Raw genomic sequence first — 112,587 nt, 5'->3', positions numbered from 1 at the left:
AACAGGTCGGCGGCGTCGGAAAACCCGTAGTTGCGGGTCGTGATCCAGTTCACGACGTTGTCCGGGATGTGGTCGAGGAAGATCGCCCAGTTGGCGACGCCGCGAAACAGGTCGAGCCTGAGGTCACGGCCTTTTTCGGGCAGCGTGGCGTTGATGTTCAGGAAAGCCATGCGACGGAAGCTCTCGAAGGGGACAGATGCGCTGGAATGGGCGAGGCTGGGCCGCCGGGCGGGATTCCCGGGCGGAAGGCGGGTACGCAATTGTCACAGTGCAGCATAATGACTATACCCGTCGGTGACGACCCTGGGGCCCGGAATCACCGACCGGTTCCCGTAAGGTGTCTCTATACTATGTCCGCGGTTTCCACCAATCGCTACCGTGACGCATTAAAATCGAACGAAAGACGAAGAGGCCGGACCGCCAATGACCGCACGCATTTTCAAGCCCGCCAAGAACGCGATGCAATCCGGCCGGTCCAAGACCAAGGAATGGCAGCTCGATTACGAGCCGGAGCAGCCGCGTGCGGTCGAACCGCTGATGGGCTGGACCTCGTCGGGCGACATGAAGCAGCAGATCACGCTGCGCTTCCACACCAAGGACGAGGCGGTCGCCTATTGCGAGCGCAAGGGCATCGCCTACCAGGTGATCGAGCCGAAGGAATCGCTGCACCGCCAGGTCGCGTATGCGGACAATTTCTCGTTCCGGCGCGGCGAACCCTGGACGCATTGACGGGCTGCGCTTCGAGCATCCTTCCGGAGAGCCCTTGGCACCCCTTCCGCCGCGTGCTTCGCTGGTCCGCGTGACGGGAGACCATGACGAGGGTAGGGGATGGCCGGGCGTGACCAGCTCGACGGCGTCGATCTGAGGATACTTTCGGAGCTGCAGCAGGACGGGCGGGTTCGCAACAACGAGCTGGCGCTGCGGGTTGGCGTGTCCGCCCCGAACTGCCTGCGGCGGCTCAAATCGCTGTTCAGCCGCGGCGTGATCCGCGCGGTGCGCGCCGTCATCGACGAGCGTCTGCTCGGCTACGAGGTGGTGTCGTTCGTCTCGATCCAGCTTGGCAGCCAGGCCCAGCCGGTGCTGGAGGCCTTCGAGGGCTCGATCGCTGTCATCCCGCGCATCCAGCAGTGCTGGCGGATTTCAGGCGACACCGACTATCTGCTCCGATGCGTCGCGCCGAGCGTCGAGAGCATGCGCCAGCAGCTTCTGCATTTCGCAGCCATGCCCAATGTGAAGAACGTGCGCAGCTTTCCGGTGCTGGGAGTTGCGAAGGACGTGCCGCTGCCAGTGCAGGAGATCGCGGCAGTGGCGCCGGCTGGATAGGAGCCGCGCGCGGCAGGTAGTCCGTCGTTGGCCGCAAATCCATGACGACAGCGACGACAGTCCTTCAGCGGTACCGGCCGCGAAACTCGCGAGGGCTGGCGCCGGTCCAGATGCGGAAGGCACGGGAAAAACTCTTCTCGTTGCGGAAGCCCGCGATCTCCGCGATTCGCTTGATCGGGGTCCGGCCGCGCATCAGCTCCTGCTTGGCGAGCTCGAGCTTTGCTTCCTCCTTGAGGTCGCGCAGCGAGGTTGCCTCCTCGCGCAGGCGGCGGTGCATCGTGCGGGTGGAAAGCGCAAGCTCGCTTGCGACATCATCGGCGCCCGGAATACGCCCGCGTGCCGCGCGCAGCACGCGCCGGACACGCTCGACCAGGAGCCGGTCGCGGCGATAGGGCCGATAGGGCAGCACGGTCAGGCGCAGGGCGCCCTTGAGCATGCTGTCGAGATCGGCCGCACTGCGGGTCAGCGGCAGCGAGAGATAATGCCTGTCAAAGACGATGCTGGCGCGGCCTGCGCCGAAGCGAACGGTCTTGCAGAAGATGGTCGGATAGACCGAGACGTGCCCGGGCTCGGCGTAGGGAAATTCCGCCGCGCGCAGGGCGATGGTGGAATCGATCGCCCAGCAGGAGAAGCCGAGCACGTAGCGGAGCAGGGTGACGAGGCAGAACTCCCGCAATGCGCCAAGCTCGTGCTGCTCGCGGATCGAGATGGTCGCGGTTTCCTCAGTGACCGAGAGCTCGAACAGCACGTCCTCGGTCAGCAGGCGATGATGCCGGCACCAGCGTTTCAGCGCGACCTCGAGCGTGGGCGCGGTGATCGAGGCACGGCACAACATGCCGTAGGTGCCGAAAGGAAGCCGGCGCGAGAACCAGCCGAGCGCCTCGTCGTCGAGCTCGCGCATGGCATGGCCAGCCAGCGCCTCGAACTGGGCGGCCGTCACGCGCCCATCCCTGGATTCGACGAGGTCCAGGAGAACCTGCCCCTTGCTCAGCGCCTCGGCCGGATCCCGTCCATAGCGGGCGTAGGCCGCGACCACGCCGCGCACAAAGGCGGCGGGCGTCATGGCGCGGCGAGGCGGGGCGGTCGCGGCTTGAGGGGGCATCGAAAAGTCCTTTGGAAAATCCTCGCCAAACTTGGCGGAAAATGCAACCTTTTCGACCGCCGCGGCGCCCGGCCGGGGGTAGGTTCGGGCAGACAAAGAGCTTTGCAAGAAATTGGAAGGAATCGCCGTGAACATCCCGAGCATCGACTTCGATCTGGGCGAAGACATCGGCATGCTGCGCGACACCGTGCGCGCCTTTGTGGAAGCAGAGGTGGCCCCGCGTGCAGCTGAGGTCGAGAAGGCCAATCTGTTCCCGGCCGACTTATGGAAGCGCTTTGGCGACCTCGGCCTGCTCGGCATGACCGCGCCGGAGCAATATGGCGGCTCCAACATGGGCTATCTGGCCCATGTCGTCGCCATGGAGGAGATCTCGCGCGGCTCGGCTGCGATCGGGCTGTCCTACGGCGCCCATTCCAACCTCTGCGTCAACCAGATCCGACGCAACGGCAATGACGCGCAGCGCCAGCGCTATCTGCCCAAGCTGATCTCCGGCGAGTATGTCGGTGCGCTCGCAATGTCGGAGCCCGGCGCCGGCTCCGACGTCGTCTCGATGAAGCTGCGCGCCGACAAGCGCGGCGACCGCTACGTGCTGAACGGCTCCAAGATGTGGATCACCAATGGCGGCGACGCCGACGTGCTGGTGGTCTACGCCAAGACCGATCCCGAAGCCGGCCCACGCGGCATGACCGCGTTCCTGGTCGAAAAAGGTTTCAAGGGTTTCACCCACGGCCAGCATCTCGACAAGCTCGGCATGCGCGGCTCCAATACCTATCCGCTGTTCTTCGACGACTGCGAGGTGCCGGAGGAGAACGTGATGGGCAAGGTGGGCGAGGGCGTCAAGGTGCTGATGTCCGGCCTCGACTATGAGCGCGCGGTGCTGTCGGGCGGCCCGCTCGGCATCATGGCGGCCTGCATGGACGCCGTGGTGCCCTACATGCACGAGCGCAAGCAGTTCGGCCAGCCGATCGGCGACTTCCAGCTGATGCAGGGCAAGCTCGCCGACATGTATGCGACCTGGCAGGCCACGCGCGCCTATGTCTATGCCGTGGGCCGCGCCTGCGACCACGCCGATCACGCCCGCAGCTTACGCAAGGATGCGGCGGCCGCGATTCTCTATTCCGCGGAGAAGGCGACATGGATGGCCGGCGAGGCGATCCAGGCGCTGGGCGGCGTCGGCTATACATCCGAGTTTCCGGTCGGCCGGCTCTGGCGCGACGCCAAGCTCTACGAGATCGGCGCGGGGACGTCCGAGGTCCGCCGCATGCTGATCGGTCGCGAGCTGATGGCGGAAACGGCCTAAACCTTCCACGCAACCACCTCACAAGGCAACGCGGGACCTCAATGCCGCTCCATTCCAGCATCGATCCATCGTCATCAGATTTTGCGCGCAATTCCGATTCCATGCGTGCGCTCGTCGCCGATTTGCGCGAGAAGCTCGCCCAAGTCGCCGGCGGCGGCGGCGAGGCCTCGCGCAACCGCCATACATCGCGCGGCAAGATGCTGGCGCGCGAACGCGTCGACCTCCTGGTCGATCCCGGGACGTCGTTCCTGGAGCTGTCGCCGCTCGCGGCCCACGGGCTCTATGGCGGCGACGTGCATTCGGCGAGCATCGTCACGGGCGTCGGGCGGATCTCGGGCCGCGAATGTGTGATCGTCGCCAACGACGCCACCATCAAGGGCGGCACCTATTATCCGATGACCGTGAAGAAGCATCTACGTGCGCAGGACATTGCGCGGCAGAACAATCTGCCTTGCGTCTACATGGTCGATTCCGGCGGCGCCTTCCTGCCGCTGCAGGACGAGATCTTTCCGGACGAGCGGCATTTCGGCCGCATCTTCTACAACCAGGCGCAGATGTCCTCCCAAGGCATTCCGCAGATCGCGATCGTGATGGGCTCCTGCACCGCCGGCGGCGCCTATGTGCCGGCCATGTCGGACGAGAGCATCATCGTGCGCAATCAGGGCACCATCTTTCTCGGCGGCCCGCCGCTGGTGAAGGCCGCGACCGGCGAGGTCGTGAGCGCCGAGGAGCTCGGCGGCGCCGACGTGCACTCGCGGCAATCGGGTGTGACCGATCACTACGCCCAGAATGATGCGCATGCGATCGGGATTGCGCGGCGCATCGTCGGCACGCTGAAGCCTTCCGCGCGGCCGAACCTCAACATGCATCCGCCACGCGATCCGCTGTTCGCGGCAGAGGAAATTTACGGCGTTGTGCCGGTTGACGGCCGCAAGCCCTTCGATGTGCGCGACATCATCGCGCGCGTCGTCGATGGCTCCGAATTCGACGAGTTCAAGAAGCTCTATGGCACGACGCTCGTGTGCGGCTTCGCCCATATCTGGGGCTATCCGGTCGGCATCATCGCCAACAACGGCATTCTATTCAGTGAGAGCTCGCTGAAGGGCGCGCATTTCATCGAGCTGTGCTGCCAGCGTGGCATTCCCCTGGTGTTCTTGCAGAACATCACCGGCTTCATGGTCGGCAAGAAATACGAGGCCGGCGGTATCGCGCGCGACGGCGCCAAGCTGGTGACCGCGGTCGCAACCGCCTCGGTGCCGAAATTCACAGTCGTGATCGGCGGTTCTTACGGCGCCGGCAATTACGGCATGTGCGGGCGCGCCTATTCACCGCGCTTCCTCTGGATGTGGCCGAACGCGCGCATCTCGGTGATGGGCGGCGAGCAGGCCTCGATGGTGCTGAGCCAGGTCCGACGCGACAATATCGAGGCCAAGGGCGATAGTTGGTCGAAGGAGGCCGAAGATAAATTCCGCGAGCCCATCCGCGCGCAATATGAGAGCCAGGGGCATCCCTATTACGCGACCGCACGCCTCTGGGACGACGGCGTGATCGACCCGGCCGACACGCGGCTCGTGCTCGGCCTCGGCCTCTCGGCGGCGTCGAATGCGCCGATCGAACCGACGAAATTCGGCCTGTTCAGGATGTGATGCGATGGACCGTTCAAAGCTCTACCGTCGTTTTCGCACGCTCCTGATCGCCAACCGGGGCGAGATTGCCTGCCGCGTCATCCGCACCGCGCGCGCAATGGGCCTGCGCACGGTCGCCGTCTATTCCGAGGCAGATCGCGACGCGATGCATGTCGCACTTGCGGATGAGGCCGTGCTGCTCGGGCCGTCGCGGGCCCGCGACAGCTATCTCAATGTCGAGCGGCTGATCGAGGCCGCCCGCAAGACCGGCGCCGAGGCCGTGCATCCCGGCTACGGCTTCCTGTCGGAAAATGCCGAGTTCGCGCAAGCCTGTCTCGACGCGGGCCTCGTCTTCGTCGGCCCGACCGCCGAGATGATGACGGCTATGGGCTCGAAGTCCGGCTCGAAAGCGCTGATGGAGAAGGCCGGCGTGCCGCTGGTGCCCGGCTATCATGGCGAGGCCCAGGACGATGCGACGCTGGCGAAAGCCGCCGACAAAATCGGCTTTCCGATCCTGGTGAAGGCGTCCGCCGGCGGTGGTGGCCGCGGCATGCGCATCGTGCGCTCGGCGGCTGAGCTCGCGCCCGCGATCGTCAGCGCCAAGCGCGAGGCCAAGGCTGCGTTCGGCGACGACCGCATGCTGATCGAAAAATATGTCGACAATCCCCGCCACATCGAAGTGCAGATCATCGGCGACAGCCATGGCAATCTGCTGTCGCTGTTCGAGCGCGAATGCACGTTGCAGCGCCGCCACCAGAAGGTGATCGAGGAGGCGCCGTCACCGTCGCTCAATGCCGCCCAGCGCGAGACGGTCTGCGCCGCGGCGCGAAAGGCGGCAGGCGCGGTGAACTATGTCGGCGCAGGCACGATCGAGTTCGTCTCCGACGGCAAGGACGTATTCTTCATCGAGATGAACACGCGTCTCCAGGTCGAGCACCCCGTGACCGAGCTGATCACCGGGGTCGACCTCGTCGAATGGCAGCTGCGCGTCGCGTTCGGCGAAGCGCTGCCGCTGAAGCAGGACGAGATCAAGCTCCACGGCCATGCGGTGGAGGCGCGTGTGTACGCCGAAAACCCGACCAAGAACTTCATGCCGTCGGTCGGCAGGATCTCGACCTGGCGGTTGCCGGCGGAGGAGACCGGGGGCTTGCGCATCGATGCCGGCTACAGCGAGGGGGATACCGTCTCGCCGTACTACGACGCCATGCTGGCCAAGATGATCGCGTGGGCGCCGACGCGGGAAGTCGCGATCGACCGGCTCAACCGCGGGCTGGAGGACTCCGACGTCCGCGGGATCGTCACCAATATCCCGTTCCTGTCGGCGCTGATCACGCATCCCAAGGTGCGGGCGAATGCGATCGACACCGGCTTCATCGAGCGTGAGTTGGCGGCGTTGACCTCGACGGCGGCGGCCCCCGGCGAGCTGGAGTTCTCCGCTGCAGTGGCCGCGATCGTCAACGACGAACGGCGAGCCGCGCAAGGCGACACGAATTCGCCGTTGAATTCGCCGTGGCACACCTTTGGCTGGCAGCCGGTCGGCCGCCGCCAGCGCAGCTTTGCCTTCCGCGTCGGCCATGGTGTTGGTCATGGTGCTGGTCATGGGCCGGAGCAGAAGATCACGCTCAACTACGGCAGCGGGCCGTCGACGCTCGTGATCGGCGAGCGCGAGCTGGCGTTCACGATTGCGCCGAAGGAGGGCGGCTTCGATCTGACTCTGGATGGCGTCAAGTCATTCGTCGCCGCCGTGATCGATGGCCACGAACTATATCTGCGCACGCGCAATGGCCGCTTCGACCTGCACTGGGTCGATCCATTTGGCGGTGAGACCGAGGAGCAGACGGGCGCCGACAAGATCGCGGCCCCCTTGCCGGGCACAGTCGTCGCTGTGCTGGCCGAGGAGGGCGCCAAGCTCGACAAGGGCGCGCCGATCCTCACGCTGGAAGTGATGAAGATGGAGCAGACGCTGCGGGCGCCCTATGCCGGCGTGCTGAAGTCGATCAAGTGCAAGGTCGGCGACATCGTGCAGGAAGGCATCGAGCTCGCCGTGGTCGAGCCGTCGGGAGAGTGACATGAGCGATCCCGTCCGCATCGTTGAAATGGGGCCGCGCGACGGTCTGCAGAACGAGAAGATGCCTGTCAGTGTGGAGGCCCGCATCGCCTTCATCGAGGCACTGGTCGCCGCCGGCCTCGATACCGTCGAGGTCGGTGCGTTCGTCTCGCCCAAGGCGATCCCGCAAATGGCGAGCTCCGATGCCGTGCTGCGCGGCGTCAGTCACGTCAAGGGCGCCGAGTTCCACGTGCTGGTGCCGAACGAGAAGGGCTATGACGCGGCCCGAGCCGCCGGCGCCAAGGTGGTCTCCGTGTTCGCGGCGGCCTCGGAAGGCTTTTCGCGCGCCAACATCAATTGTACGGTCGCGGAGTCCATCGAGCGGTTCAAGCCGGTGCTGGCGCGCGCCAAGGCCGACGGCGTGAAGGTGCGCGGCTATATTTCCTGCGTGCTCGGCTGTCCGTTCGACGGCGAGATCAAGCCGAAGGCGGTCGCCGATCTGGCCGATACGCTGTGGGAGCTCGGCTGCTACGAAATCTCGCTCGGTGACACCATCGGCGTCGGCACGCCGGCCAAGGCGAAGGGCATGTTGCGCGCGGTAGCTGGCAACATCTCGCCTGCAAAGCTCGCGATGCATTTCCACGACACCTATGGGCAGGCGCTGGCCAATCTGTATGCCGGCCTAGAGGAGGGCGTCCGCGTGATCGACGCGGCCGCTGGAGGGCTCGGCGGTTGTCCCTATGCGCCGGGCGCCACGGGCAATGTGGCGACCGAGGATGTCGTCTACATGCTCGAAGGCATGGGCATCAGGACCGGTGTCGATATGGAGAAGCTGCTGGCGGCGACAAATGAAATGAGTTGCGTACTGGGCAAGCCGCCCGTGAGCCGTGTGGCCTCTGCGTTGAACGCGAAGAAGCGCCGCGCGACTTAGGAGTAAGCAGGTAGGCTTCGCTACCTTAACCACCTAATGGGCTGGATTGCTCAGGATGAAGAGCAACAAGCAGAAGCGATCCGAGATCGCCGCGCGCAAGGCCGCAAAGCGGGAAAAAGAAACGATCCTGGCTGCGCAGGCCGCGAGAAAAGCGCGGTTAGAATTCTTGCGAAGCGTCGGTTCGCGCGGCGAAGTGCCCGTGGATACGACCAAGCTCGGCTCGGCGGGCAACAGCTATAGCGTTCCTGCATTTGTCGAGCGCGGCTGGTATGTACCGGTCGATTTCACTTGCAAGGCGTGCCGAAAAGCCGAGACGTGGACGGCCGAGCAGCAGAAATGGTGGTACGAGACCGCCAAAGGCAGCCTGTTCACGACGGCGACGATGTGCCATTCCTGCCGGCGTAAGGAGCGGGCACGCCGGGACGAGGTGCGCCGCGTTCACCTCGAAGGCGTGGCGCGGAAGAAGAAGCAGTCGGATTCCCAGGGGCCGAGTTCGTGAGTTCGATCAGGTACGTTTCGCTTCGATGGCAAGCGCTTTTGCGCGCTCAGCAGATGATACGATGCGTCAGTTGCGGACATGCCCAGGTGATTTTGGCTTCGCCATCGGTTTTGCAAGCCCACGAGCACTGTCGATGGTCAGTTGGGCAACAGGGCTGAGGGCGCGATCCTTGAGCGTGACGATCCCGTTTGGCCGGCGGGCTTTGGGTAGATCGACGGGCAGGACCCTGAGGGCGGACTTCCTGGCAAGAAATCTCAGCGCCGAGGCGGGGAAGATCGTGATGAAGCGGCCTGTCGTCAACAGGCTGACTCGCATGTGCGGGGAATCGGTCACGACTGTCGCGTGGGGGTAATCAAGCCCGGCGGCTCGAAACGCTTCCCATACGATTGATCCAATGACGCTCTCGCGCGGTGGCAGCACCCAGGATTCGTCGGCCAACTCGGGAATTTGGATCTTGCGGCGCCGGACCCATCGATTCTTCGCACCTGCGACCACGACGTAGCGGTCTTCGAAAAGAAATTCGAAACGCAGCCGATCGTCGGCAAGCTCGCCGGTGCTGCGCACGATCAGCAGATCGACCTTGCGCTCGCTCAGGTCGCGGTGCAGGGCCTCTATATAGCCGGTCACGAGCTGGAATTTGATCCGCGGATGACGCCGGGAGAGCCGATCTATGAGAGCGCAAACGAAGCTCGCCGCCAGAAAGGCCGTGCTTCCAATCCGTACTTCTCCAGCCGTGGGGTCGGCCAGAAATTCGATGCTCTTCACGCCCTGGCGGAGCTCGTCGAAGACGGCGGCTCCGCAATCGAGCAGGGCCCGCCCGCACTCGGTCGGTTCGATTCCCCGTTGGTGGCGATCGAGCAAGCGGACGCCAAACGCACGCTCGAGCTCCCCGATCGATCTCGAAATATTGGGCTGGGTGGTATTGAGCATGAGCGCCGCCTTGCCCATGCTACCGGCCTGCACCACTGCCATGAGCACATGCAGGTCCTGCAGCTTCATTCGTTTCCCGATGCGATCGCTCATCTGCATGAGGGCACCCATTTCCGTTCTGATATGATCCCATCAGATAATAGCCTTATGTGCTTATGACGGCATCAACTATCCTCCGCCGCTGAGGAGAGCCGGCGCGAGTGCGGGTTCGACGGAGCAAAGCTTATGCCTCCCTCCCGACGTCGATTTCTGCGTCTTGCGGCGGCCGTGGCTGCGCCCCCTCTGCTTTCCCGCTTGGCTTGGGCGGAGACTTTCCCGTCGCGGCCGGTCCGCATCATGGTTGGTTTTGCCGCGGGCGGGCCAAATGACATCCTCGCGCGCCTGATCGGGCAATGGTGTTCGGAGCGGCTCGGCCAGCCGTTTGTTATCGAGAACCGCCCCGGCGCCGGGAGCAATATCGCCACCGATGCAGTCGTGCGCGCGCCTCCGGACGGTTACGCTCTCCTGTTGGTCGGTTCGCCGAATGCGATCAATGCCACGCTCTATCGAAAGCTCGATTTCAATTTCCTGCGGGATATTGCGCCGGTTGGAGGTCTGTCGCGCGGCGCCCTGGTGATGGTGATCCACCCATCGGTTCCCGCCAACACCATTGCGGAGTTCATCGCCTACGCCAAGGCGAACCCGGGAAAACTCTCCTATGGTTCGGGCGGAGTAGGTGGGATCACCCACATCGCCGCCGAACTGTTCAAGCTGGAGGCCGGCGGGCTGGATATTCAGCATGTGCCTTATCGGGGCGTGGCGCCCGCGATCACCGATCTGCTCGGCGGGCAGGTACAGGTGGTGTTCGTGAACCTGGCGCCGTCGATCGGCTATATCAACAGCGGCAAGCTGCGCGCGCTCGGGATAACGACAGCGGCACGGTCCGAAGCATTGCCGGATCTGCCGGCCATCGGCGAGTTCGTGCCCGGCTATGAGGCGAGCTCGGTGTTCGGCATCGGCGCGCCGAAGGGCACGCCGGTCGAAATTATCGACAGGCTCAATATGGAGATCAACGCTGCGCTGGCCGATTCCGGGTTCAAAGCGCACCTCGCTAGTCTCGATGCCGCGGGACTTGGTGGTTCGCCGGCCGACTTCGGCAAGCTCATGGCCAGTGAAACCGAGAAGTGGGCCAAAGTGATAAGCCTCGCGAAAATCAAGCAGGAGTAGCGCGGCGAAGTCCGAGATGGTCACAGCTTCGTCTCGAAACGAAGGGACGGCTCCGTCATGCCTGGAAGGACAAGAAGGATTCGCGCGAAAGGCGGCGGTGAGTTCGATTGCTATCTCGTCACGCCCGAGGCTGAAAAGCCGGTTGCCGCGGTCGTGCTTGCTTCCGCCATTCATGGTGTGGATGCCGACATGCGCGCGATCGCAGAGGAGCTTGCGACATATGGAGTTATAGTCGCAGTACCCGATCTGTTTTGGCGTTCGATTGCCGGCCCGCTTTCACGGGACGACCAGCGTGCCGCCCAGCGTTCGCAGCCGCGTCTCGAGCAAATCAGGGTCGGCGAGGCCGACATGGCCGACACGCTGAGACATCTCGGCACACTCCCGCAGTTCAATGGACAGGCAGCGGTCATGGGGTTTTGCTACGGCGGTCCGTACGCGATCCTCGGACCGAAGCGACTTGGCTACGCCGCCGGCATCTGCTGCCACGGATCCCAGATGCTGGATTATCTTCACGAGCTCGTCGGCGTTCGCGAGCAAGTCTGTCTCATCTGGGGCGACCAGGACAATCGCGCGCCGGTCGAGGTGCTGGAGGCATATCGTGACGTGGCGGCGCGCATGGCGAACGTCGAAGTGCACATCTTCCCCGGGGTGCGTCACGGTTACATGATGCGGGGAAACCCGGCCGCCTTCGATCGGGCGGCACGTGATTTCTCAATCAAGCGCGCCCGGGAGGTTCTTGCAGGTCTGGACGGCGCACTGTGCTGAGCGCGAGGACGAAGCGGGCCAGGCATGGCGCTACGCGCCTTTGCCCACCCTTGCAGCGTCATCTGCTCCCATCCGGCCCCATCACCAGGTCGGGCAGCCAGGTCGAGATCTCCGGCACGAAGCAGAGCAGCAGCACCGCGCCCATCATCAAGAGCACGAAGGGCAGCGTGCCCCAGATCACTTCGCTGAGCGAAATGTCGGGCGCGACGTTGCGGATGACGAAGATGTTGAGGCCGACGGGTGGATGGATCAGCCCCATCTCCATCACGATGGTCATCACCACGCCGAACCAGATGATGTCGAAATTGGCGGCGCGGAGCGGCGGCAGGATGATCGGCGCAGTCATGAGAATGATCGAGACCGGCGGCAGGAAGAAGCCGAGCACGACGACCATGACGAGGATCGCAAACAGTAGCCCCCAGCGCGGCAGATGCATCGCGACGACGGATTCGGCCGCCGATTGGGAGATGTGCAGATAGCTCATCACGTAGGAATACAGCAGCGACATGCCGATGATCATCATCAGCATGGTCGATTCCCGGATCGTCGATTTCATGATGGGCGCGAGGTCGCCCGGCCGCCACACGCCGTAGATCGCCGCGATCAGCCCCAGCGCCAGCAATCCGCCGAGGCCGGCGGTCTCCGAGGGCGTGGCATAGCCGCCATAGAGCGCCGCCATCACGCCGGTGAGCAGCAGCACGAAGGGGATCACGCGCGGCAGCACGCTGAAGCGTTCGGCAAGCGTATATTCGTCGCGGGCCAGGATCGCCGATTCAGGGCTACCTTTCTTGTAGGCCGCTTCGGCCGCCGCATATTCCTGGCGAAAGCGGATCACGGCATAGCCGCCGAACAGCGAGACCAGCAGCAGGCCCGGGCCGATGCCGGCGAGGAACAAGCGTCCCAGCGATTTCTCGGCGGCGACCGCAAACAGGATCATGGTGATCGAGGGCGGCAGCAGAATGCCGAGCGTGCCGCCGGCGGCGATGATGCCTGCGGCGAAGCCGCCGGAATAGCCGCGCTTGCGCATCTCGGGGATGCCGGCCGAGCCGATCGCCGAGCAAGTCGCTGGGCTCGAGCCCGCCATCGCCGCGAACAGTGCGCAGGCAAAGACGTTGGCGACGCCAAGCCCGCCGGGCACGCGGTGCAGCCAGGCATGCAGCGCCGAATAGAGATCCTGACCGGCGCGCGATTTGCCGATCGCGGCACCCTTCAGGATGAATAGCGGGATCGACAGCAGCGTGATGGACGCCATCTCCTCATAGACGTTCTGCGTCACCGTATCGAGCGACGCTGAGGGCATGTAGATGCCCATGAACACGACCGCGACCGCACCGAGCGCGAATGCGATCGGCATGCCCGAAAACATCACGAGCAGCGTCGCGACCCCATAAGCGATACCGATACCGAAGACGCTCATGGACGCCTGGTTCCCGCGAAAGGCAGCGCCAGCTGCACGAGGATCTGGACGCAGAGCAGGCTCATGCCGAGCGCCATCAGGGAATAGGGAATGGCGAGCGGCGGCGACCACATCGAGTTCGAGACCTGGCCGTCGACATAGGCTTCATGCGCCAGCGTCCACGACTTCCAGGTGAAGAACGCGCAGAACAGGAACGTCACGGCGTCGACGAACCAGAGCCGGATCCTGTTCGCCAGCGGCGACAAGAGGCCAACGAAGGCCTCGATGCCGATATGGCCGCGGTTCTGCTGCACGTAGCCCGCCGTCATGAAGGTGGCGCCAACCAGCAGGAACACGGCGGCCTCGTCCTGCCAGTAATTGGCGGCCTTGAACAAGGCGCGGCTGAGCACGCTGTAGCTCAGGATGGCGCAGGCGGCGACCAGAGCCAGCGCGGCGAACACGACGATGATGCGGTTGAGGATGGCGAGGCCGCGATCAGCCGCCGCCGCAAGGCCGGTCCTTGCGGTCGCGCTCGCCATGTCCTCACGATCCCCGAGCGGACCGTGGCTCATGCAGCGACGTCGGAGGCGAGCTTGAGCAGATTCGCGGCGGTCGCGGTCTTGGCGCCGTAATCCTTCCACGCGGTGTCGCGGGCGATGTCGCGCCACTTGCCGACGGTGGCGGCATCGAGCGCCGAGACTTTCGCGCCGGCCTTCTCGTAGACCTTGGCGACCTCGACATCGTCATCCTGCGCGCCCTTGCGGCCGAAGGCTTCGAGCTCTGCGCCGACAGCGACCAGGATGTCCTGCTGGTTCTTCGGCAGCTTGTCGAAGATTGCCTTCGACATCATCAGCGGCTCGAGCATGAACCAGTAGGAGGCGCCGGCGCCCGAGGTGAGCGACTTCGCGACCTCTTCGAGGCGGAACGAGATCAGGCTGGTGGAGGAGGTGATGCCGGCGTCGCAGGCGCCGGTCTGCATCGCCGCGTAGATTTCGTTCGAGGGCACCGACAGCACCGAGGCGCCGGCAGTCTGCAGCACCATGTCCATCTCGCGCGAGCCGCCGCGCACCTTCAGGCCTTTGGCGTCTTCAGGGGCGACGATGGCCTTGGAGCGGCTGGCGACGCCGCCGGCCTGCCACACCCAGCTTAAGAGGATGATGCCCTTGTCGGCCAGGAAGTCGGTCAGCGCCTTGCCGACCGGCTCCTTCTTCCAGCGCATGCCCTGGTCGTAGGTGGTGACGAGGCCGGGCATCAGTCCGATATTGGTCTCGGGCAATTCGCCGCCGGCATAGGGCATCGGATACAGCGAGATGTCGAGCGCGCCCTTGCGCATTGCGGAGAACTGCGCGTTGGTCTTGATCAGCGAGGAGTTCGGATAGATTTCGGCGGCGATGTCGCCATTGCTGCGCTTAGCGACTTCGGCGGCGAACATGCGGCAGAGCCGGTCGCGAAAATCGCCCTTGTCGATGGTGCCGCCGGGGAATTGGTGCGAGATCTTGAGCGTGGTTGCGGCATGCGCGGTGCCAATGCCGAAGCGGAGAATGGCGGGTGCGGCGACGGCGGTCGCGAGCAGATGGCGGCGCGTGAACATGGTGGATCCCCTTGGACGGTTCTTAGGACGGTTCTTGCTTGGCGTGGTCTGGGTGGGTCATGAGACCGGCGCGATGGCCCATCCTAGCCGGTCTTCGACCCCGAGTTCTCTAGTCTGATAGTTCGAGACGGAACGCCGCGGCAAGTGTTGGCCTTGCTGCGCTGCACACAGCGCGCCTCACATGCCCCATCTCCAACGCCGTGCGTCAGGCGACGATCGCGCAGGCAGCCCGATGCCTTGCGAAAAAATCTGCAACCTCGCGTAACAAGCACGCGCATTGATCCGTCGAGAATGTGTAGCGGCACAAGTCGCTGACAAACACCATCTCGAAGGGAATATTTCTCATGACCATTCGCACCCGCATCGTGCTCGGCGTCTCGGCTGCCGCTCTCTCGCTTGGCCTGGCGCTGTCGCCGGCCGCCTTCGCCCAGGACAAGATGGGCAAGGATGACGGCATGATGAAGAAGGACACGATGTCCAAGGACGGCATGAAGAAGGACACCATGTCCAAGGACGACGGCATGAAAAAGGACACGATGTCGAAGGATGGCATGAAGAAAGACGACGGGATGATGAAGAAGAACTGATCTTCTGCGTCGTCGCAGCGTTTGCGAAAGGCAGACGCGCGTTCTCAAATGCATTCGGACGTCAAAATTCCGGGGCGGTCAGATCGGCCGCCCCGGAATTGATGCTTCAATTCAAATTCAATTGAACGTGACTGGCGGACGCTACTTGCGCTTGGCCTTGCGGGCGGCGTAGCGGGCGTCGCGCTTGGCCTTCTGCTCGGCTTCCAACTCAGCCTGCTTGGCAATCGCTTCTTCTGCTTCGCGCGCGATCCGCACGGCTTCGGCCGCTGCAGCTTCTTCCGCGAGACGCTTCTGCTCGGCCTTTTCCGCCTCGCGCATGGCCTTTGCTTCGGCGCGCTTGGCCGCGAGTGCTTCGCGCTCGGCGCGTCGCGCCGCAACGGCGGGATCGTCATGTCCCGGCTGCGACTTGAACTTGTTCAAAAGATTTTTGCGTGCTTCCTGCGCGGCTTTTTGCCGGTCGGAGAATCCTGGTTCCCTGAATCCACTCATCGACGAGCCTTGTCTTCCTCGCTTTCGATCCTACATCAGCGTCTGTTGGTACGTCGGCTGGGCACAAGCAGGCGCCACGCGACGCAGAAGCGTGTACATCGCCGCGCGCCGTGAAGCCACCCATAATCGCAGCCGATCAGGTCAACGAAAATCGCTTACCCAGCCGATCCTTCGTAGCCCGGAAAAACTGCCGAATTGTGATGCCTCTCATAAGGGCACCCAGCGGCGGCGCCTAGCGTCCGCCCGATACGAGACGGAGCACGGGCATGATCTATTTCCGGCTGAGCCTGAAAGCCCTTGCAATCACCATCGCAGCAGCGGCGGTAGCGGGTGCGGTGCTGTTGGCCGCCCGTCCGCAACCCATGGAAAGCACCGTTCTGGGGGCTGCCTGGGAGTGCACCCAGACCGCGTTCATTCTAACCAGCTGCGCGCCGCGCGTGCAGGAGGCAATCCCTGCGGTCGAGACGTCGCGCAAGGAGGCGCTGAGGCGGACCAAGGGCTGAGCGGCGAGGCGCCGAGCAGGATGTGACGCGCCGTCGCAGAGGTGATAAAGGGCCTCACCGAGCGACAAGGTTCTCATGTCCAAGCCCGACCCCACCGAGAAGCCCAACGCTTCGAAGCCGAACACTTCGCCAAGGGCCCAATCCGGCGACAGTCGCCGCGGCGCTATCGCGGGGTTGATCATCGCCGCCGTCATCCTCGGCGTCGGCTTGTGGCTCGCCCGTGACCTCACGGCTGCCAGCAAGATGCAGGACTGCCTGATGTCGGGGCGGAGCAATTGCAATGTGATCGAGCCGGCCCGCTAGACGGTCTGGCGGGTGGCCTCCGGACGAAAAAATGCCGTGATCTTAATCATTTGTAACGGGACAGAGCCGGGTTGGCGGGTCAATTTCGATAAGCCGCCTTGGCAGGTCAGTCATAGTCCGCCGGCATCAGCCATGAGCGATCCGAATCATCTATCGCGCGTGGACCACGGCAATTTCTGAAAGTAGGGGGTAGGCACGAATGAGTGCGTCCAGCCGCATCAAGATCATCATTCCCATGGTTTCGGCCATGTCGTTGCTGGCGTTGTCAGCGCACGCGCAGGATGCCGGGCAGCCGAAGGGTTTTGGCCAGCCACCCGCGCAGGGCGCAGGCGCGCCGCCCCCGGCCAATCAGAACATGCGTAAGGCTGCTCCGCCACAGCAGGCCGTGCGCCCTGGACCTCAGCCCGGCGGGCAAGCCCACGTGGTTCCGGGCGCAAACCCCGGCCCGCACGGTCCAGGACCGCGTAATGCGGGCGGCCCACCGCCCGGATCCGGCCGCTACATGGCACGCGGCCCTGCGCCGGCGCGCGACTGGGGTGGACACGCCTATCGCGGCAATCTTGCCTGGGACGGCGGACGTTGGCGCCACGAGGTCCACAACGGCCGCTCCGGCTGGTGGTGGGATGTCGGCGGCGTCTGGTACTACTATCCGCAGCGGATGGACGGACCGCCTGCCTATATTTCGGAAGACTATATCGACGACGTGCCGGTGGCCTATGCGCCGCCGGGTCCGCCGGTCGCCTATGAACCGCCGCAGCCTCCACCGCCGCCCGCGGATCCCGGCGCGAGCGCGCTCGGCGGGGCCATCGTCGGCGGTGTGCTCGGCGGCTTGCTTTCCGGCAACGCCACGGGCGCGGCGGCAGGCGCCGTGATCGGCGGGGCGACCGGCGCGATCGCAGGCGCCACAGCTGCGTCGCGCCCCGGTTATTATCTCGCCCAGGGCAATTGCTATTACCGCTATCCGAGCGGCCAATATGTGCAGGCCGATCCGCGCGCCTGCTACTGAGCTCCTCGCGCGCAGTCCAACATGAATGAGGCGGGCCCGATGCCCGCCTCATTTGCGTTGAAGGCGCTGCAACCGGGGTCGCATACGCCGACGGTCCGGCAAGCGCCGTTACCTCACGCAATGAGGAAAATACGAAAACTGACAAGGGCAGGTCATCGCGTCAGTCCCGGACAAAATTCATCGCGGTAACATCGTGCGGAATGCGCTCGATGGTGCGACTTTTGTCCACCGCAATCATACGGACGAAATTGCCACGCACTTGTCCATATCGGCCGGCTAAACTTGGCCTCATGTGTACGAAGTACGATCCACAGCATGAAGCCGAGGCGGCGATGAAGCGCGCCGCGGCGTCAGAAGGCCCCGACCGGCAACGACTCATCGAGCTGGCTCTGGCCTGGCATCAGCTCGCCCGCGATCGTCGCGAAGACGAGCGCAGGGACTAATCTTCGTTCAACAAAAATTCACCCAGTTCGGCCTCGTCACAGGCCATGAGAAAGCCCCGCGCTCGGGGGGACGAGCACGGGGCCCTTCAAAGCCGACCGGGGCTGGCCGGTCGGCACCACCAGATTTCATCGTCGACAACATGCGGGTCGCGTCTGCGTTCCACGCGAGCTTCGCACTTTGTCGATCGCCGCTCGCCACAGCGGGCTTGTAACTTCGCTTCATTGAATCTCGGAATAGGAACACCTGGTCCCGGCCGACGTTGGTCGGCCATGACAGACCTTGAATTGCGCGCACAGTCTTTCGAGATCGCCTGGAAATATCTCGATCAATCCGGTCTGCTCACGGGCGAGCATGAGGATTCCGCCCGCTTCATCCTGAACAGGATCGACCGCATGATGATCCGCGGAGAGCGGCGCAGATTGTTGCTGTCGAACGCGGCGATCGATGCGTATCGGTTGCGGCCTGTGATCGTGCCGCTCGACGCCTGCTCAATTCAAGCTGCGGAAACGCGGCGTTAAGAATCGTTGGCGTGCCGATTTCGCTGTCTCGATTCGTGCTGGAGGAACGAAGCGGAGTCGGATCGTGAACAAACAAAAGGCCCCCGAAGGGGCTTCTGCATCAGGCGGCTTCCGTCTTCGGGACGACGTCGGCATTCACCGAAAGCTTGACGACATCGCCCTCGACTGCGCCAACATATGTCGTGTCGATATAGTGATGATGATCCTTGTGACCTTCCGGGCTGTCGTTGCGGGTCAGCTTGATGCGATGTCCCTCGACGCGATCGACCGTGCCGACATGCGCGCCGTCCTTGCCGATGATCTTCATGTGTGCCCTGATTTCCGACATGCAGTCCTCCTTGTGGTCGATCAACGGCGCAGATGCAGCTTCGTTGCAACGCGCGCGCAATCCGATGTTTGGACCTCCGGCACGCGGCAGGCGTTGAAGGACGATGGAAGCTTTCCGGTCGTTGCAGCAAGACGCGCATGGTGACCATTGAGGCCTATCTGGAGCGGAAGCACAGGGAGATCGGGCTGCTCAACGATTGCCTGATGAGCCCACGGCGCCTGCCTCGTCCGCGATCGGTGGATGAGGTGATCCGGACCAAATTCCAGCTCACCGCCATGTTGCGGGCGGAGCATGCGGTGCATGACTGGAAGGCAACGGAGACGGCGTGGTCGGCGTCAGCCAGCCCTGCGAGCGGGCCGTTCGTATTCAGCTACGATTATCAGCGCGCGGATCTTCGTGTCAGCGGCCCTTCGTTCTACGAACTCGAGCCCGGCTGTGCCAGCGAGACGATCTATGCCGCCTCCGGCATGGCCGCGATCTCAACGCTGCTGGTGGCTTTCGCGCCGAAGGTCGCCAAGGCCGATATTCTGGTGCTGCCTGGCTCTTACGGCGAGACGTTGGAGCTGATCGAGCGCTTTGTCCCAAACCTGCGACTCGTTCAGCTGACGCTGCCGTTGCCTGAGGCGCCCGCACGGGCCGGAGTGCCCCGGATTTTGCTGCTGGATTCATGTGTCTCTGCCAGAGTGTTCGAGGAAGCCCTGCACTGTGACGGTTCTGCGCTCGATCTGCTGGTGTTCGACACGACCTGCTTTGCCGGCCGGTCGGGTCGCATCCGGCGCGTGCTGCGCTGGGCCCGGCGATGCAAGATTCCGGTCGTGATGGTGCGAAGCCATAACAAGCTGGATTCTCTCGGTGCGGAATATGGAAGGCTCGGTTCTACGGTCTTCGTCGGCTGGTGCGAGCAGGGCGCCGAGGCAGGCCGCGCGATCCTCGAACGGCTTGCCGCGGAAACCCGCAATGCGGTCCGGCTCCTGGGTAGCGCGGCGTTGCCGGCGCACTTTCCGCCCTATGTGGGAAGCGAAGCCTACTGGGCATTAACGAAGGCGCGGGTCTCAGCCATCCTGCGCAACGGCCGCGATGCGGCCTCGATTTTCGCGCGTGAGCTTGCCTCGCTCGCGGCCGAGCTCCACTTCACCCACGGCCTCTACGTCACGCTCCGCACCCGCCGTTCCCGTGATGAGGCCAGCGCGCGGCAAGCCGCGGAGGCCATGAGCCGCGATCTGAGCCGGAAGGGATATCCCATCCGTCACGCCGGCAGCTTTGGTTTCGACTTCGCCGCCACCGAATGGTCCCACGATGCGACCACGGATCAGTACAACGTCCGGGTCACGGTCCCGGATTTGCCGACGAAATTGTGGAACGATCTTGCAGCGGCGATTGCCGAGTGGTGGACGTCGAATCAATGCCGGCTCTGATCGTCACGCGACCAGAATCATTCGATTGCCGAAGGCTCTTTCTGATGGCCTCGATGCGTCCAGGCTTGAACGGCCCAGGCGAGCTGATGATGGCTCTTGGCGACATCAACAATCGAGGCCTGCGCCGTCTCGATGCGCTTTGCGATCACACTGGAGTTGACGTCCACGATTGCATCGAGCGCCAGGAACGACATTGCGGCGATCGCCACCGCAAAGGCGATTCCCATTCTGGTTAATTCGGCTCGTGGCATCGACAGTCCTTAATCGCGAGCAATTTGCCCGCCGCGCATAGATAGGGCGGGTCCGCTCGGTTCAAAGGCCGGAGTAGGCCAACCCACGCGTTCGTGAAAGACCACAGGTTGGCAATGAACGGCGCGTGGCGCGTTAATGATGAACGCCGGCACACGTCCGCAAGAATCAGGCTTGGCGATCCCGGCAGGAATCGAACCTGCAACCCTCAGAGTAGAAATCTGATGCTCTATCCAGTTGAGCTACGGGACCGTCCTGAACCGCCCCGGTTTGGGAGCCGGCTGTTCATATCACATGCCAATATGAAAAATCTGGTCTTTCGCCAAGCCTGAACCGAACCGTTTTCGCCCCCGGAGCGACAAAGCGGAACGGTGGAGTGTCAGGGTGCCGGGTTGAGCGGCAGCGAACTGGACGACGGATCACGTCGCCGGCAGCGCTGGCTAGCTTCCGGGACACGGCCGCCGGCCGACCGGTCCGGTATTGCTGCGCCTCAGGACGGCGTGCGCGGCGATAGCGCGATCGGTCTCCTCTGGGCCTGCCTCGCCATGGCGAATGCGACGTTTTGCACCTCTGGTTCCATCGCCTTGAGTCTGTCACCTTTCCGCGCACTTTATCGCCGCCGCGGCGATCGTCCGCGTTTTCCGGGAGTCCATTCATGATCGGTCTGGTTCGCGCCGTCACCTTCTGCGCCACGTTGGCGCTTGGCCTGAGCGCTGCACACGCCGCTGACAAGGCGTTCAAGCGCGACGATCTCGCTGATTCCGCCATCAAGCTGGAAGCCCAGATCAAGAGCGAGGCGGGGCCGGTCGCCAAGACCAACGCGACGCTGAAGACGGACGCCGACGCCGCCTTCCGGCGGAACGATTACCGCACCGGGCTCTCGGTGCTCGGCCAGATCGCCGCCACCACGCCCGAGGACGCCGGTAACTGGCTGCGGCTCGCAAAAGTCATCTTCCAGATCACCCCGAAGAGCTCGAGCGAGCAGACCTTCCTGCTGGAGCGCGCCTCGACCGCCGCCTATATCGCCTACCAGCGCGCTGGCAACGCGGGCGAGGAGGCGGATGCGCTCGCCGTGCTCGGCAAGTCGCTCGCCGAACGCAAGCTGTGGCGGCCGGCGCTGGATTCGCTGAGGCTGTCGCTCGACATGCGCGAGGTCGCCGACGTCCGCGGCAATTACGAGAAGCTGCGCGACGAGCACGGTTTCCGGCTGCTCGACTATACCGTGGACTCGGATTCGGCGAGTCCGCGCGCCTGCTTCCAGTTCTCGGAGGAGCTCGCCAAGCGCACCGACTTCGCATCGTTCCTGGCGCTTGCCGGCCAGGACAAGCCGGCGCTGTCGGCCGAGGGCAAGCAGCTCTGCGTCGATGGGCTGAAGCACGGCGAGCGCTACAACGTCAATCTGCGCGCCGGCCTGCCGTCGACCGTGAAGGAAGGTCTGCCGAAATCGGCCGAGTTCAACATCTATGTGCGCGACCGCAAGCCGTTCGTGCGCTTCACCAGCCGCGCCTACGTGCTGCCACGGACCGGCCAGCGCGGCATTCCCGTGGTCAGCGTCAATACCCCCGCGGTGAACATCAATGTCTTCCGCATCGGCGACCGCAACCTGATCAACACGGTGGTCGACAGCGACTTCCAGAAGACGCTGTCCAAGTACCAGCTCAGCGATCTCGGCAACGAGCGTGGCGTAAAAGTCTGGTCCGGCGAGCTCGCGACCGCGATGAGCCTGAACCAGGATGTCATCACCGCGTTTCCGGTCGACCAGGCGCTGGGTGAACTCCAGCCCGGCGTCTATGTGATGACGGCTGCGGCCAAGGGCCCGGGCAGCGACGATGATTACCAGCTCGCCACCCAATGGTTCATCGTTTCCGATCTCGGCGTCACCGCCTATTCCGGCAATGACGGCATCCATGTCTTCGTCAACTCGCTGGCCTCGACCGATCCGGTCGGTAAGGCCGAAGTGCGGCTGGTCGCCCGCAACAACGAGATTTTGGCGACGCGCAAGACCGATGATGCCGGCCACGTGCTGTTCGAAGCGGGGCTGGCGCGCGGCGAGGGGGGCCTGTCGCCGGCGATGCTGACGGTCACCGGCGAGAAGGCGGACTACGCCTTCCTCAGCCTCAAGACCTCGGCCTTTGACCTCAGCGACCGCGGCGTCGCGGGCCGTACGGTGCCGCCGGGCGCGGACGCCTTCGTCTATGCCGAGCGCGGCGTCTATCGCTCCAGCGAGACCGTCTACCTGACCGCGCTGCTGCGCGACGGGCAGGGCAATGCCGTCACCGGCGGTCCGCTGACGATGGTGATCGAACGTCCCGACGGCGTCGAATTCCGCCGCGCTGTGCTCGCCGATCAGGGCGCCGGCGGCCGCACGCTCGCCGTGCCGCTCAACTCGGCCGTTCCGACCGGCACGTGGCGGGTGCGTGCCTTCACCGATCCGAAGGGGTCTTCGATCGGTGAGACCACGTTCATGGTCGAGGATTACGTTCCAGACCGGATCGAATTCGACTTGTCCGCCAAGGACAAGCTGATCAAAGCTAACGCTCCTGTGGAACTTAAGGCGGACGGCCATTTCCTCTATGGCGCGCCAGCCTCCGGCCTCCAGCTCGAGGGCGACATTCTGATCGCGCCGGCTGCCGAGCGTCCGGGCTTTGCCGGCTACCAGTTCGGCGTTGCCGACGAGGAAACCACCTCGAACGAGCGCACGCCACTTGAGAACCTGCCCGAGGCCGACGCCAATGGCGTTGCGACTTTCCCGGTGACGCTGGAGAAGCAACCGGCCTCGACCCGTCCGCAGGAAGCGCAGATCTTCGTCCGCATGGTCGAGACCGGCGGCCGCGCCGTCGAGCGCAAGCTGGTGCTGCCGGTCGCGCCTGCGACGGCCCTGATCGGGATCAAACCGCTCTTCGGCGACAAGAACGTCGCGGAAGGCGACAAGGCCGAGTTCGACGTCGTGTTCGTCTCGCCCGAGGGCAAGACGCTTCCCCGCGACGGCCTCCGCTACGAGCTCCTGAAGATGGAGTCGCGCTACCAATGGTATCGCCAGAATAATTACTGGGAGTACGAGCCGGTCAAATCGACCTCGCGCGTCGCCGACGGTGACGTCACCATCGCGGCCGACAAGCCGTCCCGCATCTCGTTGGCACCGCGCCCCGGCCGCTACCGGCTCGACGTGAAGTCGAACGACGCCGACGGCCCGGTGACCTCGGTGCAGTTCGACGTCGGCTGGTATTCCGACGGCAGCGCCGACACGCCGGACCTGCTGGAGACCTCGATCGACAAGCCGCAATACGCTTCCGGCGACACCATGACCGTGTCGGTCAACGTCCGCTCCGCCGGCAAGCTCACCGTCAACGTGGTCGGCGACCGCCTGCTGACGACGCAGACCATCGACGTCAAGGAAGGCACCGCGCAGGTGAAGCTCCCGGTCGGCAAGGACTGGGGCACCGGCGCCTATGTGGTAGCGACGCTGCGCCGTCCGCTCGACGCGGCGGCCCAGCGCATGCCGGGTCGTGCCATCGGCCTGAAATGGTTCGGTATCGACAAGCAGGTCCGCACGCTCCAGGTCGAACTATCGCCGCCGGCGCTGATCCGACCGAATGCGACGCTGAAGATCCCGGTCAAGCTCGACGGGCTCAATCCGGGCGAGGACGCCAAGGTGGTCATCGCTGCGGTCGATGTCGGCATCCTCAACCTCACAAATTACAAGCCGCCGGCACCGGATGATTACTATCTCGGCCAGCGCCAATTGAGCGCGGAGATCCGCGATCTCTATGGGCAGTTGATCGACGGCATGTCGGGTACGCGCGGCCAGATCAAGTCAGGCGGTGACGCCGGTGCGGCCGAGCTGCAGGGCTCGCCGCCCGCACAGAAGCCGCTCGCGCTGTATTCGGGCATCGTCACGGTCGGCGCCGACGGCAGCGCCGAGGTCAGCTTCGACATTCCGGAGTTCGCCGGCACCGCGCGCGTGATGGCGGTGGCGTGGACCGCGACCAAGCTTGGCCGCGCCAACACCGATGTCGTGATCCGCGACCCCGTGGTGCTGACCACGACCCTGCCGCGCTTTCTGCTCAATGGCGACCACGGCACGGTCAATCTCGAGATCGACAATGTCGAGGGGCAGGCCGGCGACTACGTCATCAATGCGAAGACGGGCGGGCCGGTGAAGATGACCGGCAATCCCGCCACCACGGTCAAGCTCGCCGCCAAGCAGCGCAACTCGTTCTCGCTCGCGCTCGACGCAACCGCGGCGGGACAGGCGACCCTCGACGTCGACATCAAGGGACCGAACGGTTTGGCGCTCGCGCGTCACTATGCCTTCGACGTCAAGGCGGCGACGCAGGTGCTGGCGCGGCGCTCGATCCGCACCCTGGCGAAAGGCGAGAGCCTGACGCTGACCTCGGACATGTTCTCCGACCTCGTGCCGGGTACCGGCAGCGTCTCGGTGTCGGCGAGCTTGTCGACCGCGCTTGATGCCGCGACGATCCTCAAGGCGCTCGATCGCTATCCTTATGGCTGCTCGGAGCAGATCACGAGCCGCGCCATGCCGCTGCTCTACGTCAACGACCTCGCGGCCGGAGCGCACCTCGCCATGGACACCGAGGTCGACCAGCGCATACGCGACGCCATCGAGCGGCTCTTGGCCCGTCAGGGCTCGAACGGCTCGTTCGGCCTGTGGTCGGCGGGTGGGGACGATGCTTGGCTCGATGCCTATGTGACGGATTTCCTCACCCGCGCCCGCGAAAAGGGTTTTGTGGTGCCGGACATCCTGTTCAAGAACGCGCTCGACCGTATCCGAAACTCCGTCGTCAACGGCAATGAGCCGGAAAAGGACGGCGGCCGCGATCTCGCTTACGGCCTCTACGTGCTCGCCCGCAACGGCGCCGCGCCGATCGGCGACCTCCGTTATCTCGCCGATACCAAGCTGAACAACCTCGCGACCCCAATCGCGAAGTCGCAGCTCGCGGCGGCGCTGGCGCTGGTCGGTGACCGCAATCGCGCCGAGCGGGTCTATGGCGCCGCGCTCGACAGCCTCGCGCCTAAGCCGGTGCTGGAGTTCGGCCGCGCCGACTACGGCTCGCAGCTGCGCGATGCCGCAGCTCTCGTCTCGCTTGCCAGCGAGGGCAATGCGCCGAAGGCGACGCTGACGCAGGCCGTCGCACGGGTCGAGACCGCGCGCGGCCTCACGCCCTACACCTCCACGCAGGAGAATGCATGGTTGGTGCTGGCCGCGCGGGCGCTCGCCAAGGAGAACCTCTCGATAGAGGTCGACGGCCAGCCGATCAAGACCGCGCTCTACCGCAGCTACAAGGCGGACACGCTGAGCGGCAAGCCACTGAAGATCACCAACACCGGCGATGCGCCGATCCAGGCGGTGGTCTCGGTCTCCGGCTCGCCGGTCACGCCGGAGCCGGCCGCGTCGAACGGCTTCAAGATCGAGCGGAACTATTTCACGCTCGACGGCAAGGCCGCCGATATCAGCAAGGTCAAGCAGAACGATCGCTTCGCTGTGGTGTTGAAGGTCACGGAAGCGAAGCCCGAGTACGCGCACATCATGGTGTCCGACCATCTGCCGGCAGGTCTGGAGATCGACAACCCGAAGCTGGTCTCGTCGGGCGATAGCGGCACGCTGGACTGGATCGAGGACGGTGCGGAGCCGGAGAATACCGAGTTCCGCGATGACCGCTTCACGGCGGCCGTGGATCGCGCCTCGGATTCCAAGGCGGTGTTCACTGTCGCCTATGTCGTGCGCGTGGTCTCGCCCGGCAAATATGTGCTGCCGCAGGCCTATGTCGAGGACATGTACAATCCCTCGCGTTACGGCCGCACCGGCACCGGATCCGTCGAGGTGCGGGCGGCGAAGTGAGTGGCGAGATGAACGAAGCCGCGCCTCATATTCCGCCGTCATGCCCGGGCTTGTCCTGGGCATCCACGGACTGTGGCGCCATGGGCAAGGACGTGGATGGCCAGGACAAGCCCGGCCATGACGGAGCAAGGGGCTTGGGGCTTCGTATCCTCTCCGCTCTCGCGCTCTCGTTCATCCTCGTCATCATCGGCTTCGTCGGTTGGGTCTATTCCCTCGGCCCGCTGCCGCTCGATGAAGCGCGCCGCGTCTCGACCACCATTGTCGATCGCAACGGAAAACTGCTGCGCGCCTATGCCATGGCGGACGGGCGCTGGCGGCTGCCGGTCGAGGCCACTGCCAATGTCGATCCGACCTACCTGAAGCTGCTGTTCGCCTACGAGGATCAGCGCTTCCAAGCCCATGACGGCATCGATCCGCTGGCGCTGGGCCGCGCGGCATTGCAGCTCTCGACGCGCGGGCACATCGTGTCGGGTGGCTCGACCATCTCGATGCAGCTCGCCCGCCTGATGGAGCCGCGGCGGCAGCGCTCTCTCTATGCAAAACTGCACCAGATCGTGCGCGCGATCGAGCTGGAGCGGGCGCTGAGCAAGGACGAGATCCTCAACCTCTACCTTGCGCTGGCGCCCTATGGCGGCAATCTCGAAGGCATCCGCGCCGCATCGATCGCCTATCTCGGCAAGGAGCCGAAGCGGCTGTCGCTGGCGGAAGCGGCGCTGCTGGTCGCGCTGCCGCAATCGCCGGAGACGCGCCGGCTCGACCGCTATCCGGAAGCTGCGCGCATCGCCCGCGATCGCGTGCTCGACCGCATGGTCGAGGAGCATGTGGTCAGCGCGGACGACGCCAGACAAGCGAAGGCCACGCCCGTGCCGAAGCTGCGCAAGCCGATGCCGATCCTGGCTCCGCATGCGTCCGACAGCGCGCTGGCGACGGTCAAGGACGCCCCGGTCATCAAGCTGACGCTGGATTCGGGTCTTCAGAAGGTGCTGGAGCCCTTGGCGCGTGACCGCGCCATTGCGCTGGGGCTGAACGTCTCGGTCGGCATCATCGTGGTCGACAATGAGAGCGGCGACGTGCTCGCCCGCGTCGGCTCGGCGGATTATTTCGACGAGAGCCGGGCAGGGCAGGTCGACATGACCCGCGCCATCCGCTCGCCGGGCTCGACGCTGAAACCGTTCATCTATGGCCTTGCCTTCGAGGATGGCTTTGTTCACCCCGACAGCCTGATCGACGATCGCCCGGTGCGCTTCGGCTCCTACGCGCCGGAAAATTTCGACATGACGTTCCAGGGCACGGTGCCGGTGAAGAAGGCGCTGCAATTGTCGCTGAACGTGCCGGCGATCGTGCTGCTCGACCGCGTCGGCTCCAGCCGGCTGGCCTCGCGGCTGCGGCAAGCCGGCGGCAATCTCATTCTGCCCAAGGACGAGGCACCGGGCCTTGCCATGGGCCTCGGCGGCGTCGGCGTGACGCTCCAGGACCTCGCGCAGCTCTATGCGGGCTTTGCCCGACTCGGCAGCACCAAGCCGCTGCGCGAGATCATGACGGCCGAGGATGATCGTGAGCCGCTGCGGCTGCTGGACCCGGTCGCCGCCTGGCAGGTCGGCAACGTGCTGTTGGGAACCCCGCCGCCGGAGAACGCCGCCCATAACCGCATCGCCTTCAAGACCGGCACCTCCTACGGCGATCGCGACGCCTGGTCGGTCGGGTTCGACGGCCGCATGACCATCGGCGTCTGGGTCGGCCGGCCCGATGGCGCGCCAGTTCCCGGCCTGATCGGCCGCGTCGCCGCGGCGCCCATCCTGTTCGATGCTTTTGCACGCACCGGCAAGACGCTGGTTCCGCTGCCCAAGCCGCCGAAGGGAACCCTGGTCGCCGGCAACGCGAAGTTGCCGTTGCCTTTGAGGCGGTTCCGCCCCGTCGGGGACCTCGTCCGGACCGGTGGCGAGCAGGCGCTCCACATCCAGTTCCCGCTCAACGGCTCCCGGATCGACGTGGATCGTTCGGGCGGCGCAGAGGCGGCGGCTATGCCAATCAAGGTCGCCGGCGGGGTGTTGCCGATGACCGTCATGGTCAACGGAACCGCGCTGGGCGAAATCGACGGACGGCGCCAGCGCCTGATCGATCCACCCGGCCCGGGCTTTGCACGGCTGACGGTGATCGACGCCACTGGCGCCGCGGACACAGTTGTCATTCGAATTCAATGACGCTGGCTTAAGCGGTTGTAGCGATGGCGGTTTCAGCGTAAGCGGAACCAATGGCCGAGACCTTCCCAACTCCCCGTTTTGGAGCGCCCCGAGAGCCGAAAACGCCCGTGAATCCGGGCAGCCGGCTCGTGCTGATGCTCGACTTTGTCACCGCCAGCCACGCCCGTGCCGTGGGTTTCCTGGTGTTGTGCGCGCTTCTGCTGTTCCTGCCCGGCTTCTTCACCATTCCGCCGGTCGACCGCGACGAGGCGCGCTTCGCGCAGGCCACCAAGCAGATGGTCGAGAGCGGCGACTATGTCGACATCCGTTTCCAGGAGGACGTGCGCTACAAGAAGCCGGTCGGCATCTACTGGTTGCAATCCGCGGCCGTCGAGGTCGCCACAGCGCTGAAGCTGCCGAAGGCCGAATTGCGCATCTGGGTCTATCGGCTGCCGTCGCTCATCGGGGCGATCGGCGCGGTATTGATGACCTATTGGACGGCGCTCGGCTTCGTGACGCGGCGGGCTGCGGTTCTAGCCGCGCTGCTGATGTCCGCCTCCGTGCTGCTCGGCGTTGAAGCGCGTCTCGCCAAGACCGACGCCGTGCTGCTGCTCTGCGTGGTCGCCGCCATGGGCGCGATGGCGCGTGCCTACCTGTCCTGGCAGCGCGCCGAGGACGAGACTCATCCGCCGTGGAGCTGGCCCGCGATCTTCTGGACCGCGCTCGCTGTCGGCATCCTGATCAAGGGTCCGCTGATCCTGATGTTCGCAGGCCTGACCATCGTCGCGCTCGCGATCCAGGATCGCGATTCCTCGTGGCTGTGGAAGCTGCGCCCGGTCTGGGGCCTGATGTGGATGCTGGTGCTGGTGCTGCCCTGGTTCGTCGCCATCTTCTGGCGCGCGGGGGACGCCTTCTTCGCCGACTCCGTCGGCGGTGACATGCTGAGCAAGATCGGCGCGCAGGAATCCCATGGCGCGCCGCCCGGAATTTACCTGGCACTGTTCTGGATCACGTTCTGGCCCGGTGCGCCGCTCGCGGCGATGGCGGCGCCTGCGGTGTGGCGGGCGCGGCGCGAACCCGGCGCGCAATTCCTGCTGGCCTGGCTGATCCCGTCCTGGATCGTGTTCGAGGCGGTGCTGACCAAGTTGCCGCATTACGTGCTGCCGCTCTATCCGGCGATTGCGATCCTCACCGTCGGCGCGCTGGAGCGCAACGTGCTGTCGCGCTCCTGGCTGGCGCGCGGCTCGGCCTGGTGGTTCGCGATTCCCGTGGGCGGCTCGATCATCGCTGTGGTCGGCGCCGTGATGCTGACGCGGCAGCCGGCCTTCGTGGCCTGGCCGTTCATCGCGGCATCGCTGATCTTCGGCCTGTTCGCCTGGTGGCTCTACGACAACAATCGCGCTGAGCGCTCGGTGCTCAACGCGCTGGTCGCGGCGCTGATGCTGGCGGTCGTGGTCTATGGCATCGTGCTGCCGTCGCTGACGCCGCTGTTTCCGAGCATCGAGGTCGCGCGCGCCTTGCGCAACGTGACCTGCGTCGGGCCGAAGGCGGCGTCCGCCGGCTATCACGAGCCGAGCCTGGTCTTCCTGACGGGCAGCCAGACGCTGCTGACCGACGGGTCTGGCGCGGCCGATTTCCTCAGGCAGGGAAGTTGCCGGTTTGCGCTGATCGAGCAGCGCTCGGAGCGCAGCTTCGTGCAGCGCGCCGAGGCGATAGGGCTGCGTTACAAGGTCGGCGCGCGTATCGACGGCTATAATTTCTCGCAAGGACGCGCGATCTCGATCTCGATCTTCCGCTCCGAGGGCACCGAATAGGATGCCGGCTACCACCACCATCGCGCCGCGTGCGAGCTATCCCGTGCAGCTGGTCGCGGTCGCGCGGCACGCACTGGCGCAATTGGTGCGTACCCCCTCGCATTCGCGCCGCGCCGCGGCTGCGCGAAAGCTGGCGCGGCATTCGCTGTGGCTCAGCGCAGCGGGCGCAGCCCTGGTCATCGTGCTGATGCTCGCGTTCGATCGAACCGAGATCCAGTTGATGCCAGCGCGCGGCACCCCTGCGCTCTGGCCGATCCGCATCCTCACCGATTTCGGCCAGGACGAGTATGTGCTCTCGGTGCTGAGCGTTGCGCTGCTGATCGCGGCGCTCGTTGCTGCCGGAATGCACGGGACGCGGCGCGCGCTGCTGCTCGGCTTCGGTACCTGCCTGCAATATCTGTTTCTGTCCGTTGCCGTGTCGGTGTTCGTCGGCGAGATCCTGAAATATCTCATCGGCCGCGGGCGGCCGTTCGTCGGCGGCAAGGCCGATCCGTTCAACTTCATCCCCTTCGAGGGCACGGGGGCTTATGCCAGCCTGCCGTCGGGGCATGCGGTGACGGCGTTCGCTCTGGCCTTTGCAGTCTCGGCGCTTTGGCCACGCCTGCGCATGTTCATGTACACTTACGCAATCGTGATCCTGCTGACGCGCCTCGTGCTGCTTGCGCATCACCCGAGCGACGTCACGGCCGGCGCCCTGGTCGGCGTGGTCGGGGCGATGGCGGTCCGCTACTGGTTTGCGGCGCGGCGCCTCGCATTTGCCATCCAGGCCGACGGCACCATCGTGCCGCTTCCGGGCCCGCTTCCCGGGCGCCTCAAAAGGGTTGCCCGCGGCCCCTCCGCCCCATAAAAGCGGCTGCCTGCCGGGGCCGCCGGTTCCTCAGGTCGCAGGCCAATCCAACCACGAGCGCCCGATTTGTCGTCGTCCCAGCCTTCGGTTTCCATCGTTGTCCCCGTGCGCAACGAAGCCGGCAACATTGCGCCCCTGATCGAGGAGATCACGGCCGCGCTCGATGACCGCTGGGCCTATGAGATCATCTATGTCAACGACGGCTCGACCGATGCGACCGGCGAGCGGCTCGCAGGCATCATGGCGCAGCGGGACAATCTGCGGCAGTTGCGTCATACGAAATCGGCCGGCCAGTCGGCGGCGGTGCGCAGCGGCGTTCGCGCGGCGCGCGGCACGATCGTGGCGACGCTCGATGGTGACGGCCAGAACAATCCGGCCTTCCTGCCGGACCTGATCGCGGCGGTCGAGAAGGGGGCCAATGTCGGGCTTGCCGCGGGACAACGCGTCGGGCGCAAGGATACCGGCTTCAAGAAATTCCAGTCGCGGGTCGCCAACAAGGTCCGCAACGCCATCCTGAAAGACGGCACGCGAGACACCGGCTGCGGGCTGAAGGCGTTCCGGCGCGAGGTCTTCCTGATGATGCCCTATTTCGACGGGCTGCATCGGTTTCTGCCGGCGCTGATCCGCCGCGAAGGTTATGACATCGCCTATGTCGACGTGATCGACCGACCGCGCCATTCTGGCGTATCCAATTACGGGTTCTTCGACCGGCTGTGGATCGGGATCATGGATCTCGCCGGCGTGTGGTGGCTGATCCGCCGCAAAAAGCCGACGCCGGAAGTGACTGAGGTGAAGCCATGATCATCCAATACGGCCAGGCGCTGAGCAACTATCTCTACGATGTTTTCGTCGCCAAGTTCGATTTCTGGCTCGCCTTCGGCCTGGTCGCGCAACTGTTCTTCACGGCGCGCTTCCTGGTGCAATGGATCGCGAGCGAGCGCGCCGGCAATAGCGTGGTGCCGATGGCGTTCTGGTTCTGCTCGATGGGCGGTGGCCTCATGACGCTGGTCTACGGCGTCGTGAAGCGAGAGCCCGTCATCATCCTCGGGCAGGCACTGGCGACGATCATCTATGTCCGCAACATCATGCTGATCATCAAGAACCGCGGCCGCACGTCGAAGACGCTGGAGCGTTGATCGCGGTCGCGTGAACATGCAAATCTCCGGATAAGCATGGGCAAATTTGCGATAGTCCTCTATCTCTCGGTACTTTTGGTCGGCCTGGTCCTGCTCGGTCTCGGCCTTTTCGATCTGGGTCGCACGATCGCATTTCTCGCCAGAGCCGAGCAGACAGAGGCGCGCTTCGCCGGCGCCATCGCACGAAGCGGCGGAAATCATGGCGGGACGTTTCTCTATCCGACGTTCCAGTTCGTAACGCGCGATGGCCGCGCCATGACCGTCACATCCCCGTCGGGTTCGACCGCACAGCCCTATGCCGATGGCGAACGGGTCGGGATCGCCTACGATCCGCAGCGGCCCGAGGATGCGCGCCTGCTATCGTTCCTGACCCTGTGGATCGCCCCGACGCTGCTGTGCGCGGCGGGACTGCTGCTTCTCGCGGGTGCGGTGCTGGTTCGCTTGGCCCTAGCGCGGCAGCGCCGTCGCGCCTGACGCGGGCAGGGCGGCGGCCTCCGCCTCGGTCCGGCGATAGGGCTCGCCGGCCGCATCCAGCACGGGATAGGCGACCGAACAGATATGCGAGTGGATGCGGCGCAGGTCGCGCAGCACGTCCAGATGCAGCGACGTGGTCTCGATGGTCTCGGGGCGGCCCTCGCGCAGGCGGTCGAGATGGCGTTCGACCGCCGCGAGCTCGGTGTTCTTCAGCGCCGTCTTTTCCACCAGCAGCTTGCGGGCCTCGTTGGCATCGCCCGACATGAACACGCCGAAGGCGATCCGCAGCGAGTCCATCGTGCGCTTGTGGAAGGCGGCGAGCTCGTCGGCACCCTCGGGCGAGAACTGGAAGCGCCGCTTGATCTTCTTGGTGGCGAGCTCGCTTAAATTCTTGTCGATGATGTCGCCGATATGTTCGAGGTTGATGGCGAAGGAGATGATCTCCATCGCGCGCCGGCCCTCGCTCTCGTCGAGGCTGCCGCGGGTCAGCTTCGTGACATAGAGCTTGATGGCCTCGTCGAGGCTGTCGACGACATTGTCCGTCTTCGAGACCTGGTCGACCAGCGAGCGATCGCCCGTCATCATCGCGGCCATCACCTTGCGCAGCATGGTTTCGACGAGATCACCCATGCGCAGGGTCTCGCGGGCGGCATCGGCGAGTGCGAGCGAGGGCGTCTCCAGCGCGGTCTCGTCGAGATAGCGCGGCCGGGCCGGATCGGTTTCCTGCACGCGATCGGGCAGCAGGCGGGTCAGCAGGCGCGACACGGCGTCGAGCAAGCCGATGAAGATGACGGCCGTGCCGACGTTGAAGGCGATGTGGAAGGCCGCAATCATCTTGGCAGGGTCGGGCTGCCACGCATGCATGTGGCCCGCGATCGTGCCCAGGAACGGCAGTACGAGCGCCATGCCGACGACACGATTGATGAGATTGCCGACCGGGAGACGATAGCTCGCGGGATCGTCGCGCCTTGCGCCTTCGAACACGGGGTTGACGGCGCTGCCGAGATTGGCCCCGAGCACCAGCGCCAGCGCCGCATCGGGTGTGATGAACTGCGAATAGGCCAGCGACATGATCAGCAGCACGCTGGCGACGCTCGAATGCACGGCCCATGTGAGCACCGCGGCGACAATGATGCAAAGAATGGGGTCGCCGGTGATGGCCGACATCACGACGCGCACACCGGGGGCGTTCTCCGCCGGCGCCAGCGTGTCGAGCAGGATATGCAGCGACAGCAGCATCAATCCGAGGCCGATGAAAAGCCGACCAATATCCTTGATCCGCGAGCGCGGGCCGGAGCGGAAGGCGACGAGGCCGAGCACGAACAGCACGGGGGCAATGGCTGCGATATTGAACGACAGCGCCTGCACGATCAGCGTCGTGCCGACATTGGCTCCCAGCATGATGGCGAGCGCGGCGACGAGGCTGAGGAGGCCCTCGGCGGCAAAGGAGCTGGTGAGGAGCGCGGTCGCCGTGCTGCTCTGAAGCAGCGCGGTCAGGCCCAGGCCCGCGCCAAATGCGCTGAAGCGGTTGCCGAGCGCCTTGCCGAGCAGGCGTCGCAGATCGGGGCCAAAGGCACGCAGGATGCCGCTCTGGACCATGTGCAGGCCCCACAGCAGCAACGCTACGCCGCCCATTAGATCGAGCAGAACCAACGTTCCCATGCTCCGTGTCCGGATGAGAGTCGACTGGTGAGGCTAGCGCCAATTGCTTGAGGTTCAAACCATTTGTTGGCGCATCTGCGTTAACGTTTGCGTCGATTGCTCGTTCCCGCGGCGCTTTGCCCTGTGAGCAGGCTCACATTGCCGCTTTGAGGGCAGCAAAGCCGCGATCGAGATCGACCTTGAGATCGTCGACGCTCTCAAGCCCGATGTGGAGTCGCAGCGTCGGGCCGCCTGGCGCCCACTTGGTGGCGGTGCGATAGGCATCGCAATCGAAGGGAATCGCAAGGCTCTCGAAGCCGCCCCAGGAAAAGCCCATGCCGAACAGCTTCAGCGTGTTGAGCATGGTGTCGACGGCCTTTTGCGGGGCCGGCTTCAGCACGATGCTGAACAAGCCCGAGGCGCCGGTGAAGTCCCGTTTCCAGATCGCATGGCCCGGATCGGTCTCGAGCCCCGGATGCAGGACGCGCGCGACTTCGGGGCGGCCAGCCAGCCAGCGCGCCATGTCGAGGCCGGAGCGATGATGCTGCGCGAGGCGCACCGACAGCGTGCGCAGGCCGCGCAGCGCGAGGAAGACGTCATCAGGGCCGGCGCAGACGCCGAGCAGGCGGATGCCTTCCGTGATCTGCGGCCAGGCCTTGGCGTTGGCCGAGATGGTGCCGAACATGATGTCGGAATGGCCGCCGATATATTTGGTGGCGGCCTGCATGCTGATGTCGACGCCTTGCTCGAGCGATCGATGAAAGAGCGGCGTTGCCCAGGTGTTGTCGTCGATGACGAGCGCATCGCGCGCATGGGCGACCTCGGCAATGGCACGAATGTCCGGCATCTCGAACGATTGCGAGCCGGGCGCCTCGACCAGCACGGCGCGGGTGTTGGGCTTGAACAGCTTTTCGATGCCGGCGCCGATCAGCGGATCGAAATAGGTGGTCTCGACGCCGTAGCGGGCGAGCATGCCGTTGCAGAAATTGCGCGAAGGCCGGTAGACATTGTCGCAGACCAGCAGATGGTCGCCGGTCTTCAGCACCGAGAGCAGGGTGGTGGAGATCGCCGACAGGCCCGACGGCACGATGCCGACGCCGGCGCATTGCGGCCCCTCCAGCGCCATCAGCGTGTCCTGGAATGCCCGCGTCGTCGGGGTGCCGTGGCGGCCATAGGTGAACTCGCCGCGATGGGCATGGAGGTCCTCGGCGGTCGGATAGAGCACGGTCGAGCCGTGGAACACCGGCGGATTGACGAACCCCTTCTGGGCCTTGGTGTCGCGGCCGGAGGTGACCAGCCGGGTTTCGGCATGTTGCTGTGCGGGGTGCGAGGAATCCATGCGTCTGCTTTCAAAAAGCGCGTTGCCGCCGGGCGCGGATCGCCGGTCGGGACGGCCTGGAGGGCCGCCGACGTTAATAACAGAGCACAGAAGAGTCCCGTCAACCCCTTGACCCGGCTCGTCAGTCGTTCTGTGATGCGCGGGTGCTATTCAGTCGCCGCATGTTGAGGGGCAGCCGCGACCTTCGATCCATCGTCTGACCGGACCTTGCGTCACAGCCGTCATGGCGGGCGCCTGCGGCGGGGATTAGGGTATGGCCTCTCGGGATGGGCGAGTGTTCGGCAAGGTTTCCAGCATGACTCTTGCAAGGCAGGTCCCAATAGAATTTGCCCTGGCAGAGACGATCCTGAGACAACATTCCTGACCTTGAGACGACCTTGAAAGGCCTTCAGCCCATGAAACGCGTAACCCTGGCTCTCTCCCTTGCTCTCGCCGCCGGCCTCTCTGCCCAAGCCGCCGACGCGCAAACGCTCAAGACCATCAAGGACCGGGGCATGCTGTCCTGCGGCGTCAGCCAGGGCCTGCCCGGCTTCTCCTCGCCCGACGACAAGGGCAACTGGACCGGCCTTGACGTCGACGTCTGCCGTGCGATCGCGGCGGTGGTCTTGAACGATCCGACCAAGATCAAGTTCGTGCCCCTGTCGGCCAAGGACCGCTTCACGGCGCTCCAATCCGGCGAGATCGACGTGCTGTCGCGCAACACCACCTGGACGGTTTCGCGCGACACCTCGCTTGGCGCCAACTTCACCGGCGTCACCTATTATGACGGGCAGGGCTTCATGGTGAAGAAGTCGCTCAAGGTCAATTCCGCGCTGGAGCTCAACAGCGCCTCCGTTTGCGTCCAGACCGGCACCACCACCGAGCTGAACCTTGCCGACTACTTCAAGGCCAACAACATGAAGTATGAGGTGATCGCGTTCGGCACGATCGACGAAGCGGTCAAGGCCTACGAGTCCGGGCGCTGCGACGTCTTCACCGACGATTCATCCGGACTCTATGCCAGCCGCCTGAAGCTGACGAATCCCGCCGATCACATCGTGCTGCCCGAGATCATTTCGAAGGAGCCGCTGGGTCCGATGGTGCGCCACGGCGACGATCAGTGGTTCGACGTGGTGAAATGGACGCTGTTTGCGATGGTCACGGCCGAGGAGCTCGGCATCACCCAGAAGAATGTCGACGAAATGGCGAAATCCGACAAGCCGGAGCTGAAGCGGGTGCTCGGCACCGACGGCAATCTCGGCGAACAGCTTGGCCTCACCAAGGACTGGGTGATCCGGATAGTGAAGGCGGTCGGCAATTACGGAGAGTCGTTCGATCGTAATGTCGGCGCCGGCTCCCCGCTCAAGATCAGCCGCGGCATCAACAGCCTCTGGACCAAGGGCGGCCTGCAATACGCGCCGCCGATCCGCTGATCGGCAAGCTGTAGGCTGTGCCGATGGGCGTCGAGGCCCGGAAACCACCACCGCAGCTCGCGCTGAAGCTGAGGCGCGCGCTCGGCGGCAAGGCAGGCTGGAACGGCGTCGCCGTTCAGCTTGTCTTTGGCGCGATCCTGGCCTGGATTGCCTATGAGATCATCTCGAATGCCCGAACCAACCTGGAAACCCAGCACATCGCCGCGGGCTTCGGGTTCCTGAAAAACAGCGCCAGCTTCGACGTCAATCAGACCCTGATCTCCTATTCGGGGTCTGATACCTATTTCCGCGTCTTCGTGGTGGGCATCCTGAACACGCTGCTGGTTTCGGTGGTCGGCATCTTCTTTGCCACCGTGATCGGTTTCGTCGTCGCACTCTGCCGATTGTCGCCCAATTGGCTGGTGTCGCGCGTCGGCGGGCTCTATGTCGAGGCCATCCGCAACCTGCCGCTGCTGTTCCAGATCCTGTTCTGGTATCTCGCGGTGCTCGCGGCACTGCCGGCGCCCCGGCAAAGCGTTTCGATCTTCAGTGCCTTCTTCCTCAACAATCGCGGCGTGATCGTGCCGTCGCCGCTGGCTCAGCCCGGGCTTGTTCCATTCCTTGCCATGCTGGCGCTCGGCCTCGTGGCGTCGCTGGCGTTGCGGAGCTACGCGCGGCGGGCGCTGTTTGCTCAGGGCCGCGCGATCCGGATCTGGCCGTACGTGCTGACATTGCTGGTCGGATTGCCGCTCGTCACGATGCTGGTGTTCGGTCTGCCAATCACGTTTGAATTTCCGCAGCTGAAGGGATTCAACTTCGCCGGCGGCGCGCGGATCATTCCGGAGCTCGTCGCATTGACGGTGGGACTGTCGACCTATACGGCAGCCTTTATCGCCGAGATCGTCCGCGCCGGCATCCTGTCGGTCCATAAGGGCCAGATGGAGGCGGGCTCCTCGCTGGGCCTCAGCCGAGGCGCGACGTTGCGGCTGATCGTGGTGCCACAGGCCATGCGCGTGATCGTGCCGCCGCTCACCAACCAGTACCTCAACCTGACCAAGAATTCGTCGCTTGCGGTCGCGATCGGTTATCCCGATCTCGTCTCGGTGTTCGCCGGTACGGCACTGAGCCAGACCGGACAAGCGATTGAGATCATCGCCATGACGATGGGCGTCTATCTCCTGACCTCGCTCGTCACCAGCGCCATCATGAGCGTCTATGGCTGGCGCATCAGCCGGAGCCTCGGTGCATGAGCGATCTCGCCGCGTCGTCCTTTGTCCGGCAGGACCTGGTTGCCGAGCGCCCCGCGCCGGTGAAGACCACTGGCTTTGTCGGCTTCGTGCGCACACGCCTGTTGAACTCGCCGACCAATATCCTGCTGACCGTCCTTGGCCTGCTGCTGGTCTGGTACACCGTCATTCCCACCATCAAGTTCCTGCTGGTCGATGCGGTCTGGAGCGGCAAGGACCGCACGGCCTGCCTCGCCGAGAATGCCGGCCGTCCAGTCGGGGCCTGCTGGCCCTTCATCCAGGCCAAGTTCACGCAGCTTTTCTACGGTTTCTATCCCGAGGTCGAACGCTGGCGGGTCAACCTGACCTTCGCGCTGGGCGCGGTGCTGCTCTTGCCGCTGCTGATTCCGCGGCTACCGGCCAAGGGCGTGAATGCCGGCCTGTTCTTCTTCGCCTTTCCCGCGGTCGCATTCTTCCTACTGCATGGCGGCGGCATCACCGGCTTCGGCGTGAGCTGGGTCGCGAGCCTGTTGCAATTGTTCGCCGACAGCATCAGCGGAGCCGGCGAGCTTCTGATCGGCCTGAGCAAGACTTCGGCCGCCGGCCCGCTGCTTTGGGCGATCGGCAGCATCATCGCGCTGGTCGGCACGTTGCTGCATTGGGTGATCTTTCCACTTACCTGGCTGCGCGATCAGATGCTGGCGGCGGGGCAGGGACCATGGCTCGACTTCGCGATCACTGCCGTGATCGTATCGGTGATCCTGTTCGTGCTCGGTGGCGGTACGCGGGCCGGTTCCCGACCACTGATCGCAAGTCTTGCCACGTTCGCCGGAATGGCAGCGGTGATCAAGCTGATGGGGCTCGATCGCGGCGGCCTGCCGATCGTCGATACGCGGCTGTGGGGCGGGCTCCTGGTGACGCTGGTGATTGCAATTACCGGCATCGTGGCGTCATTGCCGATCGGCGTTGCGCTTGCGTTGGGCCGGCGTTCGACCATCCCCCTGATCCGGATCTTCTCGATCACCTATATCGAGTTCTGGCGCGGGGTGCCGCTGATCACGGTGCTGTTCTTCGCAACCTACATGCTGCCCCTGTTCCTGCCGGGCAACTTCACCGTCGACGGCCTGGTGCGCGCCCTGATCGGCGTTTCCCTGTTCACCGGCGCCTATCAGGCCGAGAATTTACGTGGTGGCCTTGCAGCGGTGCCGCGCGGGCAAGGAGAGGCGGCCTCCGCGCTCGGTCTGTCCTGGTGGAAGACGACCTCGCTGATCGTGCTGCCCCAGGCCCTGCGCCACGTCATTCCCGCTATCGTCAACAGCTTCATTTCGCTGTTCAAGGACACCTCGCTGGTCTCGATCGTCGCGCTGTTCGACCTGCTCGGCTCGCTGCGGGCCTCATTCGCCGATCCGGTCTGGACCACGCCGTCGACCGCCTTCACCGGATTCGCCTTCATCGGTATCATCTACTTCATCTTCTGCTTTGGAATGTCGCGTTACTCGCTCTTCGTCGAGCACCGCCTCAACGCCCACCGCCGCAACTAATCGAGCTCACCATGTCCGAACCCATCGTCAAGATTTCCGGCCTCAACAAATGGTACGGCGACTTTCACGTGCTGCGCGACATCGATCTCGATGTCGAGAAGGGTGAGCGCATCGTGATCTGCGGGCCCTCGGGCTCAGGCAAGTCGACGCTGATCCGCTGCATCAACGCGCTTGAGGAGTTCCAGGAGGGCGAGATCGTCGTCGACGGCATCGAGCTCGGCCCCAACCTCAAACATGTCGACGCCGTGCGCCGCGAGGTCGGCATGGTGTTCCAGAGCTTCAATCTGTTCCCGCATCTGACGGTGCTGGACAATTGCACGCTGGCGCCGATCTGGGTGCGTAACATCCCCAAGAAGGATGCCGAGGAGACCGCGATGAAATTCCTGGAGCGGGTCAAGATCCCGCACCAGGCCAACAAGTTTCCGGGGCAGATGTCAGGAGGCCAGCAGCAGCGTGTCGCCATCGCCCGCGCGCTGACCATGAACCCGAAGGTGATGCTGTTCGACGAGCCGACCTCTGCGCTCGACCCCGAGATGGTCAAGGAGGTCCTCGACACCATGGTCGACCTGGCGAAAGAGGGCATGACCATGCTGGTCGTGACTCACGAGATGGGGTTTGCGCGCGAGGTCGCCAACCGCGTGGTGTTCATGGACGCCGGCCAGATCATCGAGGCCAACACGCCGAACGAATTCTTCGCCACGCCCCAGCACGCCCGTACAAAACTGTTCCTGAGCCAGATCCTACGCTGATCTCCGGGGCATTCCGGATGCGTCGCTGGTCGATCGGTGACGCCCGCGAATCAGCTAGACTCTTCGTCGGCCATCCCTCGGAGAGCGACCTTGCAGAGCAGCGCCGGCGCACGCGCGTTCCAGAACGCGCGATTGCAGAAGAAATTCAAGAAGCAGGCGGAGGCCCTCATCTCCGCCGCGAACTCGGCCTATAGCCAGGGCCGGCACGCGGAGGCGCAGGCGCTGTGCCACCAGATCCTGAACGAGCTCCCGGAGCATTTCGGCGCCCTGCACCTGCTCGGCTTGTGCGCATTCGCGACCCAGAACCTCGAGGCGGCAAGGCAGATTCTCAAGCAGGCGGTGACCGTCGATCCGCGCTCGGCACAAGCCTTTTCCGACTTGGGAGCGACGCATTTCGCGCTAGGGCAATATGAGGACGCGCGCACCTATCTGGAGAAGGCCATTGCGCTGAAGCCGAGCTTCCCGATGGCCCTGGCCAATCTCGGCAATGCCTTGCTGCACCTGAACTGCGTCGAGCAGGCCATTGAATGCTACGATCGCGCGATCAAGCTGAAGCCCGACTATGTCGATGCGCTGTGCAACCGTGGCCTGGCGGAACTGGCACTGCAACAGTTTGATCGTGCCAGGCAAAGCTTCGAGCGTACCTTGTTGTTTCAACCGCGACACGTGGAGGCGCTCGTCGGCAAGGGTTTGGTCAATATCGAGCTAAAGAACTACGACACGGCGAAAAGCGCGCTTGAAACGGCGCTCGCGATCAGGCCGGGCTCGGCGAAGATCCTCGCGAACCGCGGACGGGTCAATCTGGAGCTGTCGAGATTGGACCAGGCCGCGGCGGATTTTGACGCAGCGCTTGCGATCTCCCCCAAGCTCGAAGTGGCCTTGCAGGGGAAGGCGCAAGTCTCGCTCAACATGGGGAATACGGCGCAGGCTATCCTGGCCTGCACCACGTTGCTCGAGGAAAATCCGCGCTCCGCGATCGCGATGGCGCTGCTGAGCGCCTGTTTTGCCAACCAGGGAGAGATTGCATCGGCGATCGAGCTTCTCGACGCTGCGCTGGCGATTGCGCCCGATGCCGGCTTGATCGGGCGAAAGATATTCTTTCTGGACTTCCTCGCCGACGCCGATTTCGCGGTTCAGCAGGCCGCGCGAAAACATTGGTGGGACGCGATCGGCACCAAGCTGCCGCAGAGGACGCTCGCACCCCGGTCGCTCGATCCGGACAGGCAGATCGTCATCGGCTATGTCTCGGCCGAGTTCTGGTATCACTCGGCGGCGTTCGCGCTGTTGCCGGTGCTGCGCCATCACGATCGCGCCAAGTTCAAAATCGTCTGCTATGCGTGCTCGTCGACCCAGGACGAGGTGACCGCCAGCTTCAAGCAAATGGCCGACGTCTGGGTCGATGCCTGGCAGCTGTCGGACGATCAGCTGGCCGATCGTATTCAAGCTGACAACGTCGATATCTTGATCGACGTATCGGGGCATACCACCGGCAACAGGCTTTCCGTGTTCGCGCGCAAGCCAGCTCCCATCCAGGTGACCGCTTTCGGGCATGCGTCGGGCACGGGCCTTCAGACCATGGACTATGTGCTTGCGGATCCCGTCTTCGTTCCGGAAACGGCCCGGCATCTCCTGGCCGAAAAGGTCTATGACCTGCCGTGCCTGAACACGTTGGATCCCATTCTGGACGTGCCGCCTTCAGAGCTTCCGATGCTCCGCAACGGTCATGTGACCTTCGGCGTGTTCAACCGCATCAACAAGATATCGGACGAGGCGATCCGCGTGTGGTCGAAATTGATGCGCGAGGTGGCGGGATCGCGGATCATCCTGAAGCACACGCTGCTTGACGATCCATTGGTGCGAGAGCGCCTCCTTGCGCGGTTCGTCGCGCACGGTATCGGCGAAGCTGACATCACCTGCCTGGGCATGACCCCGCGCCACGAGCATCTGCGGGCCTTTGCGCAGGTCGACATTTCGCTCGATCCATTTCCGCAGAACGGCGGCATCAGCACATGGGAATCCCTCTATGCCGGTGTTCCCGTCATCGCCAAGCTCGGAAATGCGTCCTCATCACGCGCCGGCGCCTCGATCGTGGCGGCGATCGGCCTCAAGGACTGGGTCGCAGAGGACGACGATGGCTACGCCGCGATCGCCTGCAAGTTTGCGGCACAGCCGAACTATCTGGCGAAATTGCGCGCGGAGTTGCCGGCGCAGATCGCAACCTCGCCCGCCGGCAATGTCGCGATTTACGCTGGCAGGGTCGACGCGGGCTATCGCCAATTCTGGCGCGACTATTGTGCGTCGATGACCCGGTAAACGCTGCCGGTGGGCAAAGGCGCAAAGCGCGGTGCCACCATCTTTTCGGTGATTGCAGGTGGAATGGTGGGCACGCCCCCGACTGCGCTCTTCGAGCTACGTCGGACAAGTCGCTCTGCCCATCCTTGTCACCACGGCAAGCCTCGAACGGTAAAATTCTACGCAATTCCATCGTCAGCTTAAAACCATACTGCTTGCGACACCCCCATCGCTTCACGCGCCCGAAAGCACTTTCTGCGCATGTGACGCAAAAGAGGGGCGTCACATGCTCGGTTTCATATTCGGCCTCAACGCCCGCCTCGGGCGATTACATTTCTTCCTGGCCACGGTCGCGCTGGCGATTGGGATGACCGCAATCTGCTTTGCGATTGCGATGGCCGTGTTGCGCACGACATCGCCGAGCATGGTCCGTCCGGAGGATTTCACCCGGAACTGGGCCATCATCGCCGCAATGATCGTCTTTGGACTCGGGACCTTCACGCTGCAATCGATGCGGATCCGCGACATCGGTTGGGATCCCGTCTGCGTCCTCCCGGCCTGGATCGCGCTCATGATCGTCGATCACGTGGTGGCGGGCCGGTATCCGGCCTGGGCGATCGGCGAGGAGCATCAGGGCACGATGGTCGGCGGGCTGGTCAATTTCGTTCTGCTGCTGGCGCTCACGTTCTGGCCGAGCGCCCACGACGAGGGGGCCTGCACCAACCCCTTCGAGCCGCCCGCGCGCGCAGCGAGCAAGCCGTCGACGTCGGACCAACGCCTTGCGCGCGTGTCGCAAGGCTCGGCGCGTCCGAACTGGAGCTGACCGAATTGACCGCCCGGAGCTAAACGAACGGCAGCTTGATGTTGCTGCGCTTCTCCAGCCATTCCGGCACCGGCAGGTTCTTCGCGCGCATGAAGTCGGCGTTGAACAGCTTTGACTGATAGCGGCTGCCGGAATCACAGAGAATGGTGACGATGGTCTTGCCCGGCCCGAGTTGCTTGGCGAGCCGCATCGCGCCGACGATATTGATGCCGGTCGAGCCGCCAAGGCACAAGCCTTCGTGCTGAAGCAGCTCGTAGATCACGGTGACAGCTTCTGCATCGGGAATGAGAAACGCGTCATCGACCTTCGCGCTCTCGACGATCGCGGTTTTCCGGCCGAGCCCGATGCCTTCCGTGATGGAGTCGCCGGGCGTTGCCTTGACCTCGCCGGTCCTGAAGTATTCGTACATGCCGAATCCGTGCGGATCGGCACAGGCAATCCGGATGTCCTTGTTCTTCTCTTTCAGATAGCGGCTGGTGCCGGCGAGCGTGCCGCCGCTGCCGACCGAGCAGACGAAGCCGTCGATCTTGCCGCCGGTCTGCTGCCAGATTTCAGGACCTGTCGAGTCGTAGTGCGCCTTGGCATTGTCCAGGTTGTTCCACTGGTCGGCAAAGAGCACGCCATTCGGCTCGGTCTTGCGCAGCTCGTCGGCAAGTCGGCGGCCGACATGCTGGTAGTTGTTCGGATTTGAGTAAGGCAGTGCCGGCGACTCCAGCAGCTCGGCGCCGCACAGCTTCAGAAAGTCCTTCTTCTCCTGGCTCTGCGTCTCCGGGATCACGATCAGCGTGCGGTAGCCGCGCGCGCTCGCTACCACCGCAAGCCCAATGCCGGTGTTGCCGGCAGTCGCTTCCACCACGAGACCGCCCGGCTTGAGCTCGCCGCGCTTCTCGGCTTCCAAAATCATCCACTTGCCGGCGCGATCCTTGACCGACTGGCCCGGATTCATGAACTCGGCCTTGCCCAGAATGGTGCAGCCGGTTAGTTCGGAGGCGCGCTTGAGCTTGATGAGCGGGGTGTTGCCGATGGCTTCGACAACGTCATTTTTGATGGTCATGTCAGGCAATTACCGGCTGGAGGCGAGAAGTCGTCAGACCCTAAAGTAGGGTCTCCAGCTGCACAAGGCGAGGCTGCAAACTCTTATTGCTGCTTTGCGAAGATGACCTGCCGGACGTCGATATTGCCGGACAGGAAGCCGGCCTCGCAATAAGCGAGATAATACTCCCACAGCCGCCGGAACCGGTCGTCAAAGCCAAGCGGCACCAGGCCTGGCCAGGCCGCGCGGAAGTTATTTCGCCAGGTGGCAAGCGTCTTGGCATAATCTTGCCCGAAGATGCGCTCGCGGATAACGGGCACGCTGAATCGGTCTCCGAGCGACTTCAGCACCGCAGGCGAGGGCAGCATGCCGCCGGGAAAGACGTAGCGCTGGATGAAGTCGACCTCGCGCCGATAGCCCTGGAAGAGCTTGTCCTGGATCGTGATGGCCTGGATGCCGGCCAATCCGCCCGGCAGCAGGCGGTCACGCAATTGCGCGAAATAGCGCGGCCAGAACTGCTCGCCAACGGCCTCGATCATCTCGATCGAGGCGATCCGGTCGTAGCGATCGCGTTCGTCGCGATAATCCTGCAGGCGGATCTCGACCTTCTCAGCAAGACCCGCCTCAAAGATGCGCTTCTGCGCGAAGTCGCGCTGCTCGGTCGAGATCGTCAATCCCACCACGCGCGCGTCGAAGGTCTTGGCGGCAAATTCAGCGAAGCCGCCCCAGCCGCAGCCGATCTCGAGCAGCTTCTGGCCCGGCTTCAGGTCGAGCGCCTCGGCGAGGCGGCGATATTTGTTGGTTTGCGCGGCCGTGAGATCCGTGGTCGATCCCTCGAACAGCGCCGACGAATAGGTCATGCTGGGATCGAGCCAGGCCGAGTAGAACGCATTGCCGATATCGTAATGGGCGTGGATGTTGCGCCGGGCCTGCCGGCGCGTGTTGCGATTGAACCAATGCTGGATCATCTGGGTGAACCGCATCAGCGGCTTGTCACGCAGCATGGCCTGGATCAGATCGTGATTGACGCAGAACAGGTAGAGAAACTGCGTCAGGTCCGGCGTATCCCAATCGCCGGCGAGATAGGCCTCCGCAATTCCGATGTCGCCGCCGTTGATCAGGCGAGAGGCGACGCCGTAATTGTGCAGCCGCATGGCGGCATTCGGGCCCGGCTCGAGGCCACCGAGCCGGATCACGCGCCCGTCCGGCAGGGTGACATCAAGCGTCCCGCGCCGCAGTCGCGAGCCGAAGGTCAGTGCAAGGCGAACGATGCGCGGCAGGTCCGCGAGCATTGTCTCGACGTCATCAGGTGTCACCGAGATGGCATTTGGCATCGGCAGATCCATGACCTCAACGGATACCGTCCGACCGCCTGTCGAGCATGCCCATCCCGCTTCGATCGCCGGACCCGAGCGCGCCTTGCAAACGGTCAGCGACCAATAATATAGGGACGCGATTTGCCGCGTGCCAAGGTGGTTTCGCCGTTACGCTGCTCTGCAGTATCGGGGCGTGGCACCAGCCGCGCCCCCTTCAGCCAAAGCCGTACCGCTTCCCAATGGATCGCCGATATCACCTTGAGGCTTACGAGCGGCAGGGCCAAAAATGATCGCAGCAGGGCACGCGAGGTCAGGGCACGGCGGCGGCCGTTGAAGGTCGCCGCGAGCAGCGGGCCGTCGCGATCGGTTTCCAGGATGCGCAGCTTGGCCGTGTCCGACGGCGGCCGGACGTGGAAATGGTAGCGCGTCGTCATCGGCACGAACGGCGAAACGTAGAACAGTTTTTCCTGCTGCTGACGCAGGCCCGCATCGCTCCATTCGCCAGGCCTCACCGGCAGAACGTACGGATGAATCTCCCCGAAAGTGTTGCGCACCTCGTAGATCACCAGCGCCAGCTCGCCGCCGGCGCCATAGCAGAAATAGACCGAGAGCGGATTGAAGCCGTAACCGAGCAGGCGGGGATAGCAGAGCAACTCGACCCGACCGCCGCCGAGGTCTATGCCGTGCGTGGCAGCGCAGCGCTCGGCATAGGCGCGTAGCGGGGAGCCATCGCGGGCGCCATGGTCTTTCTCGTGGAAACTGTAGAGCGCGGCTCGGTTGACGCCGAACAGTGGCGACTGCCGGTCGGCCTCATCGAGCCGGTCGAGATCGATCAGGAGGCTCATGACGCGGTAGCTGAAGCGGTGGCGCATCGGCCTCAGCCGCGCATGCATCACGTCGCCGAAATAGAGCGTGGCGGCATCGGTTGCGGGGAGGGCTGTCGTCACCATCGCACTACTCCGCAGCCTCCGCGAGTTCGACCGGTGTCGCGCGCCAGGGCGCAGTCACCCCGAGTGCCTCGGCCACGGCGAGTCCCGAACGCAGGCCGTCCTCGTGAAAGCCATAGCCGGTCCAGGCGCCGCAGAACCAGGTGTGCCGCACTCCCTGAATCTCGGCGAGCCGCTTTTGCGCGGCAAAGGCAGCCGCATTGTACTGCGGATGCTCGCACAGATATTGGCCGAAGGTGAGCTCCGGCGCAGGCTCGAATGGCGGGTTGAGGCTGACGAACAGTGGCTTGTCGGAATTGATCCCCTGGAGCTGATTCATCCAGTAGGTCACCGCGACGTCGTTCATCGCGTCTCCCTTGCGCTGCCAACGCAGGAAATTCCACGACGACCAGGCGTGCCGCCGCTTTGGCATCAGCCTGATATCGCGATGCAGATAAACTGTGTTCGGCGAATAGTTGATGGCACCGATAATGTCGCGCTCGCGCGCGTCTGCGTCCGTCAGCATGGCGAGTGCCTGGTCACTATGGGCGGCAATCACGACGTGGTCGAAACTCTCATGACAGCCATGACTGTCATGGACCACGACGCCCTGTGCTGTGCGCGTAATCGAGGTGACGGCGCAGCCGAACCGGATGCGGTCCCTGAATGGGGCCTGAAGCCGCTCGACATAGCGCTGGCTGCCGCCCTTGACCGTCCGCCAGACCGGCCGGGCGTAGTGCAGGAGGCGATGATTGTCGAAGAAGGCAACAAAGTTCTCGGCCGGGAAGTCGAGGATCTCTTTCGTCGGCGCCGACCAGATCGCAGCCCCCATCGGCGCGAGGTAGTCGGTGAGCAGCCGTTCGGAGAATTCGCGTTGGCGAAAGTAGTCGCCGAGCGTCAGTCGGCTCAGGCGGCCGTTGCGCAGATCCTCCACGCTTTGCCGGCCGAATTTCGGGATCTCTGCGAGCATCCGCAGGAAGGACGGAGAGAGCAGGTTGCTGGCTTGAGCGAACAAGCCGGCCGCCGTCGCCCGCCAGTCATTGCCTCCGCCGCGCCATTCGAACCGGCCGCCATCGGCGGACACGGCAAAGCTCATGCAGCTTCCGACCGTCTCGACGCCGAGATGGGCGAACATCGCGGTCAGGTCGGGATAGTTGAGCTCGTTGTAGACGATGAAGCCGATATCCACGGCGACCGGCGTACCCACATAGTCGATGGTGACGGTGTGGCTGTGGCCGCCCGGGCGCAGTTCGCGGTCATAGACCGTCACCGGATAGCGCTGGGAGAGCGTCCAGGCCGCCGCATTGCCGGCAATGCCCGTCCCGATGACCGCGATGCGCATGTGTAACTGCCCCTGCCTCGTGTGGGACAAGCTACGGTGCGTTGCGGCGCAGGTTTCAGGGCGATTGAAGGGCTCCGGCCAGCGGCTTGGGGGCAACTGTGACTGCAATATCACATGAAATCTTGGTAAGCTGGATTGCGTTTCAGGCTGTTTCTGAAGTGAAAGAAGTCCCTGCGAGACAGGCATAACTTTCATTTCAATGCCTCTTGGCACCGCTTCGTCGGGCTGTGTGTTTCGCAGGTGCGGGACTGTCCCGCAGTTCCGCGCCCGGCTAGGATGGGTTTCCGGCTCTGCAGAAAGCACCACGCTGTGAACGAGTTACAGAAAGGCCCCCGGCCGACCGCCCGCGAATCGGCTAATCCCGCCGCGCGGTGGCGGGGTGATCTGCCTGGCAGGGGGTGGATGTGACACAGCGGGTTCCCGTCGTCGCCAAGCGGCAATTGCTTGGGTCTGCATCCCGAGCACTGCGTGCGGTCGCGGTGGTGTTCCTGGCCTCGAGTTCCGGCGCCTGTGTGCTGACCCAGGACCTGCCGGATCCCGCGCTCGATGTTCCCACGCAATACAAATACGCCGGGAAGACGGATGCGCCGCCGTCGCTCGACTGGTGGCGCGGCTTTCGCTCGGCGGAGCTGACGCAGTTGATGGAGGAGGCGCAGACCGTCAACCTCGACATCGCTGCCGCAGTCTCGCGCATCGTCGAGGCCGATGCACAGGCGCGGCAGGCAGGCGCGGCGCTGTTGCCGAGCCTGTCGGGAACGGGACAGGAGGCTTATTCGCGCACCTCCGGCTCGTCGGCTTCGGGACTCACCAACGGCGGCCGCGAGGTCGTGAACTACCAGGCATCGTTGAGTGCCAGCTACCAGCTCGATTTCTGGGGCCAGAACCGCGACGCGCTGCAAACGGCGGAGGAGACCGCAAAGGCCAACCGGTTCGACCGCGACACCGTCGCGCTGACGACGCTCGCAGCCGTTGCCAATGCCTATTTCCAGGTGCTGTCCTCGCAGGATCGCCTGCGCACCGCCCAGCGCAACATTGCGAGCGCCCAGCGCATCCTCGATGCCATCCGCGAGCGCCGCAAGGCCGGGACGGGGACCGATCTTGACGTCGCCCAGCAGGAGAGCGTGCTGGCCAACCAGAAGGCGCTGGTGCCGCCGCTGCGGCAGACGCTCGACCAGAACGCCAATGCGCTCGCGGTGCTGGTGTCGCGACCGCCAGAGAGCGTGCGCCTTGCGGGCGGCTCGCTGGATCGGATCGCAATTCCGCGCATCACGCCCGGCCTGCCGTCGGAGCTGTTGACGCAGCGGCCGGACATTCGCCGCCAGGAGGCGCAGCTTGCCTCGGCCACCGCCAATATCGGCAATGCCCGCGCCCAGTTCTTCCCGACCATCCAGCTCACCGGGAATGGCGGCTATCAAAGCTCGGCGCTGGTCTCGCTGTTCCAGCCGCACGCGGCGTTCTTCCAGCTGGTCGGCAGCGCGACGCAGCCGATCTTCGACGGCGGCAAGATCCTCGGCAATTTCGAATATGCCAAGGCGCGGCAGGACGAGTTGCTGCAGACCTACCGCAAGACCATCGTCCAGGCCTTCACCGACGTCGACAACGCGCTGTTTTCGATCAAGCAGACCACGATCAAGCTGCAATTGCAGCGCGACGTCGTCAACGCGTCGCGGCGCGCCTTCGACCTCGCCGAGCAGCAACTGCGCGCCGGCACGGCGGATATCGTGACCGTGCTCAACACACAGCTGACGCTGTTCCAGGCCGAAGACACCCTGTCGCAGGCACAGCTCGCTCGCCTTCTTGCCATCGTCAGCCTGTACCAGGCGCTCGGCGGCGGCTGGGAGCCGCGCATGGAGAAACCGGTCAATGCTCTTTAAGCCGGATACGAAGGACAACGCGAAAGCAGGGACGGCGAAAAAGTCGCGCGGCCGCGGCTTCGTCATGACTCTGATCACGCTCGCAATCCTCGGCGGTCTCGGCTATCTCGGCTGGACCGTGATGCACCAGCAGCCGCAGCAGCAGGGCAACGGCCGCAATCAGCGGCCCGATCTGCCGGTGCCGGTGCTGGCGGCAACGCCCAAGATCCAGGACGTGCCGGTTTATCTCGACGGAGTCGGCGCGATCCGCGCGCTCAACACGGTGACCGTGCGCTCGCAAGTCGACGGCAAGCTGATCGCGGTGAAGTTCACCGAAGGCCAGGACGTCAAGAAGGGCGACGTGCTCGGCGAAATCGACCCGGCACTGTACCAGGCGACCTATGACCAGGCCGTTGCCAAGAAGGCCCAGGACGAAGCCCAGCTCGCCAACCAGCGCATCGACCTGACGCGCTATGAGCAGCTTGCCGCGTCCAATGCCGGCTCCAAGCAGCAGGCCGACACCCAGCGCGCCGCGGTCGCGCAGACCGAGGCGCTGGTCAAGGCCGACCAGGCCGCAATCGACAATGCGGCCGCGACGCTCAGCTACACCAAGATCGTGGCGCCGCTGTCGGGCCGCGTCGGCCTGCGCCAGGTCGACCAGGGCAACATCATCCACGCCGCCGACACCACCGGCCTTGTCGTCATCACGCAATTGCAGCCGATCGCGGTTTGGTTCAGCCTGCCGCAGCAGCAGATCATGCGCGTGAACGCAGCCGCGGCCAAAGGCGCGTTGTCCGTCGATGTGTTCGGCAATGACGGCGTCACGGTGATCGACACCGGCAAGCTCACCGGCATCGACAATCAGGTCGACCAGACCACCGGCACGCTCAAGCTGAAGGCAGAATTTCCCAATGCCAATTACCAGCTCTGGCCGGGCCAGTTCGTCAATGTCCGTCTCAAGGTCGAGACCCTGTCGCAGGCGCTGGTGGTGCCGACGTCGGCGGTGCAGCGCGGACCGATCGGCACCTTCAGTTACGTCATCGGTGAGGGCGACATCGCCTCAGCCAAGCCGGTGACGGTGACCCAGCAGAACGAGCACGACGCGGTCATCGCGAGCGGCCTGTCTCCGAACGATCGGGTCGTCACCACCGGCTTTGCCAATCTGTCCGACGGTTCCAAGGTGATCGTCGGCCGCGACGAGCAGACGCCGTCAGCCGACCTCGCGCCGCGCAAGCGCACGCGTGCGCCGGATGGTCAGAAGAAGGATAGCCAGGCAAAGGACAGTCAAGCCAAGGACGGCCAGAAGGACGGACAAGGTAAGGACGGCGAATTCCGCGCCAAGCGGAAGAGCAGCGAAGGCGACCAGAAGGGGCAGACCGGACCAGCGCCGGGGCCGGGGGCTCAACCATCGGGACCTGGAGCCAAACAGCCATGATCCCGGCAACAGCCGCCTGAGCGGCAGGCATATCTCATGGGTGTCTCCGAACCCTTCATCCGCAGGCCGATCGCGACCTCGCTGCTCGGCATTGCGCTGCTGATTGGCGGCGCGCTCGGCTATTTCGCGCTGCCGGTCTCCGCGCTGCCGCAGGTCGACTTCCCGACCGTCCAGGTGTCGACGCAGCTGCCGGGCGCGAGCCCCGACGTGATTGCCTCCTTGATCACTGCGCCCTTGGAGCGGCAGCTCGGGCAAATCCCGTCGCTGACCGCGATGAACTCGACCAGCTCATTCGGCGTCAGCCAGATCTCTCTGCAGTTCGACCTCAACCGCGACATCGACGGCGCGACCCAGGACGTGCAGGCCGCGATCAACGCCGCCGCCGGCGTCCTGCCCAAGACGCTGCCTTATCCGCCGACCTACGCCAAGGTGAACCCTGCGGATGCGCCTGTGATGACGCTCGCGCTGCGCTCGGAGACGATCTCGCTGCGGGCGATGAGCGACATCGCCGACACGCTGCTGGCGCAGCGGCTCAGCCAGATCTCCGGCGTCGGCCGCGTCTCGGTGCTCGGCGGGCTGAAGCCGGCCGTGCGCATCCAGGCCGATCTGGCGCGGCTGGCGGCCTACGGCATCGCGATGGAGGATCTGCGCAACGCGATCGCGAACGCCAACGTCTCCGGGCCGAAGGGCTCGCTCGACGGCGCCCAGCAATCCTACATCATCGCCGCCAACGACCAGATTGCCGCCGCCGACGCCTATAGGCCGATCATCATCACCTATCGCAACGGCTCGCCGGTCACGATCGGCGACGTCGCGCAGATCGTCGACGGGCTCGAGAACGACCGCACCGGCGGCTGGTACCAGGGCACGCCGGCCGTCATCATCGACATCCAGCGCCAGCCCGGCGCCAATGTCATCGACGTCGTCAAGCAGATCCGCGCCGAAATCCCGAAGGTGCAGCGCGCCATTCCGGCCGGCGTGCATCTGACCATCGTCTCCGACCGCACGGTCACCATTCGCGCCTCGGTCCACGACGTGCAGTTCACGCTGGTCCTGAGCGTGGTGCTGGTGACGCTGGTAGTGCTGTTGTTCCTGCGCTCGCTGCGCGCCACGCTGATCGCGGGCGTGGCGCTGCCGCTGTCGCTGATCACGAGCTTCGGCATCATGTATTTTGCCGGCTTCAGTCTCGATAATCTGTCGCTGATGGCGCTCACGATCGGCACCGGTTTCGTGGTCGACGACGCCATCGTGATGATCGAAAACATCGTCCGCCACATGGAGAATGGCGACAACGCCATGACTGCCTCGCTGAAGGGCGCGAGCGAGATCGGCTTCACCGTGATCTCGCTGACGGTGTCGTTGATCGCGGTGTTCATCCCGCTGCTGTTCATGTCGGGCCTGGTCGGCCGCATGTTCCGCGAATTCGCACTGACGCTGACGATCGCGGTCGTGACCTCGGCGGTGGTGTCGCTGACGCTGACGCCGATGATGTGCTCGCGGCTGCTCAAGCACGCTCACGAGGAGCTGGCCGTGCCGGGGCTTGCCGCCATCAGCCGCTTCATCGACCGCACCGTCGAATTCTACCACCGTACGCTGCTCTGGGTGCTGGAGCACCAGCGCGCCACGCTGGTCGTGACCTTTGCGACGTTGGTTGCAACCCTGGTGCTCTATGTCGTCGCGCCCAAGGGGTTCCTGCCGCTGCAGGACACGGCCTCGATCACCGCGGTGACCGAAGCCGGGCCTGATGTGTCGTTCGGAGAGATGCAGAAGCGGCAGGCCGAAGCCGCCGATGCCATCAAGGCCGATCCTGACGTGACCGGCGTGGTCTCGGTGATCGGCGCAGGCTCGGTCAACCCGACCACCAATGTCGGCCGTCTCGTCATGACGCTGAAGCCGCGCGGCGAGCGCCGCGACGATGTCAGCGTGGTCGTCACCCGGCTGAAGCAGCGGGTCGCCGGCATTCCCGGCATGACGGTCTACTTCCAGCCGGTGCAGGATGTGCAGATCTCGACCCAGTCGAGCCGCTCGCAATACCAGTACACGCTCACCGGCACCGACGCGGCGCTGGTCTCGGAATGGGCGCGCAAGCTCGTCGACGAGATGCGGCGCGAGCCCCTGTTCCGCGACGTCTCGTCCGAGGCGCAGGAGGGGGGTCTGCGCGCGCAGCTCGACGTCGACCGCACGCGCGCGGGCCAGCTCGGCGTCAGCCTTCAGGCCATTACCGACACGCTCAACGACGCATTTGCCCAGCGCCAGATCTCGACCATTTACGGCCAGGCCAACCAATACCGCGTGGTCCTGGAGGCGCTGCCGATGTACCAGCGCGATCCCTCGATCCTGTCAAAGCTCTACCTGCCGGGCGGCGCCAGCAGCGCAGTCGTCGGCGCGCCCAACGCGCAGGTACCGCTCGATGCAGTGGCGACGCTCAAGCGCACCACGGCGCCGCTCGCGATCTCGCACCAGGCACAATTCCCGGCGATCTCGCTGAGCTTCAATCTCGCACCGGGCGCAGCGCTCGGCGATGCCGTCGAGGCGGTGAAGGCGATCGAGAGCCGCATCGAGATGCCCAACAGCATCGTCGGGGTCTATGCCGGCGATGCCGCCGAATTCGCCAAGGCGCTCGCCGGCCAGCCCTGGCTGCTGCTTGCCGCCGTGATCACGATCTACATCGTGCTGGGCGTGCTGTATGAAAGCTACATCCACCCGATCACGATCCTCTCGACGCTGCCCTCGGCGGGCGTCGGCGCCATCCTGGCATTGATCCTGTGCGGGCAGGACCTCTCGGTGATCGGCCTGATCGGCATCATCCTCCTGATGGGCATCGTCAAGAAGAATGCGATCATGATGATCGACTTCGCGCTGGAGGCCGAGCGCGGGCAGGGCATGCCGCCGCATGAGGCGATCGTGCAGGCGTGCCTGCTGCGCTTCCGCCCGATCATGATGACGACGCTGGCCGCACTGTTCGGTGCGCTGCCGCTGGCGATCGAAAGCGGCACCGGCGCCGAGCTGCGCTTTCCGCTCGGCATCTCCATCATCGGCGGCCTGCTGCTGAGCCAGTTGCTGACGCTCTACACCACGCCGGTGATCTACCTCGCGCTCGATCGCATCAACCGCCGCCTCGAGCAGGCGCTGCCCCCGCCGGAGCCCGACGCGCCGCCCACGGCCGGGGCGACCGAGGGGATGCAGTGATGGCATCGATCTCGGAGCCCTTCATCCGCCGTCCGGTCGCGACCACGCTGTTGTCGATCGGGCTGTTTCTGCTGGGGGGCGTCGCCTACGAGTTCCTGCCGGTCGCCTCCGTCCCCAATGTCGACTTCCCCGCCATCTTTGTCTCGGCGAGCCGTCCCGGCGCCGATCCCTCGGTGATGGCCGCCACCGTGGCCGCGCCGCTGGAACGGCGGCTCGGCGAAATCGCAGGCATCAACCAGATCACGTCGACGAGCTCTCTCGGCACCGCGAACATCCAGCTCCAGTTCGACATCGGCCGCAACATCGACAAGGCCGCGCGCGACGTGCAGGCAGCCATCAACGCCGCGCTGGTCGATTTGCCGAGCGATCTGCCGGCATTGCCGCGCTTCCGGAAGGCCAACACGGCCGGCGCGCCTGTGTTCGTGCTGGCGCTGACCTCCAAGACGCTGTCCGCCAGCGCCATCTACGATGTCGCCGATACCGTGCTGGCGCAGCGCATCTCGCAGGTGCCCGGAGTCGGCGACGTCACGGTGTCGGGCGCCGACCAGCCGGCGGTACGGATCCAGCTCAATCCCGTGGCATTGTCGAATGCAGGGATCGCGACCGACGACGTACGGACCGCCATCGTCAACGCCAACCCGCTCGGCCCCGTCGGCATCTTCAATGGCGAGCGCCAGAGCGAGACGCTGTCGCTGAACAAGCAGATGCGCACGGCGCAGGAATTCCGCGACATTGTCATCAAGAGCTCGAACGGGAATTTCGTGCGGCTCTCCGATGTCGCCGACATCGAAGACAGCGTCCGCAACGCGCGCTCGATCGCCTGGTTCAACAAGCAGCCGGCGGTGCTGATCCAGATCACCAAGCAGGGCGACGCCAACGTCATCGACACCGTCGACCGGGTGAAGGCGCTGATCCCCGAGTTGAAGCAGTGGATCCCCGCTGGCGTCGATGTCTCCACCCTGGTCGACCGCACCTCAACGATCCGCGCCAGCGTGATGGACATGCAGTGGACGCTGCTGGCGACCGCCATTCTGGTGATGGTCGTGGTGTTCGTGTTCCTGCGCCGCGTGACGCCGACCATCGCCGCCGGAATCTCGGTACCGCTGGCGCTGGCCGGAACCTGCGCCGGGATGTGGGTCGCCGGCTTCTCGATCGACAATCTGTCGCTGATGGCGCTGGCGATCTCGGTCGGCTTCGTGGTCGACGATGCCATCGTCATGATCGAGAACATGTACCGCAATCTCGAGCACGGCATGCGGCCAATGCAGGCAGCGCTGGAAGGCGCCAGGCAGATCGGCTTCACCGTGGTCTCGATCAGCCTGTCGCTGATCGCCGCGTTCACACCGCTGATCTTCATGGACGGTATCGTCGGCCGCCTGCTGCGCGAGTTCTCGCTGACGTTGACCTTCGCGATCGTGGTTTCGACCCTGGTATCGCTGACGGTCACGCCGATGATCTGCGCCCATTACATCCGGCAGACCACGTCCACCTCCGCAACGCTGTTCGACCGCCTGATCGAAGGCTCGCTATCGCGCATCGTCGCGTTCTATGCCCGCACCTTACGTGCGGTGCTCGAGTTTCCGCTGCTGACGCTGCTGGTCTTCTTCGCCACCATCGGCCTGACGGTGCTGCTCTACGCCAGGGTGCCCAAAGGCTATTTCCCGACGGACGATTCCGGCTTCGTCATCGGCGCGACGCGCGCCTCGGCCGACATCTCGTTCCAGTCGATGCTGACGCTGCAACAGCGTCTCGCCGACATTGTGATGCAGGATCCGGCCGTGGCCGGCATCGGTTCGACCGTCGGCAGCGGAGTTGGGGGCCCGGGCGCGGCGACCTCCAACCGAGGCACCATGTTCATCAGCCTGAAGCCGCCGGAAGAACGCGACCACGTCTCGACCCAGGTGGTGATCGACCGGTTGCGTAAGGCACTGTTCCCTGTGCCCGGCATCCGTCTCTTCATGTTCGCCGCGCAGGATGTGCGCGCAGGCGGCCGGCAGAGCGATTCCAACTTTCAGTATACGCTCTCAAGCACCGACCTTGACCTGCTGCAGAAATGGGCACCGATCGTGGCCAAGCGGATGGAGACGGTCGAGGGCATCACCGACATTTCCAGCGACCGCGATCCCGGCGGACTTCAACTGACATTGAACATCGACCGCCAGAAGGCCGCAGCACTCGGCGTCAAGGTCCAGGACATCGACAATGCCCTGAACAACGCCTTCTCGCAGCGCCAGATCGCGATCATCTACACCCAGCGCAACCAATACATGACCGTGCTGGAGATCGATCCGAAATTCCAGGTCGATCCGTCCAATCTCGAGCGCATCTTTGTCGCCGGCGCCAACGACGTGCAGGTGCCGCTGTCCGCGGTTGTGCACGCGACACGCGGGCTGGCTGCGCTTGCGGTCTATCATTCGCAGTCGGTGCCCTCGACCACGGTGTCGTTCAACACCTTGCCGGATGTGGAGCTCCAGGCGGCGACCCAGAACATCCAGCGGGCGGTCGACGAATTGCACATGCCCGAGGGTATCCGCGGCAGCTTCGACGGCAATGCCGGCGATTTCGCCAAGACCAGCGGCCGGCAACCGCTGCTGATCCTTGGCGCGCTGGTGGCGATGTATATCGTGCTGGGCGTGCTCTACGAGAGCCTCGCTCATCCGCTCACCATCATCTCGACGCTGCCGTCGGCCGGGCTGGGCGCGCTGCTCGCGCTGCAGATCACCAACACGCCGCTGACCGTGATCGCCTTTGTCGGCATCATCCTGCTGATCGGCATCGTCAAGAAGAACGGCATCATGATGGTCGACTTCGCGCTCGATGCCGAGCGCCAGCGCGGCCTGTCCTCGGCCGAAGCCATTTTCGAGGCCTGCCAGGCACGCTTCCGCCCGATCCTGATGACGACCATGGCGGCGCTGTTCGCAGGCATTCCGCTGGTCGTCGCGACCGGGCCCGGCACGGAGCTCAGACGCCCGCTCGGCATCACCATCATCGGCGGCCTGTTCGTGTCGCAGGTGCTCACCCTCTACACGACGCCCGTGATCTATCTCTTGATCGACCGCCTGCGCCGGCGATCGGAGCCGCGCGCGCTGGCGGCGCCGGCGGAATAGGTTGTTGAACCGCCGTGCGAAGCGTATAGCGGCGATCATGTCGAACCCAGCTGAAACCGCGGCCGCAGCGCCGGAGCCTATTCCCGAATGTCCGCACTGCCAGAAGCCGATGCCGCTGTGCATCTGCGACAGTGTCTCGCCGATCGAAAATCGTCTCGAGCTCTTGATCCTGCAGCATCCGCAGGAGCAGGACAGGGCGCTCGGCACCGCACGGCTGCTGGCGAAGCATTTTGCGGACGCCACGGTGCGGGTCGGTCTGTCCTGGCCGAGCCTGTCCAAGGCCCTGGGGCACCCGATCGAGAACGCCTCGCACTGGGCCGTGCTCTATCTCGGCTCGGCCCGCGCCGCCGACCTGGAGGCCGAGGGCGAGATCGTCGCGCTCAACCGCAAGGGCGAGGTCGCTGACAACCAGCGCGGCATTCTCGGCAAGCTCGAAGGCGTGGTGCTGCTCGACGGCACCTGGAGCCAGGCCAAGGCCCTATGGTGGCGCAATCCCTGGATGCTGAAATGCCAGCGCGTCATCCTCAACCCGGCGCACCCGTCGCGCTATGGGCGGCTGCGCCGCGAGCCGCGCAAGGACGGATTGTCCACCATTGAAGCCGCCGCGACACTGCTGGCCGGCCTCGAGCGGCGCCCGGACATCGCCGAGACGCTCAACGCCAGCTTTGAACGGATGCTGGCTCGCTACCGCGAGGTTCAGGCCGAGATACCGGAACTGGCGCCAAAGCCGGCACCAAAAGGCCACCGGCGCGATTTCCGCCGCCGTAAACGGTCCTGACTTCAGCCGATCTCGTCCGTACGGTTGATTGCTCGGCCCGGAGTGGGAAGATACAGACCACTGGCCGGCAGGTCCGTTGCTCCGCGATGTCATCGCGACGTTCGACAATCCGGAAACCAGAAGGGGCAGCCGAATTCAGAGCGCAGCGAAGGAGATCCTGGCCCAGGCGGCGCAGTTCGATCGTTGGGGCACACTCGCCCTGATGGACATCTCGTTGCGCTACCGGCGAACCGTGATCGGACCGCTCTGGATCACGCTGACGCTGGCGGCGACGATCGCAAGCGTCGGCACGGTCTATGCGGCGCTGTTCAAGCAGGACATCGCCGGCTTCCTGCCGTCTTTCGCTGTCGGCCTGATCGTCTGGACCCTCGTCGCCACGACGCTCCAGGAAGGATCCAACATCTTCGTGGCCTCCGGCCATCTGATCAAGGCGGTGCCGGCGCCGCTGATCGTGCACGTCTTGCAGATGATCGCGCGCAACGTGCTGATCTTCGCCCATCACCTCCTCATCATCGTCATGCTCTATGCCGTGATACCCTGGCCGCTGCACTGGACCACGCTGCTTGTGCTGCCCGGCTTCGCCATCCTGCTGGTCGTGCTGCTCGGCGGCGCGGTCGCGCTCGGCATGCTCTGCGCGCGCTTTCGCGACATCGGCTCGGCGATCGTGAGTGGGCTGCAATTCGTCTTCTTCCTCACGCCCGTGATCTGGACCGAGGACAGCGTGCGCGGCACCGCCTTTGCCTGGCTCACGCGGGTCAATCCGTTCGCAACGCTGCTCGATCTGGTGCGCAGGCCGCTGTTGTCGCAGCCGATGGATGCGGAGCAATGGCTGCTCGGCCTGACTTACGCGCTCGCCACCGCCGCCGTCGGGCTGGGGTGCTACGCGAAATATCGCCGCCGCGTGGCGTATTGGCTGTGAGGGGCGGGATGAGCACCACAGCCCATATCGTGCTGCGTAACGTCTCGGTGACATTCCCGGTGCTGTCGTTTCGCGACCGATCGCTGCGCAGCCGCTTCGTTCGCGCCGTGACGCTGCGCCGCGAGGCAGCGCGTCCGCACATCGTCACCGCACTTGATGGCATCGACCTCGACATTCGCGCCGGTGACCGCGTTGCCATCGTGGGCGCCAACGGTGCTGGGAAAACCACGCTGCTGCGGGTGCTGGCCGGCATCTACCATCCGACCGCAGGCAGCATCGATGTGCTCGGCCGCTGCCTGTCGCTGTTCGACTTGTCGGCCGGCTTTGACGAGGAGGCGACCGGCTACGAGAACATCATGCGCCGCGGTCTCGTGATCGGCGCACGGCGTACCGAGATCGACGCACGGCGCGCGGAGATCGCCGAGTTCACCGAGCTTGGCGACCGGCTCGACCTGCCGCTACGCACTTATTCCAGCGGCATGATGCTGCGCCTGATCTTCGCGGTCGCCACCGCCGTCGAAGGCGAGATCGTGCTCCTCGACGAATGGATCGGTGTCGGCGACCAGCAGTTCCGGAAAAAGGCACGGCAGCGGCTCGACGAGATCGTGGCCCGCGCCGGCATTTTGGTGCTGGCCTCGCACGACGTCGACCTGATCAAGAGCACCTGCAACCGCGCCATCCTGCTGCAGGAGGGACAGATGACAGCAACCGGCACGACCGAGGAGATTCTCGACCTTTATCTCGGCGGAGCCGGCGACAGGAAGGCTTGAGCTCTGCGACTAGGTCTTGACCCGCCCCTCGCCGTCGTGCGGCACCTGGCCGGGTACGGACGGCGGGAAGATGCTGTCATAGATCGCGCGCGCCTCACGTATGAGGCGAGCCCGCTCCAACTCGGACTTCGGGATAAATCGGACGATCTCGCCCACGTGCTCTCCAGCGCTCGTTTGTTGGGACTGCATCACCCAGCTGATGCGAAGGTTATGCCAAACGACCTGAATCGGGGGTTTCCAACGCCCTCCGGGCAAATCCGGTGAGAGCGCATCACGGAAACCTACGTCCGCGGGCGCGACGGAGTCGGCGCCGGGATCAATTTACATCGAAATATCAGGGAGTTGCGATGGAGGCCACGACCAGAATTGAACTGGTGTACACGGTTTTGCAGACCGTTGCGTAACCACTCCGCCACGTGGCCTCAACGAGGGCGGAGCAATATAGGGGATCAGCGGTTTAGGCAACCCCGCGAGCCGCGGCGTTACATCAGCCCGACCGACGAGGTCTCAGCAGGCGGCGTACCAGCCGTCCGGAAAGGGCAGCAGTGGCCAAGCGCCCTCATTGTCATTTGCGGCCCTTGGCGTTTTCTTGGACATCGCGTCGAAGCTCCACGAGCGGGACACGAATTCCTCCTCCACCGAGGGCGCGAAATTGTCATGAATCATGGCGTCGCGGACGGCATCCAGCATCAAATTGAATTCGGCTTCGCTCATCACACCCTCCGGACCACGGATGGCGCACTGTCGCAAAGACGGCTTGTTTCCCGATTGAGCCGATCGATCGCATTTTAACGATCAGGCGATCAGGACCCGTTTGGTTAGCGATTTCTGAAAAATCCCCATGGGAACCTTAGGTTCCTCCGCCGTCCCGCCAGTGTGAAAGAGATCACATCTCCCGAGATTTATTCCGCCTACGTCTTTGCCCGCGCCGGCCAACGCGGGCCGGGCGGGCAGGGCAGACAGGAGACTGGTCATGAAGGCGAGGTTCTTGCGGTTTGCAGGTGTGAGGAGCCGGGCGCGACGCGCCTCGACGGTCGGCCTGTTCCTCACGCTGTTTGCCTCCACCGCCCAGGCGCAGCAGGGCACCCCGGAGCAGCGCCGGGCTTGCACGCCCGACGTTTACCGGCTCTGCGCCGGCGAAATCCCCAACGTCAAGGCGATCACGGCGTGCCTGCGCCGCAACCGCTCCAGCCTGAGCGAGGCTTGCCGCGCCGTGTTCGACCAGGCCGGCGGCTGAGCGGGCGTCTTGTGGATTTGTGCGCAGCAAGTGCTTTGCGGTGCTGGCACAAATTGGATCGGACGCGGCTGTGGATATGCTGCGGACAAGCTGTTGAACGGCGGATATCGGCGCAGGTCGCGCAAGTCTCTGAATTACATCTGAGAGATTGACGACGTGGTTTCGTCTCGTAGCGAAACCAACCGATTTTTGCAGTGTGCATGTTCACTAATTCGCTGATTGATCGCTTCGTCGCGAAGGGCTCCTCGCAATGACGGTGTGGAAAGGTGGGCGCGTCATCACCACCATCTCGTCTTCCGGACCCGCGTGGACTTTCCGTAAAATTGCAACCCGCGCGTGCAAGAAGTCTTGATCTCCGGTGATTTAGGAGTGATGGCCCGACTTGAACGCGGCTCAGGCGACAGCAACTAATCCAGAGAATGCCCTTGGATCAGTGGAACGTGATCAAGCTCCCCTCTTGTAAAGCACCAAAATGGTGCTTTAGTGCTTTTCATGAGCCCGTCGCCCCGACATGCGCCATCGGCGCTGCGTTACAGGCTAGCCCCTGACCCGGCCGCCAGGGCTGCGATGGAGGCGACGTTCAGGGCCTATGACCGCATGATGGAGATCCTGGATGAGGTCGCGCGGACCCACAATGTGGGTTCCAATGTGGTGCTGCTACACGCCCATGCCTACGAGCCGATCAGGAAAGAGACCGCGCTGCCCTCGCGGCTGGTGACGCTGGGTCTGCGCGACCGCGCCGACTATCGCGCTGCGCAGGGGCGCCGCCTGCCGCTCGACGACAAGCTCGCCAAGATCAAGGGCCCGGCGACCATTTCGATTTCAACCGTGCAGGGACGCTTCAGCGTGCCTTTCGACTATGTCGGCTACGCGGAAGGCTGGGGACAGAGCGTGCCCGCGCACCTGATCCGTACCGACGACGGTTTCGAGGTTCACTACGGCGTTACGCCGAACAGTCTGCCAGAGGAGGAGAACGCTATGGATACCATCGCAGCCGCTCCCGAGAATTTCCTGTCCCGGGTCGGACGTTTGATCGCCGGCATCGCCTATGACGCGATCGAGCAGGCGGAGGGCAACAACAAGCTGAAAGTGGTCGGCCAGGCCATCCGCGAGATCGAGCGCGCCGAGAGCGAGGCGCGTGATGCGCTCGCCGCCGCGCGGGCCGAGGAATACCGCCTCAACGCGCGCCGCACCGAGATCGAACGCGAGATGACCGATCTCGCCGTCAAGATCGAGGGCGCGATCGCCGACAGCCGCGACGATCTCGCCCGCGCCGGCATCGCGCGGCAGATGGATCTGGAGGCGCAGTTCGAGGTGCTCTCCCGCGCCATCGACGAGAACAACGAGAAGATCGAGCAATGCGTCACCTCGCTGCGCGCGGTGCTGTCGGCACTGCAAGACGCCGAGCAGCGCCGTGTCGATCTCGAAAAGAGCGAGGCGGCTGCAAGCCACCAGGCCTCGACATCGCCGCGCAAACGTGGCGCCGCGTCCGCAGCGTCGAAAGCGCTGCGGGCGGGCAGGGCGGTAGCGAGGGTCACCGGCGTGCCGCCGGGCATCCCGTATTCCAGCGACATCGACGAGCTCAGCGCGCTGCATCGCAACAAGGAGATTGCGGCGAGGCTCGCGCGGTTGAAGTCGCGCTCCTGAGGTTCGTGTCATGAGCGCATTGCTCGAACACGTCATGTCGCCTGAGGTCAGGCCGTTCGCGATCGCAGCGGCCATGATCCTCATCGTCGGCACTCTCGAAGTGGTGACGATGCTGGTCGGGGCCTCGCTGAGCGAGATGCTCGGCACCAGCATCGATTTCAGCCATCCCAGTGACAACGGCGTCATCAACGCCATCTCCTGGATCAATGTCGGCGGCGTGCCGCTGCTGATCTTCCTACTGCTGGCGCTCGGCGCGTTTTCCATCACCGGCTTTCTGATCCAGGACGTCGCGCGGATGGTGGCCGGCCCCCTGCCGGCCTCACTCGCCTCGCTTGCGGCGGTCGTCGTCTCGGTGCCGCTGGTCCGCGCCGCCAGCAGCGGTATCGCGCGGATCATTCCCAAGGACGAGAGCTACGCGATCGGTCTTGGCGATCTCGTCGGCCGCGTCGGGGAGGTCGTCGTCGGTCCGCTCGACCAGGGGCCGCCCGGCCGCGTCAGCGTCGCCGACGTTCACGGTAACAGGCACTTCGTGCAGGCCGTCGCGGCGCCCGGCTCGGCACCATTGCCCCAGGGAACCCTGGTCCTCCTGGTCGATCGCGCCGACACCCGTTTCGTCGCCGTGAAGGCCGACGATGAACTCAAACCGTCCAAAGCCACTCTAAGCCAGCAGGTCCATTAGCGGAGAAAGTCATGTTCGACATCGCAGTCCCGGCCATGATCGGCGTCGCGCTGATCGTTGTCCTGGGGATCATCTTCACCATCCTCTATAAACGCGCCACGCGCGACGAAGCCTTCGTCCGCACCGGCCTCGGCGGCAAGAAGGTCGTGCTCGACGGCGGCGCCATGATCCTGCCGATCTTCCACTCCTATGGCAGCATCAACCTGAAGACGCTGCGGCTGACGGTCGAGCGCAAGGAGCGGGAATCCCTGATCACCAAGGATCGTCTGCGCGTCGATATCGTTGCCGAATTCTATGTGCGCGTCCGCCCCGACGAGGAGAGCATTGCGCTGGCGAGCCAGACGCTGGGTGCGCTGACCAACGATGCGGAAGCGCTGCGCAACCAGGTCGAGGCGAAATTCGTCGACGGCCTGCGCTCGGTCGCCGCGACCATGACCATTCTGGAGCTCCAGGAGAAGCGCTCGGACTTCGTCAAGCACGTGCAGTCCACGGTCGAGTCCGACGTCAAGTCGAACGGACTCGAGCTGGAGTCGGTGTCGCTGACCAAGCTGGACCAGACCGACGTCAAGTTCTTCAACCCCGAAAACTTCTTCGACGCCGAAGGTCTCACCCAGCTCAAGACCATCACCGAGACCCGCCGGCGCGACCGCAACGCCATCGTACGCGACAATGAGGTCGCGATCGCCCAGAAGGACCTCGAGGCGCGCCAGCAGACACTGACGATCGAGCGGACCAAGAAGGAGGCCGAGCTCTCGCAGGAGCGCGACATCGCCAACAAGACCGCGAGCACCCGGGCTGAAGTCGCAACTGCGACACAGACCGCGCGCCTGACCGAGGAGAACGCCCGCATCGATACCGACCGTGCCGTCGCGGAGAAGGAGGCCGGCGCCAAGCAGGTCAAGGAAACCGCGGTGATCGAGTCGGATCTGGCCATCAACAAGCGCAAGACCGACGCCCAGCGCGAGATCCAGATCGCGACGCAGGAGAACGAGATCCAGATCGCCGCCAAGAGCAAGCAGACCTCGGAAGCCGTGGCCGACGCCAAGACCGCGGAAGCGCTCGCCGTCTCTGCCGAGGAAAAGGTCGTCACCGCGCGCGCCGTCGAGGTTGCCGATCGCGCCCGTCTGACCCAGGTGCTCGCCGCCCGCACCGAGGCCGAGCGCAAATCGACCGAGCTGATCGTCGCGGCCGAAGCCGAGAAGAAGGCGTCGCTCGACCGCGCCGAGGCCGTCAAGACGCTCGCGACCGCAGAAGCCGAGTCCAACAAGATCAAGGCGGTCGGTGTCCGCAACATCGGTGAAGCCGAGGCAGCCGTCATCACCATGAAGAACGAGGCGCAGAACAAGCTCGGCGCCAACGTCATCGATTTCGAGATCGCCAAGAAGCGGATCGAGACGATGCCGTCGGCGCTGGCCGAGATGGTCAAGCCGATCGCCAACCTCAAGGACGTTCGCATCCTTCATACGGGCGGCGCGTTCGGCGGCGGCAATGGCGCGGCGGGCGGCGGCGTCGGCTTCGGCGAGGGGCTCGCCGGCGAGCTTCTCAAGGTGCACGCGCTGCGTCCGATGATCGACGAGATCCTGCGCCAGAGCGGCTTTGCGCCGGGCGACGATCCCGTGAAGGCGCTGGTCGGCGCAGTGACCGGCAAGAGCAATGGCGCCGCCGTGCCGGCGCCAGCGCCGGAGAAAACAAGCGCCGCCGATCTATGAATGCCGGTTCATTGCTGCGGAGAATTCGAAACGATATGAACTGGCTCGTTGTGCGTCTCGCGTCGCGCAACGAGCCGGAGCGCGGATCGAGAGTGCGTCGAACCTCGCGATCACGCTCCGGACGAAGCTTTCAAGGCAACGTCATTCGTTGCCGCGGCGCCTGCGCCGATCGACGTCAGGCGCCGGAGCCTGTTTCGATCCGGAGAATTTCACATGAAGTATTTTCTGTCTGGACTGATTGCGATCGGTTTTGCGATCGCCGCCGCGCCGTCGTTCGCGGCCGATGCCCGCAACGTCACCGTTGTCAACGAGACCGGCTACGCCATTAAATTCCTGGGCTTCAACGCGCCGGACGATGGCCTGGACGAATGGGACAACGAACTGGACAAGGTTTTGCAGAACCAGGCCAGCACTTATGTCGAGTTCGACGAGGACGACGAGGGCTGTGTCTGGAACATCCGCGTCGACTGGCAGAACTACGACGAGGCCGTGCTCTGGAAGAACGTCAACCTCTGCAAGATGACCGCGCTTCGGCTGCGCTATGATCCCGGCACGAAAACCACGTCTTTCATTGCGGAATAGCCCGGACCTGATCTGCCCCCGAGGAAGGGGCCCGGTAAGCCCTTCCTCGATGCTTTGCGGATGACGGCGAATTCGTCCTTTGCAAGCGCAATCGGCTTTGTTATACGCAGCCGCGCGCGAACGACAGGTTCGCCTTTTCCTCGGTAGCTCAGCGGTAGAGCATCCGACTGTTAATCGGATGGTCGCTGGTTCGAATCCAGCCCGGGGAGCCAAATTCCGCTTTAATTCCAAAGATTTGCTAGCGCATATTGATGTGGCGCGCGATGTCGCTCGATTGATCTCCGAGCGTCCCGGTGCCCGAGCCGCGCGAAGAATCGCATTCAAGTGGATGTGTGCGGCTGCGGCACCAAATCGACTCAATTGAAACCGAGCTTGGGTGAGCCGGACTCTTACGGAGCTGATTCCCATGCCCGACATCCAGATCGACCGTGCCCACCTGGCCCCCTCGATTCTGCCGGCGGATCTTCCGGAGCTAAGCGACGATGAGTGCTTGGCCTGTCTCGCCCGTGCGGTCGAGACCCCCGACTCGGCGCGGCTGGACGAAGTTGCGGCCCTGATCGGGCGCCTTGCCGTCACCATCGAATAGGGCATTTCGCCGCGATTCTCGCATCGGCATCGCCCGGGGCTGACCGGCGAACGGACGTGTTGCGTTTTCGTGGAGCCTGTTCCAAAGATGCCGCCAACTCATCTCCGCGGCATCGTCCGCCATGCAGGGTCCGCAAATGTCCGGTTTCTCGACCGCGCGCCAAAAAATGGTCGATGGCCAGGTGCGCACCAATGACGTCACCGATCGCCGCATTCTCGATGCCATGCTCACGGTTCCCCGTGAGGCATTCGTGCCCGCGACCCGGCAGGCGCTGGCCTATCTCGACATCGACCTTGATGTCAGCGAGGGCGGCGCCAAGCGCTTCCTGATCAAGCCGCAGCTGACCGGCAAGCTGCTCCAGGCTGCCGAGATCGGCGAGGGCGACAATGTGCTGGTCGTCGGCTGCGCAACCGGTTACCTCGCTGCGCTGACTGCCAGGCTTGCACGCCAAGTCACGGCAACGGAAAGCGATTCGGCTCTGGTCGCGAAAGCCAAGGACGCCTTCGCCTCACTCGGGCTCGCCAACGTGACCTGCAAGTCTGCGGCCTGTACCGAAGGCGACCCATCTGCGGCGCCCTATGACGTGATCATCCTAAATGGCGCCACCGAAACGACGCCGGAAGGATTGTTCGACCAGCTCAGGGAGGGCGGACGGCTGGTGGGCGTCTCGGCCGAATCGCGGCCGTCGCGGGCTATGATCGTGACCCGTTCCCACGGCGAATTCGGCCACCGGCCGCTGTTCGACGCCGCAGCCCCGGTGCTGCCAGGGCTGGAACGGGCCGCAGCCTTCGTCTTCTGACCGCCGGAACCCCCCGTTAAAATCCCGTTCTGAATCAGAAGTGTGGCCGGGATGCTGCACGTGAAGAGTTTCCGCTGTGAACTACCCGGAGGTAGTTCCGTTGCGCTCGGCCGCGTCCTATGTTGCTTCGGGGCAACGACTCCACTCGGATACGGTAACCAGGCTCGCGGGCACGAGTCTGGCGTGAGAATGAACGGATTTTCTGGGATGCATGGGGTGAAGTTCTTCACCGGAGCAGCGGTTTCGGTTCTCCTGACGGCGCTTGCCGGGCCGACGCCTGCCTTGGCGGATACGATCGAGGCTGCGCTGGTGCGCGCCTATCAGAACAATCCGCAGCTCAACGCACAGCGCGCCCAAGTGCGCTCGACTGACGAGAACGTGCCGCAATCGCTGTCGGGATATCGGCCCAAGGTCAATGTGACTCTCGGCACCGGATATCAGTATCAGGAAATCCAGCAATTGCAGAAGTCGACGCCATTCAATGGCGTCCTCCAGTCCAACAGTGCGGGACTGACCGTCAACCAGACGCTCTATAACGGTAATCAAACCGCCAACAAGACGCGCGCCGCTGAAAGCCAGGTCTCGGGAGCACGTGAGGCATTGCGTGTGCTTGAGCAGACGGTCTTGCTGCAGGCTGCCACGACCTACATGGACTACCTGCGTGATTCGGCAACGCTCGAAGTTCAGCGCAGCAACGTGCGCGTGCTCGAGCAGACGCTCAAGCAAACGCGTGATCGCTTCAATGTCGGCGAGGTCACACGCACGGACGTGGCGCAATCCGAAGCGCAGCTGGCTGCCGGCAAGACGCAGGCCCTGACCGCCGAATCGAATCTGACGACGACGCGCGCGAACTTCCGCCGGATCATCGGCAACGAGCCAGCGAACCTTGCTCCGGGCTCGCCGGTCGATCGCTTCCTGCCCATCTCGATCGCCTCCGCGGTCAATCTCAGCTTGGTGGAGAACCCTAGCGTCACGGCTGCGATGTATGGCATCGACGTCAACTATCTCCAGGTCAAGATCAACGAAGGCGCGCTGCTGCCGACGGTCACGGTCCAGGCTGGTGTCAGCACGGCCTATCAACAGACGTTGAGCGTCTTCCGGACGAATACCGCGTCCGCCATTGCGACGGCCTCCATTCCGATCTTTCAGGGCGGCGCCGAATATGCGCTGATCCGCCAGTCCAAGGAAAACCTGGCGCAGCAGCGTCTCAATCTCGAAACCACCCGCGATCAGACCCGCGCCAACGTTGTGCAGGCTTGGGGGCAGTTGGAAGCCGGCAAAGCGCAGGTTCAGTCCGCGCAGGCGCAAGTCACGGCGTCTGAGATCGCGCTGAACGGCGTGCGCGAAGAAGCCAAGGCTGGCCAGCGCACCACGCTTGACGTCCTCAACGCACAGCAGGCGCTGGTCAACGCGCGCGTTGCGCTCGTTACTGCCCAGCATGACCGCGTGGTGGCGTCCTATTCGGTGCTCAACGCGGTCGGCCGCCTCGCACCGCAGGTGCTCGGCCTCAACACCACGGTCTACGATCCGAGCGTGCACTACCAGCAGATCCGCGACAGCTGGGCCGGCGTGCGCACGCCTGACGGACGCTGAGTCCCGTAGTCCTCCGGTTGGCCTCGCAAACTGCCAAGGCCAACCGGTGCTTTGCTTGCAATCATCAAAATCCCTGACATAGCCTTGCCAAGAAGCCGCGGGTCGATTCGCCCCGCATTCGATGTTGCATGCGTAATGCTTGAGGGACGGGGCAGGGGCGCACCGCCTCACGTAGAGCTGTGATCTGGGGACAAGTCTGGCTGTCGCGACGAAAATGTCGGGGCACACATCCGGAACCGGCCAATCCTGTCGTGCTTGGTGTAAAACAACGCATGCGAGGGCGTTGATGATGTGGAGTCGGAGATGACGCAGCCTGCAAAGGTCACAGAACCCTCCATGGAGGAGATTCTGGCCTCGATCCGGCGCATCATTGCCGATGATGAGGCCAAGCCGCCGCCAGCCGAGGCTGCGAAGCCCGCACCGGCCCCCGCCGCGCCCACCCCAAAGCCGCAGGCGATGGCCGACCTTCCGCCATCCAAGGTCGCGCCTGCAAAGCCTGCTGCCGAAAAGCCTGCACCTCCGCCAGCCGCGAAGCCCGCGCCGGCGCCGCCACCTGCGGCGGATGCCGAGCCCAACAGCCAGGACGACATCGACGCGCTGCTGGCGGGGCTCGACGAGGCCACGCCTGCGCCTGAGGTACGAGCGCCGGAACCCGGGCCTGAGCCCGAACCCGATGTGCTCGAGCTGACCGACGAGATGGCGATGGATCCCGCGCCGACGCCGGCGCCGCCACCACCAAGCTTCCGCAAGGTCGAGCCGCGCGACGATCTCGAATTCGCCGAAGCGCCGCCGTCCCGTCCAACGCCCGCACCGTCCTATGCGCCGGTGGATTTCGACGCGCCACAGCTGCCGCCGCAGCAGCCGATCCTGGCGCAATCGACGGTCTCGGCCGTCGAATCCGCCTTCAACTCCCTGGCCCACACGGTGCTCAGCAGCAATGCGCGGACGCTGGAGGATCTGGTCAAGGAGATGCTGCGCCCGATGCTGAAATCCTGGCTCGACGACAATCTGCCGGGCCTCGTCGAGCGCATCGTGAAGGCCGAAATCGAGCGGGTCTCGCGCGGCGGCCGGTAGGGCCGGGGGCCCTCATTAAGCCGCGCTTAAGCATTATATTCGGCCGTTCCGAACGGGCGGGGAAGCGGATTTGCCGCGGCGCCTTCCGCTGCCCCCTTTCTGTCGACCTTTTCGTTGACTTGACCCGCCCGCGCGGCTTTCTAGCAGCCCATGATCGAGAAAAATTACCAGCCCTCCGATATCGAAGCCCGCATGTCCGTCGTCTGGGAGGACAGCCGTGCCTTCAAGGCCGGCCGTCCTGACCGCCGCGACGCGGTGCCCTTCACCATCGTGATCCCGCCACCGAACGTGACGGGGTCGCTGCATATGGGGCACGCCCTCAACAACACGCTGCAGGACATCCTGTGCCGCTTCGAACGCATGCGCGGCCGCGACGTGCTGTGGCAGCCAGGTACCGACCATGCCGGCATCGCCACCCAGATGGTGGTCGAGCGGCAGCTGATGGAGCGCCAGCAGCCCGGCCGCCGCGAGATGGGCCGCGAGAAGTTTCTCGAGCGGGTCTGGCAGTGGAAGGCCGAGAGCGGCGACACCATCATCACCCAGCTCAAGCGGCTCGGTGCGTCCTGTGACTGGTCACGCGAACGCTTCACCATGGACGAGGGCCTGTCGAAGGCCGTCATCAAGGTGTTCGTCGAGCTGCACCGCGATGGGTTGATCTACAAGGACAAGCGACTGGTGAACTGGGACACCAAGCTGCTCACCGCGATCTCCGACCTCGAAGTGCAGCAGACCGAGATCAAGGGCAACCTCTGGTATCTGCGCTATCCGATCGAGGGCAAGACGTTCAGCCCCGAGGATCCCACGACCTTCATCGTCGTTGCGACGACGCGACCGGAAACCATGCTTGGCGACACCGGCGTTGCCGTGCATCCCGAGGACGAGCGCTACCAGAAGCTCATCGGCAAGAACGTCATCCTGCCGTTGGTCGGTCGCAAGATTAAGATCGTCGCCGACGAATACTCCGATCCGGAAAAGGGCTCGGGCGCGGTCAAGGTGACGCCGGCCCACGACTTCAACGATTTCGAGGTCGGCAATCGCCACGGCCTGCGCCGCATCAGCGTGCTCGACAAGGAAGGCTGCCTCGATCTCCTCGACAATGAGGATTATCTGCGCGACCTGCCGGAGGGCGCCTCGCAATTCGCCGAAGAGTTCAACAAGGTCGACCGCTTCGCTGCTCGCAAGCGCATCGTCGAGCGACTGGAATCGTTCGGCTTCGTCGAACGGATCGAGCCGCACACCCACATGGTGCCGCATGGCGATCGCTCGGGCAGCGTGATCGAGCCGTATCTGACCGACCAGTGGTACGTCGACGCCAAGACGCTGGCCAAGCCCGCGATCGCGGCGGTGCGTTCGGGTGAAACGTCGTTCGTGCCGAAGAACTGGGAAAAGACCTATTTCGAGTGGATGGAGAACATCCAGCCCTGGTGCATCTCGCGCCAGCTATGGTGGGGCCATCAGATCCCGGCCTGGTACGGCCCTGATGGTAAGGTGTTCGTCGCGGAGACCGAGGAGGAGGCGATCAGCCACGCGCTCGGCTATTACGTCGAGCAGGAGGTCATCACGGCCGAGCAGGGCCGCGAGATGGCGCTCGACCGCAACAAGCGCGAGGGCTTCATCACGCGTGACGAGGACGTGCTCGACACCTGGTTCTCCTCGGCGCTGTGGCCGTTCTCGACGCTCGGCTGGCCCGAAGATGCACCCGAGGTGAAGCGCTACTACCCGACCAATGCGCTGGTCACCGGCTTCGACATCATCTTCTTCTGGGTCGCCCGCATGATGATGATGGGCCTGCACTTCATGAAGGAGGTGCCGTTCTCGACCATCTACATCCACGCGCTCGTCCGTGACGAGAAGGGCGCCAAGATGTCGAAGTCGAAGGGCAACGTCATCGATCCGCTCAACTTGATCGACGAATACGGCGCGGACGCGCTGCGTTTCACGCTGGCCGCGATGGCGGCGCAGGGACGCGACATTAAGCTCGCCACCAGCCGTGTCGAAGGCTACCGCAATTTCGCGACCAAGCTCTGGAACGCATCCCGCTTCGCCGAGATGAACCATTGCGCGGTGCCGGAAGGATTCGAGCCGGCCAAGGCCAAGGAGACGCTCAACCGCTGGATCGCGCATGAGAGCGCGCACACCACGCGCGAGGTGACCGAGGCGATCGAGGCCTATCGCTTCAACGACGCCGCCGGCGCGATCTACCGCTTCGTCTGGAACGTCTATTGCGACTGGTATGTCGAGCTCGCCAAGCCCGTGCTGCTCGGTCCGGACAGCCCGGCCAAGGACGAGACCCGCGCCATGGTCGCCTGGGCGCGCGACGAGATCCTGAAGCTCCTGCACCCCTTCATGCCCTTCATCACCGAAGAGCTGTGGGAGGTGACGGCCAAGCGCGACGGCCTACTGGCGCTGGCGCCGTGGCCGCTGAAGTCGACCGGACCGACGCCGGAGCAACTCGCGATGCTTGCGGCAGCGGCAGGACCGACCGATCCGCTGATCTCGCCGGCGTTCGTGATGCCGATCTTCGATCATGCCGACTTCACCGATCCCAAGGCGGAAGCCGAGATCGGCTGGGTGATCGACCTCGTCACGCAGATCCGCTCGGTGCGCGCCGAGATGAACATTCCGCCGGCAACGCTGACGGCCCTCGTGCTCGCGGGCGCCTCCGCCGAGACCAGGGAGCGCGCGCCGCGCTGGACCGACGTCATCAAGCGCATGGCGCGGCTCTCCGACATCTCCTTCGCGGACCGCGCCCCCGACGGTGCGGTTCAGCTCCTCGTGCGCGGTGAGGTCGCAGCCCTGCCGCTGAAGGGCGTGATCGACGTTGCCGCCGAGCGCACGCGTCTCGACAAGGAGATCGGCAAGGCTGACGCCGACATTAAGCGCGCGGAGTCGAAGCTCGCGAACGAAAAATTCGTCGCCAACGCGGCCGAAGAGGTCGTCGAGGAGGAGCGCGAAAAGCGCGAGGCGGCGCTGGCTCGCAAGGCCAAGCTGCTCGAAGCGCTGGAGCGGCTGAAGCAGGCCTCGTAGCCTCGTTGTCATTCCGGGATGGTCCGAAGGACCAGACCTCAGGCGCGCAATTGCGCACCGGGGAATCTCGTGATTCCGGGTTCGATGCTGCGCATCGCCCCGGAATGACGATCATTTCGGAAACGGCTTGCTGAGGAATTTCGAGCCCCTGACGCCGTAGCGCCAGGGCAGTTCGACGGCCTTGGTGATGCCGATGCGGATGCCCGTCGCCACCTCGACATCCTCTGTCCGCGCATGCAATGCGATCGGCGGCCGGTCCAGGGGCAGGGTGTTGTGCGCGATGGTGATGCCGAGGGCCTCGGTCAACTTGCCCGGGCCCGAGCACAGCGCATGCACCTCCTGAAGATGGCGGCGGCGGCGCATCGCAGCTAGGCCATGCGTCGGCTCCAGCGCGCGGATCAGCACGGCACTGGCGGAGCCTGCCTCCTCGCAGACGAAGTTCACGCACCAGTGGATGCCGTAGGAGCGGTAGACATAGGCAAAGCCGGGCGGCCCGAACATGATCTGGTTCCGCGGCGTCGGGCCATTGTAGGAGTGTGCTGCCGGCTCGGTATGATGATAGGCCTCGACCTCGACGATCGTCCCGCCGACACCGTTGACCAACATGGTCGCACCGATCAGGTCGCGCGCGACCTCACGGACGTCGCGGTCGAAAAAGGCCCGCTTCAGAGCTTTGCCGAGCCGTGGAATAGAGGCTTTCGAGGTTGGAGGCATTCGAGGTGAGAATCGCCAGAGAAAAGAGCAGGATATTGCCTATATCTGCCATGTTCCCTGAAGCGGCGCGAGCCGGGTTGCGATGCGTGGCGAGACCGACTAGGTAGGATGTGAACAGACCGGACACCCCATGGTCGTTATTGTCGACACCGTCACGAACCCGCTGCGCCCACGTCACCCCGAAAAGGTGAATCGCCCCGATTCCGCTTCGCCGCCGAAGCCGGACTGGATTCGCGTACGCGCCCCCAATACCCGCGGCTACGCCGACACCCGCAACATCGTGCGGTCCAACGGCCTGCACACGGTTTGCGAGGAGGCGGGCTGCCCGAATATCGGCGAGTGCTGGGACAAGAAGCACGCGACCTTCATGATCATGGGTGACACGTGCACCCGTGCCTGCGCCTTCTGCAACGTCAAGACCGGGCTGCCGAATGCTCTGGATGCGGCCGAACCGCAAAATGTTGCCGAGGCGACCGCCAAGCTGGGGCTCGCCCACGTCGTCATCACCTCCGTGGACCGCGACGATCTCGCTGACGGCGGCGCCGAGCACTTTGCCCAGACCATTCGCGCGATCCGAGCCGCGTGTCCCTCGACCACGATCGAGATCCTGACGCCGGACTTTTTGCGCAAGGAAGGCGCGCTTGAGGTCGTCGTCGCGGCGAAGCCTGACGTCTTCAACCACAATCTCGAGACCGTGCCGTCGCGCTATCTCACGGTGCGGCCTGGGGCGCGCTATTTCCACTCGATCCGGCTGCTGCAGCGGGTCAAGGAGCTCGATCCCACCATCTTCACCAAGTCCGGCATCATGGTTGGTCTCGGCGAGGAGCGCCACGAGGTGCAGCAGGTGATGGACGATCTGCGCTCCGCCGACGTCGACTTCCTCACCATCGGGCAATATCTCCAACCGACCCGCAAGCATCACGCCGTGATGCGCTATGTGCCGCCGGACGAGTTCAGCTCTTACGAAAAGGTCGCTTACACCAAGGGCTTCCTGATGGTGTCGGCGAGCCCGCTCACCCGTTCGTCGCATCATGCCGGCGAGGACTTTGCGAGACTGAAGGCCGCGCGGGCTGCGACTGCCCGTTGAATCGCCATGCCTAAATTTTCGAGCAAGCGCCGTGTCAATCACAGCGCGTCCGAGATGTTTGACCTGGTCGCCGATGTCGAGCGCTACCCGGAATTCGTGCCGCTGTGCAGCGCGCTGAAGATTCGCCAGCGTATGGCCAAGCCCGATGGCACCGAGGTGCTGGTCGCGGACATGACGGTGTCGTTCAAGCTGGTCAAGGAATCCTTCACCAGCCGCGTGACGCTCGATCGCGCCAATCTGAAAATCCTGGTCGAATATCTGCAAGGTCCGTTCAGTAATCTGGAAAACCGCTGGACATTCGAGCCCAAAGGCCAGCAGGAGGGTGAGGGCGTCTGCGATGTCGGTTTCTTCCTCGCTTATGAATTCAAGAGCCGCATGCTGGCGATGTTGATGGGCTCGATGTTCGATGCTGCGTTTGCTCGATTCTCCACCGCGTTCGAGAAGCGCGCGGACGCGATCTATGGCCGGCCAAAGCTGGCGTCGTCCTGATCAATCCACCGCCTTTACGATGTCCGGTGGCTGCGAGGCGTAATACGCCGCGGCGGCCTCGATCTCCTGCGAGGTCATGGCGCGGGCGATATTGCGCATCTGCTGGCTGATATCGTTGCGGCGCTCGCTCGAGGCAAACGCCTGGAGCTGGGCCTTCATGTAGGCCTCGGACTGTCCCTCCAGCCACGGGCTGCCGGTCTTGTTGTCGAGGCTGCCATGGCAGGAACCGCAAGGCGCTATGCCGCGCATCGGGGCGCCGTAGATGACGATGTTGGGTTTGGGTAGCTGCGGCGTCGGGTGGTAGGCCGGAAGCCGTGGCAGATAGGCATAATAGTTCGAGAGATCGGCGATTTCCTCGTCGGTCAGATTGACGGCGAACGGTGACATCACCGCATTGGCGCGCGCGCCGGAGCGGAAATCGTGCAGCTCTTTGTAGATCACGGCGGCATATTGCCCGGCGAGGTTGGGCGAATCCGCACGGCTGATGCCGGTCGGGCCGTGGCAGATCGCGCAGCGCTGCGCCAGCGTGGCGCCGCGGCCGATTGCCTCCTGGCTCGGGCGCGACAGCGTGCGCGAGGTCAGCACGACCTCCGACAGGCGTTTTGGCTGGTCGGGCGTTGTGACATTTGCTGCTCGCTGCGCCACGCCGGCCGCGCTACAGATCGCATCCCAGACATTGGCGAACTGAACCCACGGCTGTGCGAGGGGCAGCACGACGAAGCCGGCGATCGCGGTCACGATCAGAATCGCGGCGGTGATGCCGACGCCAATCGTGAAATGGCGATTGCTGAATGTGAAGAGATCGCGGGTGCTCATCACTGCGCTCCCACATAAACGGCCGGTACCGACGTTCCCGCCGTGGTCGCGAGGTTGAGGATCGGATAGCCGTAATTGGTGATGGTGAGCGCGATCATCAGCGCCACCCACAGGGCATGCGTGTTGAGTGCGACCGGCACGGTTGTCGGTTGGTGCACGGCCAGCGCAAAACGATAAGCACCGGCATCGATCTGCGGCGCACGCATGCCGCGGGCCAGGATCACGATGAACATGATGCCCGAGGCCAGCAGGACGAAGCCGCCGACGGCGGAGAACGTGACCGAGAGCGCCTGCGGCGCGATGGCGGGATCGCCGAAATCGAAATAGGCCATGCGGCGCGGCATGCCGAGAATACCGACCCAGTGCCACGGGAAGGTCGTGACGATCATGCCGATGAACCACAGCCAGAGCTGGGTGCGGATCAGGCGGATGTCGATCAACTCGCGCCCGGTGAGGTGCGGCCACAGATCATAAGCGATCGCAAAATACATGATCACGATGGCGCCGCCGAAGATCAGGTGGAAATGGCCGGTGATCCACTGCGTGTTGTGGATCGACGCATCGAGCTGATAGCTCATGTTGATGAGGCCGCCGGCGCCGCCGAAGCCGAGCATGATGAACGAGAAGGCCAGCGCCAGCATCATCGGATTGTCCCAGGGCAGGGCCCCGATCCAGCCGAACAGGCCGCGGCCGCCACGCAGGCGCGCCGCGATCTCGACCGAGGCGCAGATCGTGAACACGGTCAGCAGCGTCGGCAGCGCGACCAGCGCCGTGAAAGCCGAATGGATGAACTTGAAGCCGGCGCCGACCTGCGGATCGGCAAAGGTGTGGTGCATGCCGATCGGCATCGCCACCACCAGGAACAGGATGAAGGAGATCCGCGCCATGGCGTCGGAATAGACACGGCCGCCGATCGCGCGCGGCACGATGGTGTAATAGGCGATGTAGGTCGGCATCAGCCAGAAATAGACGATGGCGTGCAGTGTCCAGGAGAAGAACACGCGCGCCAAGCCGGCATCGATCGTGTTCTTTAGCCCCGCCGCGACGGGAATGATCTGCAGCAGCAGCTCGAGCGCGGCGCCGACTGCGGTCCAGGCCCACAAATAAGAGCCCGCGACATTGGCGAACATCGCGAGCGGCACCGCCGCGCCGGGATGGGCCTTGCGCCAGACGCGCAGATTGATCGACATCAGCGCGACCCAGATCCAGGAGCCGACGACGACCAGTACGACGCCGAGATAGTAGAACAAATTGCCGATTAGCGGCGGATAGAACGTATACAGCACCGAAGCACGGCCGAGCGCGATCGGGATCACCGCCATGACGCTGCCGATGACGATCAGCCAGAATCCGGTCCAGGCCCAGCGCACGCCGATCAGGCGCTGCTCCAGCGCGGACTCGCTGATGGCATAACCAAAGCCCATCGCGACCAGGGTCGGGAACACATAGCCCATCACCGTGCCGTGCGCGGTGAGCGAGCGGTAATAGAGCTCGGGATTGGACAGCCACGTGCCAATCGGGCTGCGAATGAACATCTGCCAGGCGCCGAGCGTCAGCGCGATGCCGAATACCGCGAAAGCGAGCCAGAAATGGGCGAGAATGAGCTTCCTATTGACCAACACAGCTCAGCCTCCCACCAGCCTTGGCCCGGTTCGCGAAGTCGGTTTTGTCGACCACCTTGACCTTGCCCCACATCCCCTCATGACCGAAGGCGCAAAATTCCTGGCAGGGCATCAGATAATCGCCGGTTCTCGCAAAGCGCATCAACTGCTCGGAGATGTAGCCCGGCACCAGCATGGTGTTGACGTTGGTGCCCTGGATCAGGATGCCGTGCACGACGTCGGCGCTGGTGGCGCGTAGCGTGATCGGCGTATCCACGGGCACCACGATGCAGGCCGGCGTGAAGGAATATTGCTGACCGATCGCGCGCACGGTCACATTGCCATTGGCCTCCAGCACGCTGCCGAGATTACTCTCGACGAATTCGCCGGAGAGATGAATGCGCGATGGATCGGTGATCTCGACGCGCGGTTGCGGCATAGTCGCGCGATGGATGCCGGCGAACGCCGCCAGCAGCGCCATGGCCACGATGATGATCACTGCAATGGTGGCCCAGCGCCGCTCGACGCGGGCCGCGACCTCGACGCTGCTGCCATGGGCTTGCTCTGCACTCATTGCAGCGATCCGCGCGGCAGGAAGACGAACAGATAGAACGCCAGCCACATCGCGACCACGCAGGCCGTGGCGATGCCGGCGAGCACGATCGCGCCTGATGGTCCTTGGGCAACGACCTCTTCGACGGCCTGGTCGGCGGCGGCTGGGCTGGTCGGCGGATCGGAGTTGAACATGACGGACCTCTGGCGCCTCTCAGTTCAGCGGTGCGGAGCGCAGCTCGTTGGCCTCGCGCGCCGAGACCGGCGTGCCGCGATTGCCCCAGGCGGTGCGGATGTAGGAGACGACGGCGGCGACCTCGTTATCGGAGAGGAGGCCTGCGAACGGCGGCATGCCATAGGGCATTGGATTGCCCTTGGTGCCCGGCGGATAGCCGCCATTGAGCACCATGCGGATCGGGTTGACCGCCGACTGCATCTCGATCGACTGGTTGTTGGCGAGCGGTGGCCAGTGCGGCGGCTTGCCTTCGCCTTGCATGCCATGGCAGCTCGCGCAATTCTTGTCGTAAACGGTCTTGCCGAGGCTGATCAGCAGGCTGCTCTCGGTGTTCGGCAAGGTCGTGCTCGGAGGCGGCGGCGACGAGGCCTCCGCGATGCCCTTCAAGTACACCGCCATCGCCTTGGTGTCGGCATCGTTGAGATATTGCAGGCTATTGTGCACGACCTCGGCCATCGGGCCGTAGACCACGCCGCGTGCGGAAATGCCGGTCTGGAGCAGATCGGTGATGTCCTTGATGCTCCAATCGCCGAGACCCGCCTCACGGTTGGAGGTGAGGGAGGGCGCATACCAATTCTGCATCGGGATCAGGCCGCCCTTGAAGGCGTCCGATTGCGACGTGCCGCCGAGCGCGTTGATCGGCGAATGGCACATGCCGCAATGGCCGAGACCTTCGACCAGATAGGCGCCGCGATTCCATTCGGCCGATTTGGTCGGATCGGGCTTGAACTCGCCCTCGCTGAAGAACAGCGTGCGCCAGCCCAGGATGAGCTGGCGGTTGTCGTAAGGAAATCGCAGCTCGTGCTCACGGTTTCGCTGGTTCACGGGCGGAATCGACTTCAAATAGGCGAAAATCGCATCGGTATCGGCGCGCGTGACCTTGGTGTAGGACGCGAACGGCATTGCCGGATACATCAATCCACCGTCCGGAAAACGGCCGTAATGCATCGACTTGTAAAAGTCTCCTGCGGTCCATTTGCCAATACCGGTCTCCCGATCCGGCGTGATGTTGGACGAATACAAAGTCCCGAAGGGTGTCGGCATGGCACGCCCGCCGGCAAAGGTTCGGCCTTCGGGCGCTGTGTGGCAGGCGATGCAGTCCCCCGCGCGCGCCAAATATTCGCCGCGCGCAACGATGTCGTCGCCAGGGCCGGTCTGCTGCGCCTGGACGCTCGAACCCGTCAGGAGCAACAGCCATACGCCAAGGATTCGTGAGCACCAACGCATCCCCGTCTCCTCAATCCGATTCACTTCCGCAGGCGAATGGCAGCACGTACGTGCCCTTCGGCACCGGAGCAAGGTTCACGGGTGCCTGACGGCTCGCCAGCCATGCCGCAACTGCCGTGACGTCCTCCTCAGTGAGTCGGGCAGCGACCTGCTGCATGCAGTCCGGAGCCTTCGCAGTGCGGGTGCCATAGCGCCACGCTCCCAATTGCGCGCTGATGTAGTTCGGCCGCAGTCCGAGCAGACCCGGAATTCCCGGCTCCATTCCGGTCAAGGCCGGGCCGTGGCAGCTGCCGCACGCCGGTATCTGACGTTGAGGATCGCCGCGCGACACCAGTGACTGACCGCGTTGCAGCACCTCCTGGCTCGCATCGTTCGCTGCCACGGGCGGCAATGGCGGATGCTGATCCGCGAAATATTCTGCCATTTGCTGCAAGTACGGATCAGTCAGGAATTCCAGCAGATAATTCATCGGCGGGTACTTCCGCCGCCCACTCTTGAACGCGAGGAGCTGGTTGTAGAGATAGCCTGATGGCTTGCCGGCAAGCCGCGGGAAATAGACGTCGCTGGTGCCTTCGCCCTTGTTGCCGTGACAGGGCGTGCAGGCCTCGACCCGTGCCGCCATCGTGTCGGGCGGCTGGTTCGCCGTTTGCGCAGCCGCACCATCAAAGGCGGCCAAAGTGACAATGAAAGCGGTCGAGGCCGCGGCGCGAGCGAACACGTCCGTCGCCCTCCACAAAGCTGGTCCGGTTGATTCCGGATCACAACGTAGAGCGGCATTATTGCGCCAATATTTTCCAGCGCAAGATCAGACTCGACGACGATGGTCTGTCACATGGCTCGCGCGTGCGAACCAAATCGAATTCGACAGAATGACATGCCTTTTTGAAAACTGGACATAACGCTGCGGTCCCGCGGCAGTTCCTGCCCGAGTGTTGCGTCTCAAGTTGCGCGACGATCCGCGTGTCGACGAGCGGGCCGCACCGTTGGTCAATGTATCGAAGGTGATCGCCGCCGATCCCGCCGCGCCTGTGGTGGAATTGACCGTCAGCGCGAAGGTAAAGCCGTCGGATCCCGATGCGGTCAGGCAGCGCATGCTGGATCATGCGACTGCGCTGCTGGCGGCGGCGTAAAGCGCCTCAACCGCGCGGCGTTCGCGGCGGTCTGCGCTTGACGGCATGCCGGCGCGGCGAGCGCGTGACGCGGGGACGAAGCCTTGTCGCAGCGGTGGCGCGACGCGGCTTGGCCGCGGCTTGCGGCCCGCGGGCGAGCTCCATCAGCATGCGCAGCGCCTCGACCACCGAGCGCTGGCGCACGGCAGTGCGGCCGATCGCACCAAAACGCTGCTCACGATGGATGATGCGACCGTCGCGCGCCGCGGCAGCGAAGTGCACGAGGCCGACCGGCTTGCCGGGCGTGGCGCCGCCGGGGCCGGCAATGCCGGTGATGGCAACCGCGAGATCGACGCCGGCCCGCTCCAGTGCGCCGACCGCCATCGCGGTCGCGGTTTCCTTGCTGACGGCGCCGAAATGGGTGAGCGTGCCGGCCTCGACGCCGAGCATCGCGCGCTTGGCGTCGTTGGAATAGGTGACGAAGCCGCGGTCGATGACGTCGGAGGAGCCGGGGATGTCAGTCAGGGCGCCGGCGACGAGACCACCGGTGCAGGACTCGGCGGTCGCGATCGTCAGTTTGCGCATCCGGCACAGATCGAGCAGCGAGCGGGAGAGGGCGCGTGCGTCGCTGCCGCCCATGGCCTTACGCGCTCCAGGGAAGGCGGATGGTGGCGCTCGCGGTGGCCGCGATGCCTTCCTCGCGACCGGTGAAGCCGAGCCGCTCACTGGTGGTCGCCTTCACCGCGACGCGGGAGATGTCGACACCGGAGATCTCGGCGATGCGGGAGCGCATGACATCACGCAGGGGGCCGATCTTCGGCCGCTCGCAGATCATGGTGACCTCGAGGTTGGCGACGCGGCCGCCGCGTGCCGTGACGCGCTCGATGGCATATTTCAGGAACTGGTCGGAGGAGGCGCCCTTCCACTTCGCATCGCTCGGCGGGAAGTGCGAGCCGATGTCGCCATCGGCGAGCGCGCCGAGGATGGCGTCGACCAGGGCATGCAAGCCGACGTCGCCGTCGGAGTGGGCGAGAAAGCCCTTGGTGTGCGGCACGCGCACGCCGCAGAGCATGAGGTGGTCGCCTTCGCCGAAGGCGTGCACGTCGTAGCCCGTGCCGGTCCTGATGTCGCCGAGCAGGCTGGCCAGGCGCGCTTCCTCGCGCACGAAATCTTCGGGAGTGGTGAGCTTCATATTGGCAACATCGCCTTCAAAGGTCGCAACCGTCAATCCCGCCCATTCGGCAATCGCGGCATCATCGGTGAAATCGCTGCGTCCGTCCTTCGCGGCGCGACGATGCGCGTCGAGGATGACATCGAAACGAAAGGATTGCGGCGTCTGCGCGATTCGCAGGCGCGCCCGGTCCGGCGTGTCCTCGACATCGCCGCTCTCGCTCGTGACCTTGATGGTGTCGGTGACGGGAACGACGGGGATCGCGGCGCCCGTGCGGCTTGCCGCCTCGATCGCGCGCGAGATCACGCCGGCCGAGACGAAGGGCCGCGCGGCGTCGTGGATCAGAACGATGTCGGGCTTGTGCCTGGCGAGGGCTTCGAGGCCGGCGAACACCGAAGCCTGGCGCGTCGCGCCGCCATTGGTCGGCGCCTCGTGCTTGAGGCCCGCGACCGCTGCGGCGAACACGGCGCTGTCGTCAGGGTTCACCACCGGCTGCACGGCGAACACGTCAGGGTGGGTGCTGAAGGCCTCCATGGCGCGGTAGATCACGGGCACGCCGCCAATCTCTCGATATTGCTTGGGACCACCGGCGCCCGCGCGCAGGCCACGTCCGGCCGCGACAAGAACGACTGCAGTGCGCTGTGATTTCGCCATAGGACTCAAATATTCAACTGTTATGGGAAGCGTCGGGCGTGGGGAGATTGCCGACATGCCTCTAGCACGGCAGGCCCGCAAAAAAAGGGGTTTCCCGGGATTGTGGGAAACAGCATTTTGCTGCACTGCACTTGAAAGATCTGCAGAACTGTCTAAACTGTAGGCATGACGCTTGACTGCACAAGAATTGTGCGCAAGATAAGCCATGGCAGACGCGATGAGGCCCTGCCTTCTCAACGGGACAACTGTGACCGGCGCGGCAGTATCAGGCTCTAAGCCGTTGAAGATAGGCGATATTAGTGTCGCCACCCCGGTCTTCCTGGCACCGATGTCAGGGGTGACTGACTCGCCCGTCCGCCGGCTCGCCGCCGAGCTGGGGGCGGGTCTGGTCGTCTCTGAAATGACGGCCAGCGATGAGCTCGCCAACGGGCATCGCATGTCGCGGTTGCGCTGCGAAGCGACCGGAGTCGGGCCCCATGTCGTCCAGCTCGCCGGCTGCGAGGCGCGTTGGATGGCGGAAGGCGCCCGGATCGCCGAAGCCGAGGGTGCCGACATCATCGATATCAACATGGGCTGTCCGGCCCGCCATGTCACCGGCGGCCAGTCGGGCTCGGCCCTGATGCGCGATCTCGATCATGCCGTCAGCCTGATCGAGGCGACGATTGCCGCCGTGAAAGTTCCGGTGACGCTGAAGATGCGGCTCGGCTGGGACGATCGCACCCGCAATGCGCCGGAGCTGGCGCGCCGCGCCGAGGCCGCCGGCATCAAGCTCGTCACCGTGCATGGCCGCACCCGCTGCCAGTTCTACAAGGGCGAGGCCGATTGGGATGCGATCCGCGCAGTGCGCGATGCCATCTCCATTCCGCTCGTCGTCAACGGCGACATCACCACCCACGAGAAGGCGCTCGCGGCGCTCGAAGCCTCCGGCGCTGACGCCGTCATGATCGGCCGCGGCGCACAGGGCCAGCCATGGCTGCCCGGCCAGATTGGCCGGCGCCTGAAGGGCGGAGCGGCCGAAGCGACGCCCTCGCTCGAAACGCAGCTGCATTATGTCCGCACGCTCTATGAGGGCGTCTGTGCGCTCTACGGCCTGCGGGTCGGCCTGAAGCATGCGCGCAAGCATCTCGGCTGGGCACTCGATGTCGCGGCCGATGCGAGCGGTGCGTCAGCCGAGACACTGAAAGCCTGGCGCCAGAAGATCCTCACCTCCGAGGATCCTGGCCTGGTCCACCGGTCACTGCAGGATGCCTTTGACGATTTTGCATGGAGCGCTGCTGCATGAGCTCAGCCGCTGACCATCGCAAGCCGACCGACAGCGACGCGATCCTGGACGCGCTTCCCAATCCCGTGCTGATGATCGGGCCGGACGGCAAGATCGTCGCCGCCAACATCGCGACCGAAGCCTTCTTCGATATCTCGACGCAATTTTTGAAGCGCCAGTCGCTGAAGGAGCTGGTGCCGTTCGGCAGTCCCTTGCTGGCACTGATCGACCAGGTGCGCTCGTCGAACTCGCCGGTGAATGAATACAAGGTCGATCTCGGCACGCCACGCATGGGCGGCGACCGCCAGGTCGATCTGCACGTTGCGCCGCTGACCGAGCGGCCCGGCCATATCGTGGTGATGCTCCAGGAACGCTCTATCGCCGACAAGATGGATCGGCAGCTCACCCATCGCAGCGCCGCCCGCTCGGTGATTGCGCTCGCCGCGATGCTCGCACACGAGATCAAGAATCCGCTCTCCGGAATCCGCGGCGCAGCGCAACTGCTGGAACAGCAGGCCTCGCCCGAAGACCGCATGCTGACCCGCCTGATCTGCGACGAGGCCGACCGCATCGTGACGCTGGTCGACCGCATGGAAGTGTTCGGCGACGAGCGGCCGGTGGCGCGCGGCCCCGTCAACATTCATTCGGTGCTCGATCACGTGAAGCGGCTGGCGCAGTCGGGCTTTGCCCGCAACATCCGTTTCATCGAGGACTACGATCCCTCGCTGCCGCCGGTGCTGGCCAACCAGGACCAGCTGATCCAGGTCTTCCTCAATCTGGTGAAGAACGCCGCCGAAGCGCTGATCGACGTGCCCGACGCCGAGATCCAGCTCACCACCGCATTCCGCCCCGGCGTGCGCCTGTCAGTCCCCGGTCAAAAATCCCGGGTATCTCTGCCGCTTGAATTCTGCGTGAGAGACAACGGACCAGGCGTGCCGGACGATCTTCTGCCCAACCTGTTCGATCCCTTCGTGACCACCAAGCAGACCGGCTCTGGCCTCGGTCTTGCTCTGGTCGCCAAGATCGTCGGCGATCACGGGGGCATCATCGAATGCGAGTCTCAGCCGCGCAAGACCACCTTCCGCGTGCTGATGCCGATGTACTCGACATCGGCCAAGACCGCCGATCACAGCAGTCGCGACGGCTCTGCCGGGAAGTCGTCGTCTGTATCACAGGGGGCAAAATGAGGATTAACGATGCCCGCAGGTAGCATTCTCGTAGCTGATGACGACACCGCCATCCGCACGGTTCTCAACCAGGCACTTTCCCGGGCCGGGTATGAAGTCAGGCTGACCGGCAATGCCGCGACGCTGTGGCGTTGGGTCAGCCAGGGGGAGGGCGATCTCGTCATCACCGATGTGGTGATGCCGGACGAAAACGCCTTCGACCTCTTGCCACGGATCAAGAAGATGCGGCCGAATTTGCCCGTCATCGTCATGAGCGCGCAAAACACCTTCATGACGGCGATCCGCGCCTCCGAGCGCGGCGCCTATGAATACCTGCCAAAACCCTTCGACCTGAAGGAGCTGATCGCCATCGTCGGCCGGGCGCTCGCCGAGCCGAAGGAGCGGGTCGCGACGCCGGACGAGGACGCCGAGATGGAGGCGATCCCACTGGTTGGCCGGTCGCCGGCAATGCAGGAAATCTACCGTGTGCTCGCACGCCTGATGCAGACCGATCTCACCGTGATGATCACGGGCGAGTCCGGCACCGGCAAGGAGCTGGTGGCGCGCGCGCTGCACGACTATGGCAAGCGCCGCAACGGCCCGTTCGTCGCGGTCAACATGGCGGCGATCCCGCGCGACCTCATCGAGTCCGAATTGTTCGGCCACGAGCGCGGCGCCTTCACCGGCGCCAACACGCGCGCCTCCGGCCGGTTCGAGCAGGCCGAGGGCGGCACGCTGTTCCTCGACGAAATCGGCGACATGCCGATGGAAGCGCAGACCCGCCTGCTGCGCGTGCTGCAGCAGGGCGAATACACCACCGTCGGCGGCCGCACGCCGATCAAGACCGACGTTCGTATCGTCGCGGCTTCCAACAAGGACCTGCGCGTCCTGATCCAGCAGGGCCTGTTCCGCGAGGACCTGTTCTTCCGCCTCAACGTCGTGCCGCTGCGGCTGCCGCCCTTGCGCGAACGCATCGAGGACTTGCCGGATCTCGTGCGTCACTTCTTCTCGCTCGCCGAGAAGGACGGCCTGCCGCCGAAGAAGCTCGATGCGCTGGCGCTGGAGCGGATGAAGCAGCACCGCTGGCCCGGCAACGTGCGCGAGCTGGAAAACCTCGCCCGCCGCCTTGCGGCGCTCTATCCGCAGGACGTGATCACAGCCTCCGTCATCGACGGCGAGCTCGCGCCGCCCTCGGTCAGCCCAGGCGCCGCGGTCCAGCAGGGGGTCGACAATCTCGGCGGCGCGGTGGAGGCGTATCTGTCTTCGCACTTCCAGGGCTTCCCGAACGGCGTGCCGCCGCCGGGCCTCTATCACCGCATCCTCAAGGAGATCGAGGTGCCGCTGCTGACGGCCGCGCTCGCGGCCACGCGCGGCAACCAGATCCGCGCTGCCGATCTGCTCGGCCTCAACCGCAACACGCTGCGGAAGAAGATCCGGGATCTTGATATTCAGGTGTACCGGAGCGGGGGTTAGTTTCCCTCAACGTCATTTCGGGGGCGGTCCGTGGGACCGCACCCGGAATATCGAAATTGTCAGGCACAATTGCGCGCCATAGTTCGACGCGTCGTATCGCTCTGGAATAGCGGCCGTTTGGCACGGAATCCCCTCGGTCCGTCGTCGTTCGCGGTCACTGGATGGGCGTGACCAATTCTCCGCGGATCGTGCAGTCGATCGCCATACTGCCACTACCAGAGGTCACAATGACCACATACGGGTATCGTCCCTGGCCGAGCAGCCACTGAGGCTCCATGTCCACCGTCGTATAGTAAAGACCGCTGGTGGACGGTGCGGGCGCGGCTGGAAGGGGCAAATTCAGATGGCGCGGCAGTGTCCCGCTCCCATCGTTCGTCGTTGAGACGTAAAGCTGGGCCTCGGTCACGCGCGCTTGCGTGACGAAGACGCAGATCAACTTCGTGACCATCAGAAGCTTGTCGGACGGTAATTGTGAAAGGAACTGGCGGCAAACATAGGTATTTTGGCAGGCCGTAACCGACGAGGCGGTTTCATCATAGTAGGTGCCGTAGATGGTGGGCGCTGCATGGGTCTGGGGTCCGATGAAGAGCGCGCCAACGCCCAGTACAAATTTGCCAAGGAGTGAAGCGAGACGGGAAATGCGTCGATAGACAGGTTGCGAACAATACATTTGAGCCTCCGGATGGACCACAAGGCAGCCATATTCCAGCGCTTTCGGAGGCGGGGCACCTGACGAATGTCGTATGTCTCTTCAAGCTCGTCCCTCCCGACCGCCAGGTGCGGTCGGGCTCGCGGTGCGGCGACGGGTGGCCTCCGCAACAGGCTTGAAGATCGTCAGCGGCATTGAGAAGAAGGGACGAGCACGCGGGCTGGGGCTTGGAGCTCGTACCGAGTGGAGGCTCGCCTCGGACCGGTGGCTCAGCTCCCCCTACCAAAGCGGAGCTGAGCCTGTCCGGATCGCGCTGGCCGTTATGGTCCGCGCGGTGAGCAGAAGTCCGAACGGGGCCTGAATGTTCCGCGCATCCCGCGGCATTATCGACTGCAGGTCGTAAGCCTCACACCTATCTGATCAGGCGCGCCACGACTGGCTCGATATTGGCCATCTGCGCCGTCTGGTCCTGCCTACTGGGGCCATTGACCAGCAGGTCAGAGGCCACGATCAGCAGCAGCACGGCCGACACCATGATGGCGAGAAAGATCCTATCCATGCCGACTTAAGCCGGAATGGCCGGATTCCGTTCCGCAAAGATCCTCGAACGGTCCGCCATCCCTGTGGATGCGCTGGTCCGCCGCGCGACAGACGCCGCGGAATTGTCGCAATTCGGCAACAATGTGGTACGAATACATCAGTATCCGCCCGACGCGGACCCGTTTTCAGCACCCATTGCCGGAATGACCAGCGCAGACACCACGGCCGCATCCTTTGACTCGGCCCCAGCGGAAGAGCCCCGGCGCTGGTCGGTACGACGCTGGCTGGCACCCTTCGCCGTGGCGCTGGCGCTGCTGTCGGCCCTCCTGACTTTCCTCGTCCTGACCGGGCTGACCAGGATCGAGCCGACGCCGGAGGTGGTGCGCTCGTTCTATCTGATCAATGCCGGCACGATCCTGCTGCTGGTCGGCATCATCGTCCGCGAGCTCTGGCAGCTGATCCTGGCGCGGCGGCGGGGCAGGGCGGCGGCGCGGCTCCATGTCCAGATCGTCAGCCTGTTCTCCATCGTCGCCGTGCTGCCCGCGGTGCTTGTCGCCGTCGTCGCCAACGTCACGATCGAGCGCGGCCTCGACCGCCTGTTCTCGGGTCCCACCAAGGAAGTGATCCAGAACTCGCTGACCATCGCGCGGGCCTATATGCAGGACCACGCCCAGCTGATCCGCGGCGATATCCTCGGCATGGCCAACGACATCGCCCATGCTCGTCCGCTCTACGACCAGGATCGCCGCTCGTTCCGTGAATTGCTGACGTCGAGCGCCGGCTCGCGCAATTTGCCGGGCGCGATGATCATCGACAAGAACACCAACATCCTGGAGTCCGCCGACACCGGCATGCGGCTCGCCTATTCACCGCCGGCGCCGGACTTCCTCAGCAACGTCAACGAGAACGAGCCCGAGATCGCGGTCCTGCCGGATTCGAGCTACGTCGCGGCGGTGATCCGTCTGCGTGCCTTCAACGACACCTTCCTCTATGTCGCGCGCCCGCTCGATCCGAATGTGGTCAATCAGCTGAAGCAAACCGAGGTCAGCGTGGCCGAATACGCCCAGATCGAGTCGCGCCGGCTCGGCATCCAGGTGGCGTTTGCGCTGATGTTCGCGGTGATCGCCTTGACCATCCTGATGGCCTCGGTGCTGATCGGTCTCAACTTCGCCAACTCGCTGGTGGCGCCGATCCGGCGGCTGATGAACGCGGCGCATACGGTCTCGACCGGCGACCTCCATGTGAAGGTGCCCGTGCATCAGTCCGAAGGCGATCTCGCCCAGCTGGGCGAAACCTTCAACAAGATGACGCAGGAATTGCGCAGCCAGCGCGACGAGCTAGTCAACGCCAGCGACCTCATCGACAGCCGCCGCCGCTTCATCGAGGCCGTGCTGTCATCCGCGAGCGCCGGCATCATCGGCGTCGACACCTCCGGCACCGTCGGCATCCTCAACCGTTCCGCCGAGAAGCTGATCGGGCATTCCGAGGCCGAAACGCTGGGCCATCCGCTCTCCGACGTGCTGCCCGAGCTCGAGGAGATGATGCAGACGGCGCGGGAAGGGACCCAGCGGCTGGTGCAGGGGCAGATCACGATCACCCGCGATGGCACCGAGCGCAATCTGTCCGTCCGTGTCAGCGCCGAGAAGAACCAGCCGCACGACAGCTACATCATCACGCTCGACGACATCACCGAGCTGGTCTCGGCGCAGCGCACCTCGGCCTGGGGCGACGTCGCGCGCCGCATCGCCCACGAGATCAAGAACCCGCTTACGCCGATCCAGCTCTCCGCCGAGCGCATCCGCCGCAAATTCGGCAAGGACATCACCGAGGCCAAGGACAAGCAGATCTTCGACCAGTGCACCGACACCATCGTGCGCCAGGTCGACGATATCCGTCGCATGGTCGACGAGTTCTCGCGCTTTGCGCGCATGCCGAAGCCCGTGATGGAAGGCGAGGATGTGGCCGACACCGTGCGGCAGGCGGTGTTCCTGATGAAGGTTGCCCACCCCGAGCTCGATATCGAGGCCGAGTTCAAGGAGGATCCGCTGCGCGCCCAGTTCGACCGGCGGCTGATCTCGCAGGCGGTCACCAACATCGTCAAGAATGCCACCGAAGCCATCGAGCAGGTCCCACCAGAGGAGCTCGGCAAAGGCCGCATCGACGTCGTGGTGTCGCGCGAGGGCGAGGATGTGCTGATCGACGTGACCGATAACGGCATCGGCCTGCCCAAGGTCGCACGCTCGCGGCTGCTCGAGCCCTATGTCACGACGCGCGCCAAGGGCACCGGTCTTGGCCTTGCCATCGTCGGCCGCGTGCTGGAAGACCATGGCGGCCGCATCGAGCTGAAGGACGCCTCCGACTTCCGCGAAGGCCAGCGCGGTGCCTGGATGCGGATGCGCTTTGCGATCTCCGGCCAGGCCAAGAAGGCCGAGGGAGCCGAGGCGGCAGCCGTCGCCAAAGAGCCAGCGAAGGACGCAGCCGAGGCGACAGCCAAAGAGCCGGCTGCAGATCCCGTCGCGGCACAGGAAACAAAACAGCCGGCGGCCGAAACCAAAGAGCCGGCTGAAAAGACCAATGATTCAACGAAAATCGAAGCCTCAACAGGCAGCTGACAAGACAGGCGCGACCCATGGCAAGTGAAATTCTGATTGTCGATGATGAGGCCGATATTCGGGATCTCGTTGCAGGCATCCTCGAAGACGAGGGGTTTGTCACGCGGACAGCGCGTGACAGCGACTCCGCGCTGGCAGAAATCGCCAACCGCCGGCCACACCTGGTGTTCCTCGACATCTGGCTGCAGGGCTCCAAGCTCGACGGCTTGCAGCTCTTGGAACAGGTCAAAAAGGACAATGCCGATCTGCCTGTGGTGATGATCTCCGGCCACGGCAACATCGAGACCGCGGTCGCCGCGATCAAGCGCGGCGCCTATGACTTCATCGAAAAGCCGTTCAAGGCCGACCGTCTCATTCTGGTCGCCAACCGTGCTTTGGAAAACTCGCGGCTCAAGCGCGAGGTAAAGGAGCTGAAGCAGCTCGCGCCAAGCGCCAGCCAGCTCGTCGGCCGTTCGCCGAGCATGAACCAGCTGCGCCAGACTATTGAGCGTGCGGCGAAGGCCAACAGCCGCATCCTGATCGTCGGCCCTGCCGGCGCCGGCAAGGAATTGACCGCGCGCACGCTGCATACGGCCTCGGGCCGCGCGGACGGTCCATTCGTCGTCATCAACGCCGCGGCAATCACGCCGGAGCGGATGGAGCACGAGCTGTTCGGCGTCGAGCAATCCAACGGCGAGCAGCCGCGCAAGCCCGGCGCGCTCGAGGAGGCGCATGGCGGCACGCTGTTCATCGACGAGATCGCGGACATGCCGCGCGAGACGCAGAACAAGATCCTGCGCGTGCTGGTCGAGCAGTCGTTCCAGCGCGTCGGCGGCACCGCCAAGGTCCAGGTCGACGTCCGCATCATCTCGTCCACCGCGCGCAATCTCGAAGAGGAGATCGCGGCCGGCCATTTCCGCGAGGACCTCTATCATCGGCTCTCGGTGGTGCCGATCCGCGTGCCCGCGCTGTCAGAACGGCGCGAGGACATTCCCGAGTTGATCGACTATTTCATGGAGCAGATCTCGGCCGGCAGCGGCCTGCCCAAACGGCAGATCGGGCAGGACGCGATGGCGGTGCTGCAATCGCATGTCTGGCCGGGCAACGTGCGCCAGCTCCGCAACAACGTCGAACGAGTCATGATTCTGGCCGCCGGTGGCCCTGAGGTGATCATCACCGCCGATATGCTGCCGCAGGACGTCGGCTCGATGGTCCCGGCGATGCCGACAAGCAACAATGGCGAACACATCATGGGCCTGCCGCTGCGGGAAGCACGTGAAGTATTCGAGCGCGACTATTTGATTGCCCAGATCAGCCGTTTTTCAGGAAATATTTCTCGAACGGCGGAGTTTGTTGGCATGGAACGTTCGGCGCTACACCGGAAGTTGAAGGCATTGGGCGTTGGTTGAGGGCTGCAAGCCCTGTGGCCACGGGCGATACCAAAGGAAAATCAATCGATTTCCGTAGTTTTTCGGGGCTTTGGAACGCGCCCTGCCGCGTGAAGCGGCTTGCCTAAAATGTCCACCTGCCTTCTAATCAACCTGCTGTTCCCTAGAGGGGGATCTCATGAGGGACGGCAACCGGGAGAAGGCCCAAACATTCAAAACAGGGCCGCAACCGGCGCAATAAAAAGAAACTCAAAGCGAGAAAAAAACAATGGCGGCAGACCGCGCACAAAACCTACAGGACACCTTCCTTAATCACGTTCGCAAAACCAAGACGCCACTGACGATCTTTCTGGTCAACGGAGTGAAGCTCCAGGGCATCGTGACCTGGTTCGACAATTTCTGTTTGCTGCTTCGGCGCGACGGTCACTCGCAGCTCGTCTACAAGCATGCGATCTCGACCATCATGCCGGGCGCTCCGATCCAGCTGTTCGAAGGCGGCGAGGATCAGCCGGCTTGAGAGTGATCTGATTGGAACCCCGGAATTTCGACGGGGATGCCGATCGTCCACGGTCGGCAGGGGCTAAGCAGACGGGGCGGGTGCTTGTCATCGGCCCCTATTTGCGGCTGCGTGCGGGGAATGCCGACGCGCAAACGGAGAGTCACGTCCAGCGCAACGCCGAGGCCCGGCTGGATGAAGCCGCAGGCCTTGCGCGTGCGATTGATCTCGTCGTGGCCGATTCGATCATCGCACCGATCAACCAGATCCGACCCGCGACCTATATTGGCAAGGGCAAGGTCGAGGAGATCGCGGCTCTCGCCAAGAGCCTCGATGTCGAGCTCGTGGTGATGGACTGCGCGCTGGCGCCAATCCAGCAGCGCAATCTCGAGAAGGAACTGCATGCCAAGGTGCTCGACCGCACCGGGCTCATTCTCGAAATTTTCGGTCGCCGCGCCAAGACCAAGGAGGGCTCGCTCCAGGTCGAGCTCGCGCATCTCAACTATCAGCGCTCGCGCCTAGTGCGATCATGGACCCATCTGGAACGCCAGCGCGGTGGCTTTGGATTCATGGGCGGCCCCGGCGAGACGCAGATCGAAGCGGACCGCCGCCTGATCCAGGAGCGCATCACCAAGCTCGAGAGCGAGCTGAAAAAGGTCCAGGCGACACGACGGCTGCATCGCGCCGGCCGCCAGCGCGTGCCGTATCGCGTGGTCGCGCTGGTCGGCTACACCAACGCCGGCAAGTCGACGCTGTTCAACCGCCTGACCCGCGCCGACGTGCAGGCCGCCGACATGCTGTTCGCCACGCTCGATCCGACTCTGCGCGCGCTCAACCTGCCGCATGGCGGCAAGGCGATGCTGTCGGACACGGTCGGCTTCATCTCCAATCTGCCGACCCAGCTCGTCGCCGCCTTCCGCGCCACGCTGGAGGAGGTGCTGGAGGCCGACGTCATCCTGCATGTCCGCGACATCTCGCACGAGGACGCCGAAGCACAGCAGAGCGACGTCGACGCCGTGCTGCGCCAGCTCGGCATCAACCCGGACGACAGCGGCCGCATCATCGAGGTCTGGAACAAGATCGATCGCTACGATCCCGAACAACGCGAAGAGCTTCTGAATATCGCGGCGCGCCGGCCCGAAGATCATCCGGCGATGCTGGTCTCGGCCGTGTCAGGCGAGGGGATCGACGCGCTGCTCGGCGCGATCGAGGAACGGCTCGCCGCCAAACGCACCACGCTCGACCTCTCCATCGATGCCGCCGATGGCGCCGGCATCTCCTGGCTGCACCGCAATTCCGAGGTGCTGGCCAAGGAGCTACACGACGGCCGCTTCGACATGACCGTGCGGGTGGACGAGACCAAGCGGGATATCGTGGTCAACAGGTTCGACGCCGTGCCGCATCACGCCACGTAATCTAGCGGCCTTCGGCGCCCGGATTGCGCTGCGTTCCGTCCGGGCGACGCACCGAGATCATCATCTCGACAGGTCGAGACTCATGAACTGGTTGTGCGGGCTCGCCTGATAGTCGGCGAACGGCGCGCAGGACACGAAGCCGGCGCTGCGGTAGAGCGCGACGGCGGGCGCGTGCAGCGGGGCAGTCCCGGTCTCCAGGCTGAGACGCGCATAACCTCGCTTGCGGCCCTCAGCAATGATGTGGTTCAGAATCGTGCGTCCGGCTCCGGTCCGCCGCGCTTTGAGCGCGGCGCGCATCGACTTCACTTCGCCATGTGTTTCGTCCAACTGCTTCAGGGCACCGAACCCAGCCAGCAGGCCATCCTGCCAGGCGGTCCAGAACGTCACGGACCGAGCCGACAGGCCACTCGCATCGAGCGCCTGCGCATGTTCGCCCATGACGCTACGCAGCTCTTCCAGATGGTGCGCCAGCAACTCGGCGACGTGTGGCGCCTTAGGATCGTCTTGTCTGATTTCCACTGCGTGCCCTCGTATCAAGTCGCCGTCTTCGCCGCATTCCATAGCGCATCCATCTCCACCAATGAGGCCTGCTCCAGCGTGCGCCCCTGCGCCTCCAGCGCCCGCTCGATATAGGCAAAGCGCCGCTCGAACTTCGCGTTGGTCGCGCGCAGAGCGGCTTCCGGATCGGCGTCGACATGGCGGGCGAGGTTGACGAGGGCGAACATGAGGTCGCCGGTTTCCTCCGCGATCTCCCGCTTGTCGTTGCGGCCGAGCGCGGCCTCGATCTCGTCGGCTTCCTCGCGGATCTTCTGCAGGACGGCGCGCGGGTCGTTCCAGTCGAAGCCGACGGTGGAGGCTTTGCGCTGCAGCTCCATGGCGCGCGTCAGCGCGGGCTGGCCGGCCTTGACGCCCGACAGCAGGGATTTGTGCGGCGGCGTGACCTCCGGCGGTCGGCGGGCGGCGCGCTCGGCCTTCTCCTCGGCCTTGATCCGGTCCCAGACTTCCTTGACGTGGGAGGAGGCGAGATTGCCATCCTTGTCGGCGAAGACATGGGGATGGCGCCGGATCATCTTTCGCGTGATGGCCTCGACGACGTCACCGAACGCAAAGGCGTTCTGCTCCGAAGCCATCTGGGCGTGGAACACCACCTGCAACAGGAGGTCGCCGAGCTCCTCGCGGAGATCGTCGAGGTCGCCGCGGTCGATGGCGTCAACCACCTCGTAGGCTTCCTCGATCGTGTAAGGCGCGATCGTCGCGAAATTCTGCTCCAGGTCCCAGGGACAGCCGGTCACCGGCGTGCGCAGCGCCGCCATGATCTCGATCAGGCGGGAAATGTCGCGGGAAGGGGTCATTGCGGGGCAGTCTCCTCGGTCCCAAGCCTTATGCCAAAACCGGGCCGCCGTTCCCAGCGGGGCGCAGCGGAACAGGCCGATTTCCACCGATTGGCGCGCCGGACCTGCAATGCTAAAGCGCATCCCATGAGCGACGCATTTTCATCACAAGCCGCGCTGGTGCTGTTTTCCGGCGGCCAGGATTCCACCACGTGCCTTGCCTGGGCGCTCAGCCGCTTTGCGCGCGTGGAGACGCTGGGGTTCGAGTATGGGCAACGCCACGCCGTCGAGTTGGACTGCCGCGACCGGCTGTTCGACGGCATCAAAGCCTTTCGCGGCGATTGGGCCGCAAAGCTCGGCGAGAGCCACACGCTGTCGATCCCGACGCTGGCGGCTGTGTCCGAGACCGCGCTGACGCGCGACGTCGCGATTGCGATGGGCGCCGATGGGCTGCCAAACACATTCGTGCCCGGCCGCAATCTGGTGTTCCTGACGTTTGCCGCGGCACTCGCGTATCGCCGCGGCATCACCCACATCGTCGGCGGCATGTGCGAGACCGATTATTCCGGCTATCCCGACTGCCGCAACGACACCATCCGCGCCGTGCAGTCCGCGCTCTCGCTCGGCATGGCGAGAGCCTTCGAGCTGCACACGCCGCTGATGTGGATCGACAAGGCCGCGACGTGGAAGCTGGCGCACGATCTCGGCGGCGACGCGCTGGTCGATCTCATCCGCGAGCAGTCGCACACCTGCTATCTCGGCGAACGCGGCGCGCAGCATGAGTGGGGTTATGGGTGCGGCGAATGCCCGGCGTGCAGCCTGCGGGCGAAGGGCTGGGCGGAGTACGCTCAGATGCGATCGTAGCCGCGATCGTCAGCGGCCATTCGGTCGCGCGGAGCGTGGGTGTCCACCGACGGGAATCGAGCGTGCGCCTACTTTCCGAATTAAATAACACCATGACCCAAATTGCAGCAGGATAGGGTTGGATATTACCGCATCGCCTGCCCGGGAATGGTTAATTATCCCGTTTATCGAAACGCTCTCAAAAGGCAAATGTTACTAAAAAACAAATAGGTAGACGAGTTAAGAGAGACGCAATTGCCATGTTTTCCCGAAACCTTTGACGCGACCTGATCAATCAATTAAAGTGCAATTAAGCGAACATTTTTTGCGACCAATAAATATTCCGTTTTTTCAGTAGGGAGTTCATACGTGACCAGATTTAAGACAAGCGCGATCTTTGCAATTTTGGCGACGTCTGCGGCCGCCCTTGCCGCATCGCCTGCCCGAGCCGATTTCGTGTTCGCAAACGACATCAACGGCGTGGTTCCGGGAAGCAATCCCGTTGCGGCGAGTGTCAACATGAGTCAGACCGCGACGACCGTAGCCGGTCACACATTCTATGGAATGTCTGGATCGGTGAAGATCGACTTCATGGCGAATGTCGACGTTTCGACCGCGAATGGGGCGGCGTCCATCGACGGGATCAAGAACAAGGGCACGATCACCCCGATCAATACGCTTTGGATCACGCCTGAAAACGGAACAGCGTTCAACGAGTTCTCGTTCCGCGGGGCGGTGCACACGAATGCCGATCAGTTCATTACGGTGACGATAACGGATCAGCACGGTTCTGTATTCAACTTCAAGATTACTGATAACGGCGACTTTTCGCCGATCGGTTTTGAAGCAAAGAAGGGGACCGGCGAGCTGATCAAGTCGATCACGATCCAGGGCCAGGGGTTGGGTTTCGACGACTTCAAGCAACTTGGCTTCGGTCTTTATCCGGACGCTGTGACCGCCGTTCCCGAAGCGTCAACCTGGGCGATGATGCTGTTCGGCTTTGCCGGCGTCGGCTTCGTAGCCTATCGCAAGAAGGCCAGAGCCGCCGGTCTTCGTCTCGCCTGAGCCGATACAAATATCGACGGCCGTCCGATCGGGCGGCCGTGTTCCTTTGCAGCCACGATTTCGCATCATAGGGACGGCAGCCGTCGGCCAATTCCGACCGCCGGCTGCAAACGAGGCTATCCCGCAAAATCCTCTGGCCTGAGCTCGATCGGCTTGCCGTGCGGGGTGCGGTCCGCAGCATGATCCCAGGCGTCGCGGTAGCGATGCAGCGTATCCATTGATGCGACGCCCTTGCGTGCGACGAGGCCCTCGAGCGTGGCGAGCCAGTGCAGATAATACGTGTCGCCCGTGTCAGGATCCCCCGCGGCCTGGGCACGCTGGATCTCGTCCGCCAGCGCTGCGGCCCATTCCGGCCAGGTGAATACGCCACGGTCATGCAGCCTGAGCGCCATCGCGAAGGCGTGCGCCTCCCAGGGCGCGCGGAACACCGGGCCGTCGTCATCGCGCGGGATGCTTGGAATAGCCGTAGTCACGGCGGCAGCGAGCGTGCTGCTCATCATGCCGGATCCAGATAAGGCTCGAACGCGTCGATCGAGACCTTTAGCGTGGGATCACCATCCGCGCCCCAGAGATCGCGCCCCTCGAACACGACCGTGTAGAGCCATTGCGGATTTTCGCCGAGCTCCATCGCCGCCGAGTCCGGAAACACATGGCAGCCGTGGTTCAGCTCCACGACGCCGACATGACCGCGGACATAGCGCGGCAGCCGTGTGTGCGTGGTCGGATGAATGTTTTTCGCGCGCACGCGATCACCGATGTTGAATTTGGTGGGCGCAGGGGCCGGGCGGGCGAACTGGCCGCGCACCATGATGCGCTCGACATTGGCGAGATCGAACTTGCCGTGCATCAGCGCCTTGCCAGGCTTCATCGCGTGGCCGGCGGTAACCTCCTCGCGGGTGAGGTAGCCCTTCGCGATCAGCATCTCCTCGAGGCCGAGGAACCACTTCTTGTAGTAGGAGCTCGAGAGATAGACGTGCGGCGGAATCATCTCGCGATAGAAGCGCGACGTGTCGATGTTGAACGCGCCGGCGGCGCCCATCGCGCGCACCATCGCCAGCACGCGGGACTCCCACGCCTCGTGGAATACCGGCTCGTTCGGCTCCGGCTCGACCTTGCCGAAGCCATCCATGCCGCCCATGTCGTGCACGCCGTTCACGACGCCGCTCCGGGTGTCCTGGGAAAACCGGTCCCAATCATGGAGTCGCGCGTGACAAGCGCGGCGAGCTGCTCCTCGCTCCAGCCTTCGGTGCCCGCGGGGCGCATCGGCAGCACGAGGAAGCGCGTCTCGGCCGTGGAATCCCACACGCGGATTTCAGTGTCCTTCGGCACGCTCACGCCAAAATCGGCGAGCACGCCGCGCGGGTCTTTCACCGCGCGCGAGCGGTACGGCGAGGCCTTGTACCAGACCGGCGGCAACCCCAGCATTTCCCAGGGGTAGCAGGAGCACAGCGTGCACACGACCATGTTGTGACGCTCAGGCGTATTCTCGACCACGACGAGATGATCGCCGACGCGGCTGACATGACCGAGCGTGCCGATCGCCCTGGAGCCGTCCTCCAGCAGCGCTTTCTTGAACGCCGGATCGGTCCACGCCTTGGCGACGACGCGCGCCCCGTTGTGCGGGCCGATCTTGGTTTCATAGGCCTGGATGATGGCGTCGAGCGCGGCCGGCTCGACATACCCTTTTTCGGTCAAGATCGTCTCGAGCGCGCGCACGCGCAGCTCGGTCTCCGACAGCTCTGAGTGATCGTGATCGTGGTCGTGATGATGCTCGTTCATAGCCGCGAAGATAGTCCGAGAATCCGGGCCTTGTCGAGGCGAAGACTCTGCTAACATCGCGCCATGGGCTGGGCCAAACAAATCGGAATCACCACCGCGATCGCTGCTTTCGTCGCATTCTCGGCGCAGGATGCGCGCGCTGCGAATGGCGCCTATGCGGTGGATGCCGCCGACATCTCCGAGGTCGGCTCCTGCAAAGTGGAAAGCAGGATGTCGATGGCGACCAACACCGACTTCGCGGGAGTCGCCAATCCCTCCTGCGTCGTCGATCCCTTCAGGCCGATCGAGCTGAGCATACAGACGATCCGGTCCCGCAGCGACGGCGATTGGAGCACCACCATTGCACCGAAAGCCAAGACCAACTTCATCCCGACCGGGATCGGCCGGTGGGGGTTGTCGGCCTATGGCGGCGGATCATTCGACGCGGCGACCGGCGAAATGCTGACCGCCTTTGCCGTCATCCCTGCAACGTTCCGCCTTTCCGAAACCACGCGTATCAACGTCAATGGCGGCTGGCTCTGGGATCGCACCTTGGATCGCCACTATCTGACCTACGGCATCGGTTTCGACTGGAAATTCACCGACACCTTGCAATGGACGATCGAGGCCTACGGCCAGGCCGGCGCTTCCGAAGTCCAGAGCGTCGTGCAGCCGCGCTTCCAGACCGGAATCCGCTACCGGCCAAACGAGATCTTCTCCGTCGATGTGATCTACGGCCGCAACATCGCCGGCGAGAATGCCAACTGGATCACACTCGGCACCACCATTCGCTTTCCGGTTGGTGGCAGTGAGCCGGAACACCGGCGCACCGGACATTTGTGAGCGATCCAAAACCAAGATCCGGGACCAACAAGAGCAGGAGCCTTGCCTTGACGGACTATGTGACGATCGAGAAGGGGCACGGGCCGGAGGGACGGATCGCGATCGTGCGGTTCGACCGCCATGACGGCATCAACGCGCTGTCGCCCGAAGCGCTGCGCCAGCTCACGGCGGCGGCGCGGAGCTTTGAAGACGACGAGACAACCTCCGTCGTGGTGCTGACGGGCAGCACCAGCGCGTTCAGCGCCGGCTTCGACCTCAAGGATGCCGAAGGCCGCTCGCGCAAGGATATGGATCTCGGCGCGCGGCGGCGGCATCTCAAGCTCGGGCCGCGCCTGACACATGCCTGGCAGGAGATGGAGCAGATCACGATCGCGGCGATCGAAGGCTTTTGCGTCGGCGGCGGCGTGGCGCTTGCGGTCGCACTCGACTTCCGCGTCATAGGGCGCGACGCGCATCTGCGCGTGCCCGAGATCGGGCTCGGCATGAACATGAGCTGGCAGAGCATCCCGCGGATGCTGCACCTGATGGGGCCGGCCCGCACCAAGCAGGCGGTGATCCTTGCCGATGAGCGCATCTCCGCCGACGAGGCCTATGAATGGGGCCTGGTCGAGCAGGTCGTCGACCCCGGCCATGCCTTCGATGCCGCTATGGAACTGGCTCGCAAGGTGGCCGCGCAGCCGCCGCTCTCGGTCGCCATGACCAAGTTGACCGTCAACCGGCTCGCGCATGCGCTGGATGACCTCGCCAGCCACATGGATGTCGACCAGTTCGCGCTGGCAAGCCTGAGCGAGGACCACAAGGAGGGCGTCGAGGCGTTCCTCAGCCGCCGCAAGCCAAGGTTCCGAGGACGGTAGATCCCGTCCCATTGATCAAGCCGCGGACAATCCGTATACGCCGCGCGGGGAAGGCTCGGCCAACGGGCCGCACGATACCGAGGCGATTGAGGGGGAGGGCGCATGACCGCCAGTTCGCAGGCACCTGAGGCGAAAGGCTTTCGCTGGAAACTCATTGCGCCGCTCGTGGTGTGGCTGGCGATCTATCTGTTGCCGGTGCCGGCAGGCCTCAACGTGAATCAGTGGCACTATTTTGCCGTGTTCGCGGCCGTCATCACCGGGCTGATCCTGGAATCGATGCCGGTGGGCGCGGTCGGCCTGATCGGACTCACCGTCGCCGGCGTCGGCGGTTACATCGATGCCGATCCCAACAAATCGCTGCGCTGGATGCTGGCGGGTTTTGCGGAGAGCACGGTGTGGCTGATCGTCGGCGCCTTCGTATTCTCGATCGGCTACCGCAAGAGCCAGCTCGGCCGGCGCATCGCGCTGGTGCTGGTGCAGAAGCTCGGCCGCAACACGCTCGGGCTCGGCTATGCGGTCGCGATGTCGGACTTCCTGCTCGCACCCGCGACGCCGTCCAACACCGCGCGCAGCGGCGGCATCGTCTATCCCATCATCAGCAACATCCCGCGCATCTATGGCTCCGAGCCCGGACCGACCGCCGGCAAGATCGGCACCTATGTGATGTGGACCGCGTTCGCGGCAACCGCAATCACCAGCTCGCTGTTCTTCACTGCGCTCGCGCCCAATGCGGCAGCGCTTGCGATCGCCAAGAAGACCGTCGGCGTCGAGGTGAGCTGGGCGCAATGGTTCATGGGCTTTGCGCCGCTCGGCATCCTCCTGATGATCATCGTGCCGCTGCTCGGCTATCTCGTTTGCCGTCCCGAGGTGAAGCGTAGTCCCGAGATCTCCGAATGGGCAGCGAAGGAGCTCGGCGAGATGGGCCCGATGTCGCGCAACGAGTGGATCATGCTGGCGCTGATCGTGCTCGCGATGTTCATGTGGATCGCGGGCTCGAGCCCTGACATCCGTGTGCCCTTGCTCGGCTCGAACTTCGTCAATGCCACCACGGTCGTGTTCATCGTGATCTCCCTGATGCTGGTGACCGGCGTGATCGAGTTTGCCGACATCGTCAGTGAGAAGAGCGCCTGGGAAGTGTTCTTCTATTTCACCTCGCTGCTGACGCTCGCCTCGGGGCTGAACGAGATCGGCTTCATCAAATGGTTCGCCAATGAATTTGCAAAGCCGCTCACGGGGCTCGCACCGTCGACTGCGATGATCCTGCTGGTCGCGCTGTTCTTCTGGATCCATTATTTCTTCTCGAGCATCACCTCGCATGCGGCTGCCGTGCTGCCGGTGGTGCTCGCGGTCGGCTCCGGCATCCCAGATCTCCCCGTGACGACGCTTGCGATGCTCTGCATGTATTCGCTCGGCCTGATGGGCGTGATCTCGCCTTACGCCACCGGGCCGGCGCCGATGTATTATGGCAGCGGCTATATCGGGAAGGGCCAGTTCTGGGGCTTTGGCCTGTTGTTCGGGGTGCTCTATTTCGCCGGGCTGCTGGCGATCGTGCTGCCCTGGCTGGCAATGGTCCGGTGAGCCTGCCGCAGGCCGATAGTACCGGAAGACGAATTTTCTGCTGGGGCAGGAGATTGGGAAAACTTCGCCCAATCCCCGCAAATATCTGACATTGCAAGAAAGACCGGAAAAGGCGATGGTGCACTGCAATGCAGCGTCGCCATCGGCACCCTGCCATTGTTCCACCCTCCGTCGTTTTGGAACGACCTGGTTCTCGCGAGCCTTTCGGGCGGGCGAGCTAAACATCGTGCATGAAAGCCGTTTCCATGAATGCGCACCCCTCGCTGGTGATCGGAGAGCCGGTCGAGATCCGAGACGCACCGGCGGAGCCGGAGGCGATGGTCCGCTTCGCTGATATCTCGAAGACCTATCCCGCCTATCGCGGCAAGCCCGGCGTCAATGCGCTGCAGGGCATCGACTTCGCGATTGCACGCGGCTCCATCACTGGCGTGATCGGCCGCTCCGGTGCCGGCAAGTCGAGCCTGGTCCGCCTCATCAACGGGCTGGAGAAGCCGACCACCGGCCGCGTCGTCGTCGACAACAGAGACATCTCGGCGCTCACGGGGCGGGACTTACGGCTGGCGCAGCGGTCGATCGGCATGATCTTCCAGCATTTCAACCTGCTATCCTCGCGCACCGCCGCCAACAACATCGCGCTGCCGCTCGAAATCGCCGGCTGGTCCAAGGTCGATATCAAGGCCCGCGTGACCGAGCTGCTCGCCCTCGTCGGCATCGCCGACAAGCACGACCGTTATCCGTCGGAACTCTCTGGCGGCCAGAAGCAGCGCGTCGGCATCGCCCGCGCGCTGGCGACGCGGCCTAGCGTATTGCTGTCCGACGAGGCGACCTCCGCGCTCGATCCGCAGACCACCCGCGCGATTCTCGATTTGCTTGCGAATATCAACCGCGAACTCGGCGTGACCATCGTGCTGATCACCCACGAAATGTCCGTGGTGCGCCAGCTCGCGAAGGAAGTCGTTGTGTTAGATGCTGGCCGGGTCGTCGAGAGCGGCCATGTCGCCGACATCTTCACCCAACCCAAGCACCCGATTACGCAGTCGTTCCTGGCCGAGGTCACGGGCGACAGCCTGCCGGTTTCGCTGGCCAGCCGGATCGTGCAGGAGCCAGGCAGCCACGCCGTGATCCGCGTCCAGGTGCGCGGGGCAGGAGCCGGCGATACCCTGATTGCACGGCTCGCCCGCGAGCTCGCCCTCGACGTCTCGCTGCTGTCTGCGCGCATCGACGAGATCGGCGGCCAGCATGTCGGCTCGCTGGTGCTCGGCATTCCCTTGAGTATTTCCGGCGGCGAAGACGCGGCGACGCGCACGCTGGCCTGGCTGTCTCAACATCAATTCCCGGCGGAGCGTCTCGGCTATGTCGCCTGAACTCATCAACCTCATCATCCAGGCCACCTTCGAGAGCCTGTACATGGTCGGCATCGCCGCGCTGCTCGGCACCGCTTTCGGCCTGCCGCTCGGCGTCTTCCTTGCGACCAGCCGGAAAGGCGAATTGTTCGCAGCCCCGACGGTCAATCGCGTGCTCGGCATCGTCGTCAATGCGACGCGCTCGACGCCCTTCATCATTCTGGTCGTCGCCATCATCCCGTTTACGCGGCTGATCGCCGGCACCTCGATCGGCTCGACTGCGGCGATTGTGCCGCTGACGATCGCCTCAGCGCCGTTCATCGCGCGCCTGGTCGAAGCTGCAATCCGCGAAGTCGATGGCGGCCTGATCGAGACCGCGTCCTCGTTCGGGGCTTCCCCAATCCAGATCGTGTTCAAGGTGCTGATCCCGGAGGCGCTGCCAGGCCTGCTGCTGGCGCTGACCCTCGCGGTCGTCAGCCTGCTCGGCTACTCCGCCATGGTTGGCGCCGTCGGCGGCGGCGGGCTTGGCGATCTCGGCATCCGTTACGGCTACCAGCGCTTCATGCCGGAGATGATGCTGGCCGTCGTCGTCATGCTGATCGCGCTGGTACAGCTCGTCCAGAGCGCAGGCGACTATCTGGCGCGACGGGTCAATCGCCGGCTGCGGCACCGCTGATCCGAACTCTCCTCGGGGACACCGAAGAACTCAGGCGGCGCCTCGTGCAGCCACAAGGCTAGCAAAGGAGGGCCCCGGCAGACGCGTGCGGCCCAGCTGGCGGCAATGCAATCGAGGCCGGGCCTGCAACGAGACTGTCGAGATCGACCAGCAGCAGATCGGCCATGTGCGTGAGCTGGTGGAGCGGGATGCTGATCTCGCCGTTTTCGGCGCGAGAGATGAATTCGGGCGAGACCCCGACGTGGTTTGCAATCTGGGCCACGGTATAGCCGCGCGCCTCGCGGGCTCCCTTGACCTGCGTGCCGATATGGCGACGGTGCAGGACCTGCTCTTCCTCGGTCATCATGAGGGCCTGCTCGTCCGCGCTCGCGACGCCATCGGCGAAGGTGACGCCGAGCAACCGCCGCTTCTGCCAGGCGATCCGGCAAACCTTTCGCAAGCCGTTGGCAAAGACCAGTGTGGCCTCCTTCGGAAACGCCAGCGACCAGTCGAGCCTCAGCCGCGCGCCGGTGCAGGACACATCGGCGATGGTGCAGGGGATGCTCACGCTGCCCCTCGCGCCGTCGAACTCGATAATCCCGGTCCTGGCCGTGGTTTGCCTGGTCGCAGCGCGCAATTCGCTCATGGACGTCGCCCCCAGATGCCCGGCACTTGCTGAAAACTCTGCGGCCGATTTTACCGCCGGGGTTCCCGGGGCTCAATCGAACCCGTAGGCCATGGTGAAGGATTGGTTCCGGCCGGGCAGGGCCCACCGCGGGGGATGAACCTTCGGGGCCGGCACGGCCACAAAGACTGGAGTCGCTTCCTGGCCTTCCGGACATCGCAATGAGATCGCTTGCCCTGCTCTGCCTGCTCGCCTTCGCCACGGCAGCACATGCCGCCGCGCCCGAGCAGCACTATCTCGATCTGCGCGACCGCTATATCGCGAAGTTCGCGAAGACCAAGGAGGACGACGAAACGTACAAGCAGCACGACGCGGCGCTCGACGAACTGACCGGGGTGCTGCGCGGGCTGGTGGGGCCGGTCAGGATCAAGGGTCTGCCGGCCGACGGCAAGTCGAATGTCGACACGCTGTTCAAGGAAGACATCGGCTTTGGCCATCTCGACGGGCTCGGCTTCGCCATGGAAGGCGACAAGCAGCAGGCCGTGGTGACCACGACGTCGCTGCTCAAGCACTGGCTGCACGAGCACAGCAAGGACGGCGTGCCGCAGGAGGTCGATGCGGCGCTTCGATCAGATCGCTTCTACTATCAGGCGATCCAGGACGCGGCCTTCGCCAAATATGCCGAGCTGCCAATCACGAAGCCCGCATCCGCGAGTGCGGCCGTAGCTGTGCTCGGCGTGCGTGGCAACGGTGACCTGAAGGGACCTCCGCACGAGATCGACGTCGTTGCGATCCAGGGCGACAAGGTTTACTTCCTCGCGGCAAGCGAAGCCGCGAAGACGGCCGAAATCCCGGCTTGCAAAAAAGTCTGGAAGCAGATGATGGCCAGGAAGGCCCCGCAGGACGCCCTGGCCAAGGAAGATCAGGCGATGAACGCCTACACCAAATGCTTCGCCAAGGAGGCACCGAGCCAGAGCTGGTTCGCGGCAACTGTCAAGAAAGCGCAGAGCCAGCTCGAACAACTGCCGCTGCGCTAGAGTGCGCGAGATCGCTATGACATTCGAGCTGCGCGCCCGTTCTGCGCCTCTCAGCGCCGCTGGTCTGCTCGCAATGTCTCGAGATAAGCCACGATCGCTTCTATCTGATATTCGGAAAGCCTCGGATTCGGCATGGCTTGACTTGGTCCAATTCGCCGGTGGTTTGATGTCAAGAACTGCCGGAGGTCGTCGGCGGAGAACGACGGGCGGTTGACGATCTCCAGGAAGCCTGGTGGCGGTGGACGGAGCGGGGGCGCTTCCTTCACAGCGTCGGTGACGGCGTGGCACGTTCCGCAAGATGCGTGGACAAGTGCGCGCCCTTCGGACACCTGGTCGACAAATAACTGATTGGGGACCGGCAAGGTGAGCGGCACTTGAATTGTGATCGAGGCATATCCGCTGCCCCGGTGGCAACCGTTGCATTCGTTGGTCAAAGAGGCATACGACGTCATGAACGCCGGGACGTTCTTTGATTGGAGTGCCTGGCGCACCGCCTTTAGCTGTTCCTTGGCGCGATCGACTCGCGACGGATCCGTCAGCAACTTGCTGGTAGCTTCAAGGTTCGCGTCGATCTGCTGAAGCTCGTAGCCCGCCAAGGCCCAGTTGCTCAGCTTGCCCGCAAACCATAACTTTGCGTGCTGGAGCTGGAGTTTCGTCATGAGGTCAGACAACGTCGCAGACACATCGGCTGGCGTCGCAGCGCCGGAGGCCGACGGCGTGACCAGGATCGCAACCAACAAAACCGCCCGGAATAGCATGTTCGAAGTGTTCCGATATCGATTGTCAGAATGACGTCCCGGCCTCTCTCGGCCTTGATCTTGATCAAGACGTCGTCTGTCACGGCACATACCTCTTGGGCATTTCCGGAGCGGAAGACATGCGCGCGCATCAGATAATGTCACGACGGGTTGTGATGATACGGCCTGAGGCCCCGATCGCCGATGCAGTCAAGGCGATGCTTGCCCATCACATCAGCGGCCTGCCCGTTGTGGATGTGGCAGGCAAACTCGTCGGCATCCTGTGCGAGAGCGATTTCCTCAGACGCAGCGAAATCGGGACGGAGCATTTGCGCAACCGATTACTCACGATGCTGATCGGTGCCGATCGGATCGCAGGCGAGTTCGTGAAGGAACACGGACGCCAAGTCGAGCAGGTGATGACTCGTCAGCCGGTTTCCGTCAACGAGCAGGCGCCGCTTTCTGAGGTCGCGGACTTGATGGAGCGCCGGCATCTGAATCACGTTCCGGTCATGCGTGGCGAACGCATCGTCGGCATCATCACCCGATCCGACTTCCTGTCCGCAGTCGCCGGCCCGCTGACGAACTCCTCCGGCTATTCCAAGGATGACAATCAGGTCCGTCGGTCCGTTCTCGCCGCTCTGGCCCGAACGCCGTGGCAGCCGGTCGGCCTGAATGTCGGCGTGAAGGATGGCACTGTCACGCTCCGTGGCGTTATCGGGGGCGAAAATGCGCGTCGGGCAGTGACCGTGGCTTGCGAGAACGTTCCAGGTGTTCGAGGGGTGGATGACCGCCTTTGCCTCCAATCCTCCCAACCCGATCCCGAAGATGACTACGGCGGAGGCGATTTCGTGTCGCTTCAGTGGGAGCCTTCCGCTGTCGATGACGAACCATTGTAGCCCAGCGGGAAGCGCCGGCTTTATTCGCCAGCCGGCCGCGTCTTGAGCTCGCCGTCGATCATGCGACGGTTTCCCGATAGCGCGGTACGCCTTGCCAACCTGCCGATCGACGACCAGAAGAGCGTGATTTCGAGCACGCCGTAGAGCGCGAGCACCATCAGCGTCTTGATTGCTTCATTGGTCATTTGGGGTCCCTCCGCGAAATCGATCTAGATCGGATGCTTCTTTAGTCGGGCCAGTTCGGTAAGAGCTTGGGTTGGATGTGGCTTGTCAACACTCAGGGTTGCAGCCGCCCCCGCACTGACTTCCGGCTGCGTCAGCCGGGCGGTCAGCATTATCGCCATGACGGTAATGTTGATGAGCAGCACAGAAATGACCACCTTCAGGTGGGTTGCCTTATCTGCGGTGTAGACCGAGTGATTCACTGCAGGCTCCATTGTCGACGAGCCGATGTGCTGGCGAAATACTTACTAGCGCTTCGGTCCGACGACCGAAATTCGGGCCCTTCACCTAGGGAAATGTCCGTAGGCCACGAAGACGCGCTGGGAGCTCCAGGCAACGAGTGCCTTTGGGCGGACCCCGCGCCATGGCACCGCTGGCGTCGCGTTGACCTGCGTCAAGGGGAAATCGCCGCTGCACCGGTAGCGTTTCGGTTGCGGTCGAGGTCGATGGGAGAAGCAGGTGGACTCCGAGCAAATATCGCGCAAGCAGACCATAACGATGGCCGCCATCTTTGTGGGCTGCATACTGCTCGTCGTGTTGCAGTTCATTACAACCACATACAATTCAATCGAGACCATCCCCTACAGCCAGTTTGAGCAATTGCTCGCCCAGGAAAAGCTCGCCGAGGTGTCCGTCGGTTCGGATACAATCCAGGGAAAATTGAAGGAACCGCTGCCGAGCAGAAAATCGGCGTTCGTCACTGCGCGGGTTGATCTGGCGTTGGCCGAAAAGCTTGCGGCAAGGGGCGTGAGCGTGACCGGCGTGCCGTCAAGCAGCGGACTGCAAAGCCTGCTGTCCTGGATCTTCCCGGTCATCGTCTTCTTCCTGATCTGGTTCTGGCTTGGGCGCGGTGTGACCGGCGGCCAGGGATTCGGAGGGCTGATGGCGATTGGGAAGTCCCGCGCCAAGGTCTATGCCGAAAAGGACATCAAGGTCACCTTTGCCGATGTCGCCGGCGTCGACGAGGCGAAGTTCGAGCTTCAGGAAGTGGTTTCATTTCTGAGGGATCCCAAGAGCTACGGCCGCTTGGGCGCTCATGTGCCAAAGGGAATATTGCTGGTCGGGCCGCCGGGAACGGGAAAGACCTTGCTCGCCCGCGCGGTGGCGGGCGAGGCCGGGGTTCCGTTCTTCTCGATCTCCGGCTCGGAATTCGTCGAGATGTTCGTCGGAGTTGGCGCCGCGCGCGTTCGGGACCTGTTCGAGCAGGCACGCAAGGCTGCGCCGTGCATCATTTTCGTGGATGAGCTCGACGCGCTGGGACGCAGCCGCGGGCCGCTGTCGGTCGGCGGCTACGACGAGAAAGAGCAGACCCTTAACCAGCTCCTGTCCGAGCTCGATGGATTTGATCCCAGCGCAGGGGTCATCCTGCTCGCAGCCACCAACCGCCCCGAGATCCTGGATCCCGCGCTGCTGCGGGCCGGCAGGTTTGATCGACAGGTCCTCGTCGATCGGCCGGACAAGACCGGGCGTGTGGCCATTCTCAAGGTGCATGTCCGCAAGATCCACATGGGCGAGGACGTCGACCTTGACAAGGTAGCCAGTCTCACCACCGGGTTCACCGGAGCCGATCTCGCCAACCTCATCAACGAAGCCGCGATCGCCGCGACCAGGCGGAGCGGCGAGGAGGTCTCCTTCGCGGATTTTGTCACGGCGATCGAGCGGATCGTGGCCGGGATCGAAAAGAAGAGCAGGGTGCTCGGCAAGAACGAGCGGCGCAGGGTTGCGTATCACGAGATGGGACATGCCCTCGTCGCAGCGAGCCTGCCCGGCGTCGATCCCGTGCAGAAAGTGTCGATCGTCCCGCGTGGAATCGGGGCGCTGGGGTACACCATCCAGCGTCCGACCGAGGACAGGTTCTTGCTCACGGTCGAGGAGCTGAAGAACCGAATCGCGGTGCTGATGGGAGGGCGTGCGTCGGAGCACCTGATTTTCGATGGGGCCATTTCGACCGGCGCCGCTGATGACCTTCAACGAGCAACCGAAGTCGCCATTGAAATGGTGACCAAATACGGCATGGACGAGACGGTGGGACAACGCACCTATGCGCCGAAACCGCAAGCCTTTGTTGCCGCCCCCCAGGACGCAATCGTTGCGGCTGCGGAAGCCACGGGCCGTGAGATCGACCTTGCGGTGCGGAACTTGGTCGAGGAGGGCGACCGTCGCGCCCGCGATATCCTGCAACAACGCCGAGCGGACCTTGAGGCCGGTGTCGAGTTGCTGATCGCAAATGAAACGGTGACCGCAGAGCAGTTTGCGCCATTGCTCGGCAAGACCGCCGAAACGGCAGGTCGAACGCCGACGCGCAGTTCAAGGGCGATGTCCGTCTCGGCTAAGCCGTGAGTTCCACCGATTGGCCGGCATCATCGATGAGATGCACGCGGTCGATATCGACACGCGGCAGCAACGATCGAATCTCCTCTTCCGGCATGAAGCTGAACGCCGTCGACAACGCGTCTGCCGCGGTCGCGCTGTGGGACACGGTGGTCACGCTGCGATAACGGCGAGCGCATCCGCCCGTTCGGGGATCGAACAGGTGGTTGAATTGTCCCTTCGGATCGAACCGGAATCCGTAGCTGCCCGAGGTCGACACCGCACGATCGACGATTGGCAGCACCGCTGCCGTCCGGCCCGCGATATCCGGATCGGCGACGCCGACCTCCCATGGTTGTCCGTCCGGGCGCGCGCCAATCGCTCGCGCTTCCCCCATATCGACCAGGCTTTGGGAGATACCGTGGGCGCGCAGTAAGTCCACCACCTTGTCCGTGACATAGCCTTGCGCAATTCCGTTCAGAGTGACGGCCATGCCGCGGGGCATCACGATCCGATCGCGGCCGACCGTCATGCGGCCGCTCCCGACGCGCGCGAGCGCGGCCTCGATCTCCGCTGCTGCCGGGCCGGCCGGATTCGCGTCATCTCGCGCGAAATGGCTGGCGTAGAGGTCCCACAGCGGCTGCACGGTTACATCGAAAAATCCGCCCGTCAGCCGTGAGTAGTGCTGCGAGGCCAATAACAAATCGACCATCTCGGCAGTGGGATCAACCAGAATCCCGGTACGGTTCAATGCGACCAAGGCGGAGTCGTCCAGGTAAAGACTGAACTGCCGCTCGAGCCGGCGCGCCTCGGTACAAGCCAGCGCGATCAGCCGTTCCGCCCGCCTGCGATCGTTGCAGTGGATCTCCATCGTCGCGACTGCCCCCAGCATCGTGCCTCGCCAGACTGCCGGCGAGACGTCGGCGCGAACGGAGCGTCCCGTGGATAGCAGGCCCAGGCCCGCCGCTGCGGCACTGATCCGGATAAAGCGTCGGCGCGTCGGCATTCGCATCATGGTTGCCCCTTCGATCGCTCGCCCGGCAGTCCGTCAATTCCCTCGGACGCCGCGCCAATGTTGGCAGTCGCCGACGTCAGGACGTAGTCACGGGGCACATCGTCGAAGCCAACGATCCTGCCGCCATTTTCGCCGGCAAATTTCTCGGCTGCGCCGCGGTCAGAGAACGGAACGGCCTCATCCCCTCCCATGCCGCTCTTGACCCGGCTTTCGATCACGAACAGCGCCTTCCGCGCCTCGACCCAGTTGTCGGGACCAGGCTTGTCCCAGCTCGGTGCTTTGGCCATGTCGGAGACGTAAATCGCCTGGATGTCCTTGGGCTCATCCGGCAGATGGGTGAACGCAAGCGTGTCCCGCACGGACGAGAACCAGACGGGCTCAATCAGGCTCGCGACGAAGATATGCCCCTTTGGGCCCGGATGCTCGAGCACGTTCATGCCGCAATAATGGCCGATGTCCTCGGCGGTCATCCGCTGCGGCGGCGGGATTTTCGCTGCCTGTTTCTCATTGCAGCCTGCAAGCGCGAGCGGCAGCAATAATGCGCAAGCCATGGCCCACCGTCTCATAGCTCTCTCCGGGAGAAAGCAAGCGCAGCGAGGGCCAGCGGAACCATGGTCCAGCAGAGCAGGGCGGCCAGAAGGACCGGCACTGTCAGCGACGTGCTTTGCGAAAGGCCGGCCATGCCGGCAAAAGTGCTGACATTGGCGAACCCGGTCAGATTGATCAGCCGGTAGGCGTCGGTCGGATTCGACAGCAGCATCGCGTTGAGCGCGGTCGCGGAGATGTTGCGTCCCTGGTCGAGCGCAAGCACACCCAGCAGGGCCATGTCGTAGATCAGGACCAACAGCAGCCACAGCCCGATGCAGATTCCGGCTGCCGTTCCCCGGTCCCGCACAAGCGCGCTGACCAGATATCCGATCGCCACGAAAGCTGCGCCCAACAGCACGGAGGAGCCGATCATGGTCATGAAAGCCAGCAGGCTATCGGTATCGATGCGGCTGCCGGTCGCCGCCAATGCTCCGACGGCAAGCCCGTAGCCGAGACACGTCGCGAAGGCGAGAACAGCGAGATGCCCCAGGAACTTGCCGAGCAACACCTGCCATCGCGCGACCGGATAGCTCAGCAGCAAGAGCATCGTTCCGCGCTCCATCTCGCCCACGATGGCGTCGTGAGAGATCAGCAGCGCGATCAGCGGAACGAGAAAGATCGTCAGGCTCGACAGGCTGACGATGACCACGTCCAGCGTGCGAACGCCGACATTCCCGGTTGGCGCGCTGCCGAGAAAGCTCAGCGTCAGCGCAAGTCCGGCGAGTAGCAGCGTTGCCGCAAGCACCCAACGATTGCGGATGGCCTGGTGGATCTCCTTG

At 64.2% G+C, this 112,587-nt stretch carries 105 protein-coding genes, 3 tRNA genes and 1 pseudogene (2 of these 109 cut by a window edge); 66 read left to right on the top strand and 43 right to left on the bottom strand.

The annotated features are described in order from the left end of the window. A protein-coding gene (locus ACWAT4_RS21145) for an OpgC domain-containing protein (protein ID WP_212445609.1) crosses the window boundary here: on the bottom strand, positions 1–170 show its beginning. The gene continues 1,009 nt to the left of window position 1, outside the view; the window shows 170 of its 1,179 coding nt (coding positions 1–170); it begins with the start codon at positions 168–170; its stop codon lies beyond the left edge, outside the window. Positions 171–423: 253 nt separating this feature from the next. Between ACWAT4_RS21145 and ACWAT4_RS21140 the strand changes: the two genes are divergently transcribed. Together ACWAT4_RS21140 and ACWAT4_RS21135 are read left to right on the top strand one after the other, a co-directional pair. Beyond that, the gene (locus tag ACWAT4_RS21140) at positions 424–729 is read left to right on the top strand and encodes an ETC complex I subunit (protein WP_057754809.1); all 306 of its coding nucleotides are present in this window, start codon (positions 424–426) and stop codon (positions 727–729) included. Between the two features lie 99 nt (positions 730–828). After that, entirely contained in the window at positions 829–1,323 is a 495-nt protein-coding gene (locus ACWAT4_RS21135; RefSeq protein ID WP_212303734.1) for an Lrp/AsnC family transcriptional regulator, read from the top strand. A gap of 64 nt (positions 1,324–1,387) precedes the next feature. Here the strand turns inward: ACWAT4_RS21135 and ACWAT4_RS21130 are convergent, their stop codons facing one another. Then, positions 1,388–2,425 carry an AraC family transcriptional regulator gene (locus ACWAT4_RS21130; RefSeq protein ID WP_212303733.1) on the bottom strand — a complete coding sequence of 346 codons (1,038 nt, stop codon included), beginning with the start codon at positions 2,423–2,425 and terminating at the stop codon, positions 1,388–1,390. 172 nt (positions 2,426–2,597) lie between these two features. On the opposite strand from ACWAT4_RS21130, the gene ACWAT4_RS21125 reads away from it, so the two are divergent. Genes ACWAT4_RS21125 through ACWAT4_RS21105 form a run of 5 tightly spaced genes read left to right on the top strand, consistent with a single transcriptional unit; the run spans position 2,598 to position 8,827 of the window. After that, entirely contained in the window at positions 2,598–3,725 is a 1,128-nt protein-coding gene (locus ACWAT4_RS21125; RefSeq protein WP_249149170.1) for an isovaleryl-CoA dehydrogenase, read from the top strand. A 41-nt stretch (positions 3,726–3,766) separates the two neighbouring features. Then, complete coding sequence (locus tag ACWAT4_RS21120) at positions 3,767–5,371, top strand: carboxyl transferase domain-containing protein (protein WP_449727945.1); 1,605 nt, start codon at positions 3,767–3,769, stop codon at positions 5,369–5,371. A 4-nt stretch (positions 5,372–5,375) separates the two neighbouring features. Then, a complete protein-coding gene (locus ACWAT4_RS21115; protein WP_449727944.1) occupies positions 5,376–7,418 on the top strand; it encodes an acetyl/propionyl/methylcrotonyl-CoA carboxylase subunit alpha in 2,043 nt (680 codons plus the stop codon). A gap of 1 nt (position 7,419) precedes the next feature. Then, positions 7,420–8,328: a hydroxymethylglutaryl-CoA lyase gene (locus tag ACWAT4_RS21110; RefSeq protein WP_449727943.1), complete on the top strand. Its 909-nt coding sequence runs from the start codon at positions 7,420–7,422 to the stop codon at positions 8,326–8,328. 55 nt (positions 8,329–8,383) lie between these two features. Then, entirely contained in the window at positions 8,384–8,827 is a 444-nt protein-coding gene (locus ACWAT4_RS21105) for a zinc-ribbon domain containing protein (protein WP_449727942.1), read from the top strand. A 66-nt stretch (positions 8,828–8,893) separates the two neighbouring features. On the opposite strand, the gene ACWAT4_RS21100 is transcribed toward ACWAT4_RS21105, so the two are convergent. Next, entirely contained in the window at positions 8,894–9,856 is a 963-nt protein-coding gene (locus ACWAT4_RS21100; RefSeq protein ID WP_449727941.1) for a LysR family transcriptional regulator, read from the bottom strand. A gap of 126 nt (positions 9,857–9,982) precedes the next feature. Here ACWAT4_RS21100 and ACWAT4_RS21095 point away from each other — a divergent pair, with 126 nt between their 5' ends. Both ACWAT4_RS21095 and ACWAT4_RS21090 read left to right on the top strand, forming a co-directional pair. Further along, positions 9,983–10,963, top strand: coding sequence for a tripartite tricarboxylate transporter substrate binding protein (locus tag ACWAT4_RS21095; protein WP_212303726.1), 981 nt, complete (start codon positions 9,983–9,985; stop codon positions 10,961–10,963). Between the two features lie 57 nt (positions 10,964–11,020). Next, positions 11,021–11,728, top strand: coding sequence for a dienelactone hydrolase family protein (locus ACWAT4_RS21090; RefSeq protein ID WP_449727939.1), 708 nt, complete (start codon positions 11,021–11,023; stop codon positions 11,726–11,728). A 58-nt stretch (positions 11,729–11,786) separates the two neighbouring features. On the opposite strand, the gene ACWAT4_RS21085 is transcribed toward ACWAT4_RS21090, so the two are convergent. Genes ACWAT4_RS21085 through ACWAT4_RS21075 form a run of 3 tightly spaced genes read right to left on the bottom strand, consistent with a single transcriptional unit; the run spans position 11,787 to position 14,715 of the window. Further along, entirely contained in the window at positions 11,787–13,145 is a 1,359-nt protein-coding gene (locus ACWAT4_RS21085; RefSeq protein ID WP_212445618.1) for a TRAP transporter large permease, read from the bottom strand. Next, complete coding sequence (locus ACWAT4_RS21080) at positions 13,142–13,696, bottom strand: TRAP transporter small permease (protein WP_449727938.1); 555 nt, start codon at positions 13,694–13,696, stop codon at positions 13,142–13,144. The genes ACWAT4_RS21085 and ACWAT4_RS21080 overlap by 4 nt, the downstream gene beginning before the upstream one ends. Beyond that, a complete protein-coding gene (locus ACWAT4_RS21075; RefSeq protein WP_212303722.1) occupies positions 13,693–14,715 on the bottom strand; it encodes a TRAP transporter substrate-binding protein in 1,023 nt (340 codons plus the stop codon). Before ACWAT4_RS21075 ends, ACWAT4_RS21080 begins: the two co-directional genes overlap by 4 nt. Before the next feature lie 344 nt (positions 14,716–15,059). Between ACWAT4_RS21075 and ACWAT4_RS21070 the strand changes: the two genes are divergently transcribed. Further along, positions 15,060–15,302: a pentapeptide MXKDX repeat protein gene (locus ACWAT4_RS21070; RefSeq protein WP_045007240.1), complete on the top strand. Its 243-nt coding sequence runs from the start codon at positions 15,060–15,062 to the stop codon at positions 15,300–15,302. 141 nt (positions 15,303–15,443) lie between these two features. On the opposite strand, the gene ACWAT4_RS21065 is transcribed toward ACWAT4_RS21070, so the two are convergent. Then, complete coding sequence (locus tag ACWAT4_RS21065) at positions 15,444–15,791, bottom strand: DUF6481 family protein (RefSeq protein WP_212303721.1); 348 nt, start codon at positions 15,789–15,791, stop codon at positions 15,444–15,446. Between the two features lie 266 nt (positions 15,792–16,057). Between ACWAT4_RS21065 and ACWAT4_RS21060 the strand changes: the two genes are divergently transcribed. The 4 genes from ACWAT4_RS21060 (at position 16,058) to ACWAT4_RS21045 (ending at position 18,565) form a co-directional block, all read left to right on the top strand. Then, positions 16,058–16,294: a hypothetical protein gene (locus ACWAT4_RS21060; RefSeq protein ID WP_212303720.1), complete on the top strand. Its 237-nt coding sequence runs from the start codon at positions 16,058–16,060 to the stop codon at positions 16,292–16,294. A gap of 75 nt (positions 16,295–16,369) precedes the next feature. Then, positions 16,370–16,597: a hypothetical protein gene (locus ACWAT4_RS21055; RefSeq protein WP_212303719.1), complete on the top strand. Its 228-nt coding sequence runs from the start codon at positions 16,370–16,372 to the stop codon at positions 16,595–16,597. Between the two features lie 199 nt (positions 16,598–16,796). Continuing rightward, positions 16,797–17,603: a hypothetical protein gene (locus ACWAT4_RS21050; RefSeq protein ID WP_212303718.1), complete on the top strand. Its 807-nt coding sequence runs from the start codon at positions 16,797–16,799 to the stop codon at positions 17,601–17,603. 713 nt (positions 17,604–18,316) lie between these two features. Then, positions 18,317–18,565: a hypothetical protein gene (locus ACWAT4_RS21045; RefSeq protein ID WP_212427398.1), complete on the top strand. Its 249-nt coding sequence runs from the start codon at positions 18,317–18,319 to the stop codon at positions 18,563–18,565. Between the two features lie 100 nt (positions 18,566–18,665). Here ACWAT4_RS21045 and ACWAT4_RS21040 read toward each other — a convergent pair whose 3' ends face one another. Next, complete coding sequence (locus tag ACWAT4_RS21040) at positions 18,666–18,893, bottom strand: DUF2171 domain-containing protein (RefSeq protein WP_449727937.1); 228 nt, start codon at positions 18,891–18,893, stop codon at positions 18,666–18,668. 137 nt (positions 18,894–19,030) lie between these two features. On the opposite strand from ACWAT4_RS21040, the gene ACWAT4_RS21035 reads away from it, so the two are divergent. Continuing rightward, on the top strand, positions 19,031–20,308 hold the full coding sequence (locus tag ACWAT4_RS21035; RefSeq protein WP_449727936.1) for a hypothetical protein: 1,278 nt from the start codon (positions 19,031–19,033) through the stop codon (positions 20,306–20,308). A 17-nt stretch (positions 20,309–20,325) separates the two neighbouring features. Here the strand turns inward: ACWAT4_RS21035 and ACWAT4_RS21030 are convergent, their stop codons facing one another. Together ACWAT4_RS21030 and ACWAT4_RS21025 are read right to left on the bottom strand one after the other, a co-directional pair. Further along, entirely contained in the window at positions 20,326–20,535 is a 210-nt protein-coding gene (locus tag ACWAT4_RS21030; RefSeq protein WP_249149153.1) for a hypothetical protein, read from the bottom strand. 197 nt (positions 20,536–20,732) lie between these two features. Continuing rightward, a tRNA-Arg gene (locus ACWAT4_RS21025) sits at positions 20,733–20,809 on the bottom strand. 403 nt (positions 20,810–21,212) lie between these two features. Between ACWAT4_RS21025 and ACWAT4_RS21020 the strand changes: the two genes are divergently transcribed. From ACWAT4_RS21020 to ACWAT4_RS20990, 7 genes are all read left to right on the top strand, one after another. Continuing rightward, positions 21,213–26,417 (top strand): alpha-2-macroglobulin family protein, encoded by a 5,205-nt coding sequence (locus ACWAT4_RS21020; RefSeq protein ID WP_449727935.1) that lies wholly within the window; start codon positions 21,213–21,215, stop codon positions 26,415–26,417. 80 nt (positions 26,418–26,497) lie between these two features. Continuing rightward, positions 26,498–28,618 carry a penicillin-binding protein 1C gene (pbpC, locus tag ACWAT4_RS21015; protein ID WP_449727934.1) on the top strand — a complete coding sequence of 707 codons (2,121 nt, stop codon included), beginning with the start codon at positions 26,498–26,500 and terminating at the stop codon, positions 28,616–28,618. Positions 28,619–28,668: 50 nt separating this feature from the next. Further along, positions 28,669–30,411: an ArnT family glycosyltransferase gene (locus ACWAT4_RS21010; RefSeq protein ID WP_449727933.1), complete on the top strand. Its 1,743-nt coding sequence runs from the start codon at positions 28,669–28,671 to the stop codon at positions 30,409–30,411. Position 30,412: 1 nt separating this feature from the next. Then, a complete protein-coding gene (locus tag ACWAT4_RS21005; protein ID WP_449727932.1) occupies positions 30,413–31,258 on the top strand; it encodes a phosphatase PAP2 family protein in 846 nt (281 codons plus the stop codon). 66 nt (positions 31,259–31,324) lie between these two features. Further along, a complete protein-coding gene (locus tag ACWAT4_RS21000; protein ID WP_212427404.1) occupies positions 31,325–32,059 on the top strand; it encodes a glycosyltransferase family 2 protein in 735 nt (244 codons plus the stop codon). After that, positions 32,056–32,394: a lipid-A-disaccharide synthase N-terminal domain-containing protein gene (locus tag ACWAT4_RS20995; RefSeq protein WP_183239273.1), complete on the top strand. Its 339-nt coding sequence runs from the start codon at positions 32,056–32,058 to the stop codon at positions 32,392–32,394. The genes ACWAT4_RS21000 and ACWAT4_RS20995 overlap by 4 nt, the downstream gene beginning before the upstream one ends. A 36-nt stretch (positions 32,395–32,430) precedes the next feature. Continuing rightward, entirely contained in the window at positions 32,431–32,868 is a 438-nt protein-coding gene (locus tag ACWAT4_RS20990) for a DUF3592 domain-containing protein (protein ID WP_212427405.1), read from the top strand. Here ACWAT4_RS20990 and ACWAT4_RS20985 read toward each other — a convergent pair. Both ACWAT4_RS20985 and metC read right to left on the bottom strand, forming a co-directional pair. Then, on the bottom strand, positions 32,842–34,530 hold the full coding sequence (locus ACWAT4_RS20985) for a Na/Pi cotransporter family protein (RefSeq protein ID WP_449727930.1): 1,689 nt from the start codon (positions 34,528–34,530) through the stop codon (positions 32,842–32,844). The genes ACWAT4_RS20990 and ACWAT4_RS20985 overlap by 27 nt on opposite strands. Positions 34,531–34,663: 133 nt before the next feature. Then, positions 34,664–35,848: a cystathionine beta-lyase gene (gene metC, locus ACWAT4_RS20980; RefSeq protein WP_212445630.1), complete on the bottom strand. Its 1,185-nt coding sequence runs from the start codon at positions 35,846–35,848 to the stop codon at positions 34,664–34,666. 395 nt (positions 35,849–36,243) lie between these two features. Between metC and ACWAT4_RS20975 the strand changes: the two genes are divergently transcribed. From ACWAT4_RS20975 to ACWAT4_RS20950, 6 genes are all read left to right on the top strand, one after another. Continuing rightward, positions 36,244–37,260, top strand: coding sequence for an amino acid ABC transporter substrate-binding protein (locus ACWAT4_RS20975; protein ID WP_212427407.1), 1,017 nt, complete (start codon positions 36,244–36,246; stop codon positions 37,258–37,260). A gap of 23 nt (positions 37,261–37,283) precedes the next feature. Beyond that, positions 37,284–38,489, top strand: a complete 1,206-nt coding sequence (locus ACWAT4_RS20970) for an amino acid ABC transporter permease (protein WP_212303705.1) — start codon at positions 37,284–37,286, stop codon at positions 38,487–38,489. After that, a complete protein-coding gene (locus ACWAT4_RS20965) occupies positions 38,486–40,006 on the top strand; it encodes an amino acid ABC transporter permease (protein WP_212427408.1) in 1,521 nt (506 codons plus the stop codon). The genes ACWAT4_RS20970 and ACWAT4_RS20965 overlap by 4 nt, the downstream gene beginning before the upstream one ends. Before the next feature lie 11 nt (positions 40,007–40,017). Continuing rightward, entirely contained in the window at positions 40,018–40,755 is a 738-nt protein-coding gene (locus tag ACWAT4_RS20960; RefSeq protein WP_249149155.1) for an amino acid ABC transporter ATP-binding protein, read from the top strand. Between the two features lie 90 nt (positions 40,756–40,845). Continuing rightward, entirely contained in the window at positions 40,846–43,068 is a 2,223-nt protein-coding gene (locus ACWAT4_RS20955) for an O-linked N-acetylglucosamine transferase family protein (protein WP_449727929.1), read from the top strand. Positions 43,069–43,333: 265 nt separating this feature from the next. Next, on the top strand, positions 43,334–43,870 hold the full coding sequence (locus ACWAT4_RS20950) for a hypothetical protein (protein WP_212427410.1): 537 nt from the start codon (positions 43,334–43,336) through the stop codon (positions 43,868–43,870). A gap of 19 nt (positions 43,871–43,889) precedes the next feature. On the opposite strand, the gene ACWAT4_RS20945 is transcribed toward ACWAT4_RS20950, so the two are convergent. From ACWAT4_RS20945 to ACWAT4_RS20930, 4 genes are all read right to left on the bottom strand, one after another. Beyond that, positions 43,890–44,924: a cysteine synthase A gene (locus tag ACWAT4_RS20945; protein WP_212303701.1), complete on the bottom strand. Its 1,035-nt coding sequence runs from the start codon at positions 44,922–44,924 to the stop codon at positions 43,890–43,892. A gap of 83 nt (positions 44,925–45,007) precedes the next feature. Continuing rightward, positions 45,008–46,237: an SAM-dependent methyltransferase gene (locus ACWAT4_RS20940; protein ID WP_212303700.1), complete on the bottom strand. Its 1,230-nt coding sequence runs from the start codon at positions 46,235–46,237 to the stop codon at positions 45,008–45,010. 95 nt (positions 46,238–46,332) lie between these two features. Beyond that, entirely contained in the window at positions 46,333–47,169 is an 837-nt protein-coding gene (locus ACWAT4_RS20935) for a DUF1365 domain-containing protein (RefSeq protein ID WP_212427411.1), read from the bottom strand. Positions 47,170–47,173: 4 nt separating this feature from the next. Further along, complete coding sequence (locus ACWAT4_RS20930) at positions 47,174–48,487, bottom strand: NAD(P)/FAD-dependent oxidoreductase (RefSeq protein ID WP_212427412.1); 1,314 nt, start codon at positions 48,485–48,487, stop codon at positions 47,174–47,176. 398 nt (positions 48,488–48,885) lie between these two features. On the opposite strand from ACWAT4_RS20930, the gene ACWAT4_RS20925 reads away from it, so the two are divergent. The 7 genes from ACWAT4_RS20925 to ACWAT4_RS20895 all read left to right on the top strand — a co-directional run bounded on the left by ACWAT4_RS20925 (position 48,886) and on the right by ACWAT4_RS20895 (position 60,538). Beyond that, on the top strand, positions 48,886–50,361 hold the full coding sequence (locus ACWAT4_RS20925; RefSeq protein ID WP_212427413.1) for an efflux transporter outer membrane subunit: 1,476 nt from the start codon (positions 48,886–48,888) through the stop codon (positions 50,359–50,361). Beyond that, positions 50,351–51,775: an efflux RND transporter periplasmic adaptor subunit gene (locus tag ACWAT4_RS20920; protein ID WP_212427414.1), complete on the top strand. Its 1,425-nt coding sequence runs from the start codon at positions 50,351–50,353 to the stop codon at positions 51,773–51,775. Before ACWAT4_RS20925 ends, ACWAT4_RS20920 begins: the two co-directional genes overlap by 11 nt. 36 nt (positions 51,776–51,811) lie before the next feature. After that, complete coding sequence (locus ACWAT4_RS20915; protein ID WP_449727928.1) at positions 51,812–54,964, top strand: efflux RND transporter permease subunit; 3,153 nt, start codon at positions 51,812–51,814, stop codon at positions 54,962–54,964. Further along, complete coding sequence (locus tag ACWAT4_RS20910; protein ID WP_449727927.1) at positions 54,964–58,071, top strand: efflux RND transporter permease subunit; 3,108 nt, start codon at positions 54,964–54,966, stop codon at positions 58,069–58,071. The genes ACWAT4_RS20915 and ACWAT4_RS20910 overlap by 1 nt, the downstream gene beginning before the upstream one ends. A gap of 37 nt (positions 58,072–58,108) precedes the next feature. After that, positions 58,109–58,849 (top strand): tRNA-uridine aminocarboxypropyltransferase, encoded by a 741-nt coding sequence (locus ACWAT4_RS20905; RefSeq protein WP_212302157.1) that lies wholly within the window; start codon positions 58,109–58,111, stop codon positions 58,847–58,849. Positions 58,850–58,925: 76 nt separating this feature from the next. After that, the gene (locus tag ACWAT4_RS20900; RefSeq protein WP_449727926.1) at positions 58,926–59,768 is read left to right on the top strand and encodes an ABC transporter permease; all 843 of its coding nucleotides are present in this window, start codon (positions 58,926–58,928) and stop codon (positions 59,766–59,768) included. Positions 59,769–59,776: 8 nt separating this feature from the next. Continuing rightward, positions 59,777–60,538, top strand: a complete 762-nt coding sequence (locus ACWAT4_RS20895) for an ABC transporter ATP-binding protein (protein ID WP_212302158.1) — start codon at positions 59,777–59,779, stop codon at positions 60,536–60,538. Between the two features lie 9 nt (positions 60,539–60,547). Here ACWAT4_RS20895 and ACWAT4_RS20890 read toward each other — a convergent pair whose 3' ends face one another. The 3 genes from ACWAT4_RS20890 to ACWAT4_RS20880 form a co-directional block, all read right to left on the bottom strand. Then, the gene (locus ACWAT4_RS20890; RefSeq protein WP_212302159.1) at positions 60,548–60,694 is read right to left on the bottom strand and encodes a hypothetical protein; all 147 of its coding nucleotides are present in this window, start codon (positions 60,692–60,694) and stop codon (positions 60,548–60,550) included. A gap of 192 nt (positions 60,695–60,886) precedes the next feature. Next, positions 60,887–60,960, bottom strand: a tRNA-Cys gene (locus ACWAT4_RS20885). Positions 60,961–61,045: 85 nt separating this feature from the next. Further along, positions 61,046–61,252, bottom strand: a complete 207-nt coding sequence (locus ACWAT4_RS20880; RefSeq protein ID WP_212302160.1) for a hypothetical protein — start codon at positions 61,250–61,252, stop codon at positions 61,046–61,048. Between the two features lie 259 nt (positions 61,253–61,511). Here ACWAT4_RS20880 and ACWAT4_RS20875 point away from each other — a divergent pair, with 259 nt between their 5' ends. From ACWAT4_RS20875 to ACWAT4_RS20825, 11 genes are all read left to right on the top strand, one after another. After that, on the top strand, positions 61,512–61,775 hold the full coding sequence (locus tag ACWAT4_RS20875) for a hypothetical protein (RefSeq protein WP_212302161.1): 264 nt from the start codon (positions 61,512–61,514) through the stop codon (positions 61,773–61,775). Between the two features lie 483 nt (positions 61,776–62,258). Further along, positions 62,259–63,422: a PspA/IM30 family protein gene (locus ACWAT4_RS20870; protein WP_212302162.1), complete on the top strand. Its 1,164-nt coding sequence runs from the start codon at positions 62,259–62,261 to the stop codon at positions 63,420–63,422. A gap of 10 nt (positions 63,423–63,432) precedes the next feature. Beyond that, complete coding sequence (locus tag ACWAT4_RS20865) at positions 63,433–64,101, top strand: OB-fold-containig protein (protein ID WP_449727925.1); 669 nt, start codon at positions 63,433–63,435, stop codon at positions 64,099–64,101. Between the two features lie 11 nt (positions 64,102–64,112). Then, positions 64,113–65,810, top strand: coding sequence for a flotillin family protein (locus ACWAT4_RS20860; RefSeq protein ID WP_449727924.1), 1,698 nt, complete (start codon positions 64,113–64,115; stop codon positions 65,808–65,810). Between the two features lie 213 nt (positions 65,811–66,023). Further along, positions 66,024–66,392 (top strand): hypothetical protein, encoded by a 369-nt coding sequence (locus ACWAT4_RS20855; RefSeq protein ID WP_212302164.1) that lies wholly within the window; start codon positions 66,024–66,026, stop codon positions 66,390–66,392. Between the two features lie 137 nt (positions 66,393–66,529). Beyond that, positions 66,530–66,604, top strand: a tRNA-Asn gene (locus ACWAT4_RS20850). A gap of 194 nt (positions 66,605–66,798) precedes the next feature. After that, a complete protein-coding gene (locus ACWAT4_RS20845) occupies positions 66,799–66,978 on the top strand; it encodes a hypothetical protein (protein ID WP_212302165.1) in 180 nt (59 codons plus the stop codon). A gap of 136 nt (positions 66,979–67,114) precedes the next feature. Further along, on the top strand, positions 67,115–67,777 hold the full coding sequence (locus tag ACWAT4_RS20840; RefSeq protein WP_449727923.1) for a protein-L-isoaspartate O-methyltransferase family protein: 663 nt from the start codon (positions 67,115–67,117) through the stop codon (positions 67,775–67,777). 207 nt (positions 67,778–67,984) lie between these two features. After that, positions 67,985–69,370, top strand: a complete 1,386-nt coding sequence (locus ACWAT4_RS20835) for a TolC family outer membrane protein (RefSeq protein WP_449731241.1) — start codon at positions 67,985–67,987, stop codon at positions 69,368–69,370. 303 nt (positions 69,371–69,673) lie between these two features. After that, on the top strand, positions 69,674–70,444 hold the full coding sequence (locus ACWAT4_RS20830; protein ID WP_449727922.1) for a PopZ family protein: 771 nt from the start codon (positions 69,674–69,676) through the stop codon (positions 70,442–70,444). A 150-nt stretch (positions 70,445–70,594) separates the two neighbouring features. Continuing rightward, the gene (locus tag ACWAT4_RS20825) at positions 70,595–73,471 is read left to right on the top strand and encodes a valine--tRNA ligase (RefSeq protein WP_449727921.1); all 2,877 of its coding nucleotides are present in this window, start codon (positions 70,595–70,597) and stop codon (positions 73,469–73,471) included. 111 nt (positions 73,472–73,582) lie between these two features. Here ACWAT4_RS20825 and ACWAT4_RS20820 read toward each other — a convergent pair whose 3' ends face one another. Then, a complete protein-coding gene (locus ACWAT4_RS20820) occupies positions 73,583–74,185 on the bottom strand; it encodes a DNA-3-methyladenine glycosylase (protein WP_212302169.1) in 603 nt (200 codons plus the stop codon). Positions 74,186–74,315: 130 nt separating this feature from the next. On the opposite strand from ACWAT4_RS20820, the gene lipA reads away from it, so the two are divergent. Next, positions 74,316–75,272 (top strand): lipoyl synthase, encoded by a 957-nt coding sequence (gene lipA, locus ACWAT4_RS20815; RefSeq protein WP_212427424.1) that lies wholly within the window; start codon positions 74,316–74,318, stop codon positions 75,270–75,272. 6 nt (positions 75,273–75,278) lie between these two features. Continuing rightward, a complete protein-coding gene (locus ACWAT4_RS20810) occupies positions 75,279–75,761 on the top strand; it encodes a type II toxin-antitoxin system RatA family toxin (protein WP_212302171.1) in 483 nt (160 codons plus the stop codon). Here the strand turns inward: ACWAT4_RS20810 and ACWAT4_RS20805 are convergent, their stop codons facing one another. Genes ACWAT4_RS20805 through ACWAT4_RS20780 form a run of 6 tightly spaced genes read right to left on the bottom strand, consistent with a single transcriptional unit; the run spans position 75,762 to position 80,910 of the window. Beyond that, on the bottom strand, positions 75,762–76,577 hold the full coding sequence (locus ACWAT4_RS20805) for a c-type cytochrome (protein WP_212302172.1): 816 nt from the start codon (positions 76,575–76,577) through the stop codon (positions 75,762–75,764). Further along, entirely contained in the window at positions 76,577–78,199 is a 1,623-nt protein-coding gene (locus tag ACWAT4_RS20800) for a b(o/a)3-type cytochrome-c oxidase subunit 1 (RefSeq protein ID WP_212302173.1), read from the bottom strand. Before ACWAT4_RS20800 ends, ACWAT4_RS20805 begins: the two co-directional genes overlap by 1 nt. After that, entirely contained in the window at positions 78,186–78,752 is a 567-nt protein-coding gene (locus tag ACWAT4_RS20795; RefSeq protein ID WP_449727920.1) for a cupredoxin domain-containing protein, read from the bottom strand. Before ACWAT4_RS20795 ends, ACWAT4_RS20800 begins: the two co-directional genes overlap by 14 nt. Then, positions 78,749–78,925 (bottom strand): hypothetical protein, encoded by a 177-nt coding sequence (locus ACWAT4_RS20790; RefSeq protein WP_211395848.1) that lies wholly within the window; start codon positions 78,923–78,925, stop codon positions 78,749–78,751. The genes ACWAT4_RS20795 and ACWAT4_RS20790 overlap by 4 nt, the downstream gene beginning before the upstream one ends. A 19-nt stretch (positions 78,926–78,944) precedes the next feature. Continuing rightward, the gene (locus tag ACWAT4_RS20785) at positions 78,945–80,192 is read right to left on the bottom strand and encodes a cytochrome c (protein ID WP_212302175.1); all 1,248 of its coding nucleotides are present in this window, start codon (positions 80,190–80,192) and stop codon (positions 78,945–78,947) included. A gap of 10 nt (positions 80,193–80,202) precedes the next feature. Then, on the bottom strand, positions 80,203–80,910 hold the full coding sequence (locus tag ACWAT4_RS20780) for a c-type cytochrome (protein WP_212302176.1): 708 nt from the start codon (positions 80,908–80,910) through the stop codon (positions 80,203–80,205). A gap of 226 nt (positions 80,911–81,136) precedes the next feature. Here ACWAT4_RS20780 and ACWAT4_RS20775 point away from each other — a divergent pair, with 226 nt between their 5' ends. Then, complete coding sequence (locus ACWAT4_RS20775; RefSeq protein ID WP_249149158.1) at positions 81,137–81,322, top strand: hypothetical protein; 186 nt, start codon at positions 81,137–81,139, stop codon at positions 81,320–81,322. Between the two features lie 6 nt (positions 81,323–81,328). Here the strand turns inward: ACWAT4_RS20775 and ACWAT4_RS20770 are convergent, their stop codons facing one another. Then, positions 81,329–81,940, bottom strand: a complete 612-nt coding sequence (locus tag ACWAT4_RS20770) for a CinA family protein (RefSeq protein WP_212302177.1) — start codon at positions 81,938–81,940, stop codon at positions 81,329–81,331. Positions 81,941–81,944: 4 nt separating this feature from the next. Continuing rightward, a complete protein-coding gene (locus ACWAT4_RS20765; RefSeq protein ID WP_212302178.1) occupies positions 81,945–83,126 on the bottom strand; it encodes a bifunctional 2-C-methyl-D-erythritol 4-phosphate cytidylyltransferase/2-C-methyl-D-erythritol 2,4-cyclodiphosphate synthase in 1,182 nt (393 codons plus the stop codon). A 280-nt stretch (positions 83,127–83,406) separates the two neighbouring features. On the opposite strand from ACWAT4_RS20765, the gene dusB reads away from it, so the two are divergent. The 3 genes from dusB to ntrC are packed head-to-tail and all read left to right on the top strand — an operon-like array spanning position 83,407 to position 87,026. Beyond that, positions 83,407–84,408 (top strand): tRNA dihydrouridine synthase DusB, encoded by a 1,002-nt coding sequence (gene dusB, locus ACWAT4_RS20760; RefSeq protein ID WP_449731240.1) that lies wholly within the window; start codon positions 83,407–83,409, stop codon positions 84,406–84,408. Next, complete coding sequence (locus ACWAT4_RS20755; RefSeq protein ID WP_212302179.1) at positions 84,405–85,574, top strand: two-component system sensor histidine kinase NtrB; 1,170 nt, start codon at positions 84,405–84,407, stop codon at positions 85,572–85,574. The genes dusB and ACWAT4_RS20755 overlap by 4 nt, the downstream gene beginning before the upstream one ends. A 9-nt stretch (positions 85,575–85,583) precedes the next feature. Further along, positions 85,584–87,026 (top strand): nitrogen regulation protein NR(I), encoded by a 1,443-nt coding sequence (ntrC, locus tag ACWAT4_RS20750; protein WP_212302180.1) that lies wholly within the window; start codon positions 85,584–85,586, stop codon positions 87,024–87,026. Positions 87,027–87,180: 154 nt separating this feature from the next. On the opposite strand, the gene ACWAT4_RS20745 is transcribed toward ntrC, so the two are convergent. Beyond that, positions 87,181–87,696, bottom strand: a complete 516-nt coding sequence (locus ACWAT4_RS20745) for a hypothetical protein (RefSeq protein ID WP_212302181.1) — start codon at positions 87,694–87,696, stop codon at positions 87,181–87,183. 391 nt (positions 87,697–88,087) lie between these two features. Next, on the bottom strand, positions 88,088–88,234 hold the full coding sequence (locus ACWAT4_RS20740) for a hypothetical protein (protein ID WP_212302393.1): 147 nt from the start codon (positions 88,232–88,234) through the stop codon (positions 88,088–88,090). A 184-nt stretch (positions 88,235–88,418) separates the two neighbouring features. On the opposite strand from ACWAT4_RS20740, the gene ACWAT4_RS20735 reads away from it, so the two are divergent. The 4 genes from ACWAT4_RS20735 to hflX all read left to right on the top strand — a co-directional run bounded on the left by ACWAT4_RS20735 (position 88,419) and on the right by hflX (position 94,105). After that, positions 88,419–90,827, top strand: coding sequence for a sensor histidine kinase (locus ACWAT4_RS20735; protein WP_449727919.1), 2,409 nt, complete (start codon positions 88,419–88,421; stop codon positions 90,825–90,827). 17 nt (positions 90,828–90,844) lie between these two features. Next, positions 90,845–92,215 carry a nitrogen assimilation response regulator NtrX gene (gene ntrX / locus ACWAT4_RS20730; RefSeq protein ID WP_194475938.1) on the top strand — a complete coding sequence of 457 codons (1,371 nt, stop codon included), beginning with the start codon at positions 90,845–90,847 and terminating at the stop codon, positions 92,213–92,215. Positions 92,216–92,462: 247 nt separating this feature from the next. Further along, a complete protein-coding gene (gene hfq, locus ACWAT4_RS20725; protein WP_007591126.1) occupies positions 92,463–92,711 on the top strand; it encodes an RNA chaperone Hfq in 249 nt (82 codons plus the stop codon). 11 nt (positions 92,712–92,722) lie between these two features. Continuing rightward, complete coding sequence (gene hflX, locus ACWAT4_RS20720; protein ID WP_449727918.1) at positions 92,723–94,105, top strand: GTPase HflX; 1,383 nt, start codon at positions 92,723–92,725, stop codon at positions 94,103–94,105. Between the two features lie 60 nt (positions 94,106–94,165). Here hflX and ACWAT4_RS20715 read toward each other — a convergent pair whose 3' ends face one another. Together ACWAT4_RS20715 and mazG are read right to left on the bottom strand one after the other, a co-directional pair. Further along, a complete protein-coding gene (locus ACWAT4_RS20715) occupies positions 94,166–94,624 on the bottom strand; it encodes a GNAT family N-acetyltransferase (protein WP_212427436.1) in 459 nt (152 codons plus the stop codon). A 14-nt stretch (positions 94,625–94,638) separates the two neighbouring features. Further along, on the bottom strand, positions 94,639–95,457 hold the full coding sequence (gene mazG / locus ACWAT4_RS20710; protein WP_212427437.1) for a nucleoside triphosphate pyrophosphohydrolase: 819 nt from the start codon (positions 95,455–95,457) through the stop codon (positions 94,639–94,641). Positions 95,458–95,583: 126 nt separating this feature from the next. On the opposite strand from mazG, the gene queC reads away from it, so the two are divergent. After that, the gene (queC, locus tag ACWAT4_RS20705; RefSeq protein WP_212427438.1) at positions 95,584–96,300 is read left to right on the top strand and encodes a 7-cyano-7-deazaguanine synthase QueC; all 717 of its coding nucleotides are present in this window, start codon (positions 95,584–95,586) and stop codon (positions 96,298–96,300) included. Positions 96,301–96,578: 278 nt separating this feature from the next. Here the strand turns inward: queC and ACWAT4_RS20700 are convergent, their stop codons facing one another. Further along, complete coding sequence (locus ACWAT4_RS20700; RefSeq protein ID WP_212427439.1) at positions 96,579–96,800, bottom strand: hypothetical protein; 222 nt, start codon at positions 96,798–96,800, stop codon at positions 96,579–96,581. 427 nt (positions 96,801–97,227) lie between these two features. Between ACWAT4_RS20700 and ACWAT4_RS20695 the strand changes: the two are divergent. Beyond that, a pseudogene (locus ACWAT4_RS20695) lies at positions 97,228–97,344 on the top strand (PEP-CTERM sorting domain-containing protein); the annotation flags it as partial. Positions 97,345–97,460: 116 nt separating this feature from the next. Here the strand turns inward: ACWAT4_RS20695 and ACWAT4_RS20690 are convergent. The 3 genes from ACWAT4_RS20690 to nthA are packed head-to-tail and all read right to left on the bottom strand — an operon-like array spanning position 97,461 to position 99,123. Then, the gene (locus ACWAT4_RS20690; protein ID WP_449731239.1) at positions 97,461–97,841 is read right to left on the bottom strand and encodes a nitrile hydratase accessory protein; all 381 of its coding nucleotides are present in this window, start codon (positions 97,839–97,841) and stop codon (positions 97,461–97,463) included. Continuing rightward, positions 97,841–98,500 carry a nitrile hydratase subunit beta gene (nthB, locus tag ACWAT4_RS20685; protein WP_449727917.1) on the bottom strand — a complete coding sequence of 220 codons (660 nt, stop codon included), beginning with the start codon at positions 98,498–98,500 and terminating at the stop codon, positions 97,841–97,843. Before nthB ends, ACWAT4_RS20690 begins: the two co-directional genes overlap by 1 nt. After that, positions 98,497–99,123: a nitrile hydratase subunit alpha gene (gene nthA / locus ACWAT4_RS20680; protein WP_212427441.1), complete on the bottom strand. Its 627-nt coding sequence runs from the start codon at positions 99,121–99,123 to the stop codon at positions 98,497–98,499. The genes nthB and nthA overlap by 4 nt, the downstream gene beginning before the upstream one ends. A gap of 63 nt (positions 99,124–99,186) precedes the next feature. On the opposite strand from nthA, the gene ACWAT4_RS20675 reads away from it, so the two are divergent. The 5 genes from ACWAT4_RS20675 (at position 99,187) to ACWAT4_RS20655 (ending at position 104,396) form a co-directional block, all read left to right on the top strand. Next, the gene (locus ACWAT4_RS20675) at positions 99,187–99,945 is read left to right on the top strand and encodes a hypothetical protein (protein ID WP_449727916.1); all 759 of its coding nucleotides are present in this window, start codon (positions 99,187–99,189) and stop codon (positions 99,943–99,945) included. Between the two features lie 47 nt (positions 99,946–99,992). After that, entirely contained in the window at positions 99,993–100,799 is an 807-nt protein-coding gene (locus ACWAT4_RS20670) for an enoyl-CoA hydratase/isomerase family protein (protein WP_449727915.1), read from the top strand. Between the two features lie 102 nt (positions 100,800–100,901). Beyond that, entirely contained in the window at positions 100,902–102,377 is a 1,476-nt protein-coding gene (locus ACWAT4_RS20665) for a DASS family sodium-coupled anion symporter (protein WP_449727914.1), read from the top strand. Between the two features lie 230 nt (positions 102,378–102,607). Beyond that, on the top strand, positions 102,608–103,741 hold the full coding sequence (locus ACWAT4_RS20660; RefSeq protein WP_449727913.1) for a methionine ABC transporter ATP-binding protein: 1,134 nt from the start codon (positions 102,608–102,610) through the stop codon (positions 103,739–103,741). Next, on the top strand, positions 103,731–104,396 hold the full coding sequence (locus ACWAT4_RS20655; protein WP_449727912.1) for a methionine ABC transporter permease: 666 nt from the start codon (positions 103,731–103,733) through the stop codon (positions 104,394–104,396). Before ACWAT4_RS20660 ends, ACWAT4_RS20655 begins: the two co-directional genes overlap by 11 nt. A 58-nt stretch (positions 104,397–104,454) precedes the next feature. Here ACWAT4_RS20655 and ACWAT4_RS20650 read toward each other — a convergent pair whose 3' ends face one another. After that, positions 104,455–105,021 (bottom strand): helix-turn-helix domain-containing protein, encoded by a 567-nt coding sequence (locus tag ACWAT4_RS20650; protein WP_449727911.1) that lies wholly within the window; start codon positions 105,019–105,021, stop codon positions 104,455–104,457. A 200-nt stretch (positions 105,022–105,221) separates the two neighbouring features. Between ACWAT4_RS20650 and ACWAT4_RS20645 the strand changes: the two genes are divergently transcribed. Continuing rightward, a complete protein-coding gene (locus ACWAT4_RS20645; RefSeq protein WP_449727910.1) occupies positions 105,222–106,037 on the top strand; it encodes a hypothetical protein in 816 nt (271 codons plus the stop codon). A gap of 50 nt (positions 106,038–106,087) precedes the next feature. Here ACWAT4_RS20645 and ACWAT4_RS20640 read toward each other — a convergent pair whose 3' ends face one another. After that, on the bottom strand, positions 106,088–106,774 hold the full coding sequence (locus tag ACWAT4_RS20640) for a c-type cytochrome (RefSeq protein ID WP_449727909.1): 687 nt from the start codon (positions 106,772–106,774) through the stop codon (positions 106,088–106,090). Between the two features lie 140 nt (positions 106,775–106,914). Between ACWAT4_RS20640 and ACWAT4_RS20635 the strand changes: the two genes are divergently transcribed. After that, positions 106,915–107,673: a CBS domain-containing protein gene (locus tag ACWAT4_RS20635; protein WP_449727908.1), complete on the top strand. Its 759-nt coding sequence runs from the start codon at positions 106,915–106,917 to the stop codon at positions 107,671–107,673. Between the two features lie 20 nt (positions 107,674–107,693). Here ACWAT4_RS20635 and ACWAT4_RS20630 read toward each other — a convergent pair whose 3' ends face one another. Next, complete coding sequence (locus tag ACWAT4_RS20630; RefSeq protein ID WP_449727907.1) at positions 107,694–107,858, bottom strand: hypothetical protein; 165 nt, start codon at positions 107,856–107,858, stop codon at positions 107,694–107,696. A gap of 24 nt (positions 107,859–107,882) precedes the next feature. Then, positions 107,883–108,098, bottom strand: a complete 216-nt coding sequence (locus tag ACWAT4_RS20625; RefSeq protein WP_449727906.1) for a hypothetical protein — start codon at positions 108,096–108,098, stop codon at positions 107,883–107,885. 295 nt (positions 108,099–108,393) lie between these two features. Between ACWAT4_RS20625 and ftsH the strand changes: the two genes are divergently transcribed. Continuing rightward, positions 108,394–110,235, top strand: coding sequence for an ATP-dependent zinc metalloprotease FtsH (gene ftsH, locus ACWAT4_RS20620; RefSeq protein WP_449727905.1), 1,842 nt, complete (start codon positions 108,394–108,396; stop codon positions 110,233–110,235). Here the strand turns inward: ftsH and ACWAT4_RS20615 are convergent. The 3 genes in view from ACWAT4_RS20615 to ACWAT4_RS20605 are tightly spaced (each overlapping or abutting the next) and all read right to left on the bottom strand, a layout consistent with a single transcriptional unit that may run on beyond the window. Further along, entirely contained in the window at positions 110,225–111,220 is a 996-nt protein-coding gene (locus tag ACWAT4_RS20615; RefSeq protein ID WP_449727904.1) for an FAD:protein FMN transferase, read from the bottom strand. The genes ftsH and ACWAT4_RS20615 overlap by 11 nt on opposite strands. Continuing rightward, entirely contained in the window at positions 111,217–111,786 is a 570-nt protein-coding gene (locus ACWAT4_RS20610) for a nitrous oxide reductase accessory protein NosL (protein WP_449727903.1), read from the bottom strand. Before ACWAT4_RS20610 ends, ACWAT4_RS20615 begins: the two co-directional genes overlap by 4 nt. Further along, positions 111,783–112,587 carry the 3' portion of an ABC transporter permease gene (locus ACWAT4_RS20605; RefSeq protein ID WP_449727902.1) on the bottom strand. It continues 23 nt past the right edge of the window, so 805 of the gene's 828 nt are visible here — the last part of the coding sequence; the start codon falls outside the window, past its right edge; its stop codon occupies positions 111,783–111,785. The genes ACWAT4_RS20610 and ACWAT4_RS20605 overlap by 4 nt, the downstream gene beginning before the upstream one ends.

The sequence above is a fragment of the Bradyrhizobium sp. T-1 genome (genome assembly GCF_053592855.1).
This window is presented reverse-complemented; position numbering and strand designations above follow the sequence as displayed.

Coding starts and splice junctions, on each gene's coding strand:
- ACWAT4_RS21140 (WP_057754809.1), top strand. CDS start 424: ATGACCGCACGCATTTTCAAGCCCGCCAAGAACGCGATGCAATCCGGC.
- ACWAT4_RS21135 (WP_212303734.1), top strand. CDS start 829: ATGGCCGGGCGTGACCAGCTCGACGGCGTCGATCTGAGGATACTTTCG.
- ACWAT4_RS21130 (WP_212303733.1), bottom strand. CDS start 2,425: ATGCCCCCTCAAGCCGCGACCGCCCCGCCTCGCCGCGCCATGACGCCC.
- ACWAT4_RS21125 (WP_249149170.1), top strand. CDS start 2,598: ATGCTGCGCGACACCGTGCGCGCCTTTGTGGAAGCAGAGGTGGCCCCG.
- ACWAT4_RS21120 (WP_449727945.1), top strand. CDS start 3,767: ATGCCGCTCCATTCCAGCATCGATCCATCGTCATCAGATTTTGCGCGC.
- ACWAT4_RS21115 (WP_449727944.1), top strand. CDS start 5,376: ATGGACCGTTCAAAGCTCTACCGTCGTTTTCGCACGCTCCTGATCGCC.
- ACWAT4_RS21110 (WP_449727943.1), top strand. CDS start 7,420: ATGAGCGATCCCGTCCGCATCGTTGAAATGGGGCCGCGCGACGGTCTG.
- ACWAT4_RS21105 (WP_449727942.1), top strand. CDS start 8,384: ATGAAGAGCAACAAGCAGAAGCGATCCGAGATCGCCGCGCGCAAGGCC.
- ACWAT4_RS21100 (WP_449727941.1), bottom strand. CDS start 9,856: ATGCAGATGAGCGATCGCATCGGGAAACGAATGAAGCTGCAGGACCTG.
- ACWAT4_RS21095 (WP_212303726.1), top strand. CDS start 9,983: ATGCCTCCCTCCCGACGTCGATTTCTGCGTCTTGCGGCGGCCGTGGCT.
- ACWAT4_RS21090 (WP_449727939.1), top strand. CDS start 11,021: ATGCCTGGAAGGACAAGAAGGATTCGCGCGAAAGGCGGCGGTGAGTTC.
- ACWAT4_RS21085 (WP_212445618.1), bottom strand. CDS start 13,145: ATGAGCGTCTTCGGTATCGGTATCGCTTATGGGGTCGCGACGCTGCTC.
- ACWAT4_RS21080 (WP_449727938.1), bottom strand. CDS start 13,696: ATGAGCCACGGTCCGCTCGGGGATCGTGAGGACATGGCGAGCGCGACC.
- ACWAT4_RS21075 (WP_212303722.1), bottom strand. CDS start 14,715: ATGTTCACGCGCCGCCATCTGCTCGCGACCGCCGTCGCCGCACCCGCC.
- ACWAT4_RS21070 (WP_045007240.1), top strand. CDS start 15,060: ATGACCATTCGCACCCGCATCGTGCTCGGCGTCTCGGCTGCCGCTCTC.
- ACWAT4_RS21065 (WP_212303721.1), bottom strand. CDS start 15,791: ATGAGTGGATTCAGGGAACCAGGATTCTCCGACCGGCAAAAAGCCGCG.
- ACWAT4_RS21060 (WP_212303720.1), top strand. CDS start 16,058: ATGATCTATTTCCGGCTGAGCCTGAAAGCCCTTGCAATCACCATCGCA.
- ACWAT4_RS21055 (WP_212303719.1), top strand. CDS start 16,370: ATGTCCAAGCCCGACCCCACCGAGAAGCCCAACGCTTCGAAGCCGAAC.
- ACWAT4_RS21050 (WP_212303718.1), top strand. CDS start 16,797: ATGAGTGCGTCCAGCCGCATCAAGATCATCATTCCCATGGTTTCGGCC.
- ACWAT4_RS21045 (WP_212427398.1), top strand. CDS start 18,317: ATGACAGACCTTGAATTGCGCGCACAGTCTTTCGAGATCGCCTGGAAA.
- ACWAT4_RS21040 (WP_449727937.1), bottom strand. CDS start 18,893: ATGTCGGAAATCAGGGCACACATGAAGATCATCGGCAAGGACGGCGCG.
- ACWAT4_RS21035 (WP_449727936.1), top strand. CDS start 19,031: ATGGTGACCATTGAGGCCTATCTGGAGCGGAAGCACAGGGAGATCGGG.
- ACWAT4_RS21030 (WP_249149153.1), bottom strand. CDS start 20,535: ATGGGAATCGCCTTTGCGGTGGCGATCGCCGCAATGTCGTTCCTGGCG.
- ACWAT4_RS21020 (WP_449727935.1), top strand. CDS start 21,213: ATGATCGGTCTGGTTCGCGCCGTCACCTTCTGCGCCACGTTGGCGCTT.
- pbpC (WP_449727934.1), top strand. CDS start 26,498: ATGGGCAAGGACGTGGATGGCCAGGACAAGCCCGGCCATGACGGAGCA.
- ACWAT4_RS21010 (WP_449727933.1), top strand. CDS start 28,669: ATGGCCGAGACCTTCCCAACTCCCCGTTTTGGAGCGCCCCGAGAGCCG.
- ACWAT4_RS21005 (WP_449727932.1), top strand. CDS start 30,413: ATGCCGGCTACCACCACCATCGCGCCGCGTGCGAGCTATCCCGTGCAG.
- ACWAT4_RS20995 (WP_183239273.1), top strand. CDS start 32,056: ATGATCATCCAATACGGCCAGGCGCTGAGCAACTATCTCTACGATGTT.
- ACWAT4_RS20990 (WP_212427405.1), top strand. CDS start 32,431: ATGGGCAAATTTGCGATAGTCCTCTATCTCTCGGTACTTTTGGTCGGC.
- ACWAT4_RS20985 (WP_449727930.1), bottom strand. CDS start 34,530: ATGGGAACGTTGGTTCTGCTCGATCTAATGGGCGGCGTAGCGTTGCTG.
- metC (WP_212445630.1), bottom strand. CDS start 35,848: ATGGATTCCTCGCACCCCGCACAGCAACATGCCGAAACCCGGCTGGTC.
- ACWAT4_RS20975 (WP_212427407.1), top strand. CDS start 36,244: ATGAAACGCGTAACCCTGGCTCTCTCCCTTGCTCTCGCCGCCGGCCTC.
- ACWAT4_RS20970 (WP_212303705.1), top strand. CDS start 37,284: ATGGGCGTCGAGGCCCGGAAACCACCACCGCAGCTCGCGCTGAAGCTG.
- ACWAT4_RS20965 (WP_212427408.1), top strand. CDS start 38,486: ATGAGCGATCTCGCCGCGTCGTCCTTTGTCCGGCAGGACCTGGTTGCC.
- ACWAT4_RS20960 (WP_249149155.1), top strand. CDS start 40,018: ATGTCCGAACCCATCGTCAAGATTTCCGGCCTCAACAAATGGTACGGC.
- ACWAT4_RS20950 (WP_212427410.1), top strand. CDS start 43,334: ATGCTCGGTTTCATATTCGGCCTCAACGCCCGCCTCGGGCGATTACAT.
- ACWAT4_RS20945 (WP_212303701.1), bottom strand. CDS start 44,924: ATGACCATCAAAAATGACGTTGTCGAAGCCATCGGCAACACCCCGCTC.
- ACWAT4_RS20940 (WP_212303700.1), bottom strand. CDS start 46,237: ATGCCAAATGCCATCTCGGTGACACCTGATGACGTCGAGACAATGCTC.
- ACWAT4_RS20935 (WP_212427411.1), bottom strand. CDS start 47,169: ATGGTGACGACAGCCCTCCCCGCAACCGATGCCGCCACGCTCTATTTC.
- ACWAT4_RS20930 (WP_212427412.1), bottom strand. CDS start 48,487: ATGCGCATCGCGGTCATCGGGACGGGCATTGCCGGCAATGCGGCGGCC.
- ACWAT4_RS20920 (WP_212427414.1), top strand. CDS start 50,351: ATGCTCTTTAAGCCGGATACGAAGGACAACGCGAAAGCAGGGACGGCG.
- ACWAT4_RS20915 (WP_449727928.1), top strand. CDS start 51,812: ATGGGTGTCTCCGAACCCTTCATCCGCAGGCCGATCGCGACCTCGCTG.
- ACWAT4_RS20910 (WP_449727927.1), top strand. CDS start 54,964: ATGGCATCGATCTCGGAGCCCTTCATCCGCCGTCCGGTCGCGACCACG.
- ACWAT4_RS20905 (WP_212302157.1), top strand. CDS start 58,109: ATGTCGAACCCAGCTGAAACCGCGGCCGCAGCGCCGGAGCCTATTCCC.
- ACWAT4_RS20895 (WP_212302158.1), top strand. CDS start 59,777: ATGAGCACCACAGCCCATATCGTGCTGCGTAACGTCTCGGTGACATTC.
- ACWAT4_RS20880 (WP_212302160.1), bottom strand. CDS start 61,252: ATGAGCGAAGCCGAATTCAATTTGATGCTGGATGCCGTCCGCGACGCC.
- ACWAT4_RS20875 (WP_212302161.1), top strand. CDS start 61,512: ATGAAGGCGAGGTTCTTGCGGTTTGCAGGTGTGAGGAGCCGGGCGCGA.
- ACWAT4_RS20865 (WP_449727925.1), top strand. CDS start 63,433: ATGAGCGCATTGCTCGAACACGTCATGTCGCCTGAGGTCAGGCCGTTC.
- ACWAT4_RS20860 (WP_449727924.1), top strand. CDS start 64,113: ATGTTCGACATCGCAGTCCCGGCCATGATCGGCGTCGCGCTGATCGTT.
- ACWAT4_RS20855 (WP_212302164.1), top strand. CDS start 66,024: ATGAAGTATTTTCTGTCTGGACTGATTGCGATCGGTTTTGCGATCGCC.
- ACWAT4_RS20845 (WP_212302165.1), top strand. CDS start 66,799: ATGCCCGACATCCAGATCGACCGTGCCCACCTGGCCCCCTCGATTCTG.
- ACWAT4_RS20840 (WP_449727923.1), top strand. CDS start 67,115: ATGTCCGGTTTCTCGACCGCGCGCCAAAAAATGGTCGATGGCCAGGTG.
- ACWAT4_RS20835 (WP_449731241.1), top strand. CDS start 67,985: ATGCATGGGGTGAAGTTCTTCACCGGAGCAGCGGTTTCGGTTCTCCTG.
- ACWAT4_RS20830 (WP_449727922.1), top strand. CDS start 69,674: ATGACGCAGCCTGCAAAGGTCACAGAACCCTCCATGGAGGAGATTCTG.
- ACWAT4_RS20825 (WP_449727921.1), top strand. CDS start 70,595: ATGATCGAGAAAAATTACCAGCCCTCCGATATCGAAGCCCGCATGTCC.
- ACWAT4_RS20820 (WP_212302169.1), bottom strand. CDS start 74,185: ATGCCTCCAACCTCGAAAGCCTCTATTCCACGGCTCGGCAAAGCTCTG.
- lipA (WP_212427424.1), top strand. CDS start 74,316: ATGGTCGTTATTGTCGACACCGTCACGAACCCGCTGCGCCCACGTCAC.
- ACWAT4_RS20810 (WP_212302171.1), top strand. CDS start 75,279: ATGCCTAAATTTTCGAGCAAGCGCCGTGTCAATCACAGCGCGTCCGAG.
- ACWAT4_RS20805 (WP_212302172.1), bottom strand. CDS start 76,577: ATGAGCACCCGCGATCTCTTCACATTCAGCAATCGCCATTTCACGATT.
- ACWAT4_RS20795 (WP_449727920.1), bottom strand. CDS start 78,752: ATGAGTGCAGAGCAAGCCCATGGCAGCAGCGTCGAGGTCGCGGCCCGC.
- ACWAT4_RS20790 (WP_211395848.1), bottom strand. CDS start 78,925: ATGTTCAACTCCGATCCGCCGACCAGCCCAGCCGCCGCCGACCAGGCC.
- ACWAT4_RS20785 (WP_212302175.1), bottom strand. CDS start 80,192: ATGCGTTGGTGCTCACGAATCCTTGGCGTATGGCTGTTGCTCCTGACG.
- ACWAT4_RS20770 (WP_212302177.1), bottom strand. CDS start 81,940: ATGGGCGGCAGCGACGCACGCGCCCTCTCCCGCTCGCTGCTCGATCTG.
- ACWAT4_RS20765 (WP_212302178.1), bottom strand. CDS start 83,126: ATGGCGAAATCACAGCGCACTGCAGTCGTTCTTGTCGCGGCCGGACGT.
- ACWAT4_RS20755 (WP_212302179.1), top strand. CDS start 84,405: ATGAGCTCAGCCGCTGACCATCGCAAGCCGACCGACAGCGACGCGATC.
- ntrC (WP_212302180.1), top strand. CDS start 85,584: ATGCCCGCAGGTAGCATTCTCGTAGCTGATGACGACACCGCCATCCGC.
- ACWAT4_RS20745 (WP_212302181.1), bottom strand. CDS start 87,696: ATGTATTGTTCGCAACCTGTCTATCGACGCATTTCCCGTCTCGCTTCA.
- ACWAT4_RS20740 (WP_212302393.1), bottom strand. CDS start 88,234: ATGGATAGGATCTTTCTCGCCATCATGGTGTCGGCCGTGCTGCTGCTG.
- ACWAT4_RS20735 (WP_449727919.1), top strand. CDS start 88,419: ATGACCAGCGCAGACACCACGGCCGCATCCTTTGACTCGGCCCCAGCG.
- ntrX (WP_194475938.1), top strand. CDS start 90,845: ATGGCAAGTGAAATTCTGATTGTCGATGATGAGGCCGATATTCGGGAT.
- hfq (WP_007591126.1), top strand. CDS start 92,463: ATGGCGGCAGACCGCGCACAAAACCTACAGGACACCTTCCTTAATCAC.
- mazG (WP_212427437.1), bottom strand. CDS start 95,457: ATGACCCCTTCCCGCGACATTTCCCGCCTGATCGAGATCATGGCGGCG.
- queC (WP_212427438.1), top strand. CDS start 95,584: ATGAGCGACGCATTTTCATCACAAGCCGCGCTGGTGCTGTTTTCCGGC.
- ACWAT4_RS20700 (WP_212427439.1), bottom strand. CDS start 96,800: ATGTTGACACTCGCCGCAACGGGATTGCTTCCCGGAACCACGCCGTTG.
- ACWAT4_RS20690 (WP_449731239.1), bottom strand. CDS start 97,841: ATGAGCAGCACGCTCGCTGCCGCCGTGACTACGGCTATTCCAAGCATC.
- nthA (WP_212427441.1), bottom strand. CDS start 99,123: ATGAACGAGCATCATCACGACCACGATCACGATCACTCAGAGCTGTCG.
- ACWAT4_RS20675 (WP_449727916.1), top strand. CDS start 99,187: ATGGGCTGGGCCAAACAAATCGGAATCACCACCGCGATCGCTGCTTTC.
- ACWAT4_RS20665 (WP_449727914.1), top strand. CDS start 100,902: ATGACCGCCAGTTCGCAGGCACCTGAGGCGAAAGGCTTTCGCTGGAAA.
- ACWAT4_RS20660 (WP_449727913.1), top strand. CDS start 102,608: ATGAAAGCCGTTTCCATGAATGCGCACCCCTCGCTGGTGATCGGAGAG.
- ACWAT4_RS20655 (WP_449727912.1), top strand. CDS start 103,731: ATGTCGCCTGAACTCATCAACCTCATCATCCAGGCCACCTTCGAGAGC.
- ACWAT4_RS20650 (WP_449727911.1), bottom strand. CDS start 105,021: ATGAGCGAATTGCGCGCTGCGACCAGGCAAACCACGGCCAGGACCGGG.
- ACWAT4_RS20645 (WP_449727910.1), top strand. CDS start 105,222: ATGAGATCGCTTGCCCTGCTCTGCCTGCTCGCCTTCGCCACGGCAGCA.
- ACWAT4_RS20635 (WP_449727908.1), top strand. CDS start 106,915: ATGCGCGCGCATCAGATAATGTCACGACGGGTTGTGATGATACGGCCT.
- ACWAT4_RS20630 (WP_449727907.1), bottom strand. CDS start 107,858: ATGACCAATGAAGCAATCAAGACGCTGATGGTGCTCGCGCTCTACGGC.
- ftsH (WP_449727905.1), top strand. CDS start 108,394: ATGGCCGCCATCTTTGTGGGCTGCATACTGCTCGTCGTGTTGCAGTTC.
- ACWAT4_RS20615 (WP_449727904.1), bottom strand. CDS start 111,220: ATGATGCGAATGCCGACGCGCCGACGCTTTATCCGGATCAGTGCCGCA.
- ACWAT4_RS20610 (WP_449727903.1), bottom strand. CDS start 111,786: ATGAGACGGTGGGCCATGGCTTGCGCATTATTGCTGCCGCTCGCGCTT.